General features: G+C 65.5%; 109 protein-coding genes, 1 pseudogene and 1 riboswitch (1 of these 111 cut by a window edge). Of the genes and pseudogenes, 60 read left to right on the forward strand and 50 right to left on the reverse strand.

Annotation, left to right across the window (positions count from 1 at the left end; all coding sequences use genetic code 11):
* Positions 1–141: 141 nt before the first annotated feature.
* The gene (locus FHW64_RS06520; RefSeq protein WP_184524329.1) at positions 142–1,833 is read right to left on the reverse strand and encodes an AMP-binding protein; all 1,692 of its coding nucleotides are present in this window, start codon (positions 1,831–1,833) and stop codon (positions 142–144) included.
* A gap of 131 nt (positions 1,834–1,964) precedes the next feature.
* Between FHW64_RS06520 and FHW64_RS06525 the strand changes: the two genes are divergently transcribed.
* The gene (locus FHW64_RS06525) at positions 1,965–2,873 is read left to right on the forward strand and encodes an alpha/beta fold hydrolase (RefSeq protein WP_311733266.1); all 909 of its coding nucleotides are present in this window, start codon (positions 1,965–1,967) and stop codon (positions 2,871–2,873) included.
* On the opposite strand, the gene FHW64_RS06530 is transcribed toward FHW64_RS06525, so the two are convergent.
* A complete protein-coding gene (locus FHW64_RS06530) occupies positions 2,866–3,672 on the reverse strand; it encodes a transporter substrate-binding domain-containing protein (protein WP_184524332.1) in 807 nt (268 codons plus the stop codon). The genes FHW64_RS06525 and FHW64_RS06530 overlap by 8 nt on opposite strands.
* Positions 3,673–3,700: 28 nt before the next feature.
* Positions 3,701–4,828 carry a 4-hydroxyphenylpyruvate dioxygenase gene (gene hppD, locus FHW64_RS06535; protein WP_184524334.1) on the reverse strand — a complete coding sequence of 376 codons (1,128 nt, stop codon included), beginning with the start codon at positions 4,826–4,828 and terminating at the stop codon, positions 3,701–3,703.
* 39 nt (positions 4,829–4,867) lie between these two features.
* On the opposite strand from hppD, the pseudogene FHW64_RS34330 reads away from it, so the two are divergent.
* From FHW64_RS34330 to lnt, 4 genes and pseudogenes are all read left to right on the forward strand, one after another.
* A pseudogene (locus tag FHW64_RS34330) lies at positions 4,868–5,004 on the forward strand (Lrp/AsnC family transcriptional regulator); the annotation flags it as partial.
* Positions 5,005–5,118: 114 nt separating this feature from the next.
* Positions 5,119–5,844, forward strand: a complete 726-nt coding sequence (locus FHW64_RS06540) for a GNAT family N-acetyltransferase (protein WP_184524336.1) — start codon at positions 5,119–5,121, stop codon at positions 5,842–5,844.
* Between the two features lie 138 nt (positions 5,845–5,982).
* A complete protein-coding gene (locus FHW64_RS06545; protein WP_184524338.1) occupies positions 5,983–6,861 on the forward strand; it encodes a transporter associated domain-containing protein in 879 nt (292 codons plus the stop codon).
* Entirely contained in the window at positions 6,858–8,441 is a 1,584-nt protein-coding gene (gene lnt / locus FHW64_RS06550; RefSeq protein WP_260303704.1) for an apolipoprotein N-acyltransferase, read from the forward strand. The genes FHW64_RS06545 and lnt overlap by 4 nt, the downstream gene beginning before the upstream one ends.
* Here the strand turns inward: lnt and FHW64_RS06555 are convergent.
* The 7 genes from FHW64_RS06555 to FHW64_RS06585 form a co-directional block, all read right to left on the reverse strand.
* Positions 8,431–9,789: an FAD-binding oxidoreductase gene (locus tag FHW64_RS06555; protein ID WP_184524339.1), complete on the reverse strand. Its 1,359-nt coding sequence runs from the start codon at positions 9,787–9,789 to the stop codon at positions 8,431–8,433. The two genes, lnt and FHW64_RS06555, sit on opposite strands and share 11 nt — an antisense overlap.
* Before the next feature lie 4 nt (positions 9,790–9,793).
* The gene (locus FHW64_RS06560) at positions 9,794–10,636 is read right to left on the reverse strand and encodes an ABC transporter permease (protein ID WP_184526219.1); all 843 of its coding nucleotides are present in this window, start codon (positions 10,634–10,636) and stop codon (positions 9,794–9,796) included.
* 50 nt (positions 10,637–10,686) lie between these two features.
* The gene (locus FHW64_RS06565; protein ID WP_184524341.1) at positions 10,687–11,520 is read right to left on the reverse strand and encodes an ABC transporter ATP-binding protein; all 834 of its coding nucleotides are present in this window, start codon (positions 11,518–11,520) and stop codon (positions 10,687–10,689) included.
* Between the two features lie 45 nt (positions 11,521–11,565).
* Positions 11,566–12,561 (reverse strand): ABC transporter substrate-binding protein, encoded by a 996-nt coding sequence (locus FHW64_RS06570; RefSeq protein WP_184524343.1) that lies wholly within the window; start codon positions 12,559–12,561, stop codon positions 11,566–11,568.
* Between the two features lie 70 nt (positions 12,562–12,631).
* A complete protein-coding gene (locus FHW64_RS06575) occupies positions 12,632–13,501 on the reverse strand; it encodes a creatininase family protein (protein WP_184524345.1) in 870 nt (289 codons plus the stop codon).
* A 31-nt stretch (positions 13,502–13,532) separates the two neighbouring features.
* The gene (locus FHW64_RS06580; RefSeq protein ID WP_184524347.1) at positions 13,533–14,120 is read right to left on the reverse strand and encodes an NAD(P)H-dependent oxidoreductase; all 588 of its coding nucleotides are present in this window, start codon (positions 14,118–14,120) and stop codon (positions 13,533–13,535) included.
* Between the two features lie 130 nt (positions 14,121–14,250).
* On the reverse strand, positions 14,251–15,111 hold the full coding sequence (locus FHW64_RS06585) for a LysR family transcriptional regulator (RefSeq protein WP_184524349.1): 861 nt from the start codon (positions 15,109–15,111) through the stop codon (positions 14,251–14,253).
* Positions 15,112–15,220: 109 nt separating this feature from the next.
* Between FHW64_RS06585 and FHW64_RS06590 the strand changes: the two genes are divergently transcribed.
* The gene (locus tag FHW64_RS06590; RefSeq protein WP_260303705.1) at positions 15,221–16,231 is read left to right on the forward strand and encodes a zinc-dependent alcohol dehydrogenase family protein; all 1,011 of its coding nucleotides are present in this window, start codon (positions 15,221–15,223) and stop codon (positions 16,229–16,231) included.
* Between the two features lie 15 nt (positions 16,232–16,246).
* Here FHW64_RS06590 and FHW64_RS06595 read toward each other — a convergent pair whose 3' ends face one another.
* Entirely contained in the window at positions 16,247–16,927 is a 681-nt protein-coding gene (locus FHW64_RS06595; protein WP_184524351.1) for a TetR/AcrR family transcriptional regulator, read from the reverse strand.
* A gap of 163 nt (positions 16,928–17,090) precedes the next feature.
* On the opposite strand from FHW64_RS06595, the gene FHW64_RS06600 reads away from it, so the two are divergent.
* A complete protein-coding gene (locus tag FHW64_RS06600) occupies positions 17,091–18,161 on the forward strand; it encodes an asparaginase (RefSeq protein ID WP_184524353.1) in 1,071 nt (356 codons plus the stop codon).
* Here FHW64_RS06600 and FHW64_RS06605 read toward each other — a convergent pair.
* From FHW64_RS06605 to metC, 7 genes are read right to left on the reverse strand one after another with little or no spacing between them, the layout of a single operon-like run.
* Positions 18,158–20,296 carry an acetate--CoA ligase family protein gene (locus FHW64_RS06605; protein ID WP_184524355.1) on the reverse strand — a complete coding sequence of 713 codons (2,139 nt, stop codon included), beginning with the start codon at positions 20,294–20,296 and terminating at the stop codon, positions 18,158–18,160. The genes FHW64_RS06600 and FHW64_RS06605 overlap by 4 nt on opposite strands.
* A gap of 3 nt (positions 20,297–20,299) precedes the next feature.
* Entirely contained in the window at positions 20,300–21,082 is a 783-nt protein-coding gene (locus FHW64_RS06610) for a DUF169 domain-containing protein (RefSeq protein ID WP_184524357.1), read from the reverse strand.
* On the reverse strand, positions 21,075–21,821 hold the full coding sequence (locus FHW64_RS06615; protein WP_184524359.1) for an amino acid ABC transporter ATP-binding protein: 747 nt from the start codon (positions 21,819–21,821) through the stop codon (positions 21,075–21,077). Before FHW64_RS06615 ends, FHW64_RS06610 begins: the two co-directional genes overlap by 8 nt.
* Before the next feature lie 27 nt (positions 21,822–21,848).
* The gene (locus FHW64_RS06620; RefSeq protein ID WP_184524361.1) at positions 21,849–22,556 is read right to left on the reverse strand and encodes an amino acid ABC transporter permease; all 708 of its coding nucleotides are present in this window, start codon (positions 22,554–22,556) and stop codon (positions 21,849–21,851) included.
* A gap of 5 nt (positions 22,557–22,561) precedes the next feature.
* The gene (locus tag FHW64_RS06625) at positions 22,562–23,260 is read right to left on the reverse strand and encodes an amino acid ABC transporter permease (RefSeq protein ID WP_184524363.1); all 699 of its coding nucleotides are present in this window, start codon (positions 23,258–23,260) and stop codon (positions 22,562–22,564) included.
* Between the two features lie 25 nt (positions 23,261–23,285).
* Positions 23,286–24,113 carry a transporter substrate-binding domain-containing protein gene (locus tag FHW64_RS06630; protein WP_184524365.1) on the reverse strand — a complete coding sequence of 276 codons (828 nt, stop codon included), beginning with the start codon at positions 24,111–24,113 and terminating at the stop codon, positions 23,286–23,288.
* 59 nt (positions 24,114–24,172) lie between these two features.
* Positions 24,173–25,357, reverse strand: a complete 1,185-nt coding sequence (gene metC / locus FHW64_RS06635) for a cystathionine beta-lyase (RefSeq protein WP_260303706.1) — start codon at positions 25,355–25,357, stop codon at positions 24,173–24,175.
* Between the two features lie 127 nt (positions 25,358–25,484).
* On the opposite strand from metC, the gene FHW64_RS06640 reads away from it, so the two are divergent.
* Positions 25,485–26,408, forward strand: coding sequence for a LysR family transcriptional regulator (locus FHW64_RS06640; RefSeq protein ID WP_184524367.1), 924 nt, complete (start codon positions 25,485–25,487; stop codon positions 26,406–26,408).
* Here FHW64_RS06640 and FHW64_RS06645 read toward each other — a convergent pair.
* On the reverse strand, positions 26,405–27,340 hold the full coding sequence (locus FHW64_RS06645) for an EamA/RhaT family transporter (protein ID WP_184524369.1): 936 nt from the start codon (positions 27,338–27,340) through the stop codon (positions 26,405–26,407). The two genes, FHW64_RS06640 and FHW64_RS06645, sit on opposite strands and share 4 nt — an antisense overlap.
* Before the next feature lie 174 nt (positions 27,341–27,514).
* Here FHW64_RS06645 and glyQ point away from each other — a divergent pair, with 174 nt between their 5' ends.
* From glyQ to FHW64_RS06680, 7 genes are read left to right on the forward strand one after another with little or no spacing between them, the layout of a single operon-like run.
* Positions 27,515–28,420 carry a glycine--tRNA ligase subunit alpha gene (gene glyQ / locus FHW64_RS06650; RefSeq protein WP_184524371.1) on the forward strand — a complete coding sequence of 302 codons (906 nt, stop codon included), beginning with the start codon at positions 27,515–27,517 and terminating at the stop codon, positions 28,418–28,420.
* Between the two features lie 3 nt (positions 28,421–28,423).
* On the forward strand, positions 28,424–30,577 hold the full coding sequence (gene glyS / locus FHW64_RS06655; protein ID WP_184524373.1) for a glycine--tRNA ligase subunit beta: 2,154 nt from the start codon (positions 28,424–28,426) through the stop codon (positions 30,575–30,577).
* A 25-nt stretch (positions 30,578–30,602) separates the two neighbouring features.
* The gene (locus FHW64_RS06660; protein WP_184524375.1) at positions 30,603–30,932 is read left to right on the forward strand and encodes a hypothetical protein; all 330 of its coding nucleotides are present in this window, start codon (positions 30,603–30,605) and stop codon (positions 30,930–30,932) included.
* A complete protein-coding gene (locus FHW64_RS06665) occupies positions 30,929–31,462 on the forward strand; it encodes a DUF6036 family nucleotidyltransferase (RefSeq protein WP_184524377.1) in 534 nt (177 codons plus the stop codon). Before FHW64_RS06660 ends, FHW64_RS06665 begins: the two co-directional genes overlap by 4 nt.
* A complete protein-coding gene (gene gmhB / locus FHW64_RS06670) occupies positions 31,459–32,037 on the forward strand; it encodes a D-glycero-beta-D-manno-heptose 1,7-bisphosphate 7-phosphatase (RefSeq protein WP_184524379.1) in 579 nt (192 codons plus the stop codon). Before FHW64_RS06665 ends, gmhB begins: the two co-directional genes overlap by 4 nt.
* Positions 32,037–32,804, forward strand: coding sequence for a 1-acyl-sn-glycerol-3-phosphate acyltransferase (locus tag FHW64_RS06675; protein WP_184524381.1), 768 nt, complete (start codon positions 32,037–32,039; stop codon positions 32,802–32,804). Before gmhB ends, FHW64_RS06675 begins: the two co-directional genes overlap by 1 nt.
* 7 nt (positions 32,805–32,811) lie before the next feature.
* Positions 32,812–33,690 carry a M48 family metallopeptidase gene (locus FHW64_RS06680; RefSeq protein WP_184524383.1) on the forward strand — a complete coding sequence of 293 codons (879 nt, stop codon included), beginning with the start codon at positions 32,812–32,814 and terminating at the stop codon, positions 33,688–33,690.
* Here FHW64_RS06680 and FHW64_RS06685 read toward each other — a convergent pair.
* Together FHW64_RS06685 and FHW64_RS06690 are read right to left on the reverse strand one after the other, a co-directional pair.
* Positions 33,662–34,096 (reverse strand): hypothetical protein, encoded by a 435-nt coding sequence (locus tag FHW64_RS06685; protein ID WP_184524384.1) that lies wholly within the window; start codon positions 34,094–34,096, stop codon positions 33,662–33,664. The two genes, FHW64_RS06680 and FHW64_RS06685, sit on opposite strands and share 29 nt — an antisense overlap.
* A 97-nt stretch (positions 34,097–34,193) precedes the next feature.
* The gene (locus FHW64_RS06690; RefSeq protein WP_184524386.1) at positions 34,194–34,538 is read right to left on the reverse strand and encodes a hypothetical protein; all 345 of its coding nucleotides are present in this window, start codon (positions 34,536–34,538) and stop codon (positions 34,194–34,196) included.
* A gap of 412 nt (positions 34,539–34,950) precedes the next feature.
* Here FHW64_RS06690 and FHW64_RS06695 point away from each other — a divergent pair, with 412 nt between their 5' ends.
* Positions 34,951–36,159 carry a hypothetical protein gene (locus FHW64_RS06695; RefSeq protein WP_184524388.1) on the forward strand — a complete coding sequence of 403 codons (1,209 nt, stop codon included), beginning with the start codon at positions 34,951–34,953 and terminating at the stop codon, positions 36,157–36,159.
* 287 nt (positions 36,160–36,446) lie between these two features.
* On the opposite strand, the gene FHW64_RS06700 is transcribed toward FHW64_RS06695, so the two are convergent.
* Complete coding sequence (locus FHW64_RS06700; RefSeq protein WP_260303707.1) at positions 36,447–37,076, reverse strand: sulfatase-like hydrolase/transferase; 630 nt, start codon at positions 37,074–37,076, stop codon at positions 36,447–36,449.
* A 117-nt stretch (positions 37,077–37,193) separates the two neighbouring features.
* Between FHW64_RS06700 and FHW64_RS06705 the strand changes: the two genes are divergently transcribed.
* Positions 37,194–37,808, forward strand: coding sequence for a TetR/AcrR family transcriptional regulator (locus FHW64_RS06705; RefSeq protein ID WP_184524390.1), 615 nt, complete (start codon positions 37,194–37,196; stop codon positions 37,806–37,808).
* A gap of 6 nt (positions 37,809–37,814) precedes the next feature.
* Here the strand turns inward: FHW64_RS06705 and FHW64_RS06710 are convergent, their stop codons facing one another.
* The 3 genes from FHW64_RS06710 to FHW64_RS06720 are packed head-to-tail and all read right to left on the reverse strand — an operon-like array spanning position 37,815 to position 39,025.
* Positions 37,815–38,261, reverse strand: a complete 447-nt coding sequence (locus FHW64_RS06710) for a DUF6691 family protein (RefSeq protein WP_184524392.1) — start codon at positions 38,259–38,261, stop codon at positions 37,815–37,817.
* Between the two features lie 9 nt (positions 38,262–38,270).
* Positions 38,271–38,705 carry a YeeE/YedE family protein gene (locus FHW64_RS06715; RefSeq protein WP_184524394.1) on the reverse strand — a complete coding sequence of 145 codons (435 nt, stop codon included), beginning with the start codon at positions 38,703–38,705 and terminating at the stop codon, positions 38,271–38,273.
* Positions 38,706–38,707: 2 nt separating this feature from the next.
* Entirely contained in the window at positions 38,708–39,025 is a 318-nt protein-coding gene (locus FHW64_RS06720) for a metalloregulator ArsR/SmtB family transcription factor (protein WP_184524396.1), read from the reverse strand.
* 85 nt (positions 39,026–39,110) lie between these two features.
* Between FHW64_RS06720 and FHW64_RS06725 the strand changes: the two genes are divergently transcribed.
* A complete protein-coding gene (locus tag FHW64_RS06725; RefSeq protein WP_184524398.1) occupies positions 39,111–39,998 on the forward strand; it encodes an MBL fold metallo-hydrolase in 888 nt (295 codons plus the stop codon).
* A 4-nt stretch (positions 39,999–40,002) separates the two neighbouring features.
* On the opposite strand, the gene FHW64_RS06730 is transcribed toward FHW64_RS06725, so the two are convergent.
* The 4 genes from FHW64_RS06730 to FHW64_RS06745 are packed head-to-tail and all read right to left on the reverse strand — an operon-like array spanning position 40,003 to position 44,116.
* Entirely contained in the window at positions 40,003–40,773 is a 771-nt protein-coding gene (locus tag FHW64_RS06730) for an SDR family oxidoreductase (protein ID WP_184524400.1), read from the reverse strand.
* 57 nt (positions 40,774–40,830) lie between these two features.
* Positions 40,831–41,739, reverse strand: a complete 909-nt coding sequence (locus FHW64_RS06735) for a pseudouridine synthase (protein WP_184524402.1) — start codon at positions 41,737–41,739, stop codon at positions 40,831–40,833.
* Positions 41,736–43,058, reverse strand: coding sequence for a leucine-rich repeat-containing protein kinase family protein (locus FHW64_RS06740; RefSeq protein ID WP_184524403.1), 1,323 nt, complete (start codon positions 43,056–43,058; stop codon positions 41,736–41,738). Before FHW64_RS06740 ends, FHW64_RS06735 begins: the two co-directional genes overlap by 4 nt.
* Positions 43,055–44,116: an MBL fold metallo-hydrolase gene (locus tag FHW64_RS06745; RefSeq protein ID WP_184524405.1), complete on the reverse strand. Its 1,062-nt coding sequence runs from the start codon at positions 44,114–44,116 to the stop codon at positions 43,055–43,057. Before FHW64_RS06745 ends, FHW64_RS06740 begins: the two co-directional genes overlap by 4 nt.
* A gap of 96 nt (positions 44,117–44,212) precedes the next feature.
* Here FHW64_RS06745 and FHW64_RS06750 point away from each other — a divergent pair, with 96 nt between their 5' ends.
* From FHW64_RS06750 to FHW64_RS06765, 4 genes are read left to right on the forward strand one after another with little or no spacing between them, the layout of a single operon-like run.
* The gene (locus tag FHW64_RS06750; RefSeq protein ID WP_184524407.1) at positions 44,213–44,608 is read left to right on the forward strand and encodes a MerR family DNA-binding transcriptional regulator; all 396 of its coding nucleotides are present in this window, start codon (positions 44,213–44,215) and stop codon (positions 44,606–44,608) included.
* 43 nt (positions 44,609–44,651) lie between these two features.
* A complete protein-coding gene (can, locus tag FHW64_RS06755) occupies positions 44,652–45,356 on the forward strand; it encodes a carbonate dehydratase (RefSeq protein WP_184524409.1) in 705 nt (234 codons plus the stop codon).
* A gap of 18 nt (positions 45,357–45,374) precedes the next feature.
* On the forward strand, positions 45,375–47,189 hold the full coding sequence (gene aceK, locus FHW64_RS06760; RefSeq protein WP_184524411.1) for a bifunctional isocitrate dehydrogenase kinase/phosphatase: 1,815 nt from the start codon (positions 45,375–45,377) through the stop codon (positions 47,187–47,189).
* 24 nt (positions 47,190–47,213) lie between these two features.
* Positions 47,214–48,398 (forward strand): acetyl-CoA C-acyltransferase, encoded by a 1,185-nt coding sequence (locus tag FHW64_RS06765; protein WP_184524414.1) that lies wholly within the window; start codon positions 47,214–47,216, stop codon positions 48,396–48,398.
* A gap of 4 nt (positions 48,399–48,402) precedes the next feature.
* Here the strand turns inward: FHW64_RS06765 and FHW64_RS06770 are convergent, their stop codons facing one another.
* Complete coding sequence (locus FHW64_RS06770) at positions 48,403–49,044, reverse strand: TetR/AcrR family transcriptional regulator (protein ID WP_184524416.1); 642 nt, start codon at positions 49,042–49,044, stop codon at positions 48,403–48,405.
* Between the two features lie 133 nt (positions 49,045–49,177).
* On the opposite strand from FHW64_RS06770, the gene FHW64_RS06775 reads away from it, so the two are divergent.
* The 15 genes from FHW64_RS06775 (at position 49,178) to iaaH (ending at position 64,693) form a co-directional block, all read left to right on the forward strand.
* The gene (locus FHW64_RS06775) at positions 49,178–50,254 is read left to right on the forward strand and encodes a 2,5-dihydroxypyridine 5,6-dioxygenase (protein WP_184524418.1); all 1,077 of its coding nucleotides are present in this window, start codon (positions 49,178–49,180) and stop codon (positions 50,252–50,254) included.
* 16 nt (positions 50,255–50,270) lie between these two features.
* Positions 50,271–50,738: a CoxG family protein gene (locus FHW64_RS06780; RefSeq protein ID WP_184524420.1), complete on the forward strand. Its 468-nt coding sequence runs from the start codon at positions 50,271–50,273 to the stop codon at positions 50,736–50,738.
* A 10-nt stretch (positions 50,739–50,748) separates the two neighbouring features.
* The gene (locus FHW64_RS06785; protein ID WP_184524422.1) at positions 50,749–51,600 is read left to right on the forward strand and encodes a xanthine dehydrogenase family protein subunit M; all 852 of its coding nucleotides are present in this window, start codon (positions 50,749–50,751) and stop codon (positions 51,598–51,600) included.
* Positions 51,597–52,082, forward strand: a complete 486-nt coding sequence (locus tag FHW64_RS06790) for a (2Fe-2S)-binding protein (protein ID WP_184524424.1) — start codon at positions 51,597–51,599, stop codon at positions 52,080–52,082. The genes FHW64_RS06785 and FHW64_RS06790 overlap by 4 nt, the downstream gene beginning before the upstream one ends.
* A complete protein-coding gene (locus tag FHW64_RS06795) occupies positions 52,079–54,415 on the forward strand; it encodes a xanthine dehydrogenase family protein molybdopterin-binding subunit (RefSeq protein ID WP_221210230.1) in 2,337 nt (778 codons plus the stop codon). Before FHW64_RS06790 ends, FHW64_RS06795 begins: the two co-directional genes overlap by 4 nt.
* Positions 54,412–55,281 carry an alpha/beta hydrolase gene (locus FHW64_RS06800; protein WP_184524426.1) on the forward strand — a complete coding sequence of 290 codons (870 nt, stop codon included), beginning with the start codon at positions 54,412–54,414 and terminating at the stop codon, positions 55,279–55,281. The genes FHW64_RS06795 and FHW64_RS06800 overlap by 4 nt, the downstream gene beginning before the upstream one ends.
* Complete coding sequence (locus tag FHW64_RS06805; protein WP_184524428.1) at positions 55,282–56,481, forward strand: amino acid ABC transporter substrate-binding protein; 1,200 nt, start codon at positions 55,282–55,284, stop codon at positions 56,479–56,481.
* Complete coding sequence (locus FHW64_RS06810) at positions 56,482–57,372, forward strand: branched-chain amino acid ABC transporter permease (RefSeq protein WP_184524430.1); 891 nt, start codon at positions 56,482–56,484, stop codon at positions 57,370–57,372. It abuts the gene before it with no gap.
* A complete protein-coding gene (locus FHW64_RS06815; protein WP_184524432.1) occupies positions 57,369–58,334 on the forward strand; it encodes a branched-chain amino acid ABC transporter permease in 966 nt (321 codons plus the stop codon). Before FHW64_RS06810 ends, FHW64_RS06815 begins: the two co-directional genes overlap by 4 nt.
* On the forward strand, positions 58,331–59,062 hold the full coding sequence (locus tag FHW64_RS06820) for an ABC transporter ATP-binding protein (RefSeq protein WP_184524434.1): 732 nt from the start codon (positions 58,331–58,333) through the stop codon (positions 59,060–59,062). The genes FHW64_RS06815 and FHW64_RS06820 overlap by 4 nt, the downstream gene beginning before the upstream one ends.
* Positions 59,059–59,778, forward strand: coding sequence for an ABC transporter ATP-binding protein (locus FHW64_RS06825; RefSeq protein WP_184524436.1), 720 nt, complete (start codon positions 59,059–59,061; stop codon positions 59,776–59,778). The genes FHW64_RS06820 and FHW64_RS06825 overlap by 4 nt, the downstream gene beginning before the upstream one ends.
* Positions 59,779–59,792: 14 nt before the next feature.
* Positions 59,793–60,626, forward strand: coding sequence for an alpha/beta fold hydrolase (locus tag FHW64_RS06830; protein ID WP_221210231.1), 834 nt, complete (start codon positions 59,793–59,795; stop codon positions 60,624–60,626).
* 57 nt (positions 60,627–60,683) lie between these two features.
* On the forward strand, positions 60,684–61,931 hold the full coding sequence (locus FHW64_RS06835) for a glutamate carboxypeptidase (protein ID WP_184524438.1): 1,248 nt from the start codon (positions 60,684–60,686) through the stop codon (positions 61,929–61,931).
* 25 nt (positions 61,932–61,956) lie between these two features.
* Positions 61,957–63,087, forward strand: a complete 1,131-nt coding sequence (locus FHW64_RS06840; protein ID WP_184524440.1) for an acyl-CoA dehydrogenase family protein — start codon at positions 61,957–61,959, stop codon at positions 63,085–63,087.
* A gap of 85 nt (positions 63,088–63,172) precedes the next feature.
* Positions 63,173–64,693 carry an indoleacetamide hydrolase gene (iaaH, locus tag FHW64_RS06845; RefSeq protein WP_184524442.1) on the forward strand — a complete coding sequence of 507 codons (1,521 nt, stop codon included), beginning with the start codon at positions 63,173–63,175 and terminating at the stop codon, positions 64,691–64,693.
* A 9-nt stretch (positions 64,694–64,702) separates the two neighbouring features.
* Here the strand turns inward: iaaH and FHW64_RS06850 are convergent, their stop codons facing one another.
* Positions 64,703–65,461, reverse strand: a complete 759-nt coding sequence (locus FHW64_RS06850) for a LuxR C-terminal-related transcriptional regulator (protein ID WP_184524444.1) — start codon at positions 65,459–65,461, stop codon at positions 64,703–64,705.
* A gap of 130 nt (positions 65,462–65,591) precedes the next feature.
* On the opposite strand from FHW64_RS06850, the gene FHW64_RS06855 reads away from it, so the two are divergent.
* The 6 genes from FHW64_RS06855 to FHW64_RS06880 all read left to right on the forward strand — a co-directional run bounded on the left by FHW64_RS06855 (position 65,592) and on the right by FHW64_RS06880 (position 72,217).
* Positions 65,592–66,029: a YchJ family protein gene (locus tag FHW64_RS06855; RefSeq protein ID WP_184524446.1), complete on the forward strand. Its 438-nt coding sequence runs from the start codon at positions 65,592–65,594 to the stop codon at positions 66,027–66,029.
* Positions 66,030–66,198: 169 nt separating this feature from the next.
* Positions 66,199–67,014 (forward strand): DUF3047 domain-containing protein, encoded by an 816-nt coding sequence (locus FHW64_RS06860; RefSeq protein WP_184524448.1) that lies wholly within the window; start codon positions 66,199–66,201, stop codon positions 67,012–67,014.
* A 24-nt stretch (positions 67,015–67,038) separates the two neighbouring features.
* Positions 67,039–68,004, forward strand: coding sequence for a rhodanese-like domain-containing protein (locus FHW64_RS06865; protein WP_184524450.1), 966 nt, complete (start codon positions 67,039–67,041; stop codon positions 68,002–68,004).
* 62 nt (positions 68,005–68,066) lie between these two features.
* Positions 68,067–68,173: riboswitch (TPP riboswitch) on the forward strand.
* Between the two features lie 86 nt (positions 68,174–68,259).
* The gene (gene thiC, locus FHW64_RS06870) at positions 68,260–70,110 is read left to right on the forward strand and encodes a phosphomethylpyrimidine synthase ThiC (protein WP_184524452.1); all 1,851 of its coding nucleotides are present in this window, start codon (positions 68,260–68,262) and stop codon (positions 70,108–70,110) included.
* Between the two features lie 39 nt (positions 70,111–70,149).
* Positions 70,150–70,842 (forward strand): HAD family phosphatase, encoded by a 693-nt coding sequence (locus FHW64_RS06875; protein WP_184524454.1) that lies wholly within the window; start codon positions 70,150–70,152, stop codon positions 70,840–70,842.
* A gap of 4 nt (positions 70,843–70,846) precedes the next feature.
* Positions 70,847–72,217 carry a patatin-like phospholipase family protein gene (locus FHW64_RS06880; protein WP_184524456.1) on the forward strand — a complete coding sequence of 457 codons (1,371 nt, stop codon included), beginning with the start codon at positions 70,847–70,849 and terminating at the stop codon, positions 72,215–72,217.
* A gap of 2 nt (positions 72,218–72,219) precedes the next feature.
* Here FHW64_RS06880 and FHW64_RS06885 read toward each other — a convergent pair whose 3' ends face one another.
* Together FHW64_RS06885 and FHW64_RS06890 are read right to left on the reverse strand one after the other, a co-directional pair.
* The gene (locus FHW64_RS06885) at positions 72,220–72,423 is read right to left on the reverse strand and encodes a hypothetical protein (protein WP_184524458.1); all 204 of its coding nucleotides are present in this window, start codon (positions 72,421–72,423) and stop codon (positions 72,220–72,222) included.
* A gap of 167 nt (positions 72,424–72,590) precedes the next feature.
* A complete protein-coding gene (locus tag FHW64_RS06890) occupies positions 72,591–73,634 on the reverse strand; it encodes an AraC family transcriptional regulator (RefSeq protein ID WP_184526229.1) in 1,044 nt (347 codons plus the stop codon).
* 125 nt (positions 73,635–73,759) lie between these two features.
* Here FHW64_RS06890 and FHW64_RS06895 point away from each other — a divergent pair, with 125 nt between their 5' ends.
* The 14 genes from FHW64_RS06895 to FHW64_RS06960 all read left to right on the forward strand — a co-directional run bounded on the left by FHW64_RS06895 (position 73,760) and on the right by FHW64_RS06960 (position 87,673).
* Complete coding sequence (locus FHW64_RS06895; protein ID WP_184524460.1) at positions 73,760–74,932, forward strand: isovaleryl-CoA dehydrogenase; 1,173 nt, start codon at positions 73,760–73,762, stop codon at positions 74,930–74,932.
* Between the two features lie 10 nt (positions 74,933–74,942).
* Positions 74,943–76,646: an AMP-binding protein gene (locus tag FHW64_RS06900; protein WP_184524462.1), complete on the forward strand. Its 1,704-nt coding sequence runs from the start codon at positions 74,943–74,945 to the stop codon at positions 76,644–76,646.
* The gene (locus FHW64_RS06905) at positions 76,643–78,247 is read left to right on the forward strand and encodes a carboxyl transferase domain-containing protein (RefSeq protein ID WP_184524463.1); all 1,605 of its coding nucleotides are present in this window, start codon (positions 76,643–76,645) and stop codon (positions 78,245–78,247) included. Before FHW64_RS06900 ends, FHW64_RS06905 begins: the two co-directional genes overlap by 4 nt.
* Before the next feature lie 22 nt (positions 78,248–78,269).
* Positions 78,270–78,785 (forward strand): DinB family protein, encoded by a 516-nt coding sequence (locus FHW64_RS06910; protein ID WP_184524465.1) that lies wholly within the window; start codon positions 78,270–78,272, stop codon positions 78,783–78,785.
* Positions 78,782–79,573 (forward strand): enoyl-CoA hydratase/isomerase family protein, encoded by a 792-nt coding sequence (locus tag FHW64_RS06915; RefSeq protein ID WP_184524467.1) that lies wholly within the window; start codon positions 78,782–78,784, stop codon positions 79,571–79,573. Before FHW64_RS06910 ends, FHW64_RS06915 begins: the two co-directional genes overlap by 4 nt.
* Positions 79,574–79,588: 15 nt before the next feature.
* On the forward strand, positions 79,589–80,260 hold the full coding sequence (locus tag FHW64_RS06920) for a DUF4126 domain-containing protein (RefSeq protein WP_184524469.1): 672 nt from the start codon (positions 79,589–79,591) through the stop codon (positions 80,258–80,260).
* Entirely contained in the window at positions 80,253–82,247 is a 1,995-nt protein-coding gene (locus tag FHW64_RS06925) for an acetyl/propionyl/methylcrotonyl-CoA carboxylase subunit alpha (RefSeq protein ID WP_184524471.1), read from the forward strand. The genes FHW64_RS06920 and FHW64_RS06925 overlap by 8 nt, the downstream gene beginning before the upstream one ends.
* Positions 82,248–82,272: 25 nt before the next feature.
* Positions 82,273–83,202: a glyoxylate/hydroxypyruvate reductase A gene (locus tag FHW64_RS06930; RefSeq protein ID WP_184524473.1), complete on the forward strand. Its 930-nt coding sequence runs from the start codon at positions 82,273–82,275 to the stop codon at positions 83,200–83,202.
* A gap of 21 nt (positions 83,203–83,223) precedes the next feature.
* Positions 83,224–84,144, forward strand: a complete 921-nt coding sequence (locus tag FHW64_RS06935) for a hydroxymethylglutaryl-CoA lyase (protein ID WP_184524475.1) — start codon at positions 83,224–83,226, stop codon at positions 84,142–84,144.
* Positions 84,145–84,147: 3 nt separating this feature from the next.
* The gene (locus FHW64_RS06940; RefSeq protein ID WP_184524477.1) at positions 84,148–84,636 is read left to right on the forward strand and encodes a YbaK/EbsC family protein; all 489 of its coding nucleotides are present in this window, start codon (positions 84,148–84,150) and stop codon (positions 84,634–84,636) included.
* On the forward strand, positions 84,633–84,887 hold the full coding sequence (locus FHW64_RS34335) for a DUF1289 domain-containing protein (protein WP_184524478.1): 255 nt from the start codon (positions 84,633–84,635) through the stop codon (positions 84,885–84,887). Before FHW64_RS06940 ends, FHW64_RS34335 begins: the two co-directional genes overlap by 4 nt.
* The gene (locus FHW64_RS06950; RefSeq protein ID WP_184524480.1) at positions 84,884–85,525 is read left to right on the forward strand and encodes a 2-hydroxychromene-2-carboxylate isomerase; all 642 of its coding nucleotides are present in this window, start codon (positions 84,884–84,886) and stop codon (positions 85,523–85,525) included. The genes FHW64_RS34335 and FHW64_RS06950 overlap by 4 nt, the downstream gene beginning before the upstream one ends.
* Before the next feature lie 144 nt (positions 85,526–85,669).
* Entirely contained in the window at positions 85,670–87,364 is a 1,695-nt protein-coding gene (locus tag FHW64_RS06955; protein ID WP_184524482.1) for an MFS transporter, read from the forward strand.
* 159 nt (positions 87,365–87,523) lie between these two features.
* A complete protein-coding gene (locus tag FHW64_RS06960; RefSeq protein WP_184524485.1) occupies positions 87,524–87,673 on the forward strand; it encodes a hypothetical protein in 150 nt (49 codons plus the stop codon).
* Positions 87,674–87,802: 129 nt separating this feature from the next.
* Here the strand turns inward: FHW64_RS06960 and FHW64_RS06965 are convergent, their stop codons facing one another.
* The 10 genes from FHW64_RS06965 to FHW64_RS07010 all read right to left on the reverse strand — a co-directional run bounded on the left by FHW64_RS06965 (position 87,803) and on the right by FHW64_RS07010 (position 96,131).
* Positions 87,803–88,705 (reverse strand): malonate decarboxylase subunit epsilon, encoded by a 903-nt coding sequence (locus FHW64_RS06965; protein WP_184524487.1) that lies wholly within the window; start codon positions 88,703–88,705, stop codon positions 87,803–87,805.
* Positions 88,702–89,562, reverse strand: a complete 861-nt coding sequence (mdcB, locus tag FHW64_RS06970) for a triphosphoribosyl-dephospho-CoA synthase MdcB (RefSeq protein ID WP_184524489.1) — start codon at positions 89,560–89,562, stop codon at positions 88,702–88,704. Before mdcB ends, FHW64_RS06965 begins: the two co-directional genes overlap by 4 nt.
* Positions 89,559–90,242 carry a malonate decarboxylase holo-[acyl-carrier-protein] synthase gene (gene mdcG / locus FHW64_RS06975; RefSeq protein WP_184524491.1) on the reverse strand — a complete coding sequence of 228 codons (684 nt, stop codon included), beginning with the start codon at positions 90,240–90,242 and terminating at the stop codon, positions 89,559–89,561. The genes mdcB and mdcG overlap by 4 nt, the downstream gene beginning before the upstream one ends.
* Before the next feature lie 8 nt (positions 90,243–90,250).
* A complete protein-coding gene (mdcE, locus tag FHW64_RS06980; protein ID WP_184524493.1) occupies positions 90,251–90,952 on the reverse strand; it encodes a biotin-independent malonate decarboxylase subunit gamma in 702 nt (233 codons plus the stop codon).
* 11 nt (positions 90,953–90,963) lie between these two features.
* Positions 90,964–91,839 carry a biotin-independent malonate decarboxylase subunit beta gene (locus FHW64_RS06985; protein WP_184524495.1) on the reverse strand — a complete coding sequence of 292 codons (876 nt, stop codon included), beginning with the start codon at positions 91,837–91,839 and terminating at the stop codon, positions 90,964–90,966.
* A complete protein-coding gene (gene mdcC, locus FHW64_RS06990) occupies positions 91,836–92,177 on the reverse strand; it encodes a malonate decarboxylase acyl carrier protein (protein ID WP_184524496.1) in 342 nt (113 codons plus the stop codon). The genes FHW64_RS06985 and mdcC overlap by 4 nt, the downstream gene beginning before the upstream one ends.
* A gap of 14 nt (positions 92,178–92,191) precedes the next feature.
* Positions 92,192–93,874 (reverse strand): malonate decarboxylase subunit alpha, encoded by a 1,683-nt coding sequence (gene mdcA, locus FHW64_RS06995; RefSeq protein WP_184524497.1) that lies wholly within the window; start codon positions 93,872–93,874, stop codon positions 92,192–92,194.
* Between the two features lie 9 nt (positions 93,875–93,883).
* Positions 93,884–94,648 carry a malonate transporter subunit MadM gene (gene madM, locus FHW64_RS07000; protein WP_184524499.1) on the reverse strand — a complete coding sequence of 255 codons (765 nt, stop codon included), beginning with the start codon at positions 94,646–94,648 and terminating at the stop codon, positions 93,884–93,886.
* Positions 94,649–94,668: 20 nt separating this feature from the next.
* On the reverse strand, positions 94,669–95,085 hold the full coding sequence (gene madL / locus FHW64_RS07005; RefSeq protein ID WP_184524501.1) for a malonate transporter subunit MadL: 417 nt from the start codon (positions 95,083–95,085) through the stop codon (positions 94,669–94,671).
* 131 nt (positions 95,086–95,216) lie between these two features.
* On the reverse strand, positions 95,217–96,131 hold the full coding sequence (locus FHW64_RS07010; RefSeq protein WP_184524503.1) for a LysR family transcriptional regulator: 915 nt from the start codon (positions 96,129–96,131) through the stop codon (positions 95,217–95,219).
* Positions 96,132–96,292: 161 nt separating this feature from the next.
* Between FHW64_RS07010 and uvrA the strand changes: the two genes are divergently transcribed.
* The 3 genes from uvrA (at position 96,293) to FHW64_RS07025 (ending at position 104,291) form a co-directional block, all read left to right on the forward strand.
* Positions 96,293–102,112: an excinuclease ABC subunit UvrA gene (gene uvrA / locus FHW64_RS07015; protein ID WP_260303708.1), complete on the forward strand. Its 5,820-nt coding sequence runs from the start codon at positions 96,293–96,295 to the stop codon at positions 102,110–102,112.
* Between the two features lie 101 nt (positions 102,113–102,213).
* Positions 102,214–103,260 carry a histone deacetylase family protein gene (locus FHW64_RS07020; RefSeq protein ID WP_184524505.1) on the forward strand — a complete coding sequence of 349 codons (1,047 nt, stop codon included), beginning with the start codon at positions 102,214–102,216 and terminating at the stop codon, positions 103,258–103,260.
* Between the two features lie 71 nt (positions 103,261–103,331).
* The gene (locus FHW64_RS07025; RefSeq protein WP_184524507.1) at positions 103,332–104,291 is read left to right on the forward strand and encodes a tripartite tricarboxylate transporter substrate binding protein; all 960 of its coding nucleotides are present in this window, start codon (positions 103,332–103,334) and stop codon (positions 104,289–104,291) included.
* A gap of 43 nt (positions 104,292–104,334) precedes the next feature.
* On the opposite strand, the gene FHW64_RS07030 is transcribed toward FHW64_RS07025, so the two are convergent.
* The 7 genes from FHW64_RS07030 to FHW64_RS07060 all read right to left on the reverse strand — a co-directional run.
* Complete coding sequence (locus tag FHW64_RS07030; protein WP_184524509.1) at positions 104,335–105,369, reverse strand: DctP family TRAP transporter solute-binding subunit; 1,035 nt, start codon at positions 105,367–105,369, stop codon at positions 104,335–104,337.
* A 536-nt stretch (positions 105,370–105,905) separates the two neighbouring features.
* A complete protein-coding gene (locus FHW64_RS07035; protein ID WP_184524511.1) occupies positions 105,906–107,204 on the reverse strand; it encodes a TRAP transporter large permease in 1,299 nt (432 codons plus the stop codon).
* On the reverse strand, positions 107,201–107,761 hold the full coding sequence (locus tag FHW64_RS07040) for a TRAP transporter small permease (RefSeq protein WP_184524513.1): 561 nt from the start codon (positions 107,759–107,761) through the stop codon (positions 107,201–107,203). Before FHW64_RS07040 ends, FHW64_RS07035 begins: the two co-directional genes overlap by 4 nt.
* Before the next feature lie 157 nt (positions 107,762–107,918).
* Entirely contained in the window at positions 107,919–108,890 is a 972-nt protein-coding gene (locus FHW64_RS07045; protein WP_184524515.1) for a nitronate monooxygenase family protein, read from the reverse strand.
* A 2-nt stretch (positions 108,891–108,892) separates the two neighbouring features.
* Positions 108,893–109,828 (reverse strand): electron transfer flavoprotein subunit alpha/FixB family protein, encoded by a 936-nt coding sequence (locus FHW64_RS07050; RefSeq protein ID WP_184524517.1) that lies wholly within the window; start codon positions 109,826–109,828, stop codon positions 108,893–108,895.
* 11 nt (positions 109,829–109,839) lie between these two features.
* A complete protein-coding gene (locus tag FHW64_RS07055; RefSeq protein ID WP_184524519.1) occupies positions 109,840–110,589 on the reverse strand; it encodes an electron transfer flavoprotein subunit beta/FixA family protein in 750 nt (249 codons plus the stop codon).
* A gap of 28 nt (positions 110,590–110,617) precedes the next feature.
* Positions 110,618–111,415, reverse strand: partial view of a tripartite tricarboxylate transporter substrate binding protein gene (locus FHW64_RS07060; RefSeq protein ID WP_184524521.1) — the 3' portion only. 198 nt of this gene lie beyond the right edge of the window; the window shows 798 of its 996 coding nt (coding positions 199–996); the start codon falls outside the window, past its right edge; its stop codon occupies positions 110,618–110,620.

Genomic DNA, 111,415 nt, shown 5'->3' on the forward strand with positions numbered 1-111,415 from the left:
CCGATGATAGTGCGGGTTCCCGTGTGAAAGTAGGTCATCGTCAGGCTCTTACAGCCCCAAAAAGCCCAGCCTAATCAGCTGGGCTTTTTGCTTTTTTGGGTGCCTTTGCGGGTAGCGGCCAATCACCGCCTTTTGTGCAATTCAATGAGTTGCAGATGTCCGCAATTCTCTGCGGAGGATCTTTCCGACATTGGTCTTGGGCAGCGAATCCCGGAACTCGATGTGCTTAGGGCGCTTGTAGCCCGTCAGTCGATCGTGGCAGTAGCGCATGACGGCTTCTTCCGTAACCGAGGCATCTTTTCGAACCACGAACACCTTGATGGCCTCTCCTTGTTTTTCATCGGCGATGCCAACGGCTGCGCATTCGATGACACCCGGACATAGAGAGATCACGTTCTCGAGTTCGTTGGGAAAGACGTTGAAGCCGCTGACCAGAATCATGTCCTTCTTCCGATCCACGATACGGCTGTAGCCATCCGGTTGCATCACCGCGATGTCGCCCGTACGCATGAAGCCGTCAGTCGTAAATGCAGCAGCGGTTTCGGCCGGCTGGTTGTAGTAGCCAGCCATGACGTTCGGTCCTTTGATGCAAAGTTCCCCGGATTCGCCCACCGGCAATGATCGTCCTTCGTCATCCTTGATCGCGATCTCGATTCCCGGCAGGGGAAGTCCAATGGTTCCAGTGAACGTGGAATTCGAAACGGGGTTGTTCGTCCCGATCGCACAGGTCTCACTCATGCCCCAGCCTTCGATCATCGGGCAGCCGGTCACCTCGAACCACTTGCGGGCGGTCCCCTCCGACGCCGCCATACCGCCGGCCTGCGAGACGAAGAGCGATGAAAAATCGACGTTCTTGAACTCCGGATGGACGAGCAAGGCGTTGAACAACGTGTTGACCGCCGGAAGCATGTGGAAGGGACGCCGTTTGAGCACGCCTATGAACTTGTCGAAATCACGGGGATTGGGAATCAGCGTGAGGTGAGAGCCTTGCCTGATCGCGAGCAAACAAAGCGTCAACGCGAAGATGTGATACAGCGGCAATGCCGCAATGCTGTTGACCTTCGAGAGGTCGCCAGCGCGCGCGAGCGCCGGCGTGAACCAAGCCTCCGCTTGGAGCGTCGCCGCGACGATGTTCCGGTGAGTTAGCACTGCGCCCTTCGAGAGCCCCGTCGTGCCGCCCGTGTACTGAAGGAAGGCGACTGAATCCAATGTGCTCGAGTCGGGAGCCAGAGGGTGCCCACGACCTTGTTCGATCACTTTTGAGAACGGCGTTACCGTTCGACCGTTGTCGAGCGGCAGTTTGTATGCCGGCACCATCTTGGCGAGATGGCGCACGGCCAACGTGATCCAAGCCCCATACGCGCCCCCCAAAAGATCCCCCATCGACGCCACGACGACGTGCCGGATCGCGGTTCGATCAATGACCTGTTCGAGCGTCGCCGCGAAGTTCTCGAGGATCACGATCGCCGTCGCGCCCGAGTCCTTGAGTTGGTGCTCCAACTCGCGCGCGGTGTAGAGCGGATTGACGTTGACGCAAGTAAATCCAGCGCGCAGAACCCCGCACATCGTGACCGGAAACTGCGGGATGTTGGGAAGCATGATGGCCACACGCGCACCGGGTTCGAGGCCGCGAGCCTGAAGCCACGCGCCCATCGCTTGCGATAACGTGTCCAGCTCTCCGTAAGACATCCACCGTTCCATGCACACCGAGAAAGGCCGCGTCGCGTAGCGCGTGAACGACTCGCCGAAAAGCTGCCCAAGGTTGCGGTACTGCTCGGGGTGCACTTCGTGCGGAACACCGGGCGGATAGTTCAGTCGTGCAGCGTTCTGCATGTGATCTCCTTAGGCGCGGATTGTCGAAGCGAGCGCCTCCTTGCGCCCTCGGGGCTTGTCCTAGGAAATGGGGTGCCCCAGCAGCGCATGCGATAGTTGGGGCCATGATTGCGCGACTACAGCGATGGTTGGTGTTGGGTTCACTCTTCATCACCATCCTCTGGGTGAGCGCCTGGTGGATGCGCTCACCGATGATCGCGTTCGCCGGCCTCTGTCTCCTGTTCGTGGGCCATGCGGGCTTCCTGGCATTCGAGTTCATCGCGAGCTATCGCGTCGGCGCGAACGATCCGATTCCGCGTGCTACCGCCGTGCAGTACGTCGTCGCCTGGCTTGCCGAATGCCGCATCGCGCCGCGTGTGTTCTGCTGGCAGCAGCCCTTCCGGTGGGCGTCGATTCCCGATCAGCTCGAGCCCGACAACCGCCGCGGCGCAGTGCTGGTTCATGGCTTCGTCGGAAACCGCGGCTTCTGGAATCCATGGCTGCGCGAGCTCCGGAAAAGCGGACGCGCCTTCGTCGCGGTCAATCTGGAGCCTCCGTTCGGATCGATAGATAACTACGCACGGATCATTGACGACGCCATCGTGAGCGTGACCGCCTCGACCGGGCAACCGCCGCTCCTGATCTGCCACAGCATGGGTGGCTTGGCTGCCCGGGCGTGGTTGCGCGATGCTGATGGCGCTCGCGTCCATCGGATCGTCACGATCGCCACGCCGCACCATGGGACCTGGCTCGCGCGATTCGGCCGCACGGTCAATGGCCGCGAAATGCGGATGGGCGGAGAGTGGCTACAGAAGATCGACTGCGAACAAAGCAGCACGCGGCGAGTGCCCTTCACGTGCTGGCATTCGAACGCCGACAACATCGTGTTCCCTCCCTCGGTCGCCACCATGCCCGGTGCGGACAATCGGCTGATCACGGGTCGGGGGCACGTGGAACTGGCCTTCGTCGAGCGCGTCAGGCGCGAGACCCTGGCGCTGCTCGATGAGTCAGATCACAGCGCGAACCCTGCCGCGCTGCGCGACCGCGCCAGGTTTACTTGAGCCAGCGATCCATCGTGCGCTGGAAGTCGCCGCTGGCCTGCGACAAGTGGAGCCACTGATCGACATACGCCTTGAAAGCCACGTCGTCGCGCGGCAGCATCCAGGCCATCTCGCCGTACTGCAGCGGTTTGTCGGGATTGATCGCGCACAGGCCCGGCTTGAGCTTCTGCTGCGTGATCGCCTCGGCCGACTCGGTGACGAACACGTCGGCGCGATTGGCAAGGATTTCGTCGAAGATCGTCACGTTTTCGCCGTGCAACGTGAGCTTGGCGCGCTTGAAATTGGTGCGTGCGAAGCGCTCGTTGCTGCCGCCCGGATTGAAGATCACCCGCACCTCTGGCTTGTCGATCTGCTCCACGGTCTGGTACTTGGACACGTCTGCGCACCGAGCGATCGGCGTCTTGCCGTTGACCATGTAGGGCGCGCTGAAGAAGGCACGCTTCTGTCTGTCAGTCGTCACCGAAACGCCGCCGACGGCCATGTCGCACTTGCCCGCCGCCAGATCCGGGAGCAGGTTGGCCCAGGTCGTCTTGATCCACTCCGGCTTCGCACCGAGGCTGCCACTGAATGCGGTCATGAGATCGACATCGATGCCTTCGTAGCTCGCGTCCGTCTTCTGGAAGCTGAAGGGCCTGTAGTCCCCGGGCGTGCAGATCCGAAGCACCCCGGCCTTCTGGACCCCGTCGAGGCGCGATGCCGTCGCCGAAGCCCCCTGCTGCGTGGGCATTGCGCATCCGCCCAACGTCAACGCCACAGCCACCATGAAGAGAGATGAACGAAGCGAAGTCGTCAGACGCATGCGAAGCTCCTTTGAATGAAGTGGAGCTTTATTGTGCGGCGGCCAGAATCCCGCGTCGCATCTGGTCGAGTTCGATGCTTTCGAAAAGCGCCTTGAAGTTGCCTTCGCCGAAGCCTTCGTCACCCTTGCGCTGGATGAACTCGAAGAAGATCGGACCGAGCTGGTTCTCGCTGAAGATCTGCAACAGCAGCGCACCCTTCTTGCCGTCCACTAGGATCTTGCGCTTCTTGAGGGCGCCCACGTCTTCGCCGTGATCCGGGATGCGCTTGTCGATCAGTTCGTAGTAGGTGTCGATCGTGTCCAGCAGCTTCACGCCCGACGCTCGTAGCGCATCGACCGAATGCTTGAGGTCGCGGGAGCCCAGCGCGATGTGCTGGATGCCCTCACCGTGATAGTTGTCCAGGTATTCCTGGATCTGCCCGGCCTTCTCGTTGCCTTCTTCATTGATCGGGATGCGGATCTTGCCGCAAGGGCTCGTCATGGCCTTGCTCTTCACGCCGGTGACCTGACCTTCAATGTCGAAGTAGCGAGCCTCCCGGAAGTTGAACAGGCGCTCATAGAAGTCTGCCCATTCCTTCAGGCGTCCACGGTGCACGTTGTGCGTGAGGTGGTCGATGTAGGTCAGCCCGTGGCCTTCCGGCGCGAGCGCTTCGACGGCTGTGAGGCCGGGTAGCGCTTCGAAGTCGACGTCATAGAAGCCGATGTTGCCGATGTCGCCGGGTTGCGCGCCGTTCTTGCCGCGCCACCGATCGACGAAATAGATCAGGCTGTCGCCGATGCCCTTGATGGCCGGAATGTTCAGCTCACCCGGGCCGGCACCGGGCGCGAAGCCCCAGGCGCCGAGCGAGATCGCGCGTTCGTAGGCCGCTTTCGCGTCCTGCACGCGGAATGCAATCGCGCAGATGCTCGGGCCATGCTGCCGGGCGAAACGCTGCGCGAACGAATCCGGCTCCGAATTGATGATGAAGTTGATCGTGCCCTGGCGATAGAGCAGCACGTTCTTGTGGCGGTGCTTCGCGATTGGCCGGAAGCCCATCTGCTCGAAGACCTTGCCCATGGCAGCGGGGTCCGGCGCCGCGTACTCGATGAATTCGAAGCCGTCAGTGCCCATGGGGTTTTCCCAAGGCGTGAAGGCCGTGCTGTCAGTCTTGCCCATGGCGCTGTCTCCAGATAGGGGTATCGGGGAAGGAGTATTTTGGGCCTCGGCCTGACTACCTGCTCAATGTCCGCATCGAGAAGAACATCGAAAGCCACAAGAAAAACCCGATGGACCTCTTCCGGGCCAGCGTGCAAACTTGGCCTGAGGTAGTCCACGGCTGCTCCGGTGTAACGCGGATGCGACAGATCAGCACCAAATCTCGATCAAGCCGGGTACTTGTTCACCAATGAGACGCCAAGGCGACCCTATGGAGTTGAAGGATAGGGGAAAACCCTTATATTTGGGGCATGCTTACCGCCAAGGCCCTCCTCAAAGCCTCACTCGGCGTCGGCTCGTTCCTGAAGGCGCCGATGGTTGAGGCGCATCCGCGGGCGGCTGCGCCCGCTCCTGTGATGGTTCCGATCCGCTCGATCGGACCGCGTGAGCGCGATCGTATCGCGCAGCACTTGCTTGCCCTTTCCCCCCACGACCGCTACCTGCGCTTCGGCTATGCCGCTTCGGACGAGCAGGTCCAGCGCTACGTCGATGGGCTCAATTTCGAACGCGACGAACTCTTCGGCATCTACAACCGCCGACTCGACCTGATCGCGATGGCCCACCTGGCCTTCCCGCCGGCTGATCAAGAACAGGATTGCGCCGAATTCGGCGTTTCCGTCGCTGAACATGCGCGCGGTCGTGGCTACGGTGCCCGCCTGTTCGAGCGCGCCGTGGTCGTCGCCCGCAACGAAGGCGTCGGCATGCTGTTCATTCACGCGCTCAGCGAGAACGCCGCCATGCTCAAGATTGCCCGAAACGCCGGCGCGACCGTCGTGCGCAGCGGGTCTGAATCCGAAGCCCACCTCGAACTGCCCGCTGCGACCTTCGACAGCCGCATGAGCGAAATCGCGCTGCAGCATTACGCGCAGGTCGACTACCAGCTCAAGACCCGCGCCAAGCAGTTCTGGGCCTTCCTGGCCGAACTGCAGGACATCCGCAGCGGCGTCCGAGCCGCACGCGACCGCTCCTCCCCGTAACCGCTTCCAGTAGTGAACACCGCGGAACCGGCTTCGCCGGGCCGCTGGCGATGCCCCCTGCAAGGGGGTGCCCGAGCCACGCGAAGTGGGCGAGGCTGGGGGTGTATCCTTGTGCTTCCCCAACTCCGCCCTCCAGCAGTGGCTGAACCACACCCTGAACGCGCGCCTGCCGAACGCGAAGACAAGCGCAGCTTTTTCCAGAAGCTCGCGGAATTCATCAACCCCGGCCCGGATTCGCGCGATGAGCTGATCGAAACGCTCGCCGACGCCGAGGACAACGAAGTCATCGGCGCCGAATCGCGCGTGATGCTCGAGGGCGTGCTTCGCATGGCCGACATGACGGCCGGGGACGTGATGGTGGCTGCGCCGCGTATGGATCTCGTCAACATCGACGAGCCGTTCGACACGCTGCTTCACCTCGTCATCGACACCGCGCACTCGCGTTTCCCGGTCTACGAAGGCGAGAAGGAAAACATCATTGGCATCCTTCTGGCGAAGGATCTGCTCAAGCTGCAGCGTGCTCCGGGCCTGAACATCCGCGCGCTGCTGCGGCCGGCGACCTTCGTGCCCGAAAGCAAGGGCCTCAACGACCTTCTCCGCGAATTCCGCGGCAATCGCAATCACCTTGCGGTGGTCATCGACGAGTTCGGCCGCGTGGCCGGGTTGATCACCATCGAGGACGTGCTTGAGCAGATCGTCGGCGAGATCGAGGACGAGTTCGACATTCCCGAGGACGAGGGCGACATCTTCGGCCTCGCCGATCACACCTATCGCGTCGCGGGTGACACGCCGATCGAGCGCGTGGCCGAAGCGTTCGGCATCAACTTCGACGAGCGCGCCCGCGGCGAGGAGTTCGACACCATCGGCGGCCTGATCGCTCACGAGATGGGCCACGTGCCCAAGCGCGGCGAGCACTATGCGCTCGGCAGCTTCGATTTCGTCGTGCTGCACACCAAGGGGGGCGCGGTGCGCTGGTTCAAGGTCTCGCCGGCGCGCGGCGACGACTCCGCCGATTGAAAGCGCTGATCCGTGCCTTGGGCTTCGGGCTCGCGGGCCTCGCCCAGGCGGCTTCCATTGCTGCGCCATGGAACGGCCAGCCGCAGTGGTGGCTTCAGCTCCTGTCGCTTGGAGCGCTCGTCTGGCTGCTTGACGGCCTGCGCAAGCCGGACGACCGCGGCGCGTGGCGGGCCGGCGCATTCCTGGGGTGGATCTTCACGACCGCCTGGTTGTGCGGCACCTTCTGGTGGCTCTTCATCTCGATGCACACCTACGGCGGCCTTCCCGCGCCGATGGCCGCGATCGCAGTGTTCGCGCTATCGGCAGCCCTCGCGCTGTACTACGTCGTCGCATGCGGCCTCTACGTGGCTTTTGCGCCTGCGAATGCCTTGGGCTCGGCTGCCTTCTTCGCCGCGTTGTGGACCGTGGCAGAGCTCGTGCGTGGAAGCTGGTTCACTGGCTTTCCGTGGGGCGCCGGCGGCTACGCGCACGTTGATGGCCCCCTGGCCGTCTACGCACCGTGGATCGGTGTCTATGGCATTGGGGCCGTCGCGGCGGCAATCGCGGCGCTGGCAGCTGTTGCGTTGCGCCGCGCTCGCGCTCGCGCTCGCCCACTCGCGACCAGTGCAGGCCTTGCGCTGATCCTGCTCTGCGTCCCGGCGCTACTCGGTGCCATTCGCGGTACGCCTGCCGATGACGCGGCCCGCTCGCACGGGCAACTCCGCATCGCGCTCCTGCAAGGCAACATCCCCCAGGACGAAAAGTTCATCCCTGGCGGCGGGATCGCGACCGCACTGCGCTGGTATGGCGAACAACTCCACACCGCCACCGCGCCCTTGGTCATCACGCCGGAGACTGCCTTGCCGCTGCTGCCTTCGCAGTTGCCGCCCGGCTATCTCGAAGCCGTCGCTGCGCGCTACTCGAGCGGCAAGCAGGCCGCGATCGTGGGTCTGCCACTTGGCGACCGCGATGGCTACAGCAACGCAGTGGTCGGCTTCCGCCCCGGTGAGGCACGGCCCTATCGCTACGAAAAGCACCATCTCGTGCCCTTCGGCGAATTCATCCCGGGCCTGTTCCGCTGGTTCACCGAGATGATGAACATCCCGCTCGGCGACTTCAACAGCGGTGGCCTCGCGCAGGCGCCATTCGTCTGGCAGGGCCAACGCATCGCGCCGAACATCTGCTACGAGGATCTCTTCGGCGACGAGATCGGCGCGAACTTCCGCAACGAGGCCGACGCGCCGACGATCCTGCTCAACGTGAGCAACATCGCATGGTTCGGCGACTCCATCGCGATCGACCAGCACCTTGCGATCTCGCGGATGCGCGCGCTCGAATTCCAGCGTCCGATGGTGCGCGCGACGAACACCGGCGCCACTGCGGTCATTGACCACCGCGGCCGCGTGACGCACGAGTTGCCGAGGCTCACGCGCGGCGTGCTTGAAGCCGAGGTCGAAGGCCGCACGGGCCTCACGCCCTACGCGATCTGGGTCTCGCGCTTCCGCCTGTGGCCGCTGTGGGTGCTCGCACTTGCCGTCGTCGCGGCCACCCTGTGGACCCAGCGCCGTCGTCGCATGCAGGCCGCTGCCGTCACCGGCTGACCGGCCAGTCGCGCAACTTCCCTGGGTTCAGCAGACCCTGCGGGTCGAAGCGCTTCTTCATCGCGATGATCTCCTGCGGCAGCGCGCCGCCGGCCTTGCCGTCCTCGACGATGAAGGTGTGCGGGTTGTTGATGCGCACGCCGCGCTCACGATGCATGCGGATGATTTCATCGAGCCGCTCTTCGGTCGTGAAGCGCACCAGCTGCAGCGCACTGCAGGTGAGAAGCCCATCGAGATTGCGCAAGAATTCCACGTGCATCAGCACTTCGCCCGCGAAGAGCTTCTCCATCGCCGTGATCTGCTCGACGTGCTGACCCGGGACGAAGCTGCTCTGCAGATAGGTTAGCGACTTGTCGACCTTCAGCGCGTGCAGCGTCGTGTGGTTCCAGGTGAACTCCATCAGCGTGCGGTTGCTCTTGCGTACTTCTTCGGCCGTCTTGCGATAGCTCATCGTGCCGCCGTGCGCCTGCATCAATTCGAGCATCGTGGATTCGGACGTCTCATCGACCAGCGAGAGCACCGCATCGCAGCCCTTCGGCAGATGTTCGGCAAGCTGCGCGAGATGGTCCGGCACCGGGCTTGCAAAGAACGCAACCTCGCGCTTCTCGATCCCCGGCGCGTTCGCGAGTGCATTGCCGAAGGCGAGCGCCTTGTCGAAGGCATCGAAGACCACGAGGCTTTCGAGCCACGGATGCGCGGGCGCCAGCGCGACTTCGAGCTCCAGCACCAGCCCGTTCGTTCCCCACAGGTGATGCATGCGGAGCGCCTCGGCGCCGCGCAGTTCGACGATCTGCGGCTCGGGCTCGATCGTCATCGCGCGCAATCCGAGCACATTGCCGGGCGCGCCCAGCGGCCCGTAGTTGATCGACCCCACGCCGCCGAAGCCGCCGCCGAACAAGCCACCCAGCGTCGCGCTGCGATAGGTCGAGGGGATGCAGCGCAGCTCCTGGCCACTCGCCTTGGTGTGCTTTTCGAGTTCGCCGAGCCGGATGCCGGCCTGCGCGCGCGCTGCGCCAGGCTTCACCCACTGCACCGCGTTGTAGCCGGTCATGTCGAGCACCACGCCGCCCGCGAGCGGTGTCGTCTGGCCGTAGTTGCCGGTGCCGCTGCCGCGGATCGTGATCGGCACGTTCATGCGTGCGCAAGCACTGACCAGCGATCGGATCTCTTCCTCGGTGCGCGGACGCACGACTGCGTCGGCGCGCTTGTCCTTGAGCTGCCGGTCCAGCACCGGGCTGAACCATGCGAAGTCCTGCGACAGCCGCGCGATGCGGCTCGGGTCGGTGATCCAGTCGAGCTCGGGCAGTTCGAGGTGAAGTCGCTCGATCGGGGAAACGGGTGCGTTCATCGATTCAATCCTGTGAGAGTTCGCTGGCGTGCCAGGAGCCGAGCGCGAGTTTGGTGAGCCACGCCATCAGGACGAACAGCGCGACCCCGGTCAGTGAAATCAGAAGCAGCGCGGCGAACATGCGCGGGATGTTGAGCTGGAAGCCCGCCTGCAGGATCTGATAGGCCAGCCCCGCGCCGGAGCCGCCGGTGCCCGCGACGAATTCCGCCACCACCGCACCGATCAGCGCGAGGCCGCTGGAGATGCGCAGTCCGCCGAAGAAGTAGGGCAGCGCGCTCGGGATGCGCAGGCGCACCAGTTGCTGCCAACGCGATGCGTGGTTGAGCTTGAAGTAGCTCTGCAGATCGGGCTCGACGCTCCGCAGGCCCAGCGTGGTGTTGCTGATGATCGGGAACAGCGCCACCAGCGCCGCGCACACCACCATTGCGGCGGTCGGGTTCTTCACCCAGATGATGATCAGCGGCGCGACCGCGACGATCGGTGTCACCTGCAGCAGCACTGCATATGGAAAGAGCGCGGTCTCGATCAGCTTGCTCTGCACGAAGAGGAACGAGATCAGCACCCCCGCGATGGTCGCGACGACGAACGAGAGCACCGTGATCTTCAGCGTCACCAACAGCGCCATGCCAAGCGGCATCCAGTCGGTGACCAGCGTCTGCATCATCAGGTAGGGCGAGGGCACGAGGTACGGCGGCAACTCCATCGCGGTCACGATGCCCTGCCAGAGCGCCACCAGCACGACGCCGACGAGCAATGGATACGCGATGCGCTGGACGCGCGGCTGTTGCATCAGAGGCGTGCGCTTGGCCTCGACCTTCGGTTGCGGCTTGGCGGGGCTTTGAGGCATGGCACGGACCTTGGTGGGCGCGGCGGCTGGGCTCGTCGGTGCGATCGCGCTCATGCCGCCACCTCGTCAGTCGACGTGCTCGCACGCAGCAGGCTGTCCTGCAGCTTCTTCGCGTAGCGGCTGAACTGCGGCGACACCATGAAGTCGGCCGTGCGCGGATAGGGCTCGGGAATCTCGAACTCCTCCACCACGCGCCCAGGGCGCGCGGCCATCATGACCACGCGGCTCGACAGGAACACCGCTTCATGAATCGAGTGCGTCACGAAGATCACGGTCAGCTTCTTCTCGCGCCACAGGTCGAGCAGTTCCGCGTCGAGTTTGTGGCGAGTGATCTCGTCGAGTGCGCCGAAGGGTTCGTCCATCAGCAGCAGGTCGGGCTGCGTGACGAGTCCGCGCGCGATCGATACGCGCATCTGCATGCCGCCCGAGAGCGCACGCGGCAGTGCCGAAGCAAACTTTTCGAGACCGACCAGTTCGAGCGCTTCCGAGACACGCCCTTCCGCTTCCTTGCGCGGCACGCCAGCGAGGTCCAGCGGCAGGCGCACATTGGTGCGCACGCTGGCCCACGGCATCAGCGTGGGCGACTGGAACACGAAGGCCATGCGCCGACCGCTCGACTCGATCTGCTGCACCGGCTTGCGGAACACCTTCAGGCGACCGTCGGTGGGTTCGAGCATGCCGGCGACCATCTTCAGCAACGTGCTCTTGCCGCACCCCGAGGGGCCGAGCAGCGTGACGAACTCGCCTTCGCCAATGGTGAGGTCCACGGGCATCAGTGCCCGCGTTCCGTTCGGATAGGTCTTTTCCGCCGAGAGCACTTCGACGGCGGGCACCGATGCGACACGCATCGGCAGGTCGTAGGTGGCGGTTTCGGGTTCGTTCATGCAAAGCCTTTCGAGAGGCGGCCCGACGCGCGGGCCTCCGGTGTTTCAGGGCAGGACCTTCGCGTCCTTCACGAATTCGGTGGTGTAGGTCTTGGCGATCTCGACCTTCGCGGGGTCGAGCAGCTTGGCGGACACGAGGAAGTCATAGCTCGCCTTCGTGCGCGCATCGGTGATCACGCCGATGCCCTGCGTCTGCGCATCGCCGCCGGTGACCATGCCCATTTCCTTCAGCTTCGCGACGCTGTAGGCGAGCTGGTCGTCGGTCATGTTGGGGTTGTCCTTCTTGATCAGCGCATTGGCGGGCGCCGGATCGGCGAGGTAGCTCTTCCAGCCTTCGGCCGATGCCTTCACGAAGGCCGCGACCTGCTTGGGGCGCTCCTTCACGGTCTTGTCCATGCACGACACGGTGGTCGCATACGACGGGAATCCGAAGTCGCTGAACATCAGCACCGTCGACTTCACGCCGGCCTTCTGGATCGCGTAAGGCTCGGAGGTGAGGTAGCCCTGCTGCGCCGTGTTCTTGTCCGCGACAAAGGGCTGGATGTTGAAGGTGTAGGGCCGCGTCTGCTCGTCGGTAAAGCCGAACTTCGCCTTCAGCCAGGGCCAGTAGCCGCGATTGGCCTGCGAGCCGATCAGGATCGTCTTGCCCTTCAGGTCCTCGAACTTCTTCACGTCGTCGTGCGCGATGAGCACCTGCGGGTCCTTCTGGAAGAAGGCCGCGACGTTGACGACCGGCACGCCGCCTTCGCGCACCTGCATCATCTGGATGTCGCTCGAACCCATGATGCAGTCGGCCTGGCCAGCGGCCATCATCTGCGTGATGTTGACCTGCGGGCCGCCCATCTTGATGGTCACGTCCAGCCCGTACTTCTTGTAGATGCCTTGCGCCACCGCCTGGTAGAAGCCGCCGTGCTCGGCCTGCGCATACCAGTTGGTCATGTAGACGAACTTGTCCTCCGCGTGGGCGGGCGCGGTCGCCGCGATGGCGAGCGCCGCGGCAGCGGCAAGACGACCGAGAGTGGGAGCGAAGTGTTGACGCATGGTGAGGACCTTCGAGGTGGGGAAAGAAGTGGACGGAGCGAGTCGATGCAAGGAATGAGCCTCTGCCGTATCAGCCGCTGAAGGCAGGCTGGGCCGACTGGATGAAGCCCTGCTCGTGGCCGCGCCCCCAGGTGGGTTCGTCGCGCACCACCCAGCGCAGCGCGTAGAGCCCTGTCAGCGCCTGTACCCAGCTGTCTGCCAGCGTGCTGAGGATCTCCTCGCCCTGTTCGCGCGTCGCGCTGGTCGGGTCGCCGATCACGCCGCTGGGGCCGAAGTCGCGCGCGGTCCACGCGCAGGCGGGACGGCCATCCGCGGAGAGCAGCTTGATCGGGAAGGGCGGCGGGAAGTTGGCGGCCGCGCGTTCCATGTGCACCGTTTCGGGCGCGAGTGCGAGCATCAGCGCGGTTTCGGAATGGCCCGCGTGCATCGCGAGACGCTTCTCCTGCTCGCTCACCTGTTTGCTCGCGGCGCTCGGCAGCCGCGAGACGCCATGCGGCACGACCACGAAATCGCCATGGCGCAGCCGCAGTTCGCGTGCAGCCATCTCGAGTACCTGCGGCTGCCCACCGTGTCCGTTGGCGAACAGCAGCTTGCGAAAGCCCGAGCGATACACCGATTCGCCGATCTCGATCACCGTCGACAGCAGCGTCGTGCCGGTCAACGTCATCGTGCCGGGGAAGTGCAGGTGCTCTTCCGACTTGCCGTAGGTGATCGTCGGCAGCGCGAAGGCGCGCACCTCGGCGGGCAGGCGCTCGAGCGCCTTGCCCATCACGCCGGACGAGATGACGCTGTCCACCGAGCACGGCAGATGCGGTCCGTGCTGCTCGATGGCGCCGCAGGGCAGCACGATCACGGTGTTCTCGCGATCGGGCAGCGCGTCGATCTCGGTCCAGCTCAGATAGGGCAGGAAACGGTGGGGTGGGATGTAGCCGTGGAGCATGAGAGGTGTCCTGTGAGGCGAAGGAATGCGATCAGGCAAAGCGCGCCATCGCACTGCCCACGCGCTTGAGGAAGCGCTTGAGCTGCGGCTCGGTCGCGACGTTCATGTGGTAGTGCGCGTGGTAGTCGACCCGCGCCTGCTTGCCCGTGAGGCGCAGCATGTAACGCGTGACGATCTTGCGTGGCGGGTCGCCCATGTACCACGCGACCCAACGCGGCCGGCCATAGGTCACCACCGCCGAGATGCGCTGGATGTTCGTCAGCATCGGCTTGACGTTCTGCGGGTCGCTCAGGTCGAAGGCCACGCCCGGCATGAAGAGCCGGTCGAAGTAGCCCTTGAGCATCGCCGGCAGCCCGAAGCACCACGTCGGAAAGCAGAACACGATGCCTTCGGCCCACTGCAGCCGCTCGACATAGGGCTTGAGCGGAATCTGGTTGCTCGGCACCTCGTGGTAGCCGAGCCGCTCTTCGCGCGACAGCACCGGATCGAACCCCTCGGCGTACAGGTCGCAGTCGTCGACTTCGTGTCCGGCGGCGCGCAGGTTGCGCACCACCTCCTCGTGCAAGGCTGCATGAAAGCTGGTTTCGACCGGATGGCAGTAGACGACGAGCACTCGCATGGTGTGTTGACCGCTTAATCAGAGCAAGTGGTCAAGTTACGCAAGCGACGTGCCAACACCTTCCGCACCAAAAGCGGGAGGCGATCGCTGAAATGGGGTTGGGTCTACGCGGTGGCAGTTCGCGACGACATCAACTTGTCCCGTTGCCGATGCTCGCGATGACCAGGTCCAGGAATGCGCGCAGCCGCGGCAGTCCACGCAGGTCGCGGTGATAGGCGAACCAGACGTCCCGGCCCGGGGGCGGCGGGTGGATGTCGTGCCTCTCGATGCCGGGGAACTCGTCACCCAGCAAAGTTGGCAGCACGGCAAAACCTGCCCCCAGCGCACATGTGCGGGCCTGCACATCGCGGTTGTTGCTACCTAGCGCGAAGGTGGCTGCCGGAAAAGTAGCTCGCAGCCAGTGCACATCCGGGAGGTCCTCGAACTCCGCATCCAAGGAGATGAGCCTCGTGCCCGCACCATCGCCTGCCTTCGGCGGAGCCATTCCCAATGGACCGTACAGCGCGTAAGTCATGTGCATCAGCCGCCGCTGGACGACCTCCGGGCTCTCCGAAGGCCGAATGCGAAACACCAGTTCGGCCTCCCTCCGGGCAAGGTCGCGCAAGCGCGAGTCCGTGACAAGGTCGACGCGCACGCCCGGGTGGAGCTCAACGAATCGGGCAACCAGCGGCGAAAGAACATGCAGCCCAAACCAGTCCGAAGACGACACCCGGAGGAGACCCTGGAGCTCGACGGCGTGCCCTGCAAGTTGTCGCTCGATGGCGAGCGCCTCTTCTTCCATTCGCTCGGCGCGCAAAAGTATCGAAGCGCCTTCATCGGTGAGTTGAAACCCTTCGCGCCCGCGCTGGAACAACCGTTGGCCGGTTGATTCTTCCAAGGCGCGTATGCGGCGCCCCATCGTCGGCTGGGACATCCCCAGGCGTTGCGCTGCGCCGCTCAGCGAGCCTGAGCGAGCTACCGCCAGAAAGATTCGGACATCGCTCCAGTCCATCGATGCATTCATAAATGAATGGATTGAGTTCAGTTTTGTGAATTTACATGCAAGGATGAAGCCCCCAAAGTGAGGGCTTGGATTCACCACCTTTCATGAGGAAGCCCCGATGCCCAGCTCACTTGTTCCCACCACCATGCAGGCCGCCGTTGTCCGCGAGACCAACGGTGCTTTCGAAATCATCGATCGCCCCGTCCCGGATACTCCTGCGGGACATGTTCTGGTGCGTATCAGCGCCAGCGGGGTCAACCCGCTCGATACCAAGATTCGCGCCGGGTTGGCGGCGCATGCCAAACACCCCCTTCCGGCGATTCTTGGAATGGACATGGCAGGGGTCGTCGTCCAGGTGGGCGTCGGCGCCACCCGCTTCCAAGTTGGCGACGAGGTGTACGGCCTCGTCGGCGGCGTGGGCGGCCTGCAGGGCACCTTGGCCGAGTACGTTGCGGTGGACGAGGACCTCCTCGCGCGCAAGCCGAAGAACTTGTCCCAGCGGGAGTCCGCCGCACTCCCGCTGGTTTCCATCACGGCCTGGGAAGGCTTGATCGACCGTGCTCGCACGAGCACCGGTCACAAAGTCCTCGTCCATGGCGGAGCGGGCGGAGTCGGGCATGTGGCCATACAAATTGCCCGCGCCTTCGGCGCCGACGTCTACGCGACTGCAAAGCCCTCACAGTTCGATGTCGTCCGCTCGCTGGGCGCCACACCGATCGACTACACGTCCTCCACCCCTGCCGAATACGTTCAAGCGCATACGGCAGGCGAGGGGTTCGACGTGGTGTACGACACGGTCGGTGGTGCCACGCTCGATGCGTCTTTCCTTTCTGCACGCCGGTACACGGGCCATGTCGTGAGTGCGCTGGGCTGGGGTACCCACTCGCTGGCGCCGCTGTCTTTCCGCGGCGCCACCTATTCCGGCGTGTTCACGCTGATGCCGATGCTCAGCGGCAAGGGCCGCGCTCACCACGGGGAGATCCTGGCCCAGGTTGCCAAGCTGGTCGATGCGGGTCAGCTCCGTCCTCTCGTGAGCACTCAGAGATTCACGCTCGATCAGGCTGCTGACGCTCACGCCTACGTGACCGGTGGGCAGGCGGTCGGCAGGGTCGTTGTCGACATCGCCTAGCGCACAGGACGCGGGCTAGGAGGCCTTGATGCCGCAGCCGCCCAGCACGAAGGCGACCAACTCGCGCGCGATCGGCTCGCGATCGAGCGGCGCATCCGGCGGCAGGCCCAGCATCACGCGCGTCTGCAGCGCGTAGTCGGCATAGCTCTGGGTCATCGCCCAGATGTGCATCAACAGCAGGCGCGCATCGAGCGGCCGCATCTGCCCGCGTGCGATCCAGCCGTTGATGATGTCCACCTTCTTTTGCGTCCAGGAGCGGGCGTTGGGCCAGTACTGCTCGAGGTTGCGCCCGCCATCCAGCACTTCGCGCGTGAAGATGCGCGAGATCTCCGGGTTGTCGAAGGCGTGGTCCAGCTTCTTGCGGATGTAGTCGGCCAGCACCGCACCGGGGTCGTTCGCGTTCTCCTGGAAGTCGAACACCACCTTCCAGTCGTGCAGCACCTGCATCAGCAGCTCTTCGTACAACTCCTCCTTGCCGGGGATGTAGTAGTGGAGCTGGGGCTTGGTGAGCCCGGCACGCGCCGCGATGGCTTGCGTCGATGTGCCTTTCAGCCCGTGCAGGCTGAATTCCTCGATCGCCGCCGCCCGGATCGCCGCAAGGATGCGCTCGCGCCCCGGCCTGGCGCGTGACAACGGCCCCATGGGGGCGGGCATCTGCTGGGCGCTCACGGAAGCGGAGGTGGACGTATCAGTCATCGCGTCGGCGATGGTAGCGCTTGCCCGAATCCACCCGCCGTCGCATGCTCGCTGAGCTGGCCGCATGACGGCATGCGAGCTTGGCATTGCATGCATGTGCCGTGAGGGCGTGGTTTGGCTATCGTCTCGCCCGCTTCGTCACACAACTGTCAAAGGAGCTTCCATGTACTTTGCTTCCAGACTTCGCGCATTCGCGGGCGCGGCCGCGTTGATCACTGCCAGTGCCATCGCGCACGCGCAGGCGGCCCTGCCCAATGTCGTCATCCTCGCGACCGGTGGCACCATCGCGGGCGCGGGCGCATCGGCCGTCAACAGCGCCACCTACTCGGCGGCCAAGGTGCCGGTGGACAAGCTCATCGCCGGCCTGCCAGAGCTGTCCAAAGTCGCCAACGTGCGCGGCGAACAGGTCTTCCAGGTCGCCTCCGAAAGCCTGACCAACGACAACCTGATGACCCTCGCCAAGCGCGTCTCGGCGCTGTCGAAGCAGGCGGATGTCGACGGCATCGTCATTACGCACGGCACCGACACGCTCGAAGAGACCGCCTACTTCCTGACCCTGACCGTGCATACGAACAAGCCGATCATCGTGGTCGGCTCCATGCGCCCGGGCACCGCACTGTCGGCCGACGGCGCGCTCAACCTCTTTGATGCGGTCAACGTCGCCGCCAGCAAGGACGCAATGGGCAAGGGCGTTCTCGTCACGATGAACGACGAGATCCAGTCCGGCCGCGATGTCGCCAAGACGGTCAACATCAAGACCGAGGCCTTCAAGAGCCAGTGGGGCCCGCTCGGCATGATCGTCGAGGGCAAGAACTACTGGTTCCGCGCCCCGGCCAAGCGCCACACCATGCAGTCGGAATTCGACATCGACACCATCACCGCACTGCCCGCGGTCGAGATCGTCTACGGCTACCAGAGCGTGCCTTCGACCGCCATCGACGCCTTTGCCAAGAGCGGCGTCAAGGCCATCGTCCATGCGGGCACCGGCAATGGCTCCGTGGCCGACCGCATCGTGCCGGTGCTGCAGAAGGTGCGCTCCGACGGCACCATCGTGGTTCGCAGCTCGCGCGTGCCGGACGGCTTCGTGATCCGCAATGCCGAGCAACCCGACGACAAGTACGACTGGGTCGTCGCACACGACCTGCGCCCGCAGAAGGCCCGCATCCTGACCATGGTGGCGTTGACCAAGACCAACGACACCAAGGAACTGCAGCGGATCTTCTGGGAGTACTAAGCCTGAGGAGACCAGCGCAGGCGGGCGTCGAGTGCTGCGGCGCGATCAGCCCGCACGGCCAGCGGGTTGATGTCCAGCTCCGGCATGCGCGCGCCCAATTGCGCTGCCAGCAGCGAGACGCGGTGCGCGATCTGGGCGAGCTTGTCCAGGTCTGCGCGAGCGCGGCCCCGATAGCCGTCCAGCAGCGGGAAGCAACGCAGCCCGCGGATCGCACGCTCGATGGCCTTCGGGCTGGCCGGTGCAGGCAGCAGTGCCGTGTCGTTCATCAGTTCGACCAGCGTGCCGCCGGCGCCGAGCAGCAGGAAGGGGCCGAACTCCGGGTCGTACAAGGTGCCGATCATCAGTTCGGACTCCGCCTGGATCATGGGCTGGACCAGGCAGCCGCGGAACATCGCATCGGGTAGTTCCGCAGCGGCGTTGCGGATTCGCGCGAAGGCGGTGCGCACGGCGTCCGCATCGCGCAGGTTGAGCTGCACGCCGCCCATGTCGCTCTTGTGCGTCACGCCGTCGGCGACGATCTTGAGCACCACCGGATAGCCCAGCTTGCCGGCGATGCTCACGGCTGCATCGGCATCGACTGCCAGTTCGCCTGCCGCCACGTCGATGCCGGCCAGCGCCAGCAGACCCTTGCTCGTGTCTTCGTCCTGCATGCCCTCCGGCAGCGCCTGCGTGAAGGCTTGCAGCTGCGCGGAAAGCGCAGGAACCTCTTGCGCCGCATCGGGGCCGCCATAGTTGCGCATCCATTCGAGGTCGCGCAGCGTCAGGAAGGCTTCGTGCTGGCTCGGAAAAAACGGCGCGCCGAGACCGAGGAGCGCCTGCCGCATGTTCTCGGTGATGCCGCTGGCGCAATTCGCCAGCAGCGCCGGCTTGCCGTACTTGCGGCCCAGTTCGGTGAACAGCTTCGCGATGCCATCCATGCCGCCCTGGGGCGTCATCAAGTAGACGCAGGCGCCGACCGCCGGGTCGGCAAAGATCGGTTCCATCGAACCGGCCAACAGGTCGGGGCGGCCCTTGCCGGGGCCGGAAGCCGCCGCGCCGAGGTCGTACGGCAACTGTTGGTTGCTCTCGGTGAAGAACGGCGAAAGCGCTTGGCGCGTGGCAGCACTCAGCTCACCGGGGACCAGGCCGTAGTCCGACAGCGCATCGCTGCCCAAGGCGCCTTGGCCGCCCGACCCACTGAAGATCGCCACGCCAGCCGTGGGCGGCAACGAGAAGGCCTGCAACGCTTGCGCCGTGAGCAACATCTGCAGCGCGTCCGTCTGCACCAGGATGCCCTCGTTACGGCAGCGTGCGAGGAAGGTGTCGTAGGCGCCCGCCATGCTGGCCGTGTGCGATGCCACTGCCTTCTGGCCGTGCGGCGTGCGGCCGGCCTTGGTGATCAGCACCGGCTTGCCCGCTGCACGCGCGCGTCGCGCAATGGCGAGCATTCGTTCCATCGAACGGGCGCTTTCCATGTAGAGGCAGATCACATCCGTCGCCGGATCGTCGACGAGGTAGTCGAAGAAATCGCAGATCTCCAGATCCGCCTGGTTGCCCAGCGACACGCAGCTGCTGAAGCCCGCGCCCACGAAGCCCGCACGCGCGATCATCGCGCCCACCACCGCACCGCTCTGGCTCACCACGCCGATGCGGCCGCGCGGAATCTCGCCGAAGTACTCCACCAGCGCGGTGGAGTTGAGCAGCGCCATGTTCTCGTTGGCATTGAGCACGCCCATGCAGTTGGGGCCGATCATCGCGATGCCCGCCTGCCGCGCCACAGCCAGCACGCGCTCCTGCTTGGCTGCGCCTTCGGCGCCCGATTCGGCGAACTGTGAAGTCACCACCATCGCAGCGCGAACACCGGCCGCCGCGCACTCGTGCATGGCCTGCTCCACGCCATCCACGCCGATGGAGATCACGGCCAGGTCGATGGGCTGTCCGATCTCGTCGATGCTGCGATAGGCGCGCAGGCCCTGGATGGTCTCGGCCTTCGGATTGACCGGATAGATCGCGCCCGCGTAGTTGAATTTGCGCAGCACATGCAGCAGCACGCCGCCCCACTTGGCGACGTCATCCGAAGCACCGATAAACGCGATCGAGCGCGGATTGAGGATGGCGCGGATGCCCGCTTGGTTCTGTTCGGTGGAGGTCGTCATGGATTACTTCTTGCCGTAGCTCACCGACATGCCGGCACGCACATCCGATTGCACTGCGTAGGGGGGAATGGGGTAGCGCAGGCCGTTGCGCGCCAGTGCGGCGAGCCCTTCCAGGGCCTTCGCCAGATCCTCGGGCTTGAGGGCCATGAGCATCTCGTCGTCGGGCACGCCGCCGTAGCGCCGCTCGGGAAAGCAGGGCAGCGAGAGGCTCGGCTCGCCGGTGGCCAGCGCACGGCCCCAGGAGTCCGCGCAGGCCGATTCGCCGACCGCGCCCCATTCGAGCTTGCGGTAGCCCGACCATTGCAGGCCGTTGATGAGGAGGATCATCTGCGCGGGATTCGCATACACCAGGCAGATGTCGGGATCGAGCCGCCCGCTGGACAGCGGTGAGACGGCCATCGCCTTGTAGCGACCGTAGGGTACGCACTGCATGGCGCGCTGGTGCGCGGCGGCGTCGTCCTCGGTGGCGAACCACACGCCCTCAAAGGGCTTGCCGGCCTGCCACTCCTCATCCTGCGGCGCGAGGCCGATCACGGCTGCGCATTGCGCACCCACCAGGTCGGCCGCGGTGATGCCGACGGTGAAGCCCAGCCGCGCGGCCTGGCCGATGATCTGGTCGGTCGTGTAGATCGCGCCGTTGGGGCGGCGGATCTTGGGCACCGCCTCCATGTCTTCCGCCCGCTCGAACATCTGGATGCCCACGGGCGTGGTCTTCAGGCGCAGCAGACGGAAAAGCTGGTCGGTGAGGGCGGCACCGTCGGTCGTGGGTGTTGTGGTTTCAGGCATGGCGGACTTCCGAAAGAAAAGCCTTTGCGCGAGCGCTGCGCGTGGCGGAAAAGAACTGCAGGGGCGAGGCGTCTTCGACGATCTGGCCGTCGGCCATGAAGACGACGCGATCGGCGACCTCGCGCGCGAAGCCCATCTCGTGCGTCACGCAGAGCATCGTCATGCCCTCGCTGGCCAATTGGCGCATTACCGCCAGCACCTCGCCCACCATCTCTGGGTCCAGCGCGCTGGTGGGCTCGTCGAACAGGATAATGGGCGGCTCCATGGCCAGCGTGCGCGCGATGGCCACGCGCTGCTGCTGGCCGCCCGAGAGCTGGCTGGGCGACGCGTCGGCCTTGGACGCCAGCCCCACGCGCGTGAGCAAGGCCATGGCGCGCTCCTTCGCTTCCTTGTCGGACAGCTTGAGCAGATGGCGCGGCGCCAGGCACAGGTTGTCCATCACCGTCAGGTGCGGGAACAGGTTGAAGCTCTGGAACACGAAGCCCACGCGCTGGCGCATGGCGTTCACGTCTCTTGCCGAGTGGCCGGGCTCCTTGCCTTCGATGAGGATGTGTCCGGAGTCGATGCTCTCCAGCCGCGTGATCGTGCGCAGCAGCGTCGATTTGCCCGAGCCTGAAGGCCCGCAGATCACGACCACCTCGCCCTGGCGGAAATCGATGGAGATGTCCTTCAGGACCGGGTTGTCGCCAAAGCGTTTGCTCACGCCCTGGAACGCGATGGATACGGGTTTGTCTGACATCGTCGCTCTTGTGAATCTCGTGATGGATCAGGCCTGCGCGGAGGCGGAGGTCGTGCCGCGGGACGGACCCGCAAAGCGCCGTTCCACATAGCGGCCCAGCAGCGTGAGCGGATAGCACAGCGCGAAATAGGAAATGCCCAGCAGCGTGAAGATCGGGATGGCCTTGTCGCCCAGCGTGTCGTTCAGGCCCATGAACTCCAGCGTCATCTCGTGCAGGCCGATGACCGAGCCCAGCGCCGTTTCCTTGATCAGCAGCACGAACTGGCTGACGATGCTCGGCAGCATGTTGCGCAGCGCCTGCGGCAGGATCACGTGGCGCATCGCCCGCCCGTGCGGCAGCCCGAGCGAACGCGCTGCCTCGTACTGCCCCTTGGGCAGCGCCTCGATGCCGGCGCGAATGGTCTGCGACAGGTAGGCGCCGTTGAACAACGTCATTACCACCAGCACCACCAGCCACAGCGGCGCGCCCTTGATCACGAGCGGCAGCAGGAAGTAGACCCACAGCAGATGCACGATCAGCGGCACGCTGCGCATGTAGAACACGAACAGCTCCACGCACCGCGCCAGCGGCTTCCACGGGCTGATGAGGCCGAGGCACACCGTCAGCCCCGCCGGCATCGCCAGCAGCAGGCCCGCGAAAGCCAGGATCAGCGTCATCGCCAGCCCGCCCAGCGGGCCATCGGGGTAGTAGCCGATCAACAGCTGCACCCAATAGGTTTCCAGGATCTCCCACATGCTTCTTACCTCGCGGGATAACGGCGCTGATACCACTTGCCCAGCGCGGTCAGCACGATGGCAATCAGCAGGAAGAAGACCGTCGTGAAGGCGTAGACGCCCACGCTCAGGAACGAGGCGTCGTTCACCGCGCGAGTGACGAAGGCCAGCTCGCCCACGCCGACCATCAGCGCCACGGTGGTGTTCTTGGTGATGTTCATGGCCTGGCCCAGCAGCGGCGGCACGATGGAGCGCAGCGCCTGCGGGAGGATGACCAGACGGAAGGTGTCGAAGAAGCCGAAGCCGAGCGAGTTGGCCGCTTCTGCCTGCCCCTGCGCGATGCCGCGAATGCCGCTGCGGATGTCTTCGGAAATGAAGGCCGCCCCGTACAGGATCAGCGCCACCAGCGACGCGTAGAAGCCCACGTCGTGCTGGTACAGCGCGCGCTTGAGTTCGTCGGGCAGCATCTCCGGCACGGCGAAGTACCAGAACATCACATGCACCAGCAGCGGAATGGTGCGCACCAGTTCCACGTACACCGTGGCCGGCCCCCGCACCCAGCGCGATGACGAAAGACGGCCAAACGCCACGACCATGCCGAGCACGAGCCCGCCCACGATGGCCCCGACCGCGAGGCCCATCGTGTACTCGATGCCCTTGAGCAACATGCCCCGGTATTCGGGGCGGAACATCACACCCCAGTCGATGGATGCCAGGGCGTCCACTAACCCAGCCATTTCCCGCGCTGGATCAGAGCTGCTTGTAGGGCGCGAAGGTGAAGCTGCGCTTCATCTTCAATTCGGAATCTTTGCCGAACCATTGGTCGAAGATCTGCGTGCCCTTGCCGGCCTTTTCCAGGTCGGCCAGCGTGTCGTTCACGGCCGCGAGCATGCGGGGCTCGCCCTTGCGCACGCCGATGCCGATCTGCTGCGTGTCCACCGGCTGGTCGAGGATGCGCCACTTGCCCTGCTGCGCGCCGATGAGGCCGATCAGCGTGGTCTCGTCGCCCACCATCGACTCCACCTTGCCCTGTTCAAGCGCCAGGTAGGCGTTGGCCGGCGAGGGGAAGACCTTCAGGTCCGCGCCCGTGATGACCTTGGGCACCTTCACTTCGTGGTTGGAGCCACTGATGCCGGCGATGCGCTTGCCGGTGAGGTCCGCGAAGCTCTTGATGGACGACGATGCCGGCACCATCACCTTCACGTCGGATGCGAAGTAGTTGCTGCTGAAGTCGACGAGCTGCGCGCGTTCGGGCGTGTGGGTCAGGTTGGCCAGCGCGATGTCGGTGCGACCCGACTGCAGATCGGTGACACGGGTCGCGCCGGTGATGAACACCAGCTCGGGCTTCACGCCGAGCTTCGCGGCGACCGCCTCGCAGATGTCCACGTCGTAGCCGACGAACTTGCGCGTCTTCGGGTCTTGCACGAAGGAGAAGGGCTTGTACTGCGAACCGACGCCGCACTTGAGCGAGCCGGCCGACTTGATGCTGTCCAGCTGGTCCGCGTGCGCGGCGTTGACTGCCAGGCCGAGCAGCGCGGCAGCTGCGCCCATGGACATCGTTTGGATCACTGTCTTCATCTGTTTTGTCTCGGAAGTTGTTGTTTGAAAAGTCGAATCGCTGCGCGCCGTCGGGAGCGTCAGCCGGGGTGAGTCGCCATCCGCTTCAGGCCGGCGTCGAGGTCGGCGATCAGGTCTTGCGGGTGCTCGAGCCCCACGTGGATCCGCAGGCACACATCACCAGCGGCGAGGGGCGTGCTCACGCGGTATGCGCCCGGCTTGACCGGGATGACCAGGCTCTCGAAGCCACCCCAGCTGAAGCCCATCTTGAAGAGGTGCATGCCGTCGAGCATGGCGACAACGGCCGCCTCGGACGCAGGCTTGAGCACCACGCCGAACAGGCCGCTGGCGCCCTTGAAGTCGCGCTTCCATAGCTCGTGGCCGCGCGCGCCCGGGAGCGCGGGGTACAGCACCTCGCGGACCTGCGGCTGTTCGCGCAGCCATTGCGCGACCTGCATCGCGTTCTCCTGATGCTGGCGCAGCCGCACGGCCAGTGTGCGAAGGCCGCGCAGCCCGAGGAACGCGTCGTCGGGTGACACCGTCAGGCCCAGGGCGCCGTGGAATGCGCGCACATCGAGATAGAGCTCGCGGGTGCGCGCAACGATCACGCCCAGCAGCGCGTCGGAATGCCCCACCACGTACTTGGTCAACGAATGGATGGACAGGTCCACGCCATGCTGCAGCGCAGGGAAGAGCAGCGCGGTGCCCCAGGTGTTGTCCATCAGCACGCGGGCGCCCTTCGCGTGAGCGACCTCGCAGATGGCGGGAATGTCTTGCACTTCGAACGTGCCCGAGCCCGGTGATTCGGTGTAGACGACCGACGTGTTCGGCTGGATCAGTTCGGAGATGCCTGCACCGACCAGCGGCGGGTAGTACGTGGTGCTCACGTTCATCTTCTTGAGCACGCTCTCGCAGAAGCTGCGCACCGGCGGGTAGACGCTGTCCACCATCAGGATGTTGTCGCCGGGCTTCACGCTGGCCAGCAGGGCCGTCGTGATGGCCGACAGGCCCGATGGCGTCAGCATCGCGTTGGCACCACCTTCGAGCTGCGCCAGCCCGGATTCGAGTGCGCGGCCGGTGGGCGTGCCCCAACGGCCGTAGGCGCGATGGCCGCTGCTGTTCCGGAGCTCTTCCACCTTGTCGAACAGCACTGTCGAGCCCCGGTACGGAGGGATGCTGACCAGTCCGTTGGACAGCTTCGCATCACGGCCGACGTGGGTCACGCGGGTCTCGGTGTGCATGGGGGCGGTGGACGCTTCGCTCATTTAACGCTTTCTCGTGAGTGCCAGCCTTGTCCGCCAAGGCTTGCGGCTCGGGGCAGTATATTGATGCATCCAACGAAGGCAACAGAGAAAAATTCAAATCATTATTTCTTTGATGCAACAATAGATTATGGACGCAGACAGCCTGGCCTTGATCTCCGTGTTCGTGCGTGTGGCGCGCTGCATGAGCTTTTCCGGCGCAGCGGCCGAGCTGCACATCTCCACCGGAACGGTGAGCCGCCAGATCGCCAAGCTGGAAAAGAAGATGGGCGTGCAGCTGCTGGAGCGCAGCACCCGTCGCGTGGCGCTGACCGAGATCGGCAAGACCTTCTACGACTCCGCCAGCCACATCCTTCAGATGGCGGAAGAGTCCATGTCGCGCGTGCAAGACCTGCAGGTCGAGCCTCGCGGCACGCTGCGCCTCACCGCGCCGATGCTGTTCAGCATCAAGCACCTGGGTCCGCTGATCTCGCGCTTCACGGAGCGCTACCCGCATGTCGAAGTGCAGCTCAAGATTTCGGACCAGCTCGAAAGCCTGTCTGGCGGCGACTTCGATATTGCGGTGCGCATCACCAACCACTTGGACGATGGCGTGATCGCCAAGCGCCTGACCAGCGTCCACTGGGCGGTGTGTGCCAGCCCGGAATACCTGGCCCTTCACGGCACGCCGACGACGCCCGCCGAGCTGGCAGACCACCAGTGCTATCACTACCCGAGCGTCATCAAGCACGGCCGGTGGAGCTTCACGCGGGGCGAGACCCAGTACAACGTGCCGACGCATGCGCGCTTTCACGTCAACAGCAGCCAGATCATTGCGGACCACGCCCTCGCCGGGCTGGGCATCGCGCTGCTGCCGACCTACCTCATCGGTGAGCACCTGCAGTCCGGCCGGCTCGTGCCCTTGCTCGCGGGCTACCAGCCCACCGTCAACAGTGCGCTGTATGCGCTGTACCTGCCCAACCGCTACATGACGGCCAAGGTGCATTGCTTTCTGGAGATGCTCCAGACGGCCTTCGTCGACCCGCCGTATTGGGATGCCCCGGAGCCCAGCTAAATCGACAGGCAGATCCCGATCAGTCCGAGCATCACCAGACCGAGCCCGAGCAACTCGCGCGGGCTCAGCGCCTGTTCCTGAAAGAGCCTCTTGGACACGAGGTAGCTGAAGAAGACCTCCACCAGCCCCAGCGTGCGCACCTGCGCCGCCGACTGCATCGCGAACGCCGTGAACCAGCCGATGGACGCCACCGCGCCCATCAGCCCGGCCACCAGCGACACGCGCCAGCCGGTCATCACCGCGCGCACCGTCTGCGGCGAACGCCACAGCAGCCACGCGAGCATCAGCACCGACTGCACCGCCTGCGCCCACATCACGCCCCACGCGCCCGCCAGCCACGGCGAAAGCTCAGGCACCTGCAACGAGGCGCCCCGGTAGCCAACCGCCGAAATGGCGAAGCAGGCACCGGAAGCCAGCCCAAACATCGCCGAGCGGTAGCCCGAAGCGCCGTTGCCCTCCCGGCTGGCTGCGCTTCCTTGCAGCGACAGGAAAACGATCCCTGCGCTGGCAACCACCATCGCCGCCAGCGCGAGCGCGCCCGGCACCTCGCCGAGGAACAAGGCGCTGAACAGCGCCACCTGCAGCACTTCCGTCTTCGAGAAAGCCACGCCGACGACGAATTGCCGGGTCTGCATCGCGGCCAGCAGAAACGCGGTCGCCGCGATCTGGGCGATCGCCCCCGCCAGCAGCCAACCGAAGTACGACAGGCCGAAGTGCGCCACCGGCGCCGTCGTGGCCGGCATCGCCTGAAGCACGGCGACCCACAGCGCGGCAAACGGCAGCCCGTACAGAAAGCGCACCAGCGTCGCGCCTAGCGTTCCGGCCTGCGCGGTCAGCGAGCGCTGCGCAGCATTGCGTGCCGACTGCGCCGCCGCAGCGAACACCACGATCACGATCCAGATCCAGGCGGGGAGCGAATGAGAGTCCAACATAGAGCCCTCTATGTTGCGGCACGTCGGGGCAGGGCGCGGCATCGCTTGGACAGGGGCCCCTTCGCCGCCTGCGAAGGGTGGCCGGCCAGAAGGCGCCCGGCCGCGTCCGGGCTCTTAAAATCCCCCGTTCGCCGAGACGGGGCTCCCTGCCTCCATCGGCCACCGGGCTCACCCATGCTGACTTTCCAACAAATCATCCTCAAGCTTCAGGCCTACTGGGCCGACCAGGGCTGCGCGCTGCTGCAGCCGTACGACATGGAGGTCGGCGCGGGCACATCGCACACCGCCACTTTCCTCCGCGCCATCGGCCCGGAGCCGTGGAAAGCCGGCTACGTGCAGCCCAGCCGCCGCCCCAAGGACGGCCGCTACGGCGAGAACCCCAACCGTCTGCAGCACTACTACCAGTACCAGGTGGTGCTCAAGCCAGCGCCCAGCAACATCCTCGAGCTGTATCTCGGCTCGCTCGAAGCGCTCGGCTTCGACCTCAAGAAGAACGACATCCGCTTCGTCGAAGACGATTGGGAAAACCCAACGCTCGGCGCCTGGGGCTTGGGCTGGGAAGTCTGGCTCAACGGCATGGAAGTGACCCAGTTCACCTACTTCCAGCAGGTCGGCGGCATCGATTGCCGCCCGATCACCGGCGAAATCACCTACGGCCTCGAACGTCTCGCGATGTACCTGCAGGGCGTGGACAACGTCTACAACCTCACCTGGACCGAAGGCCTGAGCTACGGCGACGTCTACAAGCAGAACGAGGTCGAGCAGTCGACCTACAACTTCGAGCACAGCGACGCCGACTTCCTCTTCACCGCCTTCGCGGCGCACGAAAAGCAGGCCAAGCACCTGATGGAAGCCCAGCTCGCACTGCCCGCCTACGAGCAGGTGCTCAAGGCCGCGCACAGCTTCAATTTGCTCGATGCGCGGGGCGCCATCAGCGTGACCGAACGCGCGGCCTACATCGGCCGCATCCGCAACCTCGCGCGCAGCGTCGCGCAAAGCTACTACGAGAGCCGCGAGCGCCTGGGCTTCCCGATGGCGCCGCGCGAGTGGGTCGCGCAAATCCCGAAGAAGGCGGCTTGATCGATGACCACCAAGAACAACCTGCTCGTCGAACTCTTCGTCGAGGAACTCCCTCCCAAGGCCCTGCGCAAGCTGGGCGAGGCTTTTGCCAACGTGCTGTGCGATCAACTGGTCGCCGCGGGCCTCGCAGATGCCGGCTCGGTGCTCACGCCCTACGCGTCGCCGCGCCGCCTTGCCGCGCACCTCACCAACGTGCTCGCGCAGGCGGCCGACAAGGCCGTGTCGCAAAAGCTCATGCCGGTCTCGGTCGGCCTCGATGCATCCGGCAATCCCACGCCCGCGCTGCTCAAGCGCCTCGGTGCACTCGGTGCCGACGCCAGCGTCGTGCCTGAACTGCGCCGCGCCATGGACGGCAAGGCCGAAGCGCTCTTCTACGAAAGCACCGCCAAGGGCGCGACCCTCGCCGAAGGGCTCCAGAAGGCCCTGACCGAAGCGATCGCCAAGCTGCCGATCCCCAAGGTCATGAGCTACCAGCTCGAATCTGGCTGCGAACTGCCGGGCTGGACCAGCGTCAGCTTCGTGCGCCCCGCGCATGGGCTCGTCGCGCTGCATGGCGACACCGTTGTGCCCGTCGAGGCACTGGGCCTGAAAGCCGGCCGCGAAACCCACGGCCACCGCTTCGAGGCGTCGGTCGATCCCGTCAAGCTGCGCGATGCCAACAGCTACGACCAGCAACTGCAGGACGAAGGTGCCGTCATCCCCGGTTTCGAGGCCCGCCGCGCCGAGATCGCCCGCCAGCTCGCCGAAGCCGCTATCAAGGTCGGCGGCGGCACGCAGCCGATCAATGACGACGCGCTGCTCGACGAAGTCACCGCGCTGGTCGAACGGCCCAATGTGCTCACCTGCGAATTCGAACGCGAGTTCCTCGACGTGCCGCAGGAATGCCTCATCCTCACGATGAAGGCCAACCAGAAGTATTTCCCGCTGCTCGATGCCGCCGGCCGCCTGACCAACAAGTTCCTCGTCGTCAGCAACATCAACCCTGCCGACGCCAGCGCCGTCATCGGCGGCAATGAGCGCGTGGTGCGCCCGCGCTTGGCCGACGCCAAGTTCTTCTTCGACCAGGACCGCAAGAAGTCGCTCGCCTCGCGCGTCGAATCGCTGGCCAAGGTCGTTTATCACAACAAGCTCGGCACGCAAGGCGAACGCGTGGAGCGCGTCATGCGCATCGCGCACGCCATCGGCGAGAAGATGGCCACGCCGATTGGCGACGCTCACCTCGCGCCTCGCGCCGTGCAGGCCGCGCAGCTTGCCAAGGCCGATCTCGTCACCGACATGGTCGGCGAGTTCCCCGAGCTGCAGGGCATCATGGGCCGCTACTACGCGCTGCATGACGGCCTCGACCACACGGTCGCCGACGCCATCGAAGACCACTACAAGCCGCGCTTTGCCGGCGACGAGCTGCCGCGCAGCAACGTCGGCATCGTCGTCGCGCTGGCCGACAAGCTCGAAACGCTGGTCGGCATGTTCGGCATCGGCAACCTGCCCACCGGCGACCGCGACCCCTTCGCGCTGCGCCGCCATGCGCTCGGCGTGATCCGCATGCTCATCGAGCGCAACCTCTCGCTCGATTTGCGCACCATGCTCAGCGAAGCCTTCGCGGCCTTCAGCGCCCACAAGGGCGGCGAGATCGCGTTGACCGACCCGACCGACGCGCTCGAAGCCTTCATCTACGACCGCCTCGCCGGCAGCCTGCGCGAGCAGGGCGCCAGCGCGCAGGAAGTCGAAGCCGTGCTCACCCCGCGCCCGCAGCGCCTGGCCGAAGTGCCCAAGCTCCTCGCCGCCGTGCGCGCCTTTGCCGCACTGCCCGAAGCGCCCGCGCTCGCAGCCGCCAACAAGCGCATCGGCAACATCCTCAAGAAGTCGCCCGAAGCCGACGCGCACGTGAGCGAACTCCTGCTGAAGGAACCGGGCGAGAAGGCACTGCACGCCGCCATGCAGCAAGTCGTGCCTGTGGCCAACAGCCAGTTCGAAGCCGGCGACTACACCGCATCGCTGCAAACGTTGGCTGCGCTGCGCGACCCGGTCGATGCCTTCTTCGACGGCGTCATGGTCAACGCCGAGCAATCGGACCTGCGCCTGAACCGCCTCGGCCTGCTGATGATCCTGCACGGTGCGATGAACCGTGTTGCACAACTCGAGCGGCTGGCGGCCTGATTTCCGCCGCTCGATAATCCCAGCCATGAACCGGCAGCAGCAACTCGATGAGTTCTCTCTGGCCTTGCATCGCAAGGCCATTGCTGCTTTGCATCGCGACCCCGAACTCCGTTTGCGTGCGCGCGACGCATTGAGCCGGTGGCGCAAGCAGGCCGGCGCCACGCGATCCGACGCGCTCTGGATCGAATGGGAACATTTGCTGGATGGCGAGCTTTCCTCGTTGGAAAGCGCCGCTCTGGCCGAGTCGGAGCACGGGACGCTCATGCGCAGCGTCTCGCCGCTGGGCTGTCTGGTGGATCAACATGAGCGCATGGTTCTGCTGAAGCAGGCGCGAGACGGCGCGCTCTTGCAATGAAGCTGGACGAACTCAAGCACGTGCTGCGCGCCTCGGCCGCCATTGCAAACGAAAACTCGATGGTCGTCGTCGGCAGCCAGGCCATTCTTCTTCTGATGGAACAACCGCCCGAGTCGATCCTTGTCTCGCGCGAAGTCGACCTCTACCCGGCGCTTCATCCTGAACGCGCGGATCTGATCGACGGCGCCATCGGCATGCATTCGAGCTTCCACGAAACCTTCGGCTACTTCGCCGATGGCGTGGGGCCTGAAACTGCCGTCATGCCCGCGGACTGGATGACGCGCGCGAGCCTGCACTACATCGGCGACATCACCGCGATCTGCCCCGAACTGCACGACCTGTCGGTGTCGAAGTGCGTGGCCGGTCGTGAGAAGGACGCCGATTTCGTCCGGGAGCTGCTGAAGCAGGGGCTCATCTCTTCCGACACGCTCAAAGAACGCATTGCGATGCTGGACACATCCAAATACCCTGTGAGCCACATCCAGAATTGGGCAGAGCGTCGTCTGGCTGAAGCGAAGGCTGCACCATGAAACTCGTCATCCTCGACCGAAACGGCACCCTCAACGTGCACCGTGAGGATTTCGTCAAGAGCGACATCGAGTGGACGCCGCTCCCCGGTGCGCTCGAAGCGGTGGCGAGACTCAACCATGCGGGCTGGCACGTCGTCATTGCGTCCAACCAGTCCGGCTTGGGGCGCGGGCTGTTCGACGTCGCATCGCTCAATGCCATGCACGCCAAGATGCACAAGATGCTCGCCGCCGTCGGTGGGCGCATCGAGGCCATCTTCTACTGCCCGCACAGCCCCGACGAGAACTGCGACTGCCGCAAGCCCAAGCCCGGCCTGTTCATCCAGATCGGCGAGCGCTTCGGTGTCGATCTCGCCCACATCCCGGTCGCGGGCGACAGCCTGCGCGACCTGCAAGCCGGCGCATCCGCCGGCTGCGAACCGCACCTGCTGCTCACCGGCATGGGCGCCGCCTGCCGTGGCGTGAACCCGCTGCCGGCCGAATATCCACCCAACACACGCGTTCACGAAGACCTCGCGGCCTTTGTCGACTTCCTCCTCGAACGCGAAGAAAAAGCCGCCCTGAAGGTGGCCGTCTGATGTCCTTCATCCGCTCTTTCATCCACGCGCTGTGGATGCTCGTCACCGTGGTTCCGTGGGGAATCATCATGTGCGTCAATTCCCTCTGGAAGCGCGGCATCCCGCTCTACTGGATGGCCGTGCGCTGGCTCAGCTGGGCCATCGGCGGTGCGCGCCTGATCCTCGGCATCAACTACCGCGTCACCGGCATGGAAAACCTGCCGCAGGACAAGCTCGCCGGCGCCATCCTCCTCGTCAAGCACCAGTCCACCTACGAGACCTTCCTGATGCCGACGCTCATGCCGCACCCGCTGGCATTCGTCTTCAAGAAGGAACTCATCTACGTGCCCTTCTTCGGCTGGGCCATGGCGCGGCTCGACATGATCCACATCGACCGCAGCCAGCGCACGCAGGCCTTCAACAAGGTCGTCTCGCAAGGCCGCGAGCTGCTCGCGCAGGGCATCTGGATCATCATGTTCCCCGAAGGCACCCGCATCCCGCGCGGCAAGCAAGGCAACTACAAGACCGGCGGAACCCGCCTCGCATGCGAAACCGGCGTACCCGTCATCCCCATCGCAGTGACCTCCGCCAAGGTCTGGCCGCGCAAGGCCTTCGTCAAGACGCCGGGCACCGTCGATGTCTCCATCGGCCCTGCCATCCCCAGCACCGGCCGCCGCCCCGACGAACTCATGCGCGAAGTCGAAGCCTGGATCGAAAGCGAAATGCGCCGCCTCGACCCCGAGGCCTACGTCACCGAAGCCGCGCCGGCCGCATCCACCACCGCCTGAGGCCCGCATGCGCGCGCTGCTGCAGTTCACGCTCGACTTGTTCGACCCGCCCGCGCCTGCGCCCACGCGCACGCCGCAACAACAGCAGCCCGATCAGCCCGCGACCCCGCTCGCCGATGTGCTGAGCCGCGTCAGCTTCATCCATCCCCGCGCGAGCCGCGAAGTCGTCCTCGGTAACGCCCGCGTCGCCTACGAATTCACGCGCGGCAAGCGCCGCACCATCGGCTTCGTCGTCGGTGCCGAAGGCTTGTCGGTGCGCGCACCGCGCTGGGTCGCGCTGCGCGACGTCGATGCCGCCGTCGTCGAAAAGTCCAGCTGGATCCTGCGCAAGCTCTCCGAAACCCAGCAGCGCCAGGACCGGCTCGAAGCCACCCGCATCGACTGGAAAGACGGCGTCAGCTTTCCCTTTCTCGGCCAGCAGGTCACCGTGCAGCTCGACCCGCACCACGCGTTCGATGGTGTCGGTGCCGTGCTCGACGCCACCGCCAACGACGGCCCGCCGACCCTGCGCCTTGCGCTCGCCAACAACGCCACCCCTGCGCAGATCCGCGACGCCGCACAGGCGTGGCTCATGCGGCAGGCCAAGCGCATCTTCATCGAACGCCTCGACCACTTCGCGCCGCGCCTCGGCGTGCGCTGGAAGAAGCTCAGCCTCTCGAACGCCGCCACCCGCTGGGGCAGCGCGAGCGCCGACGGCGGCATCCGGCTGCACTGGCGGCTGGTGCACTTCCGCATGTCCGTCATCGACTACGTCGTCGCGCACGAGCTGAGCCACCTGCGCGTGATGGACCACAGCCCGCGCTTCTGGGAAACGGTTGAAAGCGTGGTGCCTGATTACGAGCTGCTGCGGCGGCAGCTCAAGGACGAGGCTGTCCCTCGCTGGTAACCGCGCGGCCACGCAGCCGCGCCCACAGTGCCCGCACCCGCCGCGCGCGGTCCTCGAAGACAAACGACCCCACCAGCGCCAGCACGCCCGAAACCACACCCGTCACCACCGCCTCCAGATGCGGAATGCCGTAGTGCCCCGGGTGCGAAAAGGTGTCGCCGATCATCGTCAGCAGCCCGACCAGCAGCGCATTGCCATAGCGATTGCCGAACATCTTCATCGCCGGCGTGAAGGTCAGGATCAGCGCGAGAACCCCGGTGAACAGACCCGTCTGCAACGCAAGCGCCCAATGGGGCGCGCTCAGGAGGTTCGTGAGGCTCCCGGGCATGCAGGTCATGCACGCGCTGGTCGGCTGCCAGAAGCGCTTGATGAACAGGACGAATCGACGCTTCCATGGATCTGGCATCACACGCACCCCGTCAAATGCACTGAGCGCCATCCTTGCACAAGGTGGGCGGATGGCGCATGCGCACAAACGTGCGTGCGGGCGCTGCCAGAGCCGATCAGATCGATGCGCGATGCAACCGCTCGGCGACCATCGACGGACCGAGCTGATCGGCGGTCGCCTGCGTCACCTGCAAGCGCCGCTCGAATTCGCCGGTGACCACGGTGATCAGGCACTCCACCTCGTGATGGCTGAAGCTGCGCTCATCGCGACTCAAACCCCGCGTGTGAACGAGCAGCTTGCGCAAACAGGTGAGCGCGCGGCCGGCTTCGGTCGCGGCGCCGAGTTCGGCGTTGACCCGGTCGACGAGCTGGTCGCGCTCGGCTTCGGTGGTGGGACGCGGGCAGTCGCCAGCGGGGGGCGGGTTGGGGAGGCGCGCGAGCGCGCAAGTAGGGTGAGCCATGAAGGCCTCCAGAAGCTGCGTTTTACAAAAACCGCCGCTCCCAACGCCAATTGAGGGCGGCGACTCGAACAGGTTGGCGTACCGGGCAGCTCCTGCGAGAACCGGCGAGCCTCGCGGCTCCCTGCTCGAGCCGCCATAAAAGGAGGCACGAACGACGAAGCCGCAGAGTTACTGCGGAGAGTGTTGTCTGCGGCTTTCGTCGCAGAGCTGCTTTGGGACGCCAATCCCGGTCACGCTTTCAAGACGTGACAGCGAAGTATAGAGAAGGGGTGCGCGAAGTCGGGACTTCCCAAGGACCGAAGATGAATGAGATTGCGGCACCGTTCCACGCTTGCGGTCCGCGCAATTCATCGTCGCGATTTGGGATCTGACTTTCGACTGATATGCTCCGTGACCGTCCATCTCAAGCAACATGATTTCGCTCCCAAGCCAGACCACTTTCTCGGGATTGGAGCAGTTTCTGCGCGATGTCCGGCAATTCCCAGGACAAGATCTGAAGCTCCCTGTACAGGTGAGCCGAGGGGGCGCATTTAGCTTTTCCGCGGTAGCAGTTCAAGCGATTGCCACATGGGCGCGCCTCCATGATGGTGTGCGGCGTCTGAGGGTTGCTCCGCAGTTTGCGGAAGATGAGGTTACTAGGAGCCGATTGGCAGGGGCGCTATATGCAATCGGCGGTCTGTACTTTGCTCAAGAGGTTGTTGCCGGAAGCAGGGTGATACCTCGCTCTGAAGCGCTTGAGGCTGTTGCTCCAAGAGTTTTTGCGATGCAGGACTATCAGTACCGGGATACGTTGCGCGGTCCTAGCGTTGCGCTCTGCTGTTTCGAGCGAGCCAAACTCGAATTTATTCAATCGCTCTATGCAATACCAAGGCGGGGGACCCCGGACACGACCACCATCAGGTCTGCTTCTGAGTTCAAGTCAATTCTTTCGCGCATGTTGGAGGCCTGCTCTGCGGGTGCCTCGCGAGTCCTTACGGATGTGCAAATTGAGGTTCTCGCGCAGCTTGTGCATCAATTGTTCAAGAATGCCGATGTCCATACGATCTCCGATGCGGAAGGTCGTCTCTACGATGCGGGGATACGGGGAATTCAGGTTCGTGAGGTTGTGATAGCGGACGATGCTGCATTCACTGATTTCGTTTCTGGTGATCGGGCGCTTCACGCCTATCTAACAAAGCTTAGTCGGCGAGGTTTAGTCCGAGAGCCGGGCGCGCACGGGCAAGAGTCGAAGCTAAAGAAATGGCAGGCTTCGACTTTCGTGGAGATCTCGGTCTTTGATACCGGGCCAGGTCTTGCTCTTAGATGGTTGGCGGATCGCGAGGGCATCACTCGCTATTCGCAGGTCGATCTCGAACAAGAGCTCCAAGCTGTAAAGGAGTGCTTTCAGCTTCACGCAAGCACTCATTCCGCCGCGATGAAGGGTGATGGTCTTCCCATTGCGTTGCGCGCGATGAAAGAGCTTCGCGCCTTTATGTTCCTAAGAACCGGGCGATTGGCGCTATATCAAGACTTCTCTTCTCAAGAGCACACAGGGTTCTCTCCAAGGAATCGATATGGCGTCCGTCGCCTTTCAGAGGCGGTGGGCGCAACTTACTCCATCTGTTTCCCGCTCGTAAGATGATTTCCGAACCGGGTTTCTACACTTTTAGATGGCGCCCCGACGGTGCGGCTCCTGGCGCGGAAGATATCGCGGTAGTGTTCAAAGTGCCGGGTAACGTTGATCTGGCGGTCCTTCCAGATCTACTGGAGTCAGTCTGTTTGGGCCCGTTGGTGCCCTCTGCCGTGGTGCTCTTGCACGCTGAGCAGGACCACAGTCTCCTTTCTGCATTGAGGTCTGTTGCGGTACAGAACGCTCTCGTAAGGTTTAACGGGCGGATGCCGCTTGCGGTCCTGTCAATTGAACTTGGTTCATTTGCCGTTCGCGTCCGTGAGGCGCGTGGAGTAGCCGCCCTGCTCGTGCGCAATGATGTCGCCGACGCCGAAGTAGTCGCTGAAGCCGTAGGCCTCCATCTCGCTGGTGAAGATCTTGGTGGGTGAGCCCAGCTCGTTGACCGTCTCGAACTCCTTCGTCAGGTGCCACTTGCCCTTGTAGGCGGTGTAGTAGCCGGCGTCGCGCAGCATGTGGCCGACGGTGCGGATGTCCGGCGAGAGGCTGCCGATCCACGGGAAGTTGGTGTTGTCGAACATCTTCGTCTGCTGGATATGGCGGCCCGTGTAGAGCACCGACCGCGACGATGTGCAGACGCAGGAGTTGATGCGGTGGTTCTCGAACAGCGTGCCGCTGCGCAGCAGCCGCTCGTGGCCCGGCAGGCGATAGCCGCGCGGCAGCTCGCCGGGGCGGAAGTGGCGCTCCTGGTCGGTGAGGATGAACAGGACGTTGTATGGCCCCCCGGGCGCGCCGGCAGGAGCCGGGGCTGAACGTTTCGGGCCCGCTGCCTCGCTCGCGCCAGCGGCCATGAGCGTGGAGGCGGCCGCGCCGACCCCGACGGATTTGAGCAATGACCTGCGGCTGATTTCGGAGTTGGGCATCGTGTTCATCAATGTTCTTTGATGAACACAAGTGTTCAATTTAGGTCTTTTGATGTCACCCGTGGAAACCCTGAGTTGTTCGATCGAACATTAAGATGATGATTTTTGAACACGACTGATCAAAAGATGGACGCTCCGCAGTCTGATGCCCTGACGCCGGTTCGCAGGCGAATTCACGCCGCGGCGATGAAGCTGTTTGCCGAACAGGGCGTGACGCAGGTGACCGTCAGCGAGCTGGCGACGGCGGCTGGTGTGGCGCGCGGCACGGTGTACAGCAACGTGCCGGACATCGATGGACTGTTCGAAGAGGTCGCCGCCGAACTGGTGCGGGAGATGGTCGATCGGGTCATGCTGGCCTTCGCGGGCATCGACGATGTCGCGCATCGGCTTTCGATCGGCGTGCGCCTGTACATCCGGCGAGCGCACGAAGAGCCTTTGTGGGGGCGCTTCATGAGCCGGTTCGGGCTCAGCATGGCTTCGCTGCAGGCGGTGCTGACGTCGGACCCGGCGACGAATCTCAGCACCGGTATCGCGGAAGGGCGCTACGGCATCAAGCCCGAGCAACTCCGCGCGATGGTGGGCATGCTGACCGGGAGCACGCTGGCCGCGATGGTGGCCGTCCTCGAAGGACACCAGACCTGGCGGGAAGCAGGATCGGACATCGCCGAGTTCCTGCTTGTCGCGCTGGGTCTGACGCGGGAAGAAGCTCGCGAGCTGGCGCGCGTCGAACTGCCCCGGTGATTGTGCTCAGGCGCGCAACGCGCCGGGGGGCGCGGCGGACTTGCGCGCTTCGAGCAACTCGAACAGCCCCATGCCGGCCAGCATGGCTGCCACGAACACGAGCGCCTTCCACTGGCCCATGCCGAGCGCGACGAGCGCCGGGCCGGGACAGAAGCCAGCGATGCCCCAGCCGATGCCGAACAGCAGGCTGCCACCGATCAGCCGGCGGTCGATGTGGCGCGCGGTGGGCATCTTCATCTCGGCGCCGATGAAGGACACGGTCCGTCGTCCGGCAATGAAGAAGGCCACGAGGCCCACCCCGATCGCGCCGCCCATCACGAAGGCGAGCGATGGATCCCACGATCCGGCGATGTCCAGAAAGCCCAGCACCTTGGCCGGATCGGCCATGCCGGAGACGATGAGGCCGAGCCCGAACACGAGGCCGGCGAGAAGCGATGTCAGAAGGATTGCCATGGAACTGCCTCAGAAGCCGAGAAGGTGGCGAACCACGAAGACCGTGACGAAACCCGCGCCCATGAAAGCCAGCGTGGCCACCAGCGAGCGTGGTGAAAGGCGCGAAAGCCCGCACACGCCATGCCCGCTGGTGCAGCCCGCGCCGTAGCGCGTGCCGACGCCGACCAGCAGACCCGCGAGGACCAACGCGCCATAGCCCGCATCGATGTGCGGCTTGGGCAGTGCGCCGAAGAGCAGGTAGACAAGGGGAGCGCCGATCAGGCCCAGAACAAAGGCGGCGCGCCAGGCGACATCGCCGCGCGATGGCCGGAGCAGCCCGCCGAGGATGCCGCTGATGCCGGCGATGCGCCCGTTGAGCAGCGCGAACATCGCCGCGGCAAGCCCGATCAGCACGCCACCCGCGAGCGCGGCCATCGGCGTGAAGTGGTTCCAGTCGATCGACATCGTTACTCCTTGGGGCAGTAGATGCGGTAGAGCACCGCGAGGATTTCGAGCAGCGCCGGCTCGGCCACGCTGTAGTAGACGTTCTTGCCTTCGCGCCGCGTGTCGACCACGCCTTCGTTGCGCAGCACGCCGAGTTGCTGCGACAGCGTCGGCTGTCGAATGCCGAGCGTCTCTTCGAGTTCACTCACGCACATCTCGCCTTGCGACAACTGGCACAGCAGCAGGAGGCGGTCTTCATTGGCCAGCACCTTGAGGGCGCCGACCGCACTGCCGGCGGCGGCGCGCAGGCGTTCGGGGTCGATGGTGGGAGGTCGCTTCATGGGTCTTGGCATTGAACTTAATATTATGTGAAAACATATAATGTAAGTCAATGAAGTGAGCATCACCCCTTCACGGAGAGCAGCAATGTCGACCCGCACCACCACCCAAGGTTTCTTCGATCCGCGCACCTGGACTGTCTCGTATGTCGTGTGGGACCACGCCACGCACTGCGCGGCGATCATCGATCCGGTGCTCGACTACGACTTCAAGTCAGGCCACACAAGCACTGCATCGGCCGATGCCCTGCTGGACTACGTTCGCAGCGAGGGGCTGCAAGTCGAGTGGATCCTCGAAACCCATGCGCACGCAGACCACCTCTCGGGGGCGCGCTACATCCAGTCCAAGGTGGGCGGCCGCATCGCCATCGGCGAGAACATCCGCGCGGTGCAGGCGACATTCAAGAAGCTCTTCAACTTCGAACGCAGCTTCCTGCCGGACGGCAGCCAGTTCGACCATCTCTTCAAGGACGGCGAGGTGTTCAGGATCGGCGAAACCGAAGCGAAGGCGTTGCTCGTGCCCGGCCATACGCCTGCGGACATGGCCTATCTCGTCGACGGTTCGGTCTTTGTCGGCGACACGCTCTTCATGCCGGATGTCGGCACTGCGCGCGCGGACTTCCCTGGTGGCGATGCGCGCCAACTCCATGCCTCGATCCGGCGTCTGCTGTCGCTACCGGAGCAGACGACGATGTACGTCTGCCATGACTATCCGCCCGCCACGCGAGCACCGCGTTGGCAAACGACGGTTGCCGAACAGCGCGCGCACAACATCCATGTGCATGACGGCATCAGCGAAGACGCATTCGTCGCGATGCGCACCGCGCGCGATGCAACGCTCGATGTGCCAACGCTGATCCTTCCTTCGATTCAGGTGAACGTGCGGGCAGGGCAACTGCCGCCCGCGGACGAGAACGGCGTGGCGTATCTGCGCATTCCGTTGAATGCGCTGCCCGTTCACACGCCGGTGACCTGAGGCTTCAGCGCGCGTGCGTCACGCCGCCATCAACGATCAGGGTCGAACCCATCACGTAGTCCCCAGCGCGCGATGCGAGATAGATCGCCGCGCCGGCCATGTCTTCCGGCTCGCCGATACGGCCGGCGGGGATATGGCCCTTGATCTCGTCGGCGTGGTCGCGCGCTTCCTTGTTCATGCTCGACGCGAAGGCGCCCGGGGCGATCGCGCTGACGACGATGCGATCTTGCGCGAGGCGCAGTGCCATGCGGCGGGTGAGCTGGATCAGGCCCGCTTTGCTCGCAGCGTACGAATACGTTTCCTGCGGGTTGATCGAAATGCCGTCGATCGACGCGATGTTGATCACCTTCGCGAGGTGATCGGTGGTCGCCTTCTTGAGCATCGGCGTGAGCGCCTTGGTCAGGAAGAAGGGCGTCTTCAGGTTGAGGTCGACGACCTTGTCCCAGCCGCTTTCCGGGAACTCGTCGTACGGCGCGCCCCAGGCGGCGCCGGCGTTGTTGACGAGGATGTCGAGCTTGTCTTCATGCTTGGCGTAGGCATCGACGAGCGCCTGTGCGCCTTCGAGCGTGGACACATCCGCCGGCAGCGAAACGCAGTGGCCGAAGGCAGAAAGCTCCTTGGCGGTCTGGTCGCAGGCGTCGGCCTTGCGGGCCGAGATGTAGACGCGCGCGCCCTGCGCCAGGAAGCCTTCGGCAATCATGCGGCCGATGCCGCGCGAGCCGCCGGTGATGAGGGCGGTGCGGCCCTTGAGCGAGAAGAGTTGGGTGGTGTCCATGCGGTTGTCTCCTGATTAGGCTGCCGCAAGCTTAGTGCGGCACGCCAGAGAACCGCGTCACCTTGGCGGCAGTACGAGCGACCGGTTGCTGGCGAAGAAGCGCTCCGCGCCGCTGAGCGGGTCGCGAAACCGCACTTCGCGCGCCAGCAGTTGCAGCGGGCGCTCGTAGTCGTCGGTGCCTTCGGGGCGCAGCACCGGATAGATGGCGTCGTTCAGGATCGGCATGCCGAGCGCATGGCAATGCACTCGCAACTGGTGCCGCCGGCCGGTGACGGGTGAGAGCGACAGATGCGCCCAGTCCGCACCGGTGTCGATTACTTCGATGTGCGTCTCGGAGTTGGGCTCTCCAGGCACTTCGCGCATGCGCATGAAATGGGTGTCGTCTTCGAGCCGGCTACGGCGCACGCCGGGCGGCGCGAAGTCTGCGGGGCGATGGACGATCGCTTCGTAGCGCTTCTCGATCGTGCGTTCGGCAAAGAGCTGCACGTAGGGCCCCCGGCTGGCGCGCTGCACCGAGAAGAGCACGACGCCAGCCGTCTCGCGGTCGATGCGGTGCAACGGCACAAGGTCGTCGATGCCCAGTTTGCGTTTGAGGCGCACCAGCAGCGTCTCCTGCACGTACTTGCCCACCGGCGAGATCGAGAGAAAGTGCGGCTTGTCGACCGCAAGCAGATGTTCGTCGCGGAAGAGAACCTGCTCCTCGAACGGCACATGGGGCTCGGAATCGAGGTAGCGGTAGTAGTAGATGCGCAGGTTCGGCTCGAAGCGCCGGGTTTCCGTGATGGGCACGCCGTGCTCGTCGACGACCTCGCCGGCGCCCATCCGGGCTTGCCACTGCGCGCGCGTGACGGCGGTGAAGCGATGCGCGAAGTAGTCGAGCACGGTCGGCCAGTCGCCAGCAGGCAGCGCCGCGCAGCTCGGGCCGACGCCGTCTCGCACGGGGAGCGGCAATGGGCGCTGGGTCATGCTGAGAGCAGCGAAGCGATCTCGGAGAAGGCGGGACGGGCGGCGATGTTCGCGTCCATGCAACGCACCTGGAGTTGCGTGAGCAGCTTGTGGCGCGCTTCATCTTCCGCAGCGGGTTCGCAATGCGCCAGAAGCTCTTCGAGCAGGCACCCGAAGGCGCGCGCCTCGATGCGTTCGAGCGTGCGGCTGGTCGCCTCGTCGTCGCGCGGCAGGAAGCACGCAGCGCCGAAGTCGCCGAGCATCACATCGCCCTTGCCATTCCAGAGCATGTTGTGCGCGTACAGGTCGCCGTGGACGATGCCGTGATCGTGCAGCTGCGCGACCGCCGAGGCGATGCCGCTCGCCATGCGCCATGCGGTTGCAAAGGACCAGCGAGCGTCATCCGCATACACATCGCGCGTGCACGATTCGAGGCTCGGCGGCCCCGCCAGGTTGCGAAACGATGGATCGACCAGCTTCAACACCAGGCCCGGCGTGCCTTCGGGATGGTCATGGATGCGGCCCAGCACTTCAATGAGGTTCGGATGCCTGTCGGCCGCAATGCACGCAGCCATCTCGCTGTGCGGCCAACCGTCGCTGGTGACTTCGCCCTTGAAGAGCTTGACCGCGACGGCTTGGGTGCTTCCGTCCGGGCGCTGCCAGTCGGCCTGACGGATCACGCCGGATGCGCCTTCGCCGAGCTTGTGTCGAAGCGAAATCTGTTGCCACGGAACGGCTTCCGTCGGCACCGCATTCATCGCCGCGACTTCCGGGCCTTCATCGAACGGATTGCCCGAGAAGGCCAGCCAGGAGAGGCGAGGAAGCGCGAGCAGCCATGCGGGCAGCGCGTCGAACTCGTTGGCGGAGATGCGGACCAGTTCGAGCGCCTGACAAGCAACCATCTCGGGTGGCAGTGCACGCAGCTTGTTCCCCGCGAGCATCAGCTTCTGCAGGCGCGGGCGCTTGCCCAGTTCGGCCGGCAGCGATTCGATCTGGTTGTCTGTGAGGATCAACCAGCGCAACTGCGGTGGCAACGATTCGGCCGGCACGCTGCGGATGCGGTTGGCCTTGAAGGCGACCATGTCGAGCCGGGCGCATCGCCCCAACGCAACCGGCACTTCGGTGAAGGGGTTGTCGGAGCAGAACAGCACGCGCAGTTGCGCGAGCCGACGCAGGTCATCCGGCAGCGCACGCAACGCATTGCCGGAAAGATCCAGTATCTCCAGCGTAGCCGCGAGGTCGAAGACTTCGCGCGGAACTTCGGTGAGCCCGCTGCCGCGGAGGTCCAGCCGCCGCGTTCCGGCCAACTGGCCAGCGCGGAGCTGGTCCAGCGTGCTCATTTGAAGATGCCGAAGCGATAGATGCCGTCTTCGCCACGCCGGCGTTGCAGCTGGCCCGAGAACCACAGCATGTGCAGGTGCGCGACGGTTTCGCCCATCGCGAAAGTCATCTGGTGCAGGTCGAGCGCGCGCTTGAAGAGGATCGGCAGCCCCTCGGCCGCGCTGAGGGGCTTGGCCACGCAGGCTTCGAGCAGTTCGGCGAGCCGGTCGCGGTGGTGCTCCTTGAGCTGCTCAACACGGCGATGCACGCCGGTGAAGGGCTTGCCGTGCGATGGCAGGCCCAGCACATCCACCGGCAGTTCCTTGAAGCGCTCGATGCTGTCGAGGAAGAGCTTCAGCGAATTGGCTTCGGGCTCGCCCGCGTGCACGCTGACGTTGGTCGAGATGCGCGGCAGCATCATGTCGCCGCCGAGCAGCGTGTTGAGTTCTTCGCAGTAGAGCGCGATGTGTTCCGGCGCGTGGCCGTAGCCGCTGATGCAGCGCCATTCGCGACCGCCGATCTTCACGATGTCGCCGTCCAGCATGCGCACGAACCTCGGCGGCACGGCGGGCACCATGTTGGCGTAGTAGCTCGTTCGTGCGCGGATCTGGGCAACGGACTCCGGATCGACGAGGCCGTGCATCGCGAAGAAATCGGCTGCTGCGTCACCGCCGGCGAGCGTGTCGCCCGCCGTGGTGAGCACGCGCGCGACGTGGTAGTCGGTCGAGCTGATCCACAGCGGCGCCTTCCAGCGCGTGCACAGCCAGTCGGCGAGCCCGATGTGGTCGGGGTGCATGTGGGTGACGATGACGCGCAGGATGGGCAGGCCTTCCAGTTGCGTCTTGAAGATCTGTTCCCACTGCGCGCGCGCGGCGTCGTGCGAAATGCAGGTGTCGACCACCGACCAGCCTTCGACGCCATCGATGTTGTCGCGTAGCAGCCAGAGGTTGATGTGGTCGAGCGCAAAGGGGAGCGCCATGCGGATCCAGCGCACGCCGGGAGCCACGTCGATCGCCTCGCCGGGGGCTGGCAAAGTGTCACCGAGGGGGTATTTGAGTTCGCGTTCGAGGAGGTTCATGTACGATTGACGTTAACGTAAACGTCATGGCAAGGAGCCATCATTGTAGGCAGTGCGTCCCGATCGTGCTGTCGCACTCGTTCCCACCCGGATTACATGCCGTCACAAACCTTCACCATCGGCGAGCTCGCGAAAGAGTTCGACCTCACCACGCGGGCGATCCGCTTCTATGAGGACATGGGCTTGCTCTCGCCCGAGCGCGCCGGTCTGCAGCGCATCTACAGCGCGCGCGACCGCACCCGGCTGACGCTGACGCTGCGCGCCAAGCGGCTGGGGCTGACGCTGACCGAGGTGAAGGACATCCTCGACATGTACGACAGTCCGCGCGATACCGCGGCACAGTTGCAGCGCTTCCTGGGCGTGCTTGGCAATCACCGGCAGCAGCTCGAATCGCAATTGACGGACCTCCAGGCCAATATCGACGAGATCCGCGCTCAGGAGAAAAAGGCGCGCGCTGCACTCGCGCGCGCCGAGAAGCCGAAGGTGCGCTGAACCTCCGCCCATCCCCACCACCCATCACCAAGACAAGGCACACATGGAAAACTCATCCGACAACCTCGAAGACCTGTTCGCCCACAACCGCGCCTGGTCCGCGCGCATGGAACGCGACCGTCCCGGCTTCTTCTCCAGCCTGGTGAAGCAGCAGACGCCCAAGTACATGTGGATCGGCTGTTCCGACAGCCGCGTGCCGGCGAACCAGATCACCGGCCTGGAGCCGGGCGAAGTGTTCGTGCATCGCAATGTCGCGAACATCGTGGTGCATTCGGATCTCAACGCGCTCTCGGCGATCCAGTTCGCGGTGGAGCGGCTCAAGGTGCAGCACATCATGGTGGTCGGCCACTATGGCTGCTCGGGCGTGCAGGCTGCGCTGGAAGGTGCGCGCATCGGCATTGCGGACAACTGGCTGCGCCACATCCAGGACGTGCGCGACCGCCATCACGTGATGCTCGACACGCTGCCCGAGGCCGCCCGCGCCAATGCGCTGTGCGAACTGAACGTGGCGGAGCAGGTGGTCAACGTCGCCGTCAGCACCGTGATGCAGGACGCATGGGGCCGTGGCCAGGCGGTCACGATCCACGGCTGGGCCTTCGGCGTGCACGACGGGCTGATTCAAGACCTGGAGATCACCGTCGACGGCACCAAGCCGATGGAAAACCTCTACCGCGCCGCCGTGCAGCGCATCCGCCACAAATGGAGCAAGCCGGCGGTTGAGAACGGCGCATCGGAATACATCAAGTAATCCGCCGCGCGAGGCCCCATGTTCCCGCAGCGCCTCGATTCGCCGCTGGCTTATGACATCGCCAAGGCGATGCGGGACGGGTTCGACCGGCACTACCGGCTGTTCCGGGCCGAATCGGCGCGAGCCAAGCATCGTTTCGAGACCGCCGACTGGCATGGCCAGCAGCGGGCGCAGCGGGAGCGTATCGAGTTCTACGACCTGCGAGTCGGCGAGGCGGTGGTGCGGCTCGAAAAGGAATTCAAGGCCGGCGACCAGCCGATGGAGGTGTGGCATCAGATCAAGCTGCACTTCATCGGCTTGCTGGTGAACCATCACCAGCCGGAACTGGCCGAGACCTTTTTCAATTCGGTCACGACCAAGATCCTGCATCGCGCGTACTTCCAGAACGACTTCATCTTCGTGCGGCCGGCAATCAGCACCGAGTACATCGAACCGCGCGATGCACCGACCTATCGCGCCTACTACCCGACGCCGGAATCGCTGACCGCGATGATCCAGTCGATGCTGCTGGACTACCGCCTGCAGGGCCGTGGCTACGCCAGCATGGAGCGCGATGCCGGCCGCGTGGCGACAGCGATCCTTGGCCGCTTCCATCAGGTCAAGCTGCGCGCCAACTTCCAGTTGCAGGTGCTGTCGGGGCTCTTCTATCGCAACAAGGGCGCGTATGTGGTCGGCAAGATCATCAACGGCTTCACCGAACTGCCCTTTGCGCTGCCGATCCTGCACAACACGGACAACAAGTTCTACATCGACGCGGTGCTCTTCGGCGAGGAAGACCTGCAGATGCTCTTCAGCTTTGCGCGCGCGTACTTCATGGTCGACATGGAAGTGCCTTCGGCCTATGTGCAGTTCCTGCGCTCGCTGATGCCGCGCAAGCCGCGCGCCGAGATCTACAACGCGCTCGGGCTCGCCAAGCAGGGCAAGACGCTCTTCTATCGCGACTTTCTCTCGCACCTGAACTATTCGAGCGACAAGTTCCGAAGCGCGCCCGGCATCAAGGGCATGGTGATGCTGGTGTTCGACCTGCCGTCGTTTCCGTACGTGTTCAAGGTCATCCGCGACTACTATCCGCCGCAGAAGGACACCACGCGCGAGCAGATCAAGGGCAAGTACATGCTGGTGAAGCAGCACGACCGCGTGGGCCGTATGGCCGACACGCTGGAGTACAGCAACGTCGGCTTCCCGCTCGACCGCTTCGAGCCGGCGTTGATCGAAGAGATCAAGCGGTTCGCGCCCAGCCAGCTCGAGATTGGCGACCGCGACGGCAACGGGGAGATGGAAGTGGTGGTCAAGCACTGCTACATCGAGCGGCGCATGATTCCGCTCAACATCTACCTGCAGGAGGCGTTTGACCTGCTCGACCAGCCCGAGCATGCCCACCGCGCGAGCAAGCAGCTGGAGCATGCGGTGGTCGAGTACGGCAATGCGATCAAGGACATGGTGGCCGCGAACATCTTTCCGGGCGACATGCTGTGGAAGAACTTCGGCGTGACACGCGGCGGCAAAGTCGTGTTCTACGACTACGACGAGATCGAATACCTCACCGACTGCAATTTCCGCAAGGTGCCGGCGCCTCGCACCGAGGAAGAAGAGATGAGCGGCGAGGTCTGGTACGCGGTCGGGCCCAAGGACGTCTTCCCCGAGACCTTCGGCCCTTTTCTTCTGGGCAACCCCGCGGTGCGTGAGGCCTTCATGGCCCATCACGCGGACCTGCTCGATGCGGCCTTCTGGCAGAGCCACAAGGAGCGCATCCAGGCGGGGCAGATGCTCGATGTCTTTCCCTATGACGAGGCCCAGCGTTTCAAGCACGAAGGCCACGCACCCTATTTCTGACAACTATCTGAAGGAGCAATTTCCATGAGCGAATCGATCGTGATCGTCGGCGCCGCCCGTACCCCGATGGGCGGCTTCCAGGGCGATTTTTCTTCTCTTGCTGCGCATGACCTTGGCGGCGTGGCGATCAAGGCCGCTGTCGAACGCGCGGGCATCAGCGCCGACAGCGTGGGCGAAGTGCTCTTCGGCAACTGCCTGATGGCAGGCCAGGGCCAGGCACCAGCGCGGCAGGCGGCCTACAAGGGCGGCCTGCCTGACAGCGCGGGTGCGGTCACGCTCAGCAAGATGTGCGGCTCGGCCATGAAGGCCGCCATGATGGCGCACGACATGCTGCTCGCGGGCACGCACGAAGTGATGGTGGCCGGCGGCATGGAAAGCATGACGAACGCGCCGTACCTCATGCTCAAGGGCCGTGGCGGCTACCGCATGGGCCATGACCGCATCTTCGACCACATGATGCTCGACGGCCTGGAAGACGCCTACCAGCCGGGCCGCTCGATGGGTACCTTCGGCGAGGACTGCGCGGCCAAGTACAAGTTCACGCGCGAGCAGCAGGATGCATTCGCGATCGCCAGTGTCGAGCGCGCGAAGGCCGCGACGACGTCGGGCGCCTTCAAGGCTGAGATCGCGGCGGTGACCGTCAAGGGCCGCGGCGGCGAGACGGTGATCGAAATCGATGAAGGTCCGGGCAAGGTCAAGGTCGACAAGATTCCGACGCTCAAGCCCGCATTCAAGAAGGACGGCGGCACCATCACCGCTGCATCGAGCTCGTCGATCAACGACGGCGCTGCTGCGTTGGTGATGATGACCGAGAGCACCGCGAAGAAGTACGGCGCGAAGCCGATCGCGCGCCTCGTCGCGCACACCACGCACGCGCAGCAGCCGGAGTGGTTCTCTACTGCACCGGTCGGCGCAGTCGCCAAGCTGTTCAAGAAGACCGGCTGGGGCGTGAAGGACGTGGACCTCTGGGAAGTCAACGAAGCCTTCGCCGTGGTGCCGATGGCGCTGATGCACGAACTGTCGGTGGCGCATGACATCGTCAACGTGAATGGCGGTGCCTGCGCGCTCGGTCACCCGATCGGCGCGAGCGGTGCGCGCATCATGGTGACCTTGATCCACGCACTGCAGCAGCGCGGCAAGAAGCGCGGCGTCGCGACGCTGTGCATCGGCGGCGGCGAAGGCACCGCCGTCGCGATCGAACTGGTGTGATGTTTTAAGCGGCCCCGTGACGGCCGCGGCCCGCATCGTCGTGTGACGGTGCGGGCCTTTTTTCTTTTCGCTCTTCCGCGTGGGCACCGCCCAGCATCCGGCTGAAGAGGCGGGCGGTCTTGGCGTCGCATGCCATGCCGTGGTCGAGGTGCACGTTCATTGCGAAGCCGTCGAAAGCCATCAGCACGACTCCCGCGATGACATCGCTTTCCGCCGGTGAAACGGAAAGGCAGCTTTCGATCCACTTCGCGACGCGCGACTGGAACAGCTCGCGCAGATGCGGGCTGTAGGAATCGCCGCCGCCGGTGGTGGAGAGCGCCTGCATGATGTTCTTGGCAAAGCCGTTGGTCTCGCGCGGGAGATCGCGCCAAAGGGCCACCAGCAGCCTCTCCAGCCGCGCTTCCGGCGAAGCGACGCGCTTCAGGGAGCGGTCCAGCTTCTCCAGCCTTTCATTGAGCCACGGCTCGTACAGCGTGTAGAGGATGTCGAGCTTCGAGCTGAAGTAGACGTACACGTTGGCGGTCGAGATGTCGGCCTCGCGCGCGATCGCGGGGATGGAGGTCTCGATGTAGCTCTGTGCCGAGAACAGCCGGAACGCCGCCTCGAGGATGGCTTCGCGAACGCCTTCTTTTTTTCGCTGGGACATGGTGGGCTTGGGGTTTGTTCGGAGACGGATCCATTCTCTCAAAAATGAATGGTATTCGCTATTGACACGGATTAGCTTGACTCCTAAAGTAGTTTTCAGCCCCAGGTTTTGACACAGATCAGGAAACCAGACGATGCAATCAGCGATCCGCACCCAAGAGCTGAACCCTGCGAAGCTCACCTCTCTCTTCCGCAAGCAATTCGAACTCTGCCGTGTCGGTCCCGGCCAGACCGTCGCGATCGTGAGCGACCTCGGCACACGCCGCGAATACATCCAGGCCGCCTTCGCGGCGTCGCAGGAGATCGGCTTCGACATCTACGAGATGTGCGTCAACGCCATCCCCGGATGGACCAGCGTCGGCGTGCCCACCATCGGCAAGTGCAAGGGCACGCTCGAAGCGCTGATGGCGGTGGACATGGTGCTCATCTTCCACGTCCCGCTCTTCTCGAAGTGGCTGCGCGACGTGCAGGCCAAGGGCGTGCGCGTGCAGATGATCATCGACGCGCCGGACGATCTCTACCAGCTGCAATCGCCGCCGGGGCTCAAGGAAGCCGTGGTGCACGCACACAAGCTCTATGAGAAGACGCGCGACGTTCGCGTGACCAGCAAGGCGGGCACCGACCTCACCTACAAGTGCGGCGAATACCCGGTGATGAGCCAGTACGGCATGGCCGACGAGCCGGGTCGCTTCGACCACTGGGGCGTGGGGCTGTTGCACACCTTCCCGAACGAAGGCAGCGCGCAGGGCCGCGTGGTGATTGCTCCGGGGGATGTGGTGATCCTTCCTTACTGCCGGTACGTGCAGGACGCGATCGAGCTTGAAATTCGTGACGGTCACATCGTCAGCATCGAAGGCGGCCTCGACGCTGCGCTGATGCGCGAGTGGCTGGGCGAAGGCAAGACCAGCGAGAACGACAAGGACCCGTATGCGCTCTCGCATCTGGGCTGGGGCCTGAACCCGCAGTGCCGCTGGGATTCGCTCGCGCTCTACGGCGATGCGCCCGAGCGCAGCCGCGCAGCATCGCGCAGCTTCCCCGGTAACTTCCTCTTTTCGACCGGACCGAACACGCAGGGCGGCGGCAAGCGCACCACGCGCGGCCACTACGACGTGCCGATGCGCAACTGCACCATCTCGCTCGACGGCAATGTCGTGGTGAAAGAAGGCCGCGTCGTCGATCCGAAGATGATCGTCGAGCGCGTGGCGCGCTGAACCGGAGACGCGCTTCATGCTCATCGAAGGTCAATTCCCCATCGCGGCGCCGCCCGAGACGCTGCTGGTTCATTTGTTCGACGCAGGTCTGATGGCCTCGTGCCTGCCCGGCTGCGAAAAGCTCGAAGCACTCGATGCCGACCGCTATCGCGCGGTCGTCGGCATCTCGATGGCGGGCATCAAGGCGCGCTTTGACCTGCTGGTCGAAATCACCAAGCGCGACGACCGCAATGTCTGGGCGGTCACGCGCGGCGACGAAGGCGGCCACGCCAGCAACCTGCAGGCCGACAGCCAGGTCAGCCTGCAACCCACGCCCGAAGGCACGCTGGTCAACTACCGCTCCGAGGTCTCGGTGACTGGCCGTCTCGGTCGCTTCGCGCTCGGCATGATGAAGAAGAAGGCGCAGAGCATGGGCGACGAATTCGCGGTCAACCTGCAGCGCAAGCTCGAGCAGATCGGCGCCGCACCGGCCGCGCAGCACTGAAGGATCGACGATGACGACGCTACAGGGGCTTTATCGCCCGAAGACCGTCGCCGAAGCCACGGCGCTGCTCGCGCAGGACCCGGAAGCCAAGCCACTCGCGGGTGGCGCGACGCTGGTCGCAATGCTCAACGCCCGCGTGCTCGAACCCGCTGCGCTGGTGAGTCTCGCGGACATCGACGAGATCAAGGGCATCAGCACCTTGCCCGACGGACGTGTGCGCATCGGCGCCTTCACGCGCCATCGCGACACGGCCGCTTGCACGCTGCCACTGGGCAGTTGTGCAGTGGTGCCGCATGCGGCATCGCAGATCGCCAATGCGACGGTGCGCAACATGGGCACCATCGGCGGCTCGATCTCGTTCGCCGATCCGGGGCTCGACTATCCGCCGGCGCTGGTCGCCGCAAAGGCGGAGATCGAGATCGCATCCACCGAAGGCCGACGCACGCTGCCGGCTTCCGAGTTTTTCGTGGACTGGTATCTCACCGCGCTGGAGCCGGGCGAGATGGTCACCGCCGTGTACCTGCCGGCCAACGATGGTGGCGTAGGCACCTATGTGAAGCACGCACGCGTGGCGGGTGACTACGCGACCGCATCGGTCGCTGCCTGCCTTCATGGCGATGCAAGCCTGAGCGTCGCGGTAGGCGCATGCGGGCCGACACCGCTTTCCGATCCGGAAGCCGATGCAATCCTGTCCTCCGATCGCAGCGATGCCGGTATCACCCGCGCCGCGCAGATCCTCGTCGAGCACGCCGATCCGTTGGATGACGTTCGCGGCAGCGCGGACTACCGCCGCCAGTTGATTCCCCGACTCCTGCTGCGCGCCGTGCGCACCGTCGAAGCCGCCCACCGGAGCGCTGCATGAATTCCCCGATCACTCTCCATGTCAACGGCGAGAGCGCGCAGGTCGATGCGGGCCTGCACGACACGCTGCTCACCGTGCTGCGCGACCGCCTTCAACTCACGGCGGCTAAGCGCGGCTGCAACCAGGGCGTTTGCGGCGCCTGCACCATCAGCGTCGATGGGGTGCCGATGCGCGCGTGCCTGAGCCTCGCGCACAACTGCGAAAGTGCCGATGTGAAGACACTCGAAGGCCTTCAGGACAGCCCTGAGATGCGCGCGCTCCAATCGGCTTTCGCGGCTTCGGGCGCCTTCCAGTGCGGCTTCTGCACGCCGGGCATGCTGGTCAGTGCGCGTGCGCTGCTGCAGCGCAACCCCGATCCGGACGATGCGGCGATCCGCTCCGCGCTCTCCGGCAACCTGTGCCGCTGTACTGGCTACGTGAAGATCATCGACGCGGTGCGCACTGCGGCACACGCGCTGCAAGGCGAAGGAGTCGCATCGTGAGCGCGGCCGTCGTCGAAATCCCCGGCGGTGTCGGCCAGGCCATTCCGCAGCTCGAAGCGGACGAGAAACTCACCGGCCGCGCGCAGTACATCGCCGACCTGTATCGCCCCGGCATGCTGCACGGTGCGATCCTGCAGAGCCCCTACGCGCATGCGCGCATTCGCGGCTACGACCTGAGCGAAGCGCTCGCGCTCCCCGGCGTGCGCGCAATCGTGACGGGCGACGACCTCGACGATGCGCACAAGATGGGCGCGTTCATCAAGGACGAGCCAGCCTTCGCCAAGGGCAAGGTGCGCTATGTCGGGGAAATCGTCGCGGCGGTCGCTGCCGATACGGAAGCCATCGCGCGGCAGGCGACGAGGCTCATCCGTGTCGACTACGAAGAGCTGCCCGCGGTGCTGAGCCCCGAAGAGGCGCTCGCACCCGGCGCCGCGCTGGTGCACGACAACACCGACGCCTACATCAAGGTGTTCGATTCGGGCACCGACGGCAACCTGTGCTCGCGCACGTCCTTCCGTTCCGGCGACATCGACAGTGCATGGGCCCAATGCGACGTGGTGGTCGAAGGCCACTATCAGACGCAGGCGCAGGCGCATCTTTCGCTCGAACCCTGCGGTGCACTGGCCGAGGCAGATGCGGCGGGCCGCGTCACGCTGTGGTCCGCCAACCAGTCGGTGTTTCGCGTGCAGGCGAGCGTGTGCGAATCGCTCGGCTTGCCGATGACGCGGCTGCGTTGCCTCACGCCGCGCATCGGCGCGGGCTTCGGCAACAAGATGGAAGCGCACGTGCAGCCGGCCGTGGTGCTGCTCGCGCTCAAGACGCGCAAGCCGGTCAAGCTGATCATGAGCCGCGAAGAGGACTTCGAAGCGGTCCGTGCACGCCACCCGGTCACGATCCGCATGAAGACCGGCGTGAAGCGCGACGGCACGATCGTCGCGCGCGAGACCGAACTGCTGCTCGACGGAGGCGCATTCGGCGACGACAGCCCGGGCGTGCTCGGCTATGCGCTGCTGATGAACTGCGGTCCCTACCGCATCCCGCATGTGCATGCGCACGGCCGTGTGGCGTACACCAACAAGCTGCGCTTCGGCGCGTTCCGCGGCTTCGGCGTGCCGCAGGTGACCTTCGCGTCGGAATCGCAACTCGACGAAGTCGCGCAGAAGCTCGGCATGGATCCGATCGCGCTGCGCCGCAAGAACATGCTGGTCGATGGCGATCCATGGTTCGGCGGCCAGCCGATTCTTTCCAACGGCCTCGCGGATTGCCTTGACATCGTGCAGAAGGAATCGGGCTGGCCCGTGCCCTCCGACGCTGCGCCCGGCCGCCGCCGCGGCTTCGGCGTGGCGTTGACTGCGCATATCAGTGGTCTGCTCGCTTCAGGCGCGATTGTTCGCGTGCTCGAAGACGGCACGGTGCTGCTCAACACCGGCGCGGTTGATATCGGGCAAGGCTCCAACACCGTGCTTACGCAGATGTGCGCCGAGGCGCTCAAGCTGCCGGTGGACCGCGTCGCCATCGCGAGCCCGGACACCGATGGCTCCCCCTACAACTGGGGCACCACCGCGAGCCGCGTGACCTACGTGGCCGGGCGCTCGGTCGTGGGTGCCTCCGAAGAGGTCGCAGACAAGCTCAAGCAGCAGGCCAGCGAGATGCTCGAATGCTCGGTCGAAGACCTTGAGTTGCTTCCGGGCGGCAGGGTCGCGATCAAGGGCGTCGAGCAGCGTTCGGTCAGCTTCGCCGAGATCTCGGGCCGTGCCCACTGGGCAGCGGGCGGGCCGATCATCGGCACCCACAGCTGGGTGTTCAACCAGAAGACGGTGGACCCCAAGCGCGCAGTGGTGCAGGGCCTGCCGTTCCCGCAGATCGGCATCTACAGCTTTGGCGCGCTGGTGGTCGAGGTGGAAGTCGACGAACTCACCGGCAAGGTGCGCGTGGTGCGCGCGTGGTCGGCCTGCGACATCGGCCGCGCGATCAATCCGACGATGGCGACCGGGCAGATCGAAGGCGCCTTCGTACAGGGCATGGGCTACGCGCTGACTGAAGAGATGGTCTGGGACGGCGCACGGCTCGCGAACCCGAGCCTCATGGACTACAAGATCCCGACCTTCGCGGAGCTGCCCGAGAGCCTGAAGGCCTACCTCGTCGAATCGAACGAACCCAGTGGCCCGTTCGGCGCGAAGAGCGTGGGCGAGATCGGCATCAACGGTGTTGCCGGGGCCATCGCGAACGGCATCGCGCAAGCGACCGGCGCGCGACTGCACCAGTTGCCGCTGACGTCGGAGCGCGTACTGAACGCGCTCCTGGCGCAGGAAGGCGAGGAGGCAGCATCGTGAAGCTCGATCACTACCCGCCGCAGGAGCCGCTGTCGCCGCTCGGTGCGGCGTACCAGGACCGCATCCTGAAGCTCGGCGAAGGCGTATCCGGCCATGAAGCGGCCTACGGCGACGATCCGTACCAGACGCTCACGGTATTCCGCCCCGAGCGGCCCACGGGCGACGTGCTGGTGTTCTTCCACGGCGGCGGCTGGACCAGCGGCTACAAGGAATGGATGTACTTCATGGCCCCTCCGCTGACCGCGCAGGGCGTGACGCTGGTCAGCGCCGGTTATCGCCTGGCGCCGAAGCACGTCTTCCCGGCCGGCCTCGACGACGCGGCCGATGCAGTGGCTTGGGTGTGGCGAAAGATCGCGTCCGAAGGCGGCGACCCGAAGCGCATCTTCGTCGGAGGCCACTCCGCAGGCGGTCATTACGCGGCGCTGCTCGCGGTTACCGACGAATGGCGCAAGGCGCGGGCGCTCCCTGCCGATGTGCTGCGCGGTTGCCTTCCGGTGTCCGGCGTCTATCGATTCGGCGAAGGCAGCGGTCTGTCGGTGCGTCCGCGATTCCTCGGCACCGGCAATGAAGAGCGCACCGACGCAGCCGCATCGCCATTGCTTCGTCTCGACGGCGCAGTAACACCGCCGTTCCTCATGGCCTACGGCAGCCGCGATTTCCCGCACCTCGTCGCACAGGGGCAGCAGATGGAAGCGGCCCTGCGCGCCGCCGGCGTGCCGGTGCAAGTCCAGATCCTCGAAGGTTGTGACCACTTCGAGGCCAGCGTCGCCTGTGGCGAACATCCCGCGGGATGGCCGGCACTCGCAGCAACGTGGATGCGGCAGACCGCTGCATCACCCCATTCCGTCGACACCAGGAGAACGTAAATGCAAAGTCCCACATGGAATCGCAGGTTGGTCATGAGCAGCATCGCGGCGCTGGCCGCGATGGTCTTCGCGCCGGCCACTTTCGCGCAGGCCGACAAGCCGATACGCATCGGCTATTCGATGGCGCGCACCGGCATGCTCGCGAACGCCACGCCGTCGCAGAACAACACCTACGAGTTGTGGAAGGAGCAGGTGAACGCGCGCGGCGGCATGGATGTCGGCGGCGTGAAGCGCAAGGTCGAGTTCGTCACCTACGACGATCAGTCCAAGCCCGAGCAGGCGGTGCGCATCTATGAAAAGCTCATCACCGACGACAAGGTCGACCTGTTGCTGGCGCCCTGGGGCACGCCATTCCAGATCGCCATCGCGCCGGTGCTGGAGAAGTTCAAGTTCCCGATGGTCGGCAACACGGCCGCGTCGGTGTCGCTGCGGCAAGTGAAGCCGGGCTACATCTGGTTCCCGACCTCGGCGATCCCGGACCGCATCGGCGTAGAGCTGACGGCGATGCTGAAGGCCAACAACGTGAAGTCGGCGGTGGTGATCGCCAACGTGCTGCCCTTCACCAAAGAGATCAAGAACTACCTCGAACCGGAACTGAAGAAGGCCGGCATCGAGATCAAGCTCTCGACCGAGTACCCGCCGGACATCAAGGACATGACCTCGATCCTCACGCAGGTGAAGCAGGCCAATCCTGACGCGGTGCTCGCGCTCGCGTACCCGGGCGACTCGGTGCTCTATGCCAAGCAGGCCAAGGAGCTCGGTCTCACCAGCCCGGTTCAGTTCATCGCGATCGGCCCGAGCGATGCCTTCTTCGCGAAGGCGGTCGGCCCGTCGGTGGCGGAAGACGTGATAACCATCGCGCACTGGTCGCCGCGTCCGGAATGGAAGGGCTCGCAGGCCTTCTATGACGCCTACGTCAAGAAGTTCGGCGAAGACCCCGACTACCTGAACTCCGCGCTTGCATGGATGTCGCTGGAAATCCTCGAGACGGCGGTTGCGAAGGACGGCCTCGACAAGGCCAAGATCCGCGACACCATCAGCAAGGACACCTTCGAAACCATCAACGGCAAGGTGAAGTTCGACGGTGTGCAGAACACGATCACGCCGACCGCCTTCGTGCAGACGCAGAAGGGCAAGCTGCAGATCGTGTGGCCCAAGTCGATCGCGACCGGGCAGTACGAGGCCAAGAAGTCCTGGTAAATGTCCGTTCTCGACGTGCTGCTCTCGGGGCAGCTGCTGTTCGCGGCCCTCGTCACGGGATCGCTCTATGCGCTGGTTGCGTTGGGCCTCAACCTGGTCTACGGGACCATGCGGATGCTCAATGTCGCGCACGGCGACCTCGTGATGCTGGGTGCGTATGCGGCCTACTGGGCGTTCAGCCTGCTCGGCATCTCGCCGCTGATCGCTGCCCCCGTGGTGGCGTGTCTCGGCGCGCTGATGGGCTATGTGCTCTACAAGGGGCTGTTCCGGCGGCTGCTTGCTGCGCCTTCGCCCAACGCGGGCCGCATGGAGAGCAACTCGCTGCTGCTCTTCTTCGGCCTGTCGATCATCCTGCAGAACGTGGCGGCGATGGTCTTCACGCCGAACAACCGTGCCTACCAGTACCTCGATGACGTGCTGCACGTCGGCGATGTCGCGATGACCGGCAACCGCATCGCCGCGCTGGCGGTGGCGGGCACGACCTGCATCGCGATCGCGCTCTTCCTCGGCCGCAGCATGGCGGGCCTCGCGATGCGCGCGGTGATCGAGCGGCGCGAAGCCGCGTACGTGGTGGGAGTCGACGTGGACCGCGTGCAGTGGGGCAGCTTCGCGCTCGGCTTCGGCAGCGCGGCGCTCGCGGGTGCGCTCATCTCGATGCTGGAGCAGTTCTCGCCGTTCTCGGGCTTTCCGCTCACCATCGCGGGCTTCATCGTGATCATCCTCGGTGGTCTCGGCAATGTGATGGCGGGCCTCGCGGCGGCGCTGTTGCTCGGCGTGATCGAGACTTACGGCGTCGCGCTCACATCGGCCAACCTGCGTTCGGTGCTGCTCTACGGCTGCTTCGTCGCGGCATTGCTGCTCTTTCCCAACGGCCTTCTGGCGAAGCGATGAACCGACAAACCAATCCTCGCCGCGGCGCCAGCGGTTGGCTCGCCGCGATGGCGGCCGGCACCATCGCGATGCTGGTGCTGCCCTTCGTCGCCAACGACTACCTCGTCGGCACCGGCCTCACGCTGCTGATGTGGCTCGCGCTCACGCAAAGCTGGTGCGTGCTGTCGAAGATGACCGGCTACGTCTCGCTCGGCCACGTGGTGTTCTACGGCCTCGGTGCCTACCTGATGGTGGTGACCTGGCAGCAGGCGCCTTTCCCGCTCGTCGTGATCGGTGCGGGCCTCCTTGCAGCGGTGTTTGCGGCCATCGTCGGCCTGCCGGTGCTGCGCGTGCGCGGGCCGTACTTCGTGATCCTGACCTTCGGCCTCGCCGAGCTGGTGAAGTACATCATCATCGCGGCCGAATCCGCGAGCGGCACCGCGAGCCGGATCCTCTTCGGCACGCCGGACCTCATCGTCGTGTACTTCTCGATGTTCGCGCTGGCAGTGCTCGCGACCGGGCTTCTGACTTGGGTCAGCCGCTCGCGCTTCGGCCATGGTCTGCGTTCGCTGCGCGAAAACGAGGAAGCAGCCGAGACGCTCGGCGTGCCGGTGGTGCGCTTCAAGCTGCTGGCCTTCGTGCTTTCGGCCGCGATCCCCGGCATGGTCGGGGCTGTGATGGCCCTGCGCTCCACTTACTTCGTGGTGGGCGGCGTGTTCGATCCGATGATCTCCATCACCATGATCGCGATGGCGATCCTCGGTGGCGGCGACAACGCGCGCGGGCCGGTGCTCGGCGTGGTGTTCCTGTTCCTCATCCAGGAACTGCTGTGGGCCAACGCGCCGCTGCTGTACATGATCATCCTCGGCGCGATCCTCATCACCTTCGTGCTGGTGCTGCCCAACGGGCTGGTCGGCATCGCGGAGGCACGTGCACGCAAGCGTGCGGAGCGTGTACCGGCGGAAGAGGGGGTGAAGGCATGAGCGCGCTGCTTTCCGTTCGCGGGCTGGGGAAGCGCTTCGGCGGCCTGACGGCGCTGAACAACGTCTCCTTCAATGTCGAGGCTGGCCGAATCGTCGGCGTCATGGGTGCCAACGGCGCGGGCAAGACCACGCTCTTCGCACTCATTGCAGGCAACGTGCGGCCCACGGCGGGTCAGATCGAGTTCGAGGGCAAACCGATCGTCGGCCTGCGCCCCGATCAGGTCTGCAGGCTCGGCGTCGCGCGCACCTTCCAGATCGTCAAGCCCTTTCCGTCGCTCACCGTGCTGGAGAACCTCCGCACCGGTGCGATGTTCGGCCACGCGCAGTTCAAGCGCGAATCCGAAGCGGATGCCGCGTGCATGCAGGTCCTTGAAGAAGTCGGGCTTGCGAACGTGGCCCATCGCCCCGCGTCTTCGCTGACGCTCTCCGGGCAAAAGCGCCTGGAGATCGCGCGCTGCATCGCGACCGGCGCACGGCTGGTGCTGCTGGACGAGGTGATGGCCGGGCTGACGCCGACCGAGGTCGCGCAGATGCTGGAGACGCTGCGCCGGCTCCAGGCTTCGCGCGGACTGACGCTGCTGGTCATCGAGCACGTCATGCGCGCACTGATGGAACTCTGCGGCCACATCGTCGTGCTGCACCACGGCGAGCTGATCGCCGAGGGCACGCCCGCGCAGATCGGCGACAACGAGAAGGTGCTGTCGGTCTACTTCGGAGCGCACGCATGAGCTCGAATCCCATTCTCGAAGTGGACCGCCTCGTCGCCGGCTACGGCCAGACGCGCGTCGTGCACGGCCTCTCGCTGGAGGTGCGACAAGGCGGCGTGACCGCGCTGCTCGGTGCCAATGGCGCCGGCAAGACCACGCTGATGAAGACCCTCTGCGGCCTGCTGCCGGTGCAGGGCGGCGCGCTTCGCTTTCTTGGAGAAGACATCGGCCGCAGCACCGCCGACAAGCGCGTGCTGTCGGGACTCGTGCTGGTGCCCGAAGGCCGCATGGTGTTTCCGACGCTCAGCGTCCACGAGAACTTGCGTCTCGGCGGCATCAACCAGCGCGCGCGTCCGCGCCTCAGGCAGAACATCGAGCGGGTGTTCGACATCTTTCCGCGCCTGCGCGAGCGCAGTTCACAGCAGGCGATGACGCTTTCCGGCGGCGAGCAGCAGATGCTCGCGATCGGCCGCGGGCTGATGGCGGAGCCAAAGCTGATGCTGCTCGACGAACCCACGCTGGGCCTTGCGCCGGTGATGGCGCTCGAGATCTTCGCGCTGGTTCGGCGTCTGACGGCCGAAGGGCTCACCCTGCTGCTGGCTGAGCAGGATGTGCATCGCACGCTCGACGTCGCAACGCATGCTTACGTGGTCGAGAACGGCCGTGTCGCTGCTGAGGGTCCTGCCGCCGAGATCGCAGGCGATCCGCGCATCCGCCAGGCCTATCTCGGTCTTTGAAAGAAATCCGAACCATGTCCGTCACCTATCGCATCCCTGGTACTCCCTCGCTGGCCGTCGACCTTGCCGGCGCCGGCCCGCTCGCGCTTTTCATGCACGGCATCGGCGGCAACCGCACCAACTGGCGCGAACAGCTCCCGGCCTTCGCGCCGCACTTCTCGTGCGTGGCGTTGGACGCGCGTGGCTACGGCGGCAGCGACGACTATGAGGACGCGCTGGCCTTCGACGATTTCGTGAACGATGTGTTGCGGGTGCTCGATCACTTCAGCGTCGAGCGCGCGCATCTGGTGGGCCTCTCGATGGGCGGGCGCATCGCGATGCGCACCGCGCTGCTTCATCCCGATCGCATCGCCACGCTTACGCTGCTCGACACGCACGAAGGCTTCGAGGCCTTCTCGCCCGAACAGCGGCAGGCCTTCGTCGACAGCCGGCGCGCGCCGCTGCTCGCGGGCAAGGAACCCTCGGACATCGCGGATGCGGTTGCGCGTTCGCTGGTCGGTCCGAAGGCCACGCAGGCGCAGCTCCAGCAGCTCATCGACAGCATCGCGGCGCTGCACAAGGAGTCGTACATCAAGTCGCTGCAGGCGACGGTTGACCAGGTGGTGCTCGGCGACATCTCGCAGATCCGTGCGCCGGCGCATTTCGTGGTCGGCGCGGACGACCGACTCACGCCGGTCGCGATGCATCACGAGATGGCGGCCAAGCTTGGCGGTGCACCCGTCACGGTGCTGCCGGACGCCGGCCACCTGAGCAACATCGAGAACGCGCCGGCCTTCAACGAAGCGGCGCTCGCATGGCTGCGGCCGCGTGCCGAACTGGGCTCGGTGCCGCGCAACTGGCCGCTCTGATCGCGCAGGCTGCGCTCCCTAGAATGGAAGGTTCTTTCATTCAGGAGACAGCTTTTCATGCATCCGGCTTTCCCCCGCAGCGCGATCGGCGCGCTGCTCGCTTCCGCTCTCATCGCCACCACCGCCCACGCACAAACTCGCGACCAGGCCCTGTTCGATGCCGCCACTGCTGAAAAGCCGGCAGTCATCAAGACGCTCGAGAACCTGGTCAACATCGAAACCGGCACCGGCGACGCGGAAGGCCTCGAAGCCGCGGGCAAGTACCTCGAAGACCAGCTGAAGTCGCTCGGCTTCAGCGTCACGCGCAGCAAGTCGGCGGGCATCGTGGTCGGCGACAACATCGTCGGCAAGCTCAAGGGCAAGGGCGGCAAGAACCTGCTGTTGATCTCGCACATGGACACGGTTTACCTCAAGGGCATCCTCGCCAAGGCGCCGTTCCGCGTCGAAGGCGACAAGGCCTACGGCCCGGGCATCGCAGACGACAAGGGCGGCAACGCGGTGATCATCCACACGCTCAAGCTGCTCAAGGCACGCGGCTTCGACGACTTCGGCAGCATCACGGTGCTGTTCAACACCGACGAAGAGAAGGGCTCCTTCGGCTCGCGCGACCTGATCCAGGAAGAAGCCGCCAAGGCCGACTACGTGCTGTCCTTCGAGCCGACCGGCGTGGGCAAGGAAGACCTCTCGCTCGGCACCTCGGGCATCGCCTACGTGCAAGTCAACATCACCGGCAAGGCTTCGCATGCGGGTGCGGCGCCTGAGCTGGGCGTGAACGCGCTGGTCGAGGCTTCCGACCTCGTGCTGCGCACGATGGACATCGACGACAAGGCCAAGGGCCTGCGTTTCAACTGGACCATCGCCAAGGCGGGTGCGGTGTCGAACATCATCCCGGCGAGCGCCACGCTCAACGCCGACGTGCGCTACGCGAAGAACGAAGACTTCGAAGCCGCGATGAAGACGCTCGAAGCCCGCGCGCAGAAGAAGAAGCTGCCGGATGCCGACGTCAAGGTGCTCATCACCCGCGGCCGTCCGGCCTTCAATGCGGGCGAAGGCGGCCGCAAGCTGGTCGACAAGGCGGTGGCCTACTACAAGGAAGCCGGCGGCGAACTCGTGGTGACCGAACGCACCGGCGGTGGCACCGACGCGGCCTACGCGGCGTTGTCGGGCAAGCCGGTCATCGAAAGCCTGGGCCTGCCGGGCTTCGGCTACCACAGCGACAAGGCCGAGTATGTGGACACCAGCTCGATCCCGCGCCGCCTGTACATGGCCGGCAAGCTGATCATGGATCTCGGCCAAGGCAAGTAATCAAGCAAACGCAAGGAGCTCCGCCATGCTGCTCAACACCGACCAGGAAGCCATCCGCGACGCCGTGCGCGCCTTTGCGCAGGCCGAGCTGTGGCCCAACGCGCCGCAATGGGATCGCGACCATAGCTTTCCCAAGGCGGCCCATGAGGGGCTGGCGGCGCTGGGCGCCTACGGCATCTGCGTGCCGGAGGAAGACGGCGGCGCGGGGCTCGACTACCTGACGCTCGCGCTGGTGCTCGAAGAGATCGCCGCGGGCGACGGCGGCACCAGCACGGCGATCAGTGTGACCAACTGCCCGGTCAATGCGATCCTCATGCGCTACGGCAATGCGGCGCAGAGGAAGCAATGGCTGCAGCCGCTCGCGCAAGGGAAGATGCTCGGCGCGTTCTGCCTCACCGAGCCTCAGGCGGGCAGCGATGCATCGTCGCTGCGCACCACGGCGCGCAAGGACGGGGATGGCTATGTGATCGACGGCGTCAAGCAGTTCATCACCAGCGGTAAGAACGGGCAGGTCGCGATCGTGATCGCGGTCACAGACAAGGCAGCGGGCAAGCGCGGCATGAGCGCCTTCATCGTGCCGACCGATGCCCCCGGCTACAACGTCGCGCGGCTCGAAGACAAGCTGGGACAGCATTCGAGCGACACCGCGCAGATCAACTTCGACGGCTGCCGCATCCCGGCCGAGAACCTGATCGGCCAGGAAGGCGAGGGCTACAAGATCGCGCTCGGCGCGCTGGAAGGCGGGCGTATCGGCATCGCTGCGCAGAGCGTAGGCATGGCGCGCAGTGCATTCGAGTTCGCGGTCAACTACGCGAAGGAACGGCAAGCCTTCGGTGGTTCGATCTTCGACCAGCAGGCCGTCGGCTTCCGACTCGCGGAATGCGCGACGCAGATCGAAGCCGCTCGCCAGTTGATCTGGCATGCCGCAAGCCTTCGCGATGCGGGCGTGCCGTGCCTGAAGGAAGCGGCCATGGCCAAGCTCTTCGCGAGCGAGATGGCCGAGCGGGTGTGCAGTGCCGCGATCCAGACGCTGGGCGGCTACGGCTACGTCAACGACTTTCCGCTGGAGCGCATCTACCGCGATGTGCGCGTGTGCCAGATCTATGAAGGCACGTCGGACATCCAGAAGCTGCTGATCCAGCGGGCGCTGGCCTGAGGACTTGGGCGCTGTCATCGATTTCGATGACAGACAAGCGACGCGCGGCGGAGCAGCATGGGGGCCCCTTGTCGGAGGTTCTGCCATGCCCAGTTCTTTGTCATCTTCCACCGTGCGTGCGGCGGCGGCTCTTTGCGCCGCTGCAGCCGGTCTTCCCGCCTGGGCGCAACCCGCCGCTCCGGATCTGGCCACTCTGACGGCCAGCGAGGCCGCGCGGCAGATCTGCGCAGGTTCGCTCAAAAGCGAGCAGCTGGTGTCGGCCTATATCGCCCAGGCCAAGGCAAAACCGCAGCTGAATGCGTTCATCACGCTCGACGAAGCCGGCGCGCTGAAGGCTGCGCGCGCCGCCGATTCGGCGCGCAAGCCGGGAGCCGCCTGCGCGCCGCTGGCCGGCGTTCCGGTGGTCGTGAAGGACAACATCCAGGTGAAGGGCCTGCCCGCGACGGCCGGTACGCCTGCGCTCAAGAGTTTCGTGCCTGCCGCCGACGCGCCAGTGGTCGCCAAGCTGCGCTCGGCCGGCGCGATCGTTCTGGGCAAGACGAACATGCATGAACTGGCGTTCGGCGTTACAGGCTACAACCCCGCGTTCCAGACCGGCCCGGAGGTTGGCGTGCGCAATGCCTATGACAGCAGCCGCATCGCGGGAGGATCTTCATCCGGCACCGGCGCGGCGCTTGGCGCGCGCATGGCGCCGGCCGGCCTCGGCACCGACACCGGGGGCTCGGTGCGCATTCCCTGCGCGTTCAACGGCTGTGCCTCGTTGCGCCCGACGGTGGGGCGCTATTCGCAGGAGGGCATCACGCCGATTTCGCACACGCGCGACACTGCGGGGCCGATGGCGGTCTCGGTGACGGACGTGGCGTTGCTCGATCGCGTCATCGCCGGCGGGACGGCGATCAAGCCCGCCAACCTGAAGCGCGTGCGGCTCGGGGTGGCGCAGCCCTTCTACGCGAACCTCGATGCCGATACGCGCGCGGCGGTCGACGCGGCGCTCGCCAAGCTGCGCGCGGCCGGCGTCACGCTGGTGGACGTGGACATGGCGAAGCTGAACGAGTTGAACGGCGCGGTTGGCTTTCCGGTCGCGCTCTACGAGGCGCATGACGACATCAAGGCCTACCTTGCCAGGTACAAAACCGGCGTCGACCTGTCGCAATTGGCCGCCGGCGTTGCCAGCCCCGATGTCAAGGGCACCTTCGACGGCCTGATCATCCCGCGCAAGCTGCCCGCACCGAACGGCGTGGTGGACGCCAAGCCTGCCTACGAGAAGGCCATGGGCGTGGCCCGCCCGGCGCTGCAGAAGCTCTATCGCGACACCTTCACGAAGAACAGGCTGGACGCGCTGGTGTTCCCGACGGTGCCACGCGTGGCGCTCGCGGCCACGCCGGACGTCAGCAGCGTCGAGAACTTCGGCGCCCTGATCCAGAACACCGATCCCGGCAGCAATGCGGGCATTCCGGGTCTTCAACTGCCGGTGGCATTGGGCGCCACGAGCGGACTTCCGGTGGGGCTGGAGCTGGATGGGCCGGCGGGGAGCGATCGCGGGCTGCTTGCGCTCGGCCTCGCGATCGAGCCGCTGCTGGGACGCCTGCCGGCACCAACGAAGTAACCGCGACCGTCAGGAGGGGCGATCCCGCCCCGCCAGTCCGGCCAACGCCGCACGGCGGTCGATGCCGAGCTTGTCGAAGATGCGCCGCAGATAGGTGCGGATGGTCGGCACGCCGACGCCCATGCGCCGCGCGATGTCCTTGTCGGTGAGTCCCTGGCACACGGCGGCCGCGACCTCGCGCTCACGTTCGCTCAGGCGCGGCCACGCGGGCGCGGCTTCGCCCGCCAGCGACACGGTCTTCACCGGGGCGCTGCGCTGCGCGCGGTGCAGCGCTCCCACGAAGGCCGGCTCGATCAGGTCGAGCAAGGCCTTGTCGTGCTCGCTGAAGTCGCCCCGGTCCCGGCGCCGCCAGATGCGCAGGTCGCCCAGCGCGCGATCGCCGTGGAAGGCGTGGAGATTCATGCCCCAGTGCAGGCCGTCGCGCGAGAGGAAGTCGGTGAAGAACGCGGTGCGCATCAGGTTGCGCTGCGGCATCACTTCCGTGACTCGGGTGGCGTGCCGGCGCGCCTGGAGCACGAAGGTGATCGGATCGTGGTACTGGTGCCAGCGGGTGTAGCGGTCCAGGTTGGCCGGGTCCATGTTGAGCGCGACCCGGCCGCCGAAGGTGTCGCTTGCGGCGTCCCAGACGAAGGAGGCGAACTGGTCCGCCCGCAGCAGGTCGAGCAGGGCCCAGCCGGTGCGCTCGCGGATCTCGCGCTCGCTCTGGTCTTCCGCGAGCAGCGAGAAGATGCTGCGCAGTGTGTGTTGCTCCGAACCACTCAGGTACATCGTCCCTCCATGAGGCGCCAAAAGCTTAGCCTCGCAGCAAGCGCCGCGCCATTGGCGGAATTCAGGGTTTGCGTGGAACGAAGGTGCGCGGTCTGCACAATACGCAGCGGTTTGCCACACACGTTCCTGCATGTCTTCTTCCTCCCCGGGCCCCGCCCTTGCTCCCTGTCCTTGTGGGCGCCGTGATCGCAAGGGCCTTTCGCTGCCCTACGGCCAGTGCTGCGGCCGCTATGTCGATGATTTCGAGCACACACCTGCACCCGACGCCGAATCGCTCATGCGCTCGCGGTACACGGCGTTCGTGCGCGAGCGTGCGGACTATCTGCTCGCGACATGGCACGCGTCGACGCGGCCTGCGACGCTGGACTTCGAGCCGGGCGTCAAATGGCTAGGGCTCGACGTGCGCAGCCATTCGGCTCGTGATGCCGACCATGCGGAGGTGGAGTTCGTCGCGCGCCAGCGTGGCAAGTCCGGCGCTGCACTTCGGCTGCACGAGCGCAGTCGCTTTGTCCGCGAATCTGACCGGAGCCTGAATCGCTGGTTCTACGTCGACGGCGATTTGCGCTGATTGGCAGCGATCCGTGCGCGGGCGCGCGGCATTGTGCACGCGAGGGATACAGTCCGATTCCTTTTGGCCTATTTATCTTGAAGCGCCGCGCCCTCACACTCCAGCCTTGTGGGTAAAAGCGCCAAGTGCGCCTTACTCGAAGATCAACAACACAAAGCGAGAGGGCAACATGGCGACCAGCAAGACGGTTAGGAATGTGCGTTGGCAGCGCATCGGATCCGCGCTGCCGCTGGCGGCGGCTCTGCTCGCCGCACCCTTGGCGTTCGCGGCCGGAGAGGCGCCACTTCTGACGCCGTTTTCCGCTGCGCAGGGCGCGCAGGCGCCGCAGCCGTGGCGCTTCACCACGCTGCCCAACAAGACCGCAACACGCTTCGAAGTGGTGCAGGAAGACGGCAAGCGCGTCCTCAAGGTCGATTCGGACCAGTCGTACGGCAACCTCGTCCACTCCACGCACCTGCCGCTGAATGCCAATGCCACGCTGGGGTGGCGCTGGCGCGTCGATGAATTCGTCGAGGGCGCCGACCTGCGCACCCGGTCCGGTGACGACGGCGCCGCGAAAGTCTGCGTGTTCTTCGATTTCCCGACCGACAAGCTGCCGGTAAGCGAGCGCACACGCCTCGCGCTGGCGCGCAAGGCGACCGGCGAGGATGTGCCGAGCGAAGCCCTCTGCTACGTCTGGGACAACAAGGAAGCCAAGGGAACGTCGTTCGCGAATGCCTTCACGAAGCGCGTGCGGATGTTCGTTCTCGAAACGGGCCCGGCCTCCAAGCCCGGCACGTGGGTCGCGGAACGCCGCAACCTGCTGGCGGACTACAAGCGCGCCTTCGGCGACGAAGCAGGCGATACGGCGCCGGACATCGTGGCGATCGCGATCTCGGCGGATTCGGACAACACGCACGGTCACGGCATCGCGTATTTCACCGACGTCGAACTGCACGGCGGCCCATCGAGCCAGGAAGCGGCGACGACGCAGCCCAAGGAATAGCCCACCCAAGCGGAATAGCCAGAAATGAACGACTTCGTTGCACTCCTCGCCAGCCAGGGTTCGGCCCTGGTCTTCGTCGCCACGCTGGCGGCGCGGCTGGGTGCGCCGGTGCCTGCCGTTCCTTTCCTGGTGGTGGCCGGTGGGTTGACGGTCGGCGGCGAGGTGTCGTTCCTGGCGGTCACGCTGGCGGCGTTGCTCGGCAACATCCTGGGCGATGGCGCATGGTTCGTCGCCGGACGGCGCTGGGGCTATCGCGTGATGCGACTGCTGTGCCGCATCTCGCTGTCGGCGGATTCGTGCGTCAAGCGCAGCGAGAACATCATCGGCCGTTGGGGCGGACTGTCGCTGATCGCGGCGAAGTTCGTGCCGGGTGTGTCCGTGGTGGCGCCGCCGATGGCGGGCGCGCTGGGCATGTCGAACGTGCGCTTCCTTTCCTACGAGACAGTGGCCGCGCTGATCTGGACGCTCGGCTTCCTGTTGGTCGGACGCGTGTTCCACGCCGCGATCCAGGATGTGCTGGCCGTGCTTTCGAGCGTCGGAGTGACCGCGGCTGCAGTGTTCGCGGTCCTGCTGGGTGCATTCGTCGCGTGGCGCTACTGGCAACGTCGGCTTGCCTTGCAGGCCAATGACATCGATCGCATCGAAGTGGGTGCGCTGCGTGCCGCACTCGCTGCCGGCACCGACGTGACGGTGATCGACGTGCGTCCCGACGAAGCACGTCTGCTGGATGGTCGCGTCATTCCCGGTGCGATCGGCGTGTCGCTCAAGCACATTCCGTCGCGCATCGATGGTTTTGCGGATGGCCGCGAGCTGGTCGTGTACTGCGATTGCCCCGAAGACGGCGGTGCGATTGCCGCAGCGCGCCTCTTCATTGCCGCGGGCGTGCCGCGCGTTCGCGTGCTGGCGGGTGGCATCGATGCATGGGTGGCCGTGGCTGGCGTCGAAGCGCCGATGGGCGCCACACCGATGCCCGTCGCGCGCCCTGCCTGAGCGGTTCTCTGACCCTCCGCTGACTCCTTTGTTGATTCGGCGTTCGGCCTGCCCCTAGAATCGACCCCGCTCCGGGGTGTGCGCAAAGAAGCGCGCTGAGATGGCCAGAGGCCGAACCCGCGAACTTGATCTGGTTCATACCAGCGTAAGAAGAGCTGCAACTCCCGCGATGCCAAAGGCCCATCATCCAAGGCCGGCATCCATCAGTGGAGCGATTGCGGAGCACCCCGTTGAACCCAACCAGGAGTGCCCCGCATGAATGCAGTCGACAAGTTCGCCTCCCTCCTCACGCTGACGCGTGAGCCTTTCCCCGCTTCCACCAAGAGCGCCATCACCGGCAGCCGGCCCGACCTGCGCGTGCCGGTGCGCGACGTGCAGCTGACCAACGGCGAGTGCGTCTCGCTCTACGACACCTCCGGACCGTACACCGATCCTTCGGTCGACATCGATGTGCGGCGCGGCCTTCCGGGCGTGCGCGAAGCGTGGATTGCCGATCGCGGCGACACCGAAAGCTACGAAGGCCGCATCCACAAGGCCATCGACGACGGCGCGACGCACGCCGATCGCGATGCACAGCGCATTGCTGAACTGCGCGCCGGTGCGGCGGCCTTGCAGCGCACACCGCGCCGCGCGAAGTCCGGCGCCAACGTTTCGCAGATGCACTACGCGCGCCGCGGCATCGTCACGCCCGAGATGGAATACGTTGCGTTGCGCGAGAACGGCCGTCGCGAATGGATGGCCCAGTACCTCGCGGATGAGGCACGCGAGAAGCGCCTTGCGGGCAACCCCATGGGCGCGAGCATCCCGAAGATCATCACGCCCGAGTTCGTGCGCGACGAAGTGGCGCGCGGCCGCGCCATCATCCCCGCCAACATCAACCACCCGGAAGTGGAACCGATGGCGATCGGCCGCAACTTCAAGGTGAAGATCAACGCCAACATCGGCAACTCGGCCGTCACCTCGAGCATCGAGGAAGAGGTGGAGAAGCTCGTGTGGGCGATCCGCTGGGGCGCGGACAACGTGATGGATCTTTCCACCGGCCGCAACATCCACACCACGCGCGACTGGATCGTGCGCAACAGCCCGGTGCCGATCGGCACGGTGCCTATCTACCAAGCGCTGGAGAAGGTCGGCGGCATTGCCGAAGACCTCACCTGGGAGGTCTATCGCGACACGCTGATCGAGCAGGCGGAGCAGGGCGTCGACTACTTCACGATCCACGCGGGGCTGCGGCTGCCGTTCATCCATCTCACGGCGGATCGGCGCACGGGCATCGTCTCGCGCGGCGGCTCGATCATGGCCAAGTGGTGCATCGCGCATCACAAGGAGAGCTTCCTCTACACGCACTTCGAGGACATCTGCGAAATCATGAAGGCGTACGACGTGAGCTTCTCGCTCGGCGATGGCCTGCGCCCGGGCTGCGCTTCGGATGCGAATGACGAAGCGCAGTTTGCCGAACTGCGCACGCTCGGCGAACTCACGCAGATCGCGTGGAAGCACGATGTGCAGACCATGATCGAAGGCCCGGGCCATGTGCCGATGCACATGATCCAGGCCAACATGGACGAGCAGCTCAAGCACTGCCACGAAGCGCCGTTCTACACGCTCGGCCCGCTGACCATCGACATCGCGCCGGGCTACGACCACATCGCCAGCGCAATCGGCGCCGCGATGATCGGCTGGGCCGGCACCGCGATGCTTTGCTACGTCACGCCGAAGGAACACCTCGGCTTGCCGGACCGCGACGACGTGAAGCAGGGGATCATCGCGTACAAGATCGCCGCTCACGCCGCGGATGTCGCCAAGGGCCACCCGGGTGCGCGTGCGCGAGATGACGCGCTCTCGCAGGCGCGCTTCGACTTCCGCTGGCAGGACCAGTTCAACCTCGGCCTCGACCCCGACACCGCGCGCGAATTCCACGACGAGACGCTGCCCAAGGACAGCAGCAAGGTGGCGCACTTCTGCTCCATGTGCGGTCCGAAGTTCTGCTCGATGAAGATCACGCAGGAAGTGCGCGAATACGCGGCGCAGGGCATGGCCGGCAAGTCCGCCGAGTTCAAGGCAGCCGGCGGCGAGATGTACATCCCGGTCAAGCCCGTCGTCTGACATGGAGCTGAAAGGGCTTCGTTGATACGATCGCCCTCCATGAGTGCCTTTCCCTTCGACGCCGTCCTTTTTGATTGCGACGGCGTCCTCGTCGATTCCGAGCCCATCACCAACCGCGTCCTGGCAGAAATGCTGGGCGAGCTGGGCTGGGAGCTGACGGTCGATGAGTGCATGCGCATCTTCACCGGCAAGGCGGTGAAGGACGAAGCGACGCTGATCAAGGCGCGCACCGGCTTCACCCTCACGCCGGAGTGGCTCGTTGGCTTCCGCGAGCGGCGCAACGTGGCGCTGGAGCGCGAGCTGGTCGCCATCCCGAACGCTGCGACGGCTGTGCGGGCGCTGCACGCGACGCTTGACGGCCGCATCGCCTGCGCGTCCGGCGCCGATCGCTTCAAGGTCGAACTGCAGCTCGACAAGATCGGCATCCTCGACTGCTTCAAGGGGCGGGTGTTCAGCGGTCACGAGATGCCGCGCTCCAAGCCGGCGCCCGACGTCTACCTTGCCGCAGCGGAGGCGCTCGGCGTCGACCCGACGCGTTGCGCGGTGGTCGAGGACACGGTCACCGGCGCGGCCGCCGGCGTCGCGGCCGGCGCCACGGTGTTCGGCTACAGCCCGAGCGACCTGGGCCACAGCGGGCCTGAGGCGTTGCGCGCCATCGGTGTGTCCCATGTGTTCACCGACATGGCGGATCTTCCCGCGTTGCTCGCCGGCTGGCGCCTCGTTCCGGCCTGAACCTATGCGAGGGCTGCGCGCGCTATGGCTTGTCCTGATCGCCGCATGCCTTCCGGCCTGCTCCTCGCTTCGCCCGTGGATCAACGATCCACTGCCTGAGAACCCGCCGCCGCGTTCGATCGCCATCGCGACCGCGCAGCGCGATCCGACCATCCTCGTGGCGGTCACCCTCTCGGGTGGCGGTGCTCGTGCGGCGGCCTTCGGCTATGGCGTGCTCGAGGAACTGCGCGACACCAAATTCGAATGGAACGGCCGCAAGACCGATCTGCTCGACGCCACCGACGTTATCAGCGGTGTCTCCGGCGGCAGCATCCTGGCGGCGTACTACGCGGCCTTCGGCGCGGAGGGGCTGCCGAATTTCGAGAACATCTTCCTGCGGCAGAACTTCCAGAACAGCCTGATCCTGCAGGCGCTCCGGCCCAGCAGCCTGATCGATCTGACCTCGCCCTGGTACGGTCGCTCCCACCTGCTTGCGCGGCGGCTCGACGAGATCTACCAGGGCAAGACCTACGGCGACGTCGAGAACGATCCGCGGCACCCCCAACTGGTGATCGCGGCGACGGACATGTCGCTCGGCACGCCCTTCGAGTTCACGCAGGACCAGTTCGAGCTGATCTGCTCCGATCTGCAGACCGTGCCGCTGTCGTTCGCGGTCGCGGCGTCGTCGGCCGTGCCGGTACTCCTGAGCCCGATGACGCTCAAGAACCATGCGCAGGAGTGCCAGGACCGGGGTATCACCCCCCGGCTTGCGACGGTGGGCGGGGCGAACTACCGGGCGCGCATGTTCCGCATGCAGGCGAACAGCTACCTCGACGCCCATGCGCGGCCGTTCATCCATCTGGTCGACGGCGGCGTTGCCGACAACCTCGCCGTGCGACGGCTGCTCGATCGGGCGCTGCTCGGCGGCGGCCTTCGCGAGAGCTTCGAAGAGGTAGGAATCCCGGCCGGCAGTGTCCGCAAGCTGGTGGTGATCAGCGTGAACTCCGCGCGCGATCCGGCGAACAACATCGACCAGAGCGACCGGGTACCCGGCTTCCGTCAGGTGGCGGACACGCTGCTTTTCGGGGCCGGCGCGCGCGCCACGCTGGAGACGCAGGAATTCCTTCTGGATACCGCCCGGCAATGGCGCGACGATCTGCGCCGCCGCAGCTCGGGCGCGGATGCCTTTGCGCCCGACGCCGAAATCCATGTGGTGCAGGCCAACCTGCGCGATGCCGCGGACGGTGAACTGCGCCTGCGGTTGTTACAAGTCCCGACCGCGTTCTCGATCAGTGACGAGGAGGTGACCCGCCTGATTGCCGCCGGCCGGAGCGCCATGCAGCGTTCTGCCGATTTCCAGGCGTTGAAGAAGTCGCTGGGGGTGAAGGACGATTGAGATCAGCGGTTGCCGAGGACCGACGAGGCCTTGGCCACGGCGACGAGCGACTGGGTCATGGCCTGCGCACGGTCGGCCCACATGTTCATGACCAGCTGGTCAGCGTTTTCGTTCACGAAAGTCCCGTTGCGCGTGCGTCCCGACGTGGCGATGAAATCCATGAGATCGGCGAAATCGGTGCTGTCGGTGTCGGGAATTTGTTGCATTTCGTAATACTAGGGCCGCGAAGAGGGGGTGCCGGCCGCGGAAGCGCTCCTGGAGTGCTTTCGGCGCGGAATTGTTCACGGATTAATGGCGGAAAAAAATGCCGCCCGTGTACGAAATGTCTGAACTTGATGGGGGCAGGCGCCGATATCCCCGGGGTCGAGCCCCTTCAAACGCCGCTGCGCTGCAGCGGACCCCGCTGCCTGAACTCGCCGGGCGTCAGCCCGCTCCAGGTGCGAAACGCCCGCGAAAAGCTCTTTTCGTTGCGAAAACCCACCGCCAGCGCGATCTGCTTGATCGGTCGTTCGGTGCGGCGGAGCTGATCGGCCGCCAATTCGTGGCGGACTTCGTCCTTCAGCGCCTGGAGCGACACACCCTCTTCCTGCAACTGCCGGTGCAGGGTGCGGCTTGAAAGGTTCAGCAGCAGCGCGATGGCTTCTGCGTTCCCGGCCTCGGGTCCGCGAGTGCGCAGCAGCTCGCGCACCCGCTTTCCAAGGAGCCGGTCGCGCCGGTACTGCAGCACCGTCAATGGCAGCGCACGCCGGAGCATCGTGCGAAGGGCGCGTTCGTCGCGAAGCATCGGCATGGCGAGATAGCGTTCGTCGAAGCTGTAGCTGGTCTTGGCGGTGCCGAATTGCAGTTCGCCGCCGAACATCAGCGGGTAGGCGTCCCGATGCGGCGGCGGCTCGAACGAGAACGACGCCGCGCTCAGCGAAACCCGCGAATCGATGGCCCAACTGGCGTAGCCATGCAGGAACCGCAGGCTGGAGACGAGGCAGAACTCCCGGAATGCGCCCAGATCGCGGTGCTCGGTGATCGTCACCGTGGCAATGCCGCCCGCCACGGCCAGGTCGAGCGTGATGTCCTCCGTCAGCAGCCGGTGGTGCCGGCACCAGCGCTTGATCGCCACGCCCAGATCGGGGGATGCGTTCGACGCCCGGCACAGCATCCCGTAGGTGCCCCACGGCAGGCGGCGCGAAAACCAGCCGAGCGCCTCGTCGTCGAGCTCCTGCATCGCATGGCCGGACAGCGTCTCGAACTGCGCTGCCGTTACCCGGGCGTCGGGATTTTCGAGCTCACGCGGCGGAATCTGTGCCCCTGAAAGCGCTGCGGAGGGGTCCATTCCGTAGCGCTCATACCCCCTGGCAATGGCTCTGACAAAGGCCATCGGGGTGGCGGCGCGGCTGGAACTGCGAAGCGGGGACGAGGTCATTCGATGCGGCGCGATGGTGGCGTGATTTGCAACCATTGTGGCGCCAATTGCAACGGCACACGGCGTAAGCTGCGGCTTTCTGCGCGCGACTTTCCGTGCGCCGCCGACCAACAGGAGACAACCCCATGCACGATCCCGGCCTGAACTTCGACCTGGGCGACACCATCGATTCGCTGCGCGATGCCATCCAGCACTTCGCCGCCGAGGAAATCGCGCCGCGCGCGGCCGCCATCGACCGCGACAACCTGTTCCCGCACGACCTCTGGAAGAAGCTCGGCGACCTCGGCCTGCACGGCATGACGGTGAAGGAGGAATACGGCGGCACCGAGCTCGGCTACCTTGCACACATCGTGGCGATGGAAGAAGTCTCACGCGCATCGGCGTCGGTCGGTCTGTCGTACGGCGCGCATTCCAACCTGTGCGTGAACCAGATCCACCGCAACGGCAGCGAAGCGCAGAAGAAGAAGTACCTGCCCAAGCTGGTGAGCGGCGAACACGTCGGCGCGCTCGCGATGAGCGAACCCAACGCAGGCTCCGACGTGGTCAGCATGAAGCTGCGCGCCGAGAAGAAGGGCGACCGCTACGTGCTCAACGGCGGAAAGATGTGGATCACCAACGGCGGCGACGCCGACACGCTGGTCATCTACGCCAAGACCGAGCCCGAGATGGGCGCGCGCGGCATGACCGCCTTCATCGTCGAGAAGGGCTTCAAAGGCTTCTCGGCCGGCACCAAGCTCGACAAGCTGGGCATGCGCGGATCGAACACCTTCCCGCTCTTCTTCGACAACTGCGAGGTGCCGGAAGAAAACGTGCTGGGCGGCGAAGGCATGGGCGCGAAGGTGCTGATGAGTGGGCTCGACTTCGAACGCGCGGTGCTCTCCGGCGGCCCGCTGGGCATCATGGCCGCGTGCATGGATTCGGTGCTGCCCTTCATCCACGAGCGCAAGCAGTTCGGCCAGAGCATCGGCGAGTTCCAGCTGATGCAGGGCAAGGTCGCCGACATGTATTCGACGTGGCAAGCCACGCGCGCCTATGTCTACGCAGTGGGCAAGGCCTGCGACCGCAATGACCACGCGCGCACCTTCCGCAAGGATGCTGCCGGCGCGATCCTCTACTCGGCCGAGAAGGCCACGTGGATGGCCGGCGAGGCGATCCAGGCGCTCGGCGGGGTGGGCTATACGAAGGAATTCCCGGTCGAACGTCTGTGGCGCGATGCCAAGCTCTACGAGATCGGCGCCGGCACGAGCGAAATCCGTCGCATGCTGATCGGCCGCGAGCTCTTCTCCGAAACGGCCTGAAGGAGGCGCGATGACCTCGAAGCCCAGCATGGCGCAAGGCGCCACGGATGTGCCGCTGATCGAGCAGACCATCGGCGATTTCTTCGACGACATGGCCGCGCGCCAAGGCGACCGCGATGCGCTTGTCAGTGCGCATGAAAAGAAGCGCCTGAGCTACCTCGAACTGCAACGCGAGTCCAACCGCCTCGCCAGCGCGCTGCTGAAGCTGGGCCTCGCGCCCGGCGACCGCGTCGGCATCTGGTCGCACAACAACGTGCCTTGGGTGCTGATGCAACTCGCGACCGCGAAGGCCGGGATCATCCTCGTCAACATCAACCCGGCCTACCGCACCTCGGAGCTCGAATACGCGCTCAACAAGGTCGCGTGCAAGGCGCTGGTGACGATGAAGAGCTTCAAGACCAGCGAGTACGTGAGCATGCTGCGCGAACTGGCGCCCGAGCTTGCGTCATCGAAGCCCGGCGAGCTGAAGGCCGCGCGCCTGCCGCACCTGCGCACCGTCGCATGGATCGACACGCCGGCCGACACCGAAGAGCTGCCGGGGCTGATGCGCTTTTCGACGCTGCTCGAAAGCGGCACGGCCGACGATCCGAAAGTCGCAGCCATCGCGAAGACGCTGAAGGCGACGGACCCGATCAACATCCAGTTCACCAGCGGCACCACCGGCTTTCCGAAGGGCGCGACGCTCACGCATCGCAACATCCTCAACAACGGCTTCTTCATCGGCGAGTGCATGAAGCTCACGCCGGCCGACCGGCTGTGCATCCCGGTGCCGCTCTATCACTGCTTTGGCATGGTGCTGGGCAATCTCGCGTGCCTCACGCATGGCAGCACCATCGTCTACCCGAACGACGGCTTCGATCCGATCACGGTGCTGCAGACGGTGCAGGCCGAGAGGTGCACCGGCCTGCATGGCGTGCCGACCATGTTCATCGCCGAGCTCGACCATCCGCGCTTCAAGGAGTTCGATCTCTCTACGCTGCGCACCGGAATCATGGCCGGCTCGCCGTGCCCGACCGAAGTGATGAAGCGCGTGGTGGAGCAGATGCATCTGCGCGAGATCACCATCGCCTACGGCATGACCGAGACCAGCCCGGTGAGCTGCCAGAGCTCGACTGACACGCCGCTCGAAAAGCGCGTGTCCACCGTCGGCACGGTGCAGCCTCATCTGGAGATCAAGATCGTCGATCCGATCTCCGGCGACATCGTGCCGCGCGGCACCTCGGGCGAGTTCTGCACGCGCGGCTACTCGGTGATGCACGGCTACTGGGAAGACCCGGAGAAGACGCGCGAAGCCATCGACACCGACGGCTGGATGCACACCGGCGACCTCGCGACGATGGACGACGAGGGCTACGTCAACATCGTCGGCCGCATCAAGGACCTCGTGATCCGCGGCGGCGAGAACATCTATCCGCGCGAGATCGAGGAATTCCTCTACCGCCATCCGAAGGTGCAGGACGTGCAGGTGGTCGGCCTGCCCGACAAGAAGTACGGCGAAGAGCTCTGCGCCTGGATCATCGCGAAGCCTGGCCAGACCGCGACCGCTGACGAGATCCGCGAATTCTGCAAAGGCCAGATCGCGCACTACAAGGTGCCGCGCTACATCGAGTTCGTTACCGAATTCCCGATGACCGTGACCGGCAAGATCCAGAAATTCAAGATCCGTGATGCGATGAAAAGCCGCCTGGGCCTCGACGAAGAAAGAACTGCATGAAGCTGGAGACCAAACTCAACGCCCGTTCGGCCGAATTCCAGGCCAACGCCACCGCGATGCGCGCACTGGTCGACGACCTGCGCGAGCAGTTCGCGAAGGTCGAGGCTGGCGGCGGCGAAGCCGCACGCAGCAAGCACACCTCGCGCGGCAAGCTGTTGCCGCGTGACCGTGTCGCGCAACTGCTCGACCCCGGCACGCCCTTCCTGGAAATCTCGCCGCTTGCCGCGCACGCGATGTATCACGGCGCGGCACCGGGCGCGGGCCTGATCGCCGGCATCGGCCGCGTGAGCGGCGTGGATTGCATGATCGTGTGCAACGACGCGACGGTGAAGGGCGGCACCTACTACCCGATGACCGTCAAGAAGCACCTGCGCGCGCAAGAGATCGCCGAGCAGAACCGCCTGCCCTGCATCTACCTCGTCGATTCGGGCGGCGCCAACCTGCCGAACCAGGACGAGGTGTTCCCGGATCGCGAGCACTTCGGCCGCATCTTCTACAACCAGGCCAACATGAGCGCACAGGGCATCTCGCAGATCGCGGTGGTGATGGGCTCGTGCACGGCCGGTGGCGCGTATGTGCCGGCGATGAGCGACGAAAGCATCATCGTGAAGAACCAGGGCACCATCTTCCTTGGCGGCCCTCCATTGGTGAAGGCCGCGACCGGTGAAGTGGTGACGGCCGAAGACCTGGGCGGTGGCGACGTGCACACGCGGCTTTCGGGCGTGGCCGATCACCTCGCGCAGAACGACCTGCATGCGCTGGCGCTGGCGCGCACGGCGGTTGCCAACCTCAACGCACGTGCGCCGAAGAGCGATGCATCCACCGCGCCGCGCGCACCGGAATACGCTGCCGACGAGCTCTATGGCGTGATTCCCGTCGATACGCGCAAGCCTTTCGATGTGCGCGAGATCATTGCGCGCATCGTCGACGGCAGCGAGTTCCACGAATTCAAGGCGCGCTTCGGCAACACGCTGGTGTGCGGCTTCGCCGAGATCGAAGGCATGCCGGTGGGCATCGTCGCCAACAACGGCATCTTGTTTTCCGAATCGGCGCAGAAGGGCGCGCACTTCATCGAGCTGTGCTGCCAGCGCAAGATTCCGCTGGTGTTCCTGCAGAACATCACCGGCTTCATGGTGGGCCGCAAGTACGAGAACGAAGGCATCGCGCGCCACGGCGCCAAGATGGTGACGGCAGTGGCGACCGCCAACGTACCCAAGTTCACCATCATCATCGGCGGCAGCTTCGGTGCGGGCAACTACGGCATGTGCGGCCGCGCCTACTCGCCGCGCTTCCTGTGGATGTGGCCGAACGCACGCATCAGCGTGATGGGCGGCGAGCAGGCCGCGAGCGTGCTTGCTACCGTCAAGCGCGACGGCATCGAAGCCAAGGGCGGCGCCTGGAGCGCGGACGAAGAAGAAGCCTTCAAGGCGCCGATCCGCCAGCAGTACGAAGTGCAGGGCCATCCCTACTACGCCACCGCGCGCCTGTGGGACGACGGCATCATCGATCCGGCCGATACACGACGCGTGCTGGCGCTGGGGCTGGCCGCTGCGCGCAACGCGCCGATTCCGGAGCCGAAATTCGGCGTCTTCCGTATGTAGGGCAACCAAGGGAGGTATCGCAATGACATTGCCGAACTACTTTGCAAGTCTCGCGCGTTATCACGTCTGGGCCACGCACAAGCTGATCGACACGAATCTGCGCGGGCTCTCGGATGAGGACTGGCACCGCGACTGCGGACTCTTCTTCCGCTCGGTGCATCGCACGGTGAATCATCTCGTGCTGACCGACAACATCTGGTACTCGCGCTTCGCCGAAGGGCACTCGTTGCGCATGCCGCTGGATACCGAACTGCACCAGGACCGCGCGGAAGTCTGCAAGGCACTCGGCGAGGCGGTGACGCGCTGGAGCCCGTGGCTCGCGACGCTCGCGCCCGACCGCTTCGACGGCGAGCTGGTCTATGTGCGCAACAACGGCGAGCAGGTGCGGATTCCCTTCGCGCCGGCGCTCGGCCATGTCTTCAACCACGCGACCCATCACCGAGGCCAGCTGACAGCGGCGCTGACGTCGATGGTTCATCCCGGACCCGAACTCGACTGGGTCTACCTGCTGCAGCAAGAGGCACGTTCTTCACTATGAGCACATCGTTCACCACACTCGAACTGTCGATCGAAGGCGCGGTCGCGCGCATCTGGCTCAACCGGCCCGAGTTGCGCAATGCGTTTGACGACGTGGTCATTCGCGAACTCGGAGATGCGTTCTCGCAAGCGATTGCGGCGACCGAAGTGCGGGCCATCGTTCTCGGCGCGAACGGTCCTGCCTTCTGCGCCGGCGCGAACCTGAACTGGATGCGCCGCGCCGCGGACTTCACGCATGAAGAGAACCTCGCGGACGCCGGCAACCTCGCCGAGATGTTGCGCGCGATCCACGAAAGCCCGAAGCCGGTGATCGCGCGTGTGCAGGGCGATGTGTATGCGGGTGGCATGGGGCTCGTGGCGGCCTGCGACATCGCCGTCAGCGTGGACACGGCCTGGTACTGCCTGAGCGAAGTGAAGATCGGCCTCATCCCAGCCACCATCAGCCCCTACGTGCTGCGGGCGATGGGCACGCGCGCGGCGCAGCGGTACTTCCTGACGGCGGAACGCTTCACCGCGACGGAGGCGCATCGCATCGGCTTCGTGCACGAAGTCGTCGCCGCCGATGCGCTCGATGCCAAGGTGGCCGAGATCGTGAAGACGCTGACCAGCGCGAGCCCGGCTGCGGTGCGTGCCTGCAAGACGCTGATCGCGGACGTGGCCGGCCAGGACATCGACGATGCACTGATCGAAAAGACGGTGCAGGGCATTGCCGACATCCGCGCGAGCGAAGAAGGGCGCGAAGGCGTTCGGTCCTTCCTCGAAAAGCGCAAGCCGAACTGGCTCGGATGAAGCACCGGACGGACCATGGACTCGCTGGACATGCCTCAACTGCTGGCGCTCGCGGCCGCGTTGGGCTGGGCGAGCGGGGTGCGGCTGTACCTCGTGGTGCTGCTCACGGGCCTTGCGGGCTATCTCGGCTGGATCCAGCTGCCGGGCGGCCTCCAGTTGCTCGCGCATCCGGTGGTGCTGATCGCCAGCGGCTTCATGGTGTTCGTCGAGTTCTTCGCCGACAAGATTCCTGGCCTCGATTCGCTCTGGGACATGGTTCATACCGTGATCCGCATCCCCGCCGGAGCCGCTCTGGCAGCGGGCGTGTTCGGTGCCGACCATACGGTGATGGCGCTCGTCGCGGCACTGCTGGGCGGCAGCTTCGCGGCGACTGCGCATGCAGCCAAGGCCACGACGCGCGCGGCGATCAACACGTCGCCCGAACCGTTCAGCAACGTCGGCGCTTCGCTGGTCGAAGACAGCGTGGTGCCGACCAGCCTGTGGCTCGCGGTTGCGCATCCGCTGGTGTTCGGCGTTCTCTTCATCGCCGTGCTCGTGTTCAGCGTGTGGCTGATCCGGAAGAGCTGGCGCTTTCTCAAATCACTCTTCGGCCGCGTGGCCCGCATCTTCAGCGGGCGACCCGATCCCGGCGTGACGCCGGCTTTCCAGCTCAAGAAGAATTCCCCTGGAGACTCATCGAATGTTTAAGAAGATCCTGATCGCCAACCGTGGCGAGATCGCCTGCCGCGTGGCCGCAACCGCACGTCGCATGGCAGTGCGCACCGTCGCGGTGTATTCGGACGCCGACGCGCATGCCAACCATGTGCGCGCCTGCGACGAGTCGGTCCACCTCGGCGGCAGCGCACCGAAGGAAAGCTACCTGCGCTGGGAAAAGATCCTCGAAGCCGCGAAAGCGACGGGCGCGGAAGCGGTGCATCCCGGTTACGGCTTCCTGAGCGAGAACGAAGAGTTCGCGCAGGCCTGTGCCGATGCCGGCCTGGTCTTCATCGGTCCACCGCCTTCGGCGATCAAGGCGATGGGGCTCAAGGCCGAATCCAAGCAGCTGATGGAGAAGGCCGACGTGCCGCTCGTGCCCGGCTACCACGGTGCCGACCAGAACCCCGAACTGCTGCAACGTGAAGCCGACCGCATCGGCTACCCGGTGCTCATCAAGGCCAGCGCGGGTGGCGGCGGCAAGGGCATGCGCATCGTCGAGAAGAAAGGCGACTTCGCCGCCGCGCTCGCCTCCTGCCAGCGCGAGGCGATCAACAGCTTCGGCGATGACGCGGTGCTGATCGAAAAGTACGTGCAGCGCCCCCGCCACATCGAGATCCAGGTCTTCGGCGACACGCACGGCAACTATGTCTACCTGTTCGAGCGTGATTGCTCGGTGCAGCGCCGCCATCAGAAGGTGCTGGAAGAGGCCCCCGCGCCCGGCATGACCGAGGCGATGCGCAAGCAGATGGGCGAAGCCGCCGTGGCCGCAGCACGCGCGGTCAACTATGTCGGTGCGGGCACGGTGGAATTCATCGTCGAGCAGCGCGACGACGGCAGCATGAACTTCTTCTTCATGGAGATGAACACGCGGCTGCAGGTGGAGCACCCGGTCACGGAGGCCATCACTGGCCTCGACCTCGTCGAATGGCAGTTGCGAGTGGCCTCGGGCGAGCCGCTGCCGCTCAAGCAGGAGCAGCTCCAGATCCACGGCCATGCGATCGAAGCGCGCATCTGCGCGGAGAACCCGGACAACAACTTCCTGCCCGCCACCGGCACGCTGCACGTCTACCGCAAGCCGCAGGCCACTGCGTTCCAGCGCAGTCGCGTGCGCATCGACGACGGCGTGCGCGAGGGCGGCGTGATTTCGCCTTTCTACGACTCGATGATCGCCAAGCTGATCGTGCACGGTGCGACGCGTGAAGAGGCGCTCGCGCGTCTCGACCAGGCGCTGGCGCAGACGCACATCGTGGGGGTGGCGACCAATGTGCAGTTCCTGCGAGGCATCCTGCGCACCGAATCGTTCTCGAAGGCGAAGCTCGACACCGCGCTGATCGAGCGTGAGCGCGCGGTGCTCTTCGACCAGGAGCCGCTGGGCCTGCCGCTCGCGGCCGCCGCATCGATCGCGAACACGCTGCTTGCCGAAAAGGCGACCACCAGCGCCGACCCCTTCAGTCGCCGCGATGGCTGGCAGTCGCACGGCATCGCCACGCGCCCCTTCGAATTCGAGTTCCGCGGCGAGACGAAGGCAGCCGAGCTGCGCTACCTGCACGACGGCGCACTCGCACTCAGCGTGGGCGATGTTGCCGGTCCCTTGGAGATCGGCAGCTTCCCGACCGGTGAGCTCGAACTGATGTTCAACGGCCGCCGCCACACGCTCAACGTCTACGAGGACCAGTCGACAGCCCACGTCTTCACCGCCGATGGCGCGACGAAGATCACTGCCGTCGATCGCCTCGCGCATGCCGGCGACACGCATGCCGAAGGCGGCCGCCTCACCGCGCCAATGCCGGGCAAGGTGGTGTCCTTCGCGGTCAAGGCGGGCGACAAGGTCAGCCGTGGCCAGCCGCTCGCGGTGATGGAGGCGATGAAGATGGAACACACCATCGCCGCGCCTGCGGACGGCACGGTCGAGGAGCTGCTCTTCGCGCCGGGCGATCAGGTCACCGAGGGTGCGGAGCTGCTCAGGATCGCCGCTTGATTAAGCTCGGGGGATGACTTCCCGCATGCGAATCATCGTCAGCCTGACCGACCTCCGCCCTGATGCCTGGGTTTCCGGCCTCCAGGCGGCCTTCCCCGAAGCCGAAGTGGAGCCGTGGCAACCCGGTGCCGCACCGGCCGACCACGCAGTCGTCTGGGCGCCGCCGCAGCAGATGCTGGACGAGCAGCCGAAGCTGCAAGGCCTCTTCAACATCGGTGCGGGCGTCGACGCGCTGTTCAAGCTCAAGGTGCCGGCGCAGACCCGCATCGTTCGGCTCGACGATGCCGGCATGGCGGTGCAGATGGCCGAGTACGTCTGCCACTACCTGATCCGCCACTTCCGCGAGTTCGATGCCTACGAGGCCGAATCGCGCGCGGGACGCTGGAGCTTCCGCAAGCCGCGCGAGCGCGAGGATTTCCCGGTCGGGATCATGGGGCTCGGCGTGCTGGGCGAGCGGGTCGCGAAGGCGGTCCGGCATTTCGAATTCCCAGTCAACGGCTGGAGCCGTTCGGTGAAGGACCTGCCCGACGTGCGCTGCTTTGCCGGCGGGAAGGAATTCGATGCCTTCCTCGGCGCGAGCCGTGTGCTGGTCAATCTCCTGCCGCTCACGCCCGACACGCGCGGCATCATGAACCGCGAGACGCTCTCGAAGCTCCACGGCGGCAAGCCGGGCGGCTATGTCATCAATGTTGCGCGCGGCGCGCATCTCGTCGAGGCCGACCTGATCCCGCTGCTGGACAGCGACCACCTCGCGGGCGCGACGCTCGATGTGTTCGAGGTCGAGCCCCTGCCGGCTGAACATCCGTTCTGGCGGCACCCGAAGATCAACGTCACACCACACGGCTCTGCGCGCACGATGCGCGAAGCGTCGATTGCGCAGATCGCCGGCAAGATCCGGGCAATGGCGCGCGGAGAGCCCATTGCCGGCGTGGTCGACACCAAACGCGGATACTGATCCGCTCCCGGAGAACTCCCCATGAAACTCCCCAGCAAGGTCAAGCTCATCGACGTCGGCCCGCGCGATGGTCTCCAGAACGAGAAGCAACCGGTGCCCGCCGACGTCAAGATCGGCCTCGTGCATCGCCTGCAGGACGCGGGCGTCCACGAGATCGAGGTGACCAGCTTCGTCTCTCCCAAGTGGGTTCCGCAGATGGCGGACAACGCCGAGGTGATGCACGGCATCCAACGCAAGCCCGGCGTGCGCTATTCGGTGCTCACGCCCAACATGAAGGGCTTCGAGGCCGCGATTGCCGCACCGCGCGAGGAATGGCCCGACGAGATCGTGGTGTTCGGTGCTGCGAGCGAAGCCTTCAGCCAGAAGAACATCAACTGCTCGATCGCCGAAAGCATCGAGCGTTTCGCGCCTGTCGTCGAAGCCGCGCGTGCCAAGGGCATCCAGGTGCGCGGCGCCATGAGCTGCACCGTGGGCTGCCCCTACGAGGGCGACATCGCACCCGAGAAAGTGGCCTACCTCGCCAGGCTGATGAAGGGCATCGGCGTGCAGCGCGTGGATGTGGCCGACACGATCGGCGTGGGCACGCCGCGCAAGGTGCGGCTCGCCATCGAGGCCACGCTCGCGCAGTTCGGCGTCGACGAAATCTCGGGCCACTTCCATGACACCTACGGCCAGGCGCTCGCCAATACGCTGGCCGCGCTGGAAGTGGGCGTGTGGAACTTCCAGTCGTCGGTAGCGGGCCTGGGCGGCTGTCCCTACGCGAAGGGCGCGACGGGCAATGTCGCGACCGAGGACGTCGTCTACATGCTGCAGGGCATGGGCATCGATACCGGGATCGATCTGGACAAGCTGATCGATGCCGGCGTCTACATCAGCGAAGCCCTCGGCCGCGAACCGAATTCGCGTGCTTCCAAGGCGATCCGCACGAAGAGGGCTGGTTGAGCCATGTGTGGTGCTGAACTGACTTCATTGCCCGAAGGCGTGCAGCGCGTCGCGCGCGTGCTGCAGGACAAGGGGCATCCCCATTCGCCGCGCATGCTCGACGATGCCGCGCGGACCGCGCAGCAGGCGGCCGATGCGCTGGGCATCGAGCTCGGGCAGATCGCCAAGAGCATCGTGTTCCGCCGCAAGTCCGATGAAAGCGCAGTGCTGGTCGTGACCTCGGGCGACAAGCGCGTCGATGAGAAGAAGGTCGAGGCCATCGTCGGCAAGCTGGGCCGCGCCGACGCCGACTTCGTGAAGTCGCGCACCGGCTTTTCGATCGGCGGCGTCTCGCCGTTCGGGCATGCGACGGAGCCGGTGATGCTGATCGATCGCGAACTGTTCCGCTTCGACGAGATCTGGGCCGCCGCGGGTCATCCGCATGCAGTGGTGCGGCTGCGTCCGCAGGATCTCGAAGGGCTCACCGGCGCGCCCGTTGCGGACGTGGTGTGACCACGGAAGCCGTTCCTTCGATCGTCGAACGCGCCATCGCGGCGCGCGCAGTGGAAAGCGGCGTGCCATCGCCCTGCATCTCGATCTGCCGGATCAGCGCGGAGAGTGGCTTCTGCGAAGGGTGCCTGCGCACCATCGACGAGATCGCGGCATGGAGCCGCACGAGCGATGCGGACAAACGCAGTGTGTGGCGCGCGATCGAACTGCGTGCGCAAGCCGGCTTTCTCTCAGGGGCCGAAGACAAGCCATGAAGCACATCACCTTCCATTTCGACTTCATCTCGCCTTACGCCTACCTCGCCTTCGAGCATCTGCCGCAGGCGCTCGAAGGCCTGACCTACAGCGTGGCATACCGGCCGCTGCTGTTCGGTGCGCTGCTCAAGCATCACGGGCAATTGGGGCCGGCGGAGATTCCGTCGAAGCGCACATGGACCTATCGCCACATCCTGTGGCAGGGCCGCGAGCACCACATCCCGGTGCAGATGCCGGCGACGCATCCCTTCAACCCGCTGCCGCATCTGCGGCTGGCGCTTGCGACGTCGACGGACGGCGACATCAGCCGCTATGTCGCGGAAATGATCCTGCGCGATATCTGGCGCACCGGTGGCGAGCCAGGCGATGCGGCGCGTCTTGCCGCGCTCGCTGCGCAGCTGCGCCAGGTGCGCGATCCGGCTGGCGATGAAGTCAAGGCGCAACTCAGGAAGAACAGCGACGACGCCATTGCACGCGGCATCTTCGGCGTGCCTACGTTCGAAGTCGATGGTCGCCAGTTCTGGGGATTCGATGGCCTTGGCATGTTGCGCGCGTACCTCGACGGCGACGACTGGTTCGACAGTGCCGAGTGGTCCACGGCTGACCAGCGACCTTCGCTGCGCCGCAACAATCCTTGACATTTTCTACAGGCTGAAAAGCAACCTGCGGGTTAGACCCTAAGCTGTCAGCGACGATTCAGTTTGGCGACAGGCTCGGGTCAGTCGGCACTCCAAGAATGCGTTACGTCCCACGCCGTGGGCGAAACACTAGAAGGAGACGACATGGCAGCCACACTAGATTCACGGGGAGCGCCGTCCAGCGCGCCCCGTCCCATGACCGCCGAGGAGAAGAAGGTCATCTTCGCTTCCTCCCTCGGCACGGTCTTCGAGTGGTACGACTTCTACCTCTACGGTTCGCTCGCGGCGATCATCGCCAAGCAGTTCTTCAGCGGCCTCGATGCCGGCGCGGCTTTCATCTTCGCGCTGCTGGCTTTCGCGGCGGGCTTCCTGGTCCGTCCCTTCGGCGCCATCGTGTTCGGCCGTCTCGGCGACATGATCGGCCGCAAGTACACCTTCCTGGTCACGATCCTGATCATGGGTCTGTCGACCTTCATCGTCGGCCTGCTGCCGAGCTACGCCACCATCGGCGTCGCGGCACCGGTGATCCTCATTGCACTGCGTCTGCTGCAGGGCCTCGCGCTCGGCGGTGAGTACGGCGGTGCAGCCACCTACGTGGCCGAGCACTCGCCGCACGGCAAGCGCGGCGCGTACACCTCGTGGATCCAGACCACTGCAACGCTCGGCCTGTTCCTGAGCCTGCTGGTCATCCTCGGCGTGCGCGAAGGCGTCGGCGAAGCAGCCTTTGCCGACTGGGCATGGCGCATTCCGTTCCTCGTCTCGATCCTGCTGCTGGGCATCTCGGTGTGGATTCGCCTGTCGCTGTCCGAGTCGCCGGCGTTCCAGCGCATGAAGGCCGAGGGCAAGACCTCGAAGGCGCCGCTGGCTGAATCCTTCGGCCAGTGGAAGAACCTCAAGATCGTGATCCTGGCGCTCATCGGCCTTACCGCCGGCCAGGCCGTGGTCTGGTATTCGGGCCAGTTCTATGCGCTGTTCTTCCTGACGCAGCAGCTCAAGGTCGATGCGACCACCGCCAACCTGATGATCGCGGCTGCGCTGCTGATCGGCACGCCGTTCTTCGTCGTGTGGGGCACGCTGTCGGACAAGATCGGCCGCAAGTCGATCATCATGGCCGGCTGCCTGCTGGCCGTCGTGACCTACTTCCCGGTCTTCAAGATGCTGACCGAAGCCGCCAATCCCGACCTCGCGAAGGCACAGGCCACCGCAGGTGTCACGGTCGCGGCCGATCCGGCTTCCTGCTCGTTCCAGGGCAACCCGGTGGCACGCGAGATCGACTTCCGCAGCTCCTGCGACATCGCCAAGCGCTTCCTGGTGCAGAACTCGGTGAGCTATGAGCGCATCGACGCCCCGGCCGGTTCGCCTGCGGTGGTGAAGATCGGCGACGTGGCGATCACCTCGCCGGTCGGCAACGTGGTCAACCACAAGTTCGACGAAGCCTCCAGCAAGGACATCGCTGCCTTCAAGAAGAGCGTGACCGAGCAGCTCAAGGCCGCCGGCTATCCGAGCAAGGCCGATCCCGCCAAGATGAACAAGGTCCTGACCGTGGCGCTGCTCTTCTGGCTGGTGCTGCTGGTGACGATGGTCTATGGCCCGATCGCCGCCATGCTGGTCGAGATGTTCCCGACCCGCATCCGCTACACCTCGATGAGCCTGCCGTACCACGTCGGCAACGGCTGGTTCGGCGGCCTGCTGCCGACGACCGCCTTCGCGATCGTGGCCAGCACCGGCAACATGTACAACGGGCTGTGGTATCCGATCGTGATCGCGGCGATGACGCTGGTGATCGGCACGATCTTCATTCGCGAGACCAAGGACGTGGACATCTACGCGAATGACTAGCTAACCCCCAGCCTCGCTCACTTCGTGTAGCTCGGGCACCCCCTTGCAAGGGGCAATACCAGCGGCCCGGCTAAGCCGGTTCCGCGGTATTTCCCGGCTGACTGGACCAAGGCCTCGCGCCAGCAACGGCACGAGGCCTTTTCTTTGGAGATTCAAGGTATGTGGAAACTTATCGTCGGCTTCATCGTCTTCGCGGCGATCGTGATGTTCGTGATGATGAAGGCGGGCGGCAGTGTCGATATGTCGGGCGAGAAGCACGGCGGGGATTCGATGCATGCGCCGGCGCCTGCCGGTGGCGAATCGAAGTAGCTCGCGCTAGAAGCTCTCCGGTGCTCAATTCGGAGGCAATTCAGCGGCAGGCCGCGTGAATCCTGGCTTCGGGCACCTGCGTCCTCGTACAACTCACAACGTTATCCACAGAAATCCGGTGCAACTCGGTCAGGCGGCGTGTCGTTCGATCCAGTCGATCACGCCATTGACGCTGCGGAACTCATCCGCCGAGCGCGCGGGGATATCGGCGTGCCGTTCGTTCCACATGCGCGCGAGCGCCTGACCGGGGCCGATCTCGAGCACGCATCGCACGCGACGGGACGCGATGCCTTCCATGCATTCGTCCCAGCGCACGGTGTGGTCGATCTGGCGCGCGAGTGCGGCTCTGGCCTGATCGGCATTGCGGATGCGGCCGGCGACGTTGCTGAGCAGAGGGATTCGCGGCGATTCGACCGATCTAGCAGCGAGCAGCGTCTCGAAGGAATGCGCGGCCTCGCGCATCCATGGTGTGTGCGATGCGACGTTGACGTTGAGCCGCGTGACGTGGGCGCCTAGGCGTTGCGCCGCCTCGGTCGCGGTTCCAAGCGTCGCCTTGGGGCCGCCGAGGACCACGCTAACCGGGTCGTTGCGGATCGCCAGCGCAAGACCGAAATCCGCGCACAGTGCTTCGATCGATTCGTTGCCGAGGCCGCTCACTGCGATCAGGCCGCAGGCGCAGCGCTGGGCATCGCGGTCCATCAACTCGGCGCGGTGCCGCACCAGATCGACGGCGGTCGGCGCGTCGTAGACGCCGGCTGCGGCAAAGGCGGCCACTTCTCCAACGCTGTAGCCAGCGACGAGCGCCGGCATGGCGAGGTGCGGGGCGAGCGTGGTCCATGCCGCGAGCCCCAGTCCGGTCAACAGCAACTGCGCGTTGGCATTGCGGCCCGCCCAATCCGGATCGCGCAAACGCTCACGCCAGTCCAGGCCCAGTTCGCGCTCCACGCTTTGCAGCAGTTCGTTCTCGGTCAGCCACGGCAGCATGGCGGAATGCTGCATGCCCTGGCCCGAGAAGATCAGCGCGTAGCTCATGCCAACCGTGTGCAGACCCGTCGCATCCAGCAGGCCGCCGCCAGCGTGTCTGCCGCGCCGCCGGGCGACAGGCGGCGCGCGACGAAATCGCGATGAAGGGACCAGGCGGCTTCGAAGCGATCGTCGGCCCCCGCGCCGCCGCGATCCAGATAGCCGCGCGCCGCATGTTGCGCGTGCTGCAATCCCGCGAGGCCGCCGCGATGCGCGAGGTTGCTGTCGTCGAGCGAAGCCATGATCGAGAACAGCGTTTCGAGGCGTGCGCGTTGCGAGTTCAATCCGCGCTTCACCGCTGCATCGAGTGCCGGCACGGCGATGTCGAACAGCACTGGAAATCCGAGCGCGGCTTCTTCGGAGGCGCTGCGCAGTCCATAGCGGCGCGCGGCAATGCCGCCGGGGAGCATCGAGACGCGGCGGCTGCGCGCATGGAGCGCGTCGCCCCAATGGCGATGCAACGCTGCACGCAGCGTGGCCGGGGTGAGCGCTTGGCCATCGCTCGCCAACGCGCCCGCCGATGCGCAAAGAAGCCCGAGCGTGAAGATGGCGCCGCGATGCGTGTTGATGCCGCCAGTCGCTGCGAGCATTCGCGCTTCGGCTGCAATGCCACAGCGTTCCAGCGCGTCGAAAGGCGCGTGCGCCTCGCCCAATGCCGCGATCTGCACGAAGTAGTGACGCAGTGCGAACAGGCTGCGCATGAAGGTGTGGGCATCCATGTCGGCGTGGCTGCCGCTGTCGATGAACGACACCAGCCCCGGCTTGGGTGCGAGTTCGAGTTCGTCGTGCAATGCGAGCGTTGCGGCGCGTCCGATGTCGGCGGCCGTCAGGCGATGCACGTCGCTGTATCTGGCGAGCGCGGTCATGCCGCCATCTCCAGCGCGGGTGCGTGCCGCTGCACGAAGGATGCATCCGCCATCGACGCGCCATGCAGTCGCTTCACGAGCAGGTGCCGCGCCCGCCCCGCGCGCCATGCCTGCCATTCGCGCCACGCGACGGCCGTGCCATCTTCAAAGACCAGTTCGCCGTCGATCCGTGGATGGCGGGGCGCGAAGCCTTCGAGGTGATATGCGACGGCGTCCGCCTGATCGGCATCGCGTACGCCGATCCACAAGTCGATGTCGGACGTTTCGCGCACATACGGGAGGCCAGTCAGCAACTGCCAGCCGTAGGCGCCATAGACGCGCGCCGGGGCGCCGCAGGTCGCAAGCTGCCGGCCCAGCGCGCGCCACGCAGCGCGCGGGATGCGCGGCAACAGGCCGGCGGCATCGTCGAAGCGGGGGAACTCGTCGAACCACACCAGCGCGCTGCGGGGCACATGGACGGCGAGTCGCCGGCGATCCCATTGCAGCGGGGCTGGCAGCCCCAACGCGATCGGTGCATCGCGCTGCGCGCTCGCAGGCTGCCGCGTGACGACCAGCGGCAGCCGGTGCGCGGCCCAGTGGTCGATGCAGGCCCGCGCCTGTGCGTCCCATGCGCGCGCACGGATCTCTGCCCATCCTGCGTCGGAGAGACAGGCCAGCCGATGGCGTCGAAGCGGCATCATGGCCGGCCTCAGGCGGCGTCCAGCACGCGCTGCGCGATCGACGCAGCCAGTCGGCGACCGCCGCGCTCGGCACCGTCGATGGCGCGCCGGTCGTCTCTTGGCGTGTGCGCAAGCGCGTCGCGCAGGGCAGCGGGCAGGTCGCCATCCCAAAGCGAACGCACGCCGCCCATCGCAACGTAGTTCGACACGCCGGGCGCGAACACGGGGTTCGATTTGGAGAGCGCCTCGAGCATCTCCTCCGGGAGCTTGGTCACGCGCGCCATTGCGGGAATGCGCATCACGCGGATCTCGGCTTCGGGCAGTGCGTAGCACGCATCTGCTATCAGGCCCGAAGTGATGAAGCCGCCGGACAGCGCCTGGTCATACACGAGGCCGATCACGCGGTGGCCGCGACGTCGCGCGAGATCGATGCTCGCGCCGAGGTGCGCCATCGCGCGGTTGATGCCGAGCAGTTCATCGCGCCGGCGCAGTTGCTGGCCCTGCGTGTCGATGAGGAGCACGATCGGCCGCTCGGGATGCTGCGCAATCGTGTCGAGCACCACGCGCGCCTGTGCCAGCGCGAGCCTGACGCCGATCGGCGCGTGGTTCGTGGTGCCGACGACCGTGAGGGGGCGGCCATCGAACTGCACCGTGCCGTGCAGGAAGTCGCCGTCTGCCTTGATGCCGTGCCCCACGCCGAAGAGGCGCGTGGCGAGAAGGTTCCAGTCCATGGTCTTGTTCCTCATGCAAGGCGAAGCGCACGCACCGCCGGTACATCGAGATCCGGCACGCGTGCGGCTTCGGGAATGCCCAGCCGCGACCACAGCGCGGTGGCCTCATCGCCGTCTTCCACATCCGCCAGCATGCGCAGGCGCGCGGCGAGCAGGGCGTGTTCGCTTTCCAGCGATTCGGGCGTGACCGGCTTTGCCGCGCCGATCGCCTGGAGGGCTGCATCGCGGAATGCCGCTGCGTCGTCTTCGACGAGCGCATCGCAATCGCCGGTCAGCCAGCGATGCTTGCCGCCCGTGGTGCGCCACACCAGCGCACGGTCGCGCGAGTCGAACTCCTCGACGCCGAACGATGCCTCGATCACTTCCGGTCCGGACATCGCGAGCCGCCCCACGTCGCTCATCACGATGTGGTCAGTGCAGCGCGCGACGATGCCCATGCCGCCGAAGCAGCCGTTGGCGCCACCGATCAGCGTGATCACCGGCACGCCCGCGGCTCGCACATCGAGCACGGCACGCATGACCTCCGACACCGCGATCAACCCGGCGTTGGCCTCATGCAGCCGCACGCCACCCGATTCCGCAAGCAGCAGCACGGCGGCCGGCCGGTCGCGCAGCGCGCGGCGCAGCAGGCCGACCAGCTTGGCGCCGTGCACTTCGCCAACCCCACCGCCCATGAAGGCGCCTTCCTGCGCGGCGACGAACACATCGTTCCCGCCGAGCTTCGCGCGGCCGATCGCCACGCCATCGTCGAAGGACGAGGGCACGCCCAGTTGCGCGAGATGCGGGCTGGTGAGCCGCTCCGCAGGCGGCAGCCATTCTTGGAACGTTCCGGCGTCCACCACGAGCGCGAGGCGCTCGCGTGCAGAGCATTCGGCGTAGCTGATCATGGCCGTCCTCCCTTCGCGGCATCGGGCAGTTCGGCCACTGCCTGGTCGAGCCGCAGGCTGACGACGGCAGGTGTCGCGCCCATGTCGTTGATCGAGATGCGTACGCCAGCCAGCGGATGCCGCTCGTGAAAGTCGCCGAGCACCGCTTCCCAGATCGGCCCGAAGCCACGCGCCGAGGTCTCGACGCGAACGTTGCAGCCGTTGCCGCCGGCCGCTTCGAGCAGCACTTCCAGATTGCCGGAGCCGACGACGCCCACCAGCACGGGCGCAAAGGCGCCGGCCGGTCGTGTGCCGGTGAAGGAGAAATCCAGGGCTTCGAGCCCTGCGGGGATGGTCATGGTCGTTCTCCTGATCACCAGTTTCTGAATCGCTTGGGCGGCTGATAGAGGCCACCCGATGCACGTACGAGGTCGCGCATGCTGCGTGCGGCCAGCAGGTTGCGCGTGGCCTGGCGCGGATCGATGCCGAGGTCTTCCGGCCGACGGATCACGCCGCGGTCGCGCAGGTTCTCCACGGCGCGGCGGTCGCGGCCCAGGCCGATCGCGGTGTAGCCGGCCACGCCGCGGATGGCCTGCTCGCGCTCCGCATCGTTGCGGCACAGCAGCAGGTTCGCGATGCCTTCCTCGGTGAGGATGTGCGTGACGTCGTCGCCGTAGATCATGATCGGCGGCAGTTCCATGCTGGCCTGCTCCTGCAGCGTCCACGCATCGAGCCGGTCGACGAAGGCGGGCTGCATGTGCTCGCGGAAGGTCTCGACCATCTGCACCACCAGCTTCTGTCCGCGGGGTGTGCCGGCCGCGCCCCCGCGACCGCTGCGTGCCTCGCGGCCGGCCTTGAGCCACGCTGGGCTCGCATGGCGCCTGCCGCGCGCGTCGGCGCCCATGTTCGGCGCGCCGCCGAATCCTGCGATGCGACCCAGCGTCGCGGTCGAGCTGTTGCCGTCGAGATCGATCTGCAGCGTCGAGCCGATGAACAGGTCGCAGGCATAGTGGCCCGCCGCCTGGCACATCGCGCGGTTGCTGCGCAGACTACCGTCGGGGCCGGTGAAGAACACGTCGGAGCGCGCGCGGATGTAGTCCTCCATGCCCAGCTCGGAGCCGAAGGAGTGCACCGACTCCACCCAGCCGGCCTCGATCGCCGGGATCAGTGCCGGGTGCGGATTGAGCGCCCAGTGCTTGCAGATCTTGCCCTTGAGGCCCAGCGACTCGGCATAGGTCGGCAGCAGCAGCTCGATCGCCGCGGTGTCGAAGCCGATGCCGTGGTTGAGCCGCTGCACGCCGTACTCGGCGTAGATGCCCTTGATGGCCATCATCGCCATCAGCACCTGGATCTCGCTAATCTGCGCCGGGTCGCGCGTGAAGAGCGGTTCGATGAAGTTGGGCCGGGGTGCCTTGACGACGAAGCTCACCCAGCCGGTTGGAATGTCGACACGCGGCAGCGTGGTGGTGGCGCCGTCGACCAGTTCGTTGACCTGCGCGATCACGATGCCGCCCGAGAAGGCGGTGGCCTCCACGATGACCGGTGTGTCTTCGGTGTTGGGGCCGGTGTAGAGATTGCCTTCAGCATCGGCCGCGTGCGCTGCCACCAGCGCGACCTGCGGCGTGAGGTCGACGAAGTAGCGCGCGAACAGTTCGAGGTAGGTGTGGATCGCGCCGATCTCGATGCGCCCACCCGACACCAGCTTTGCCAATCGTCCGCCCTGCGGGCCCGAGAAGCTGAAGTCGAGCTTCGCCGCGATGCCGTTTTCGAAGACGTCGAGATGCTCAGGCAGCGCGAGCACCGACTGGACCATGTGCAGGCCATGCACCTTGGACGGATCGACCTCCACCAGTGCGCGCGCCAGGAAGTCGGCCTGCTTCTGGTTGTTGCCTTCGAGGCAGACGCGATCGCCCGGCTCCAGCACGGCCTCCAGCAGTTTGCCTATCGCCTCAGCAGCGACGCGCTTGCCGACAAGATCGGCGCCGAGTGCGTTGGCCGCTCGCGCGAGGCGCGCGGCGCGGTTCTCGGCCTTGGTGTTCCAGTTCATGCGATCCATGGGGATTCCTCAACCCACCAGTGCCCTGGTGGCAAAAAACAGCACCGACGGACCCATCAGGCAGCCGAGGCCGGTGTGGAAAGTCGCCACCAGTGCGCCGTAGGGCACCAGCTTGCGATCTGTGGCGGCAAGGCCGGCGGACACGCCGCTCACTGTGCCTGCGAGGCCGCCGAACACCATCGCCGAGCGCGGTGTCTTCAGTGCGAGAAAGCGCGCGGCGATCGGGGTGCCGACCATCACGATGATGGCTTTCACCAACCCGGTGGCGATGCTCAGCGCCATCACATCGGGGCTCGCGCCGATGGCAGCACCCGTCACGGGGCCGACGATGTAGGTGACTGCGCCCGCACCAATGGTGGTCATGCTCACTGCATCCGAATAGCCGAAGCTCCACGCAATGGCGGCGCCGACGACGAAGGGCAGCACCGTGCCGAGCAGCAGCGACACCGCGCCGATCAAGCCGGCCTTGCGCGCTTCGGTGGCCTGCACTTCGAAGGCGGTTGCGACGATCGCGAAGTCGCGCAGCATCGCGCCGCCCATCAAGCCGATGCCGCCGAAGAGCGACATATCGGCGAGGCCCTTGTGGCCGCCGGTCTGCGTACCGCCCCAGTAGGCGAGCCCCAGGCCGATGACGATCGCGATGGCGGAACCGTGCACGCGGCCGAAGGTCAGCCGGCGCGAGATCTGGCCCGAGATCAGGATGACCAGGCCGACCACCGCGAAGGCGGTCACGAGGCCGTTCTGCATGGCGGCTTTTTCGAGGATTTCGATCATGGTGTTGCTCCTCGATTCCGTTACTCGGCTTCGGTCAGCAAGGGGTTGTCATGGAGCCTCGGCGCGGCCTCCGTTTCTTCCTCCGGCCGTTCCGAGCGATTGATCGCGGCGATCACGCAAGCGCAGACCGCGACGGCGGCGATGGCCGAGAGCACCGCGACAGGGCCGCCGCGCAGCGCCGACACCATGTCCTGTTGAGCGGCCATGGCCACGACGACGGGGATGTACATGGCGCCCCAGTACTCCACGCCGAGTTCCGTCAGCTTGGGGAGCATGTTTCGCTTCTGCATGTAGAGCCGCGCGAAGATCAGCAGCAGCATGGCGATGCCGACGCCGCCCACATTGGTCTTCACGCCGAGCGCCTGCCCCAGCAGGTCGCCAAGGAAGATGCCCAGCAGGTGGCACACGGCCAGCAGGGCGGTTCCGAAAATGATCATGTGCGTCTCCTTTTGTGTCTCGCGCGGAATGCGCGGCGCTATGGAGACGTACGGTATCGGCGGCCCTCCGCACGATCAATTAACGGGGGACCGCGACGCTTACGGCGCGTGAAACGGTCGCGGGTAAACCCTCAGGCCAGTTCGGACTTCGAACTGCGGCACAGCGCCAGCAACGCGAGCAGATTGGGGTCGCGCTCGCGGGTGCGCAGGAAGTTCACCGCGATGGTCTGGCGCACCAGGTACCTGGGCTGCAGCGGCACCAGCCGCACGTTGGTCGGCAACGCCCCGCGCACGCGGCCTGGCAGCAGCGTGTAGCCGACGCCGCCGCTCACCAGATTCATCAGCGAAAAGATGTCGCCGGTGCGCATCACGACATCGGGCGTGAAGTCGGCGATGCGGAACGACTCCATGAAACCGGCGTAGGTCACGAAGCCTTCGGACAGGCTCACGAAGCGCTCGTGCCGGCACGCGCCGAGGTCGACCTCGCCCATCTCCGCATACTTCGATCCGGTCGGTGCGGCGAAGAAGATGTCGTCTTCGAAGAGCGGCTCGGATTCGACATCCTGCGCTTCGTCGGGAATTGCCATCAGCACCGCGTCGACCGCGCCGTCGCGCAGCTTCTGCAGCAGGTCGGCATTCGAGCCCAGCACTAGCTCGGTGTGCAGGTCGGGCTTGCGCAGCTTCATGCCCATGATGACCTTGGGCACCGTCCGGCTGGTCAGCGAGAAAAGCGAGCCGATGCGGATGCGGTCGGCCGAATAGCCCGCCACTTCGCGCGTGGCCCGGATGCCTTCAGCCATCGTGCGGACGACTTCGCGGGCGACGTCGGCCAGCGCCCGCGCCGCTTCGGTGGGCAGCAGGTTGCGGCCCTCGAGCCGGAACAGCGCACAACGCGCGCCCGTCTCCAGCGAGTGCAATGCGCGATGCACGCTCACGGTGCTGATGTCGAGCTTTTCGGCGGTTCGCGCGAGGTTGCCGGTCTCCATGAAGGCCAGGAGGATCTCCAGCTTGCGGAACGTGATCTCTTCGTCGACGAGGAATGTCATGGGCTGGCAGGAAGTCGGTTTTGAGCCGGATTGTGGGCCGCTTGCGGCGCCGCCGGACGTGTGTCGTTGTGTAAGCGATCCGCTCGGCAGTGGCCTTGGGCCGCCGCAAGCGAAGGTGCGGCCGAATTCCTAGAATGTCTGCCCCATTCTGCAAAGCACTCATGACACAGGGCTCCATCCGCATTCGCGGCGCGCGTCAGCACAACCTCCAGAACCTCGATCTCGACATCCGGACCGGCCAGATGACGGTGGTCACCGGGCCGAGCGGCTCGGGCAAGTCGAGCCTGGTGTTCGACACCCTCTACGCCGAAGGCCAAAGGCGTTACGTCGAGACGTTCTCGGCCTATGCACGGCAGTTTCTCGACCGCATGGACAAGCCGGCGGTCGACAAGGTCGAGGGCGTACCCCCCGCCATCGCCATCGACCAGACGAATCCGGTGCGCTCGTCGCGCTCGACCGTCGGCACGATGACCGAACTCAACGATCACCTGAAGCTGCTCTTCGCGCGCGCGGCGCAGCTGTTCGACCGTGAAACCGCGCTGCCGGTGCGGCACGACTCGCCCGACACGATCTACGCCGAACTGGTTTCCCGTGCGGCAGCGGCGGGCGATCCGCGGGTGGTGTTGACCTTTCCGGTCGAGTTGCCGGCGAGCACCTCGGCGGAAGAAGTCACCCAATGGCTCTCTGCGAGCGGCTTCACGCGCATCCAGGCCGAGCGCGAGGTTGCGACGCCGACTGGCCCGCGCAAGGTGCTCGACGTGGTGGCCGATCGATTCCGCATGTCGAGCGCCGAGCGTGCGCGCGTCATCGAGGCGATCGAAGTGGCGCTCAAGCGTGGCAGCGGGCGGCTCACCGTCTACGCGCTGGCCGCTGAAGAGGGAAGCGAGCCGGAAGTCTGGAAGTTCTCGACCGGCCTGCATTGCCCCGAAAGCGACATCCGCTACACGGACCCGATCCCGTCGATGTTCTCGTTCAACTCGGCCGTGGGTGCGTGCGAGACCTGCCGGGGCTTCGGTCGCGTGATCGGCGTCGATCTCGGTCTCGTGATCCCCAACGACAAGCTCACGCTGCGCGCGGGTGCGATCAAGACCATCCAGACGCCTGCATGGAAAGAGGCGCAGGACGATCTGATGCGCCACGCGGAGGCCGCCGGTATTCCGCGCGACACGCCATGGAACAAGCTCACCGACGAGCAGAAGCAGTGGGTCGTCGAAGGTACGCCCAACTACAAGGAAGGCAACTGGAGCAAGCAGTGGTACGGCATCCGCCGCTTCTTCGGCTACCTGGAGAGCAAGGCCTACAAGATGCACATCCGCGTGCTCTTGTCCAAGTACCGCAGCTACACGCCGTGCCCGACCTGCGCCGGTGCGCGCCTCAAGCTCGAAAGCCTGCTGTGGCGCATCGGCAGCAAGGAAGACGCCGATGACGTGCTCGATCCTTCGAAGCGCTTCATGCCCAAGGGCGCGAAGTGGTCGCGCGCACAGCTCGAATCGCTGCCGGGGCTGTGCCTGCACGACCTGATGCTGATGCCGATCGAACGGCTGCGCCGCTTCTTCGACGGCATGGAGAGCCACGGCAACCAGAGCAACGCGAGCGAAGGCGAGGTGCAGGCGCTCAAGCTGCTGTTCGAGGAAATCACGACGCGGCTGCGCTACCTGCATGACGTGGGCATCGGCTATCTCACGCTGGACCGCCAGAGCCGCACGCTGAGCGGCGGCGAAGTGCAGCGCATCAACCTCACGACCGCGCTCGGCACGTCGCTGGTGAACACGCTCTTCGTGCTTGACGAGCCCAGCATCGGCCTGCATCCGCGCGACATGAATCGCATCACCGAAGCGATGCTGCGCCTGCGCGACGCAGGCAACACGCTGGTGGTGGTCGAGCACGACCCGGCCGTGATGCTCGCGGCGGATCGCGTCATCGACATGGGGCCCGGCCCCGGCGTTCGCGGTGGTCGCGTGGTGTTCGATGGCACCACCAACGCACTGCGCGACGCCGACACGCTGACCGGCCAATACCTCGGCGGCCGTAAGCAGATCGGCATGGGCTTCCGCCGCATGGTGAGCGAGAACACGCCGCGCCTGATCCTCGAAGGCGTGCGCGAGCACAACCTGAAGGATGTGACGGTGGAAATTCCGCTGTCGCGCCTCGTCTGCATCACAGGCGTGAGCGGCTCGGGCAAGTCGACGCTGGTGCAGGACGTGCTCGCGCCGGCGCTGATGCGGCACTTCGGCAGGGCGACCGAGTCACCCGGTGCACACGACCGGCTGCTGGGCGCCGACCATCTGAGCGACGTGGTGTTCGTCGACCAGTCGCCGATCGGCAAGACGGCACGCTCCAATCCCGCGAGCTATGTGGGCGCGTGGGACGCGATCCGCGAGATCTTCGCGACGGCCGCATTGGCGCGCCAGCGCGGCTACACCTCGTCGAAATTCAGCTTCAACAGCGGCGACGGGCGCTGCCCGACCTGCGGCGGCTCGGGCTTCGAGCATGTGGAGATGCAGTTCCTGTCGGACGTGTACCTGCGCTGCCCGGATTGCGACGGCAAGCGCTATCGGCCGGAGATCCTTGAAGTCACCATCGAGCGCAAGGGCCGCACGATGAACGTGGCCGATGTGCTCGAACTGACGGTGGCCGAAGCGGCCGCCACGTTCGATGGCGACCGCGAGGTGCTGCGCGTGCTGCAGCCGATCGTCGATGTGGGTCTCGACTACGTGAAGCTCGGGCAGCCGGTGCCGACGCTGAGCGGCGGCGAGGCGCAGCGCCTGAAACTCGCGGGCTTCCTGGCGGAGGCCGCGAAGAGCGGCAGCGCGAGCAAGCAGCCGCTGGCGCGCAAGGGCACGCTGTTCCTCTTCGACGAGCCGACGACCGGCCTGCACTTCGACGACATCGCCCGGCTGATGCGCGCGCTGCGCAAGCTGCTCGATGCGGGGCATTCGCTGGTGGTGATCGAGCACAACCTCGACGTGATCCGCGCGAGCGACTGGATCATCGACCTCGGCCCCGAAGGCGGCGAGGGCGGTGGCCAGATCGTCGCGGTCGGCACGCCGGAGCAGGTGCGCGAGAACCGTGCGTCGCTGACTGGTGAGGCGCTGGCGGACTACGAACTCGCGATCGGCCCGGGTGCATACAAGGTGGCCGAGCGTGCGGCACGCGAGTACGCGGCGCATGCGCAGCCGGTGCAGGGGCGCGATGCGATCCAGATCGTCAATGCGCGCGAGCACAACCTGAAGCACCTGTCGGTCGATATTCCACGCGGCAAGTTCAGCGTGGTGACCGGCGTGAGCGGATCGGGCAAGTCGACGCTGGCGTTCGACATCCTCTTCAACGAAGGGCAGCGGCGGTATCTCGAATCGCTCAATGCCTATGCGCGGAGCATCGTGCAGCCGGCGGGGCGGCCCGAGGTGGATGCTGTGTACGGCATTCCGCCGACGGTGGCGATCGAGCAGCGTCTGTCGCGCGGCGGGCGCAAGAGCACAGTGGGCACGACGACCGAGGTGTGGCATTTCCTGCGGCTGCTGTACGTCAAGCTCGGGGTGCAGCATTGCATCCACGACGGTGCGGCGGTGCAGCCGCAGACGCCGGACAGCATCGCGGCGCAGTTGCTGAAGAACTTCAAGGGACAGCACGTCGGGCTGCTTGCGCCGCTGGTGACGAATCGCAAGGGTGTCTACACCGAGCTCGCCGACTGGGCGCGTCCGCGCGGCTACACGCATCTGCGGGTGGATGGCGAGTTCCTGCCGACGACCAACTTCCCGCGCATCGATCGCTTCAAGGAACACAGCATCGAGCTGCCGGTCGCGAGCCTCGATGTGCTGCCTTCGCAGGAAACCGAACTGCGGCAGGCACTCGCGCGTGCGCTGGAGCACGGTAAGGGCGTGGTGCATGTGCTGAGCGATCTCACCGGGCTTCGCGGCGCGATGATGGCCGGTGCGCCGACCAACGGGATCGGGCGTGCGCATGTCTTTTCGACACTGCGCGCGTGTCCGGTGTGCAGCACCAGTTATGCGGAGCTCGATCCGCGTCTGTTCTCGTACAACAGCAAGCACGGCTGGTGCCCCGATTGCGTGGGCACGGGCGTGAAGCTCACGAAGGAGCAGCGCAAGGTCTACGACGACTCGGTGATGGCCGACGACCAGAAGGGGCGCGAGCAGACTTTTGCGGAGCCTGAAGCCGAGGACGTGGGTGATGTGGCGTGTCCGAAGTGCGAGGGCACGCGGCTCAACCCCACAGCGCGTGCGGTGCTGTTCGGTGCTTCGGATGCATCGGGCAATGGCGGCATCGGTATCACGCAATTGGCGCGCATGAGCGTGAGCGACATTCGCGTGTGGTTCGAAGGCTTGCGGCTTTCGGGGCGTGAGGCGGAGATCGCGCGCGACCTGGTGCCAGAGATTCGCAGCCGGCTTGAATTCCTCGAAGAGGTGGGGCTGGGGTATCTCACGCTCGATCGCGGCGCGCCGACATTGAGCGGCGGCGAGGCGCAGCGCATTCGTCTGGCGGCGCAGCTCGGCAGCAATCTGCAGGGCGTCTGTTACGTGCTCGACGAGCCGACGATCGGCCTGCATGCGCGCGACAACCAGATCCTGCTGGATGCCCTGCACAAGCTGGGTGACAAGGGCAACACGCTGGTGGTGGTGGAACACGACGAGGACACGATCCGTCGCGCCGATCACATCATCGATATCGGTCCGAGTGCGGGCAAGCGCGGTGGGCGCTTGGTTGCCGAGGGCACGGTGGCCGAGATCCAGGCGGCGAACGATTCGCAGACGGGGCGCTATCTGCGGGATGCGATCAAGCATCCGCTGCAGGCGCGGCGGCCTGTACCGTCGCCGGAGCCGGGTGCGCCGGACTGGCTGACGGTGCGTGACGCTGACATGCACAACCTTCAGGATGTGACGGTGTCGCTGCCGCTGAAGCGGTTGGTGGCGGTGACGGGCGTGAGCGGCTCGGGCAAGTCGACGCTGGCGCGCGACGTGTTGCTGGCCAATGTGCACGCGGTGGTGGTGCAACGCATGACGAAGGCGGGGCGCGATTCGGATGCCGCGGGCAAGCGGCCGGCGTGGGCCGGCTGCAAGTCGGTGGAGGGGTACGAGACGATCGATCGCGTGCTCGAGGTCGACCAGACGCCGATCGGCAAGACGCCGCGCAGTTGCCCGGCGACCTACATCGGGTTCTGGGACACGATTCGCAAGCTGTTTGCGGACACGCTGGAGGCGAAGGCGCGAGGCTATGGGCCGGCACGCTTCAGTTTCAACACGGGTGAGGGGCGTTGTCCGGGGTGCGAGGGCGCTGGCGTTCGCACGATCGAGATGAGTTTCCTGCCCGACGTGAAGGTACCTTGCGAGGTGTGCCATGGGGCGCGCTTCAATCCGGAAACGCTGGCGGTGAGCTGGCGTGGCAAGAGCATCGGCGATGTGCTGCAAATGGAGGTGGACGAGGCGGTGGAATTCTTTGCCTCGATGCCGAACATCAGTCACCCTTTGCAGTTGCTGAAGGATGTGGGGCTGGGGTATCTGACGCTGGGGCAGCCTTCGCCGACGTTGTCGGGTGGGGAGGCGCAGCGGATCAAGCTGGTGACGGAGTTGAGCAAGGTGCGCGACGATGTCACGCGGCGGGGCAACAAGACGCCGCACACGCTCTATGTGCTCGACGAGCCCACTGTGGGCTTGCACATGGCGGATGTGGAGAAGCTGATCCACGTGCTGCACCGGCTGGTGAATGGCGGGCACAGCGTGGTGGTAATCGAGCACGATCTCGATGTGATCGCCGAGGCGGATTGGCTGATCGATCTGGGGCCTGAGGGCGGTAACGGGGGTGGGCGCATCGTGGCTGCTGCGCCGCCTGAGGAGGTTGTGGCGCTGGGGACGCACACGGGGGTGGCCTTGGCGCCTGTGTTGGCTCGGGCGGCGCGGTCTTCCAGTGTTGTTGTGCCATTGCCTGTTCAGGATCACGCTGCTGAAGGGTTGCGTAAGGAGGCCTGAGTTCGCTTTCTTTGGGGCGTCCGCCCGGTCTGCGCCGCACCGCAGACCGGGCTCCAGGGTCTTCTGCGGGCGCTGCCTTTGTTGGCGGGGTACGCTTGGGGATGCTTACCGTCTTCAATGACCTCCATACCGTTCATCACGGCAAGGTGGAGATGTTTCGCGGGCAGTTGGTGCCTTGCTTTGAAGTGCCGGCTCGTGCGGACTATGTGCTGCGGGAATTGCAGGAGCGCAATCTGGGGCTGATCGTGCCGCCTGTCGTATTTGACGAAGCGGTGCTGGCGCGGGTTCATTCGCAGCGCTATCTCGACTTTCTCTCCACCGCGTGGGACGAATGGGTTGCGCTCGATCCTGCCAACGTGGACCGCGATGCGCTGCCTTCCTATTGGCCGATTCGTACTTTCCGCGCCGATGTGCTGCCGGCGAGTTTTCCGGCGCGCATGGGGTTGTTCTCGTATGACGCTGGTACGCCGCTGACTGCAGGCACTTGGCAGGCCGCACGAGCGGGCGCCTTCTGCGCATTGACGGCCGCGGCGCGCGTGCTGCGCGGAGAGCGCGCCGCTTTCGCGTTGACGCGGCCGCCGGGGCATCACGCGGGGGCGGATTTCTTTGGGGGCTACTGCTTTCTCAACAACGCTGCGATTGCGGCGCAGGCGCTGCGCGATGCGGGCGTGGATCGCGTCGCGGTGCTGGACATCGACTATCACCATGGCAACGGCACGCAGGCGATCTTCTATGACCGCGCCGATGTGCAGTTCACCAGCATTCATGGCGATCCGCACACCGAATATCCGTATTACCTGGGCTATGCCGACGAGCGTGGCGCGGGTGATGGGCTGGGCTTCAATCGCAACATCCCGTTGCCGCGCGGCACGGGCTTCGAGAAGTGGCGTGATGCCTTGAAGGACGCGCTGCGTGGCATCGCCGAGTTCAAGGCCGGAGCGCTCGTCGTGTCGCTTGGCCTTGATACGTTTGAGGGCGATCCGATTGCGGGCTTCACGCTCGCCACGCCCGACTATCTACGTATCGGCGAAGACCTCGCGCGGGCCGGTCTGCCGACTGTCTTCGTTTTCGAGGGCGGGTACGCGGTGGCGGAGGTGGGCGCGAATGCGGTGAACGTGTTGGACGGATTCATGCAACACATTGCCTGACCGGGGGCTTACCCGGTTGCCTGTTGAATGTCCCGGCGGCCAAATGGCGGGCCTTTAACGGGAGCAACAACATGATTCGTCGACACCTTCTCTGCGCTGCCTTGCTGGGCGCCGCGGTGACCACGGGCGCGTATGCGCAAGGTTTTCCGAGTCGGCCGATCAAGCTGATCATCGCCTTCCCTGCCGGCGGGCCGACCGACATCACGATGCGGCAACTGGCCGACAACGCATCGAAGATCATTGGCCAGCCGATCGTGATCGACAACAAGCCCGGTGCGGGCGGCACGCTGCCTGCACAGGCATTGCAGACCGCGGCGCCCGATGGCTACACCATCGCGCAGATTCCGCTCGGCGTGTTCCGCCTGCCGTACACCACCAAGATCACGTGGGACCCGGTGAAGGACATCAGCTATGTCATCAATCTCACGGGTTACGCGTTCGGCATCGCGGTGCCGGCCGACAGCCCGTTCAAGAGCTGGAACGACTTCGTCGCCTACGCGAAGGCCAATCCGGGGCGGCTCACCTACGGTTCGACGGGCACGCTGACGAGCCCGCACCTGACGACCGAGCTGATCGCGCAGCAGCTTGGCATCCAGCTCCAGCATGTGCCTTACAAAGGCAGCGCAGATCTCGCACAGGCGGTTCTTGGCGGGCATTTGATGGCGATCGCCGATTCCACCGGCTTCGCGCCGCTGGTCGAGTCGGGCAAGCTGCGGGTGCTCAACACGTGGGGCGACAAGCGGCTCGCGAAATTCCCCGATGCGCCGACGCTGAAGGAGCTTGGGATCGACGTGGTGCAGAACTCGCCGTTCGGCATTGGCGCACCCAAGAACACGCCGCCGGAAATCGTGAAGAAGCTGCACGACGCGTTCAAGCAGGCGATGGAGGAGCAGAGCTACGTCGCCGCGCTGGGCCGTTACGACATGCTGCCGATCTACATGAACTCCGCCGACTACACGAAGTTCGCGCAGACGACGTTCACGCGCGAGAAGGCGTTGATCGAGAAGCTGGGGCTCGCGAAGCCGCAATGAAAAAAGCCCCGCATGCGGGGCTTTTTTGTTGTGCGCGGATGCGTTACTTGGCGCGCGCCGCGATGGCCTGTTCGGCCTTGGTCACGAGGTCGTTGCCGACGGTCGACTTCCACTTGTTGTAGACCGGGCGGGTGGCCTTGATGAAGGCATCGCGCTCGGCGGGCGTCAGGTTGGTCACGGTCACGCCCATGGCGGCGATGTCCTTGAGCACGGGCTTGTCGGCTTCGACGAGGCCCTTGCGAGCCAACGTGATGTTCTGCTTGCCTGCGTCGATGGCGGCCTGGCGGACGATGGCCTGGTCGGCCGGGGTCCATGAGGACCACACTTCCTTGTTGACGACGAACACGAGCGGGTCGCAGACGTAGCCCCAGGTGGTGACGAACTTCTGTCCGACCGTGTGCATCTTGAGCACGGTGAAGAGGAAGAGCGGGTTCTCCTGGCCGTCGACCGCGCCGCTGGCGAGTGCGGGCTGCGCATCGGCCCAGCTCATCTGGGTCGGGTTGGCGCCGAGTGCGGTGAAGGTGTCGGAGAAGATCGGCGAGCCGACGACGCGGATCTTCATGCCCTTGAGATCATCGGGTGACTTGATCGGCTTCTTGGAGTTGGTGATTTCGCGGAAGCCGTTTTCGCCCCATGCGAGGGGCACGACGCCAGCCTTTTCGAGGGTGGCGAACATTTCCTTGCCGACTGCCCCTTGGGTGAGGGTGTCGACGGCGGTGTAGTCGGGCATGAGGAAGGGCATCGAGAACAGGTTCAACTGTTTGACCTGCGGCGACCAGTTGATGGTGGAGCCGACGGCCATGTCGATGACGCCCTGGCGGAGTGCGCTGAATTCGCGGGTCTGGTCGCCCTGGATGAGCGAGACGCCGGGGTAGAGCTTGATGTTGATGCGGCCCTGGGTACGCTCCTTGACGAGGTCGGCCCAGATGCGGCCTGCTTCACCCCATGGGGTTGGGGGGCCTAGCACCAGGGACATCTTGTATTCGGCCTTGTAGTTCTGGGCGGTGGCGCTGACGGAGAAGCCGCCCAGGGCGGCTGCGACGGCCAGGAGGCCGATGAGGGAACGACGGAACTTCATGACTTGGTCTCCTTTGGGTTAACTGCTTATGTGGGGGGGGGGCCGCCCGGGTTGCGGTGCGGCGCTGCGGGCTTCACTACGCCGGCCGCTTCGCGGCTGCCCTGCGGTGCTCGCCTTTCGCGGGGTCTCGCGCAAACTCGCTTCGCTCAGACATGCGCGAGCCCTTGTCCGCGAAAGGCTGCGCTCCTCGGCGGCGTAGAGGCGCCCGCAGCGCCGCATCGCAACCCGGGCTCCGCTGTGCACGAGGGAGCGGCTCGTCTGCGACGTCGCGAGGGGTTGATCGACAGCGGAGTTTGGGGCGGACAGTTCTTCCCTAACTTTTCCACGGTGGTGGGCGGCATGGGCTTGGCCGGCCGTTGCGGCACCGCCGAGCAGCGCAGCGGTATGCGGATCAGGGCTGCGCATGTTTGAGCGAAGCGAGTTTGCGCGGACCCCGCGTACCGCGAGCAGCGCAGGGCAGCCGCGAAGCGGCCGGTGACGTCGGCCGGCCAAGCCCATGCCGCTCACCACCGCCCCCCACCCCGAAGTCACTCATTTCAATACCCCAACTCATGAGGCAGCCACAGCGCCAGCCCAGGCCAGATGATCACAGCGACCATCACGAGGAACATCGCGAACAGCATCCATCCGACCCATCGCACGGTTTCTTCCATGCGCACGTTGGCAATGCGGCACGACACCATCAGGTTCACGGCCAGCGGCGGGGTGAACTGCCCGAGCGCGACCTTGAGCGTGAGGATCACGCCGAACCACACCGGGTCCCACTTGTAGTGCTGCACGATCGGCCACAGCAGCGGCACGAAGATCAGGAAGATCGACACGCCGTCGAGGAACATGCCGACGGTGATGAGCAGGAGGATCAGCAGCGACAGCACGCCGTATTCGCCCAATCCCGAGTTGACGATCGCGCGTGTGACCGGGTCGATCACGCCCAGCGTCGAGAGCGAATACGCAAAGATGCCCGCGAGCGACACCACCAGCAGGATCACCGCCGAGAGTTCGCCTGATTCGCGCAGGATCGCGAAGAGGTCGCGGACCTTGATCGTGCGGTGGATCGCCATGCCGACGAAGAGGCCGTAGAACACCGCCACCACAGCAGCTTCGGTCGGCGTGAAGAGGCCGGCGCGCATGCCGCCGAGGATGAGCACCGGCGCAGCGAGGCCCCAGGTCGCTTCGCGGAAGCTCTTCCAGAAAGGCGGACGCGGCAGGCTCGATTCGAGCGCGCCCATCTTGTGTTTGCGCGCGAGCCACACGGCCGGAACGATGAGCGCGATGCCGGCGAGGATGCCCGGCACCATGCCGGCCGCGAAGAGCGCCGGGACCGATGCGCCTGGCACGAGCACCGAATAGACGATGAACGCGACCGAAGGTGGGATCAGGATGTCCGTCGCCGCCGCCGCGCCGACGACGCTGGCGGAATAGGCGTCCGGATAGCCTGCGCGCGACATTGCCGCGATCATCACCGCGCCGACCGCTGCCGCATTGGCCGGGCCCGAGCCCGAGATGCCGCCCAGGAACATCGCGACCACGATCGCCACCAGCGGCAGCATGCCGGGTCCGCGCCCGACGATCGCGATCGCGAAATTGACCAGCCGAAGCGCCACACCGGAGCGATCGAAGATCGACCCCACCAGCACGAACATCGGGATCGCCAGCAGCGGGTACTTGCCGAGGCCGGCATAGAAGTTCTGCGGCACCGCGAGCAGACCGAACCATTGCGCATCGCCGTTTGCCAGGGCAATGCAGGCCGCGCCCGCGAGGCCGAGCGCCGCGCCGATCGGCACGCCGACCAGCATCATCACGATGAAGGCGACGAAGAGGAGCGTCGGGATCATTGCTTCGCGTCCTCGTCGTTCGTCTTCCGTCCGCGGCGGATGAACAGGCCCACGGCACGCAAGGCGATCGCGAGCGACACGATCGGCAGCCAGATCGAATACCACCACTGCGGCACACCGATGCCGGGGGAGGTCTCTTCGAAGCGATAGTCGTCCCACACCACGCGCACGCTCAGTGCGGCGATCAGGAAGAAGAGCAGCGCCACCATTGCCGCGCCGAACTGCGCGAGGCGCTTGCGGCGGGCCATCGAGCCGCTTTCGGCGAAGTATTCGATGCGGATGTGGCGGTCACGCGCCACGGCGGCGGAGCCGGCCACCAGGGCCAGCAGGATCATGAGGAACACCGAGAACTCTTCCGTCCACGCGAAGGAGGAGTCGGTGAAGTAGCGCACCACGACGTTGGCGAAGGTGATGCACGCCAGAAGGCCCATGATGACCACCGTCGCCCAGTCCTCGATGGCGAGCGGCACGCGCGTCTGCTCGTCGGCGGCTTCGATTTCAGGGGGGAGGGGGCTGGCGGCGTCCAGCACGGGGCCGGACTCGTTGGGAGTGGTCATCGGACAGCTGAGGCATACGCCGTGTCGCCGGGCGGTCGCCGGGACGCGATCCGTACACCTCGACAGGGAAGCAGTGATCGATCGTAACGATCGATGACCTTTCATTCATCGGGGGATTTCCTTAGCTCCTCCCCCGATGCCTGCCTCCCGATGCCGGTCAGTCGAAGTAGCTTCGGGCCCGGTCGAGGTGCTCGCGGCACTCGCGGACCATGCGGTCGAGCAGCTCCGCGCAGGTCGGCACGTCGTCGATCAGCCCGATGCATTGGCCGGCCGAAACCACGCCGCCGTTGACTTCGCCGGACGCCAGCGCCGCCCGGCCTCGTACGCCGGCGACCAGCGGGCGGATGTCCTCGAACTGGCAGCCGCCGGGGCGGTTCTCGGTCGCGACCACTTCCTCGGAGATCGCGTTCCTGAACACGCGCGCGGTGTTCTTCATGGTGCGGAACATCAGCTTGGTGTCACGCTCCGAGGCTGCGACCAGCGCCTGCTTGATGTTGTAGTGGATCGGCGCTTCCTGCGTCACGCAGAAGCGTGTGCCCATGTTGACGCCTTCGGCGCCAAGCGACAGCGCCGCCGCCATGCCCCGTCCGTCCGCGATGCCGCCAGAGGCAATGATCGGGATGCTGAGCGCGCGCGCCGCGATCGGCAGCAGCACGAGGCCCGGTACGTCGTCCTCGCCCGGATGGCCCGCGCATTCGAAGCCGTCGACCGACACCGCGTCGACGCCATTGCGCTCCGCCGAGAGCGCATGACGCACGGACGTGCACTTGTGGACGATCTTGATCCCGTGCGCCTTGAACTGCGCAATGAAGTCCCGCGGGCTGTTGCCAGCCGTCTCGACGATCTTCACGCCGCTGTCGATGATGGCCTGCACGTATTCGGCATACGGCGGCGGCTTCATCGCGGGGAGGATCGTGAGATTCACGCCGAACGGCTTGTCGGTCATCGTGCGCGTGCGCTCGATCTCGCGGCGCAGGTCGTCGGGCGTCTGCTGCGTGAGCGCCGTGATGATGCCCAGGCCGCCGGCGTTGGAGACCGCCGAGGCCAGCTCCGCCAGCCCGACCCATTGCATGCCGCCCTGGATGATCGGGTAGCGGATGCCGAGCAGTTCGGTGACGCGGGTCTTCATGATCAGAGCGCCTTGACGAGTTCCGGCACGGCCGTGAACAGATCAGCCACGAGGCCGTAGTCGGCCACCGAGAAGATCGGGGCTTCTTCGTCCTTGTTGATCGCGACGATGACCTTGGAGTCCTTCATGCCCGCAAGGTGCTGGATCGCGCCGGAGATGCCTGCTGCGATGTAGAGCTGCGGGGCGACGATCTTGCCGGTCTGGCCGACCTGCCAATCGTTGGGGGCGTAGCCTGCGTCCACGGCTGCACGGCTGGCTCCCAGTGCTGCACCGAGCTTGTCCGCCAGGGGCGTCATCACTTCGTTGAACTTCTCGGCGCTGCCCAGCGCCCGGCCACCCGAGACGATGATCTTGGCTGCCGTCAGTTCGGGGCGGTCGCTCTTGGTGACTTCACGGCCCACGAAGCTGCTCTTGCCGCTGTCCGCCACACCTTCTGCGTTCTCGACTGCTGCGCTGCCGCCGGTAGCTGCTGCAGCGTCGAAGCCGGTGGTACGAACGGTGATGACCTTGATCGAATCACTGCTCTGCACGGTCGCAATGGCGTTACCGGCGTAGATCGGGCGCTCGAAGGTGTCGGCACTATCCACCTTGGTGATGTCGCTGATCTGGGCCACATCCAGCTTGGCTGCGACGCGCGGAGCTACGTTCTTGCCGTTGGCAGTGGCGGGGAACAGGATGTGGCTGTAGTTCTTCGCAATGGCGAGAACCTGCGCTGCAACGTTCTCGGCAAGGTTGTCAGCCAGGGAGGGGCTATCCGCCACGATCACCTTGGCAACACCTGCCACTTGAGAGGCGGCCTTGCCGGCTTCAGCGGCATTGGCGCCAGCCACGAGAACGTGCACATCCCCGCTTTGGCAGGCAATCCCTGCGGTCACGGTGTTCAGGGTCGCCGGCTTGAGGGTGGCGTGGTCGTGTTCGGCAATAACAAGTACGGTCATGACAGTCTTCCTCAGATCACCTTGGCTTCGTTCTTCAGCTTGTCCACCAGCGCTGCGACATCGGGCACCTTGATGCCGGCGCCGCGCTTGGGAGGCTCTGCAACCTTGAGGGTCTTCAGGCGAGGAGTTGCGTCCACGCCCAGATCCGCCGGGGTCACCGTGTCGAGCTGCTTCTTCTTGGCCTTCATGATGTTGGGCAAGGTGACATAGCGCGGCTCATTCAGGCGCAGGTCGGAGGTGATGACTGCGGGGAGCGAGAGGGACAGGGTTTCGAGGCCGCCATCCACTTCGCGGGTAACGCTGACCTTGTCGCCCGCGACTTCGACCTTGGAGGCGAAGGTGGCCTGGGGCAGATCAGCCAGCGCAGCCAGCATCTGGCCGGTCTGGTTGTTGTCGTCGTCGATGGCCTGCTTGCCGAGGATGACGAGCCCGGGTTGTTCCTTGTCGACCAGCGCCTTGAGCAGCTTGGCGACGGCGAGCGGCTGAAGTTCTTCCGCCGATTCAACGAGGATGCCGCGATCCGCACCGATGGCCATCGCGGTGCGCAGCGTCTCCTGGCACTTCGCATCGCCGCAGGACACGGCGATGACCTCGGTGGCAACGCCCTTCTCCTTCAACCGAACAGCCTCTTCGACAGCAATCTCGTCGAAGGGGTTCATGCTCATCTTCACATTGGCAATGTCCACACCGGTGCCATCGCTCTTCACGCGCACCTTCACGTTGTAGTCGACGACCCGCTTGACGGGAACAAGGATCTTCACGGTCTTACTCCTTCGATTGCAAATTCGTTCACTCGAGCTTCGCGCCCGATTGCTTGATCAGGCGCTCCCAGATCGGGCGCTCCTTCTTGTAGGCCTCGGCAAAGATCTCGGGCGAGCTGTCCTTCACCTCGAAGCCCATTGCCGCGATGCGCGATTGCACGTCGGGCTGTTGCGTTGCCTTGCGGACTTCCGCGGCGATTCGCTCCACGATGGGCTTCGGCGTCTTGGCCGGTACGGCAATCGCGAGCCAGCCGGTCACGCGATAGGCCTCGTCCTTCAGGCCCTGTTCGGCCAGCGTGGGCACGTTCGGCAGCACGCTCATGCGGCGGTCGCCGGTCACGCCGATCGCCTTGAGCTTGCCCGCCTCGATGTGCGGCTTGGCGACCAGCGCGCTCGCGAAGGCCATCTGGATCTGCCCGCCCAGCAGGTCCTGGATCATCGGCGCCTCACCCTTGTAGGCAACATGGTTCATGTCCGCTTGCTGCGTGAGGCTCATGTGCGCGCCTGCCAGATGCGGATAGGCCCCGATGCCGTACGAGCCATAGGCGACCTTGCCCTTGTTGTCGCTGACGTACTTCAAGAGCTCGGGGCCGGTCTTGACCGGCACGCTCGGGTTCACCACCAGCACCAGCGGGGCCGCCGCGATCTGATAGACCAGCGTGAGGTCGCGCTCCGTGTCGTAGGGCAGCTTCGCGTACAGGAACTGATTGGTCAGCAGCGAATTGCTCAGCGACAACACGATCGTGTAGCCGTCAGGCGCGGCCTTGGCGACGGCGTCGGTGCCGATGATGCCGGCCGCTCCGGCCTTGTTGTCGACGATCACCGG

The organism is Variovorax sp. Sphag1AA, assembly GCF_014192575.1.
Lineage (GTDB): Bacteria > Pseudomonadota > Gammaproteobacteria > Burkholderiales > Burkholderiaceae_C > Variovorax.

What these genes read in the sequence shown, in the direction of transcription:
- FHW64_RS06520 (WP_184524329.1), bottom strand. Translation starts at nt 1,833, where the DNA reads ATGCAGAACGCTGCACGACTGAACTATCCGCCCGGTGTTCCGCACGAA.
- FHW64_RS06530 (WP_184524332.1), bottom strand. Translation starts at nt 3,672, where the DNA reads ATGCGTCTGACGACTTCGCTTCGTTCATCTCTCTTCATGGTGGCTGTG.
- hppD (WP_184524334.1), bottom strand. Translation starts at nt 4,828, where the DNA reads ATGGGCAAGACTGACAGCACGGCCTTCACGCCTTGGGAAAACCCCATG.
- FHW64_RS06540 (WP_184524336.1), top strand. Translation starts at nt 5,119, where the DNA reads ATGCTTACCGCCAAGGCCCTCCTCAAAGCCTCACTCGGCGTCGGCTCG.
- FHW64_RS06555 (WP_184524339.1), bottom strand. Translation starts at nt 9,789, where the DNA reads ATGAACGCACCCGTTTCCCCGATCGAGCGACTTCACCTCGAACTGCCC.
- FHW64_RS06560 (WP_184526219.1), bottom strand. Translation starts at nt 10,636, where the DNA reads ATGCCTCAAAGCCCCGCCAAGCCGCAACCGAAGGTCGAGGCCAAGCGC.
- FHW64_RS06565 (WP_184524341.1), bottom strand. Translation starts at nt 11,520, where the DNA reads ATGAACGAACCCGAAACCGCCACCTACGACCTGCCGATGCGTGTCGCA.
- FHW64_RS06570 (WP_184524343.1), bottom strand. Translation starts at nt 12,561, where the DNA reads ATGCGTCAACACTTCGCTCCCACTCTCGGTCGTCTTGCCGCTGCCGCG.
- FHW64_RS06575 (WP_184524345.1), bottom strand. Translation starts at nt 13,501, where the DNA reads ATGCTCCACGGCTACATCCCACCCCACCGTTTCCTGCCCTATCTGAGC.
- FHW64_RS06580 (WP_184524347.1), bottom strand. Translation starts at nt 14,120, where the DNA reads ATGCGAGTGCTCGTCGTCTACTGCCATCCGGTCGAAACCAGCTTTCAT.
- FHW64_RS06585 (WP_184524349.1), bottom strand. Translation starts at nt 15,111, where the DNA reads ATGGACTGGAGCGATGTCCGAATCTTTCTGGCGGTAGCTCGCTCAGGC.
- FHW64_RS06590 (WP_260303705.1), top strand. Translation starts at nt 15,221, where the DNA reads ATGCCCAGCTCACTTGTTCCCACCACCATGCAGGCCGCCGTTGTCCGC.
- FHW64_RS06595 (WP_184524351.1), bottom strand. Translation starts at nt 16,927, where the DNA reads ATGACTGATACGTCCACCTCCGCTTCCGTGAGCGCCCAGCAGATGCCC.
- FHW64_RS06600 (WP_184524353.1), top strand. Translation starts at nt 17,091, where the DNA reads ATGTACTTTGCTTCCAGACTTCGCGCATTCGCGGGCGCGGCCGCGTTG.
- FHW64_RS06605 (WP_184524355.1), bottom strand. Translation starts at nt 20,296, where the DNA reads ATGACGACCTCCACCGAACAGAACCAAGCGGGCATCCGCGCCATCCTC.
- FHW64_RS06610 (WP_184524357.1), bottom strand. Translation starts at nt 21,082, where the DNA reads ATGCCTGAAACCACAACACCCACGACCGACGGTGCCGCCCTCACCGAC.
- FHW64_RS06615 (WP_184524359.1), bottom strand. Translation starts at nt 21,821, where the DNA reads ATGTCAGACAAACCCGTATCCATCGCGTTCCAGGGCGTGAGCAAACGC.
- FHW64_RS06620 (WP_184524361.1), bottom strand. Translation starts at nt 22,556, where the DNA reads ATGTGGGAGATCCTGGAAACCTATTGGGTGCAGCTGTTGATCGGCTAC.
- FHW64_RS06630 (WP_184524365.1), bottom strand. Translation starts at nt 24,113, where the DNA reads ATGAAGACAGTGATCCAAACGATGTCCATGGGCGCAGCTGCCGCGCTG.
- metC (WP_260303706.1), bottom strand. Translation starts at nt 25,357, where the DNA reads ATGAGCGAAGCGTCCACCGCCCCCATGCACACCGAGACCCGCGTGACC.
- FHW64_RS06640 (WP_184524367.1), top strand. Translation starts at nt 25,485, where the DNA reads ATGGACGCAGACAGCCTGGCCTTGATCTCCGTGTTCGTGCGTGTGGCG.
- FHW64_RS06645 (WP_184524369.1), bottom strand. Translation starts at nt 27,340, where the DNA reads ATGTTGGACTCTCATTCGCTCCCCGCCTGGATCTGGATCGTGATCGTG.
- glyQ (WP_184524371.1), top strand. Translation starts at nt 27,515, where the DNA reads ATGCTGACTTTCCAACAAATCATCCTCAAGCTTCAGGCCTACTGGGCC.
- glyS (WP_184524373.1), top strand. Translation starts at nt 28,424, where the DNA reads ATGACCACCAAGAACAACCTGCTCGTCGAACTCTTCGTCGAGGAACTC.
- FHW64_RS06660 (WP_184524375.1), top strand. Translation starts at nt 30,603, where the DNA reads ATGAACCGGCAGCAGCAACTCGATGAGTTCTCTCTGGCCTTGCATCGC.
- FHW64_RS06665 (WP_184524377.1), top strand. Translation starts at nt 30,929, where the DNA reads ATGAAGCTGGACGAACTCAAGCACGTGCTGCGCGCCTCGGCCGCCATT.
- gmhB (WP_184524379.1), top strand. Translation starts at nt 31,459, where the DNA reads ATGAAACTCGTCATCCTCGACCGAAACGGCACCCTCAACGTGCACCGT.
- FHW64_RS06675 (WP_184524381.1), top strand. Translation starts at nt 32,037, where the DNA reads ATGTCCTTCATCCGCTCTTTCATCCACGCGCTGTGGATGCTCGTCACC.
- FHW64_RS06680 (WP_184524383.1), top strand. Translation starts at nt 32,812, where the DNA reads ATGCGCGCGCTGCTGCAGTTCACGCTCGACTTGTTCGACCCGCCCGCG.
- FHW64_RS06685 (WP_184524384.1), bottom strand. Translation starts at nt 34,096, where the DNA reads ATGCCAGATCCATGGAAGCGTCGATTCGTCCTGTTCATCAAGCGCTTC.
- FHW64_RS06690 (WP_184524386.1), bottom strand. Translation starts at nt 34,538, where the DNA reads ATGGCTCACCCTACTTGCGCGCTCGCGCGCCTCCCCAACCCGCCCCCC.
- FHW64_RS06695 (WP_184524388.1), top strand. Translation starts at nt 34,951, where the DNA reads ATGATTTCGCTCCCAAGCCAGACCACTTTCTCGGGATTGGAGCAGTTT.
- FHW64_RS06700 (WP_260303707.1), bottom strand. Translation starts at nt 37,076, where the DNA reads ATGAACACGATGCCCAACTCCGAAATCAGCCGCAGGTCATTGCTCAAA.
- FHW64_RS06705 (WP_184524390.1), top strand. Translation starts at nt 37,194, where the DNA reads ATGGACGCTCCGCAGTCTGATGCCCTGACGCCGGTTCGCAGGCGAATT.
- FHW64_RS06710 (WP_184524392.1), bottom strand. Translation starts at nt 38,261, where the DNA reads ATGGCAATCCTTCTGACATCGCTTCTCGCCGGCCTCGTGTTCGGGCTC.
- FHW64_RS06715 (WP_184524394.1), bottom strand. Translation starts at nt 38,705, where the DNA reads ATGTCGATCGACTGGAACCACTTCACGCCGATGGCCGCGCTCGCGGGT.
- FHW64_RS06720 (WP_184524396.1), bottom strand. Translation starts at nt 39,025, where the DNA reads ATGAAGCGACCTCCCACCATCGACCCCGAACGCCTGCGCGCCGCCGCC.
- FHW64_RS06725 (WP_184524398.1), top strand. Translation starts at nt 39,111, where the DNA reads ATGTCGACCCGCACCACCACCCAAGGTTTCTTCGATCCGCGCACCTGG.
- FHW64_RS06730 (WP_184524400.1), bottom strand. Translation starts at nt 40,773, where the DNA reads ATGGACACCACCCAACTCTTCTCGCTCAAGGGCCGCACCGCCCTCATC.
- FHW64_RS06735 (WP_184524402.1), bottom strand. Translation starts at nt 41,739, where the DNA reads ATGACCCAGCGCCCATTGCCGCTCCCCGTGCGAGACGGCGTCGGCCCG.
- FHW64_RS06740 (WP_184524403.1), bottom strand. Translation starts at nt 43,058, where the DNA reads ATGAGCACGCTGGACCAGCTCCGCGCTGGCCAGTTGGCCGGAACGCGG.
- FHW64_RS06745 (WP_184524405.1), bottom strand. Translation starts at nt 44,116, where the DNA reads ATGAACCTCCTCGAACGCGAACTCAAATACCCCCTCGGTGACACTTTG.
- FHW64_RS06750 (WP_184524407.1), top strand. Translation starts at nt 44,213, where the DNA reads ATGCCGTCACAAACCTTCACCATCGGCGAGCTCGCGAAAGAGTTCGAC.
- can (WP_184524409.1), top strand. Translation starts at nt 44,652, where the DNA reads ATGGAAAACTCATCCGACAACCTCGAAGACCTGTTCGCCCACAACCGC.
- aceK (WP_184524411.1), top strand. Translation starts at nt 45,375, where the DNA reads ATGTTCCCGCAGCGCCTCGATTCGCCGCTGGCTTATGACATCGCCAAG.
- FHW64_RS06765 (WP_184524414.1), top strand. Translation starts at nt 47,214, where the DNA reads ATGAGCGAATCGATCGTGATCGTCGGCGCCGCCCGTACCCCGATGGGC.
- FHW64_RS06770 (WP_184524416.1), bottom strand. Translation starts at nt 49,044, where the DNA reads ATGTCCCAGCGAAAAAAAGAAGGCGTTCGCGAAGCCATCCTCGAGGCG.
- FHW64_RS06775 (WP_184524418.1), top strand. Translation starts at nt 49,178, where the DNA reads ATGCAATCAGCGATCCGCACCCAAGAGCTGAACCCTGCGAAGCTCACC.
- FHW64_RS06780 (WP_184524420.1), top strand. Translation starts at nt 50,271, where the DNA reads ATGCTCATCGAAGGTCAATTCCCCATCGCGGCGCCGCCCGAGACGCTG.
- FHW64_RS06785 (WP_184524422.1), top strand. Translation starts at nt 50,749, where the DNA reads ATGACGACGCTACAGGGGCTTTATCGCCCGAAGACCGTCGCCGAAGCC.
- FHW64_RS06790 (WP_184524424.1), top strand. Translation starts at nt 51,597, where the DNA reads ATGAATTCCCCGATCACTCTCCATGTCAACGGCGAGAGCGCGCAGGTC.
- FHW64_RS06805 (WP_184524428.1), top strand. Translation starts at nt 55,282, where the DNA reads ATGCAAAGTCCCACATGGAATCGCAGGTTGGTCATGAGCAGCATCGCG.
- FHW64_RS06810 (WP_184524430.1), top strand. Translation starts at nt 56,482, where the DNA reads ATGTCCGTTCTCGACGTGCTGCTCTCGGGGCAGCTGCTGTTCGCGGCC.
- FHW64_RS06815 (WP_184524432.1), top strand. Translation starts at nt 57,369, where the DNA reads ATGAACCGACAAACCAATCCTCGCCGCGGCGCCAGCGGTTGGCTCGCC.
- FHW64_RS06820 (WP_184524434.1), top strand. Translation starts at nt 58,331, where the DNA reads ATGAGCGCGCTGCTTTCCGTTCGCGGGCTGGGGAAGCGCTTCGGCGGC.
- FHW64_RS06825 (WP_184524436.1), top strand. Translation starts at nt 59,059, where the DNA reads ATGAGCTCGAATCCCATTCTCGAAGTGGACCGCCTCGTCGCCGGCTAC.
- FHW64_RS06830 (WP_221210231.1), top strand. Translation starts at nt 59,793, where the DNA reads ATGTCCGTCACCTATCGCATCCCTGGTACTCCCTCGCTGGCCGTCGAC.
- FHW64_RS06835 (WP_184524438.1), top strand. Translation starts at nt 60,684, where the DNA reads ATGCATCCGGCTTTCCCCCGCAGCGCGATCGGCGCGCTGCTCGCTTCC.
- FHW64_RS06840 (WP_184524440.1), top strand. Translation starts at nt 61,957, where the DNA reads ATGCTGCTCAACACCGACCAGGAAGCCATCCGCGACGCCGTGCGCGCC.
- iaaH (WP_184524442.1), top strand. Translation starts at nt 63,173, where the DNA reads ATGCCCAGTTCTTTGTCATCTTCCACCGTGCGTGCGGCGGCGGCTCTT.
- FHW64_RS06850 (WP_184524444.1), bottom strand. Translation starts at nt 65,461, where the DNA reads ATGTACCTGAGTGGTTCGGAGCAACACACACTGCGCAGCATCTTCTCG.
- FHW64_RS06855 (WP_184524446.1), top strand. Translation starts at nt 65,592, where the DNA reads ATGTCTTCTTCCTCCCCGGGCCCCGCCCTTGCTCCCTGTCCTTGTGGG.
- FHW64_RS06860 (WP_184524448.1), top strand. Translation starts at nt 66,199, where the DNA reads ATGGCGACCAGCAAGACGGTTAGGAATGTGCGTTGGCAGCGCATCGGA.
- FHW64_RS06865 (WP_184524450.1), top strand. Translation starts at nt 67,039, where the DNA reads ATGAACGACTTCGTTGCACTCCTCGCCAGCCAGGGTTCGGCCCTGGTC.
- thiC (WP_184524452.1), top strand. Translation starts at nt 68,260, where the DNA reads ATGAATGCAGTCGACAAGTTCGCCTCCCTCCTCACGCTGACGCGTGAG.
- FHW64_RS06875 (WP_184524454.1), top strand. Translation starts at nt 70,150, where the DNA reads ATGAGTGCCTTTCCCTTCGACGCCGTCCTTTTTGATTGCGACGGCGTC.
- FHW64_RS06880 (WP_184524456.1), top strand. Translation starts at nt 70,847, where the DNA reads ATGCGAGGGCTGCGCGCGCTATGGCTTGTCCTGATCGCCGCATGCCTT.
- FHW64_RS06885 (WP_184524458.1), bottom strand. Translation starts at nt 72,423, where the DNA reads ATGCAACAAATTCCCGACACCGACAGCACCGATTTCGCCGATCTCATG.
- FHW64_RS06890 (WP_184526229.1), bottom strand. Translation starts at nt 73,634, where the DNA reads ATGACCTCGTCCCCGCTTCGCAGTTCCAGCCGCGCCGCCACCCCGATG.
- FHW64_RS06895 (WP_184524460.1), top strand. Translation starts at nt 73,760, where the DNA reads ATGCACGATCCCGGCCTGAACTTCGACCTGGGCGACACCATCGATTCG.
- FHW64_RS06900 (WP_184524462.1), top strand. Translation starts at nt 74,943, where the DNA reads ATGACCTCGAAGCCCAGCATGGCGCAAGGCGCCACGGATGTGCCGCTG.
- FHW64_RS06905 (WP_184524463.1), top strand. Translation starts at nt 76,643, where the DNA reads ATGAAGCTGGAGACCAAACTCAACGCCCGTTCGGCCGAATTCCAGGCC.
- FHW64_RS06910 (WP_184524465.1), top strand. Translation starts at nt 78,270, where the DNA reads ATGACATTGCCGAACTACTTTGCAAGTCTCGCGCGTTATCACGTCTGG.
- FHW64_RS06915 (WP_184524467.1), top strand. Translation starts at nt 78,782, where the DNA reads ATGAGCACATCGTTCACCACACTCGAACTGTCGATCGAAGGCGCGGTC.
- FHW64_RS06920 (WP_184524469.1), top strand. Translation starts at nt 79,589, where the DNA reads ATGGACTCGCTGGACATGCCTCAACTGCTGGCGCTCGCGGCCGCGTTG.
- FHW64_RS06925 (WP_184524471.1), top strand. Translation starts at nt 80,253, where the DNA reads ATGTTTAAGAAGATCCTGATCGCCAACCGTGGCGAGATCGCCTGCCGC.
- FHW64_RS06930 (WP_184524473.1), top strand. Translation starts at nt 82,273, where the DNA reads ATGCGAATCATCGTCAGCCTGACCGACCTCCGCCCTGATGCCTGGGTT.
- FHW64_RS06935 (WP_184524475.1), top strand. Translation starts at nt 83,224, where the DNA reads ATGAAACTCCCCAGCAAGGTCAAGCTCATCGACGTCGGCCCGCGCGAT.
- FHW64_RS06940 (WP_184524477.1), top strand. Translation starts at nt 84,148, where the DNA reads ATGTGTGGTGCTGAACTGACTTCATTGCCCGAAGGCGTGCAGCGCGTC.
- FHW64_RS06950 (WP_184524480.1), top strand. Translation starts at nt 84,884, where the DNA reads ATGAAGCACATCACCTTCCATTTCGACTTCATCTCGCCTTACGCCTAC.
- FHW64_RS06955 (WP_184524482.1), top strand. Translation starts at nt 85,670, where the DNA reads ATGGCAGCCACACTAGATTCACGGGGAGCGCCGTCCAGCGCGCCCCGT.
- FHW64_RS06960 (WP_184524485.1), top strand. Translation starts at nt 87,524, where the DNA reads ATGTGGAAACTTATCGTCGGCTTCATCGTCTTCGCGGCGATCGTGATG.
- FHW64_RS06965 (WP_184524487.1), bottom strand. Translation starts at nt 88,705, where the DNA reads ATGAGCTACGCGCTGATCTTCTCGGGCCAGGGCATGCAGCATTCCGCC.
- mdcB (WP_184524489.1), bottom strand. Translation starts at nt 89,562, where the DNA reads ATGACCGCGCTCGCCAGATACAGCGACGTGCATCGCCTGACGGCCGCC.
- mdcG (WP_184524491.1), bottom strand. Translation starts at nt 90,242, where the DNA reads ATGATGCCGCTTCGACGCCATCGGCTGGCCTGTCTCTCCGACGCAGGA.
- mdcE (WP_184524493.1), bottom strand. Translation starts at nt 90,952, where the DNA reads ATGGACTGGAACCTTCTCGCCACGCGCCTCTTCGGCGTGGGGCACGGC.
- FHW64_RS06985 (WP_184524495.1), bottom strand. Translation starts at nt 91,839, where the DNA reads ATGATCAGCTACGCCGAATGCTCTGCACGCGAGCGCCTCGCGCTCGTG.
- mdcC (WP_184524496.1), bottom strand. Translation starts at nt 92,177, where the DNA reads ATGACCATCCCCGCAGGGCTCGAAGCCCTGGATTTCTCCTTCACCGGC.
- mdcA (WP_184524497.1), bottom strand. Translation starts at nt 93,874, where the DNA reads ATGGATCGCATGAACTGGAACACCAAGGCCGAGAACCGCGCCGCGCGC.
- madM (WP_184524499.1), bottom strand. Translation starts at nt 94,648, where the DNA reads ATGATCGAAATCCTCGAAAAAGCCGCCATGCAGAACGGCCTCGTGACC.
- madL (WP_184524501.1), bottom strand. Translation starts at nt 95,085, where the DNA reads ATGATCATTTTCGGAACCGCCCTGCTGGCCGTGTGCCACCTGCTGGGC.
- FHW64_RS07010 (WP_184524503.1), bottom strand. Translation starts at nt 96,131, where the DNA reads ATGACATTCCTCGTCGACGAAGAGATCACGTTCCGCAAGCTGGAGATC.
- uvrA (WP_260303708.1), top strand. Translation starts at nt 96,293, where the DNA reads ATGACACAGGGCTCCATCCGCATTCGCGGCGCGCGTCAGCACAACCTC.
- FHW64_RS07020 (WP_184524505.1), top strand. Translation starts at nt 102,214, where the DNA reads ATGCTTACCGTCTTCAATGACCTCCATACCGTTCATCACGGCAAGGTG.
- FHW64_RS07025 (WP_184524507.1), top strand. Translation starts at nt 103,332, where the DNA reads ATGATTCGTCGACACCTTCTCTGCGCTGCCTTGCTGGGCGCCGCGGTG.
- FHW64_RS07030 (WP_184524509.1), bottom strand. Translation starts at nt 105,369, where the DNA reads ATGAAGTTCCGTCGTTCCCTCATCGGCCTCCTGGCCGTCGCAGCCGCC.
- FHW64_RS07035 (WP_184524511.1), bottom strand. Translation starts at nt 107,204, where the DNA reads ATGATCCCGACGCTCCTCTTCGTCGCCTTCATCGTGATGATGCTGGTC.
- FHW64_RS07040 (WP_184524513.1), bottom strand. Translation starts at nt 107,761, where the DNA reads ATGACCACTCCCAACGAGTCCGGCCCCGTGCTGGACGCCGCCAGCCCC.
- FHW64_RS07045 (WP_184524515.1), bottom strand. Translation starts at nt 108,890, where the DNA reads ATGAAGACCCGCGTCACCGAACTGCTCGGCATCCGCTACCCGATCATC.
- FHW64_RS07050 (WP_184524517.1), bottom strand. Translation starts at nt 109,828, where the DNA reads ATGACCGTACTTGTTATTGCCGAACACGACCACGCCACCCTCAAGCCG.